This window comes from Actinomadura syzygii (genome assembly GCF_008085905.1).
GTDB classification, from domain to species: domain Bacteria; phylum Actinomycetota; class Actinomycetes; order Streptosporangiales; family Streptosporangiaceae; genus Spirillospora; species Spirillospora syzygii.
The window spans coordinates 56,492-147,284 of sequence record NZ_VSFF01000019.1 but is presented as its reverse complement, the minus strand read 5'-3'; the positions used below and the strand labels follow the sequence as shown (position 1 = coordinate 147,284).

92 protein-coding genes, 1 tRNA gene, 1 rRNA gene, 2 pseudogenes and 1 riboswitch (1 of these 97 only partly in view) are annotated in these 90,793 nt (G+C 71.3%); of the genes and pseudogenes, 41 read left to right on the top strand and 55 right to left on the bottom strand.

Features of this window, described 5'->3' with window-relative positions; genetic code table 11:
- From FXF65_RS41140 to FXF65_RS41125, 4 genes are all read right to left on the bottom strand, one after another.
- A 16S ribosomal RNA gene (locus FXF65_RS41140) occupies positions 1–81 on the bottom strand; the annotation flags it as partial.
- 722 nt (positions 82–803) lie between these two features.
- The gene (locus FXF65_RS41135; RefSeq protein WP_148355897.1) at positions 804–1,160 is read right to left on the bottom strand and encodes a hypothetical protein; all 357 of its coding nucleotides are present in this window, start codon (positions 1,158–1,160) and stop codon (positions 804–806) included.
- Positions 1,161–1,221: 61 nt separating this feature from the next.
- Positions 1,222–1,809 (bottom strand): phospholipid scramblase-related protein, encoded by a 588-nt coding sequence (locus FXF65_RS41130; protein ID WP_148355896.1) that lies wholly within the window; start codon positions 1,807–1,809, stop codon positions 1,222–1,224.
- A gap of 488 nt (positions 1,810–2,297) precedes the next feature.
- The gene (locus FXF65_RS41125; RefSeq protein ID WP_148355895.1) at positions 2,298–3,218 is read right to left on the bottom strand and encodes a LysR family transcriptional regulator; all 921 of its coding nucleotides are present in this window, start codon (positions 3,216–3,218) and stop codon (positions 2,298–2,300) included.
- 125 nt (positions 3,219–3,343) lie between these two features.
- Between FXF65_RS41125 and FXF65_RS41120 the strand changes: the two genes are divergently transcribed.
- Positions 3,344–4,651 (top strand): MFS transporter, encoded by a 1,308-nt coding sequence (locus FXF65_RS41120; RefSeq protein ID WP_246199445.1) that lies wholly within the window; start codon positions 3,344–3,346, stop codon positions 4,649–4,651.
- Positions 4,652–4,666: 15 nt separating this feature from the next.
- On the opposite strand, the gene groL is transcribed toward FXF65_RS41120, so the two are convergent.
- On the bottom strand, positions 4,667–6,295 hold the full coding sequence (groL, locus tag FXF65_RS41115) for a chaperonin GroEL (protein WP_148355894.1): 1,629 nt from the start codon (positions 6,293–6,295) through the stop codon (positions 4,667–4,669).
- A 512-nt stretch (positions 6,296–6,807) separates the two neighbouring features.
- On the opposite strand from groL, the gene FXF65_RS41110 reads away from it, so the two are divergent.
- Positions 6,808–7,089, top strand: a complete 282-nt coding sequence (locus FXF65_RS41110; RefSeq protein ID WP_222869015.1) for a CPCC family cysteine-rich protein — start codon at positions 6,808–6,810, stop codon at positions 7,087–7,089.
- 6 nt (positions 7,090–7,095) lie between these two features.
- Here FXF65_RS41110 and FXF65_RS41105 read toward each other — a convergent pair whose 3' ends face one another.
- From FXF65_RS41105 to thrC, 3 genes are all read right to left on the bottom strand, one after another.
- On the bottom strand, positions 7,096–7,437 hold the full coding sequence (locus FXF65_RS41105; protein ID WP_148355892.1) for a DUF5713 family protein: 342 nt from the start codon (positions 7,435–7,437) through the stop codon (positions 7,096–7,098).
- Between the two features lie 103 nt (positions 7,438–7,540).
- Positions 7,541–7,819, bottom strand: coding sequence for a MoaD/ThiS family protein (locus FXF65_RS41100; RefSeq protein ID WP_067905687.1), 279 nt, complete (start codon positions 7,817–7,819; stop codon positions 7,541–7,543).
- A gap of 13 nt (positions 7,820–7,832) precedes the next feature.
- Positions 7,833–9,077: a threonine synthase gene (thrC, locus tag FXF65_RS41095; protein ID WP_148355891.1), complete on the bottom strand. Its 1,245-nt coding sequence runs from the start codon at positions 9,075–9,077 to the stop codon at positions 7,833–7,835.
- 16 nt (positions 9,078–9,093) lie between these two features.
- Positions 9,094–9,235: riboswitch (SAM riboswitch) on the bottom strand.
- 202 nt (positions 9,236–9,437) lie between these two features.
- On the opposite strand from thrC, the gene FXF65_RS41090 reads away from it, so the two are divergent.
- On the top strand, positions 9,438–10,886 hold the full coding sequence (locus FXF65_RS41090) for an alpha,alpha-trehalose-phosphate synthase (UDP-forming) (protein WP_148355890.1): 1,449 nt from the start codon (positions 9,438–9,440) through the stop codon (positions 10,884–10,886).
- A 10-nt stretch (positions 10,887–10,896) separates the two neighbouring features.
- On the opposite strand, the gene FXF65_RS41085 is transcribed toward FXF65_RS41090, so the two are convergent.
- Together FXF65_RS41085 and FXF65_RS41080 are read right to left on the bottom strand one after the other, a co-directional pair.
- Positions 10,897–11,955 (bottom strand): sulfotransferase family protein, encoded by a 1,059-nt coding sequence (locus FXF65_RS41085; RefSeq protein ID WP_148355889.1) that lies wholly within the window; start codon positions 11,953–11,955, stop codon positions 10,897–10,899.
- Between the two features lie 111 nt (positions 11,956–12,066).
- Positions 12,067–12,618, bottom strand: coding sequence for an RNA polymerase sigma factor (locus FXF65_RS41080; RefSeq protein WP_067898913.1), 552 nt, complete (start codon positions 12,616–12,618; stop codon positions 12,067–12,069).
- A 52-nt stretch (positions 12,619–12,670) separates the two neighbouring features.
- Between FXF65_RS41080 and FXF65_RS41075 the strand changes: the two genes are divergently transcribed.
- Together FXF65_RS41075 and FXF65_RS41070 are read left to right on the top strand one after the other, a co-directional pair.
- Entirely contained in the window at positions 12,671–14,914 is a 2,244-nt protein-coding gene (locus FXF65_RS41075) for a serine/threonine-protein kinase (protein WP_246199444.1), read from the top strand.
- A 184-nt stretch (positions 14,915–15,098) separates the two neighbouring features.
- On the top strand, positions 15,099–15,692 hold the full coding sequence (locus FXF65_RS41070) for a PadR family transcriptional regulator (RefSeq protein WP_148355887.1): 594 nt from the start codon (positions 15,099–15,101) through the stop codon (positions 15,690–15,692).
- A 73-nt stretch (positions 15,693–15,765) separates the two neighbouring features.
- Here FXF65_RS41070 and FXF65_RS41065 read toward each other — a convergent pair whose 3' ends face one another.
- The 3 genes from FXF65_RS41065 to FXF65_RS41055 form a co-directional block, all read right to left on the bottom strand.
- The gene (locus tag FXF65_RS41065; RefSeq protein ID WP_148355886.1) at positions 15,766–16,647 is read right to left on the bottom strand and encodes a hypothetical protein; all 882 of its coding nucleotides are present in this window, start codon (positions 16,645–16,647) and stop codon (positions 15,766–15,768) included.
- 391 nt (positions 16,648–17,038) lie between these two features.
- Positions 17,039–17,857 carry a trehalose-phosphatase gene (otsB, locus tag FXF65_RS41060; protein ID WP_148355885.1) on the bottom strand — a complete coding sequence of 273 codons (819 nt, stop codon included), beginning with the start codon at positions 17,855–17,857 and terminating at the stop codon, positions 17,039–17,041.
- Positions 17,858–17,950: 93 nt separating this feature from the next.
- On the bottom strand, positions 17,951–18,274 hold the full coding sequence (locus tag FXF65_RS41055; RefSeq protein ID WP_148344792.1) for a DUF3263 domain-containing protein: 324 nt from the start codon (positions 18,272–18,274) through the stop codon (positions 17,951–17,953).
- 331 nt (positions 18,275–18,605) lie between these two features.
- On the opposite strand from FXF65_RS41055, the gene FXF65_RS41050 reads away from it, so the two are divergent.
- Positions 18,606–19,262 carry a MarR family winged helix-turn-helix transcriptional regulator gene (locus FXF65_RS41050; RefSeq protein WP_148355884.1) on the top strand — a complete coding sequence of 219 codons (657 nt, stop codon included), beginning with the start codon at positions 18,606–18,608 and terminating at the stop codon, positions 19,260–19,262.
- Between the two features lie 80 nt (positions 19,263–19,342).
- On the opposite strand, the gene FXF65_RS44960 is transcribed toward FXF65_RS41050, so the two are convergent.
- From FXF65_RS44960 to FXF65_RS41015, 7 genes are all read right to left on the bottom strand, one after another.
- Complete coding sequence (locus tag FXF65_RS44960) at positions 19,343–19,642, bottom strand: SHOCT domain-containing protein (protein ID WP_222869014.1); 300 nt, start codon at positions 19,640–19,642, stop codon at positions 19,343–19,345.
- Positions 19,643–19,755: 113 nt separating this feature from the next.
- Positions 19,756–22,014, bottom strand: coding sequence for a S8 family peptidase (locus tag FXF65_RS41040; RefSeq protein WP_148355883.1), 2,259 nt, complete (start codon positions 22,012–22,014; stop codon positions 19,756–19,758).
- Positions 22,015–22,162: 148 nt separating this feature from the next.
- A complete protein-coding gene (locus FXF65_RS41035; protein ID WP_148355882.1) occupies positions 22,163–23,839 on the bottom strand; it encodes a solute symporter family protein in 1,677 nt (558 codons plus the stop codon).
- Complete coding sequence (locus FXF65_RS41030; RefSeq protein ID WP_148355881.1) at positions 23,836–24,168, bottom strand: DUF485 domain-containing protein; 333 nt, start codon at positions 24,166–24,168, stop codon at positions 23,836–23,838. Before FXF65_RS41030 ends, FXF65_RS41035 begins: the two co-directional genes overlap by 4 nt.
- Before the next feature lie 107 nt (positions 24,169–24,275).
- Complete coding sequence (locus tag FXF65_RS41025) at positions 24,276–26,264, bottom strand: TerD family protein (protein ID WP_246199442.1); 1,989 nt, start codon at positions 26,262–26,264, stop codon at positions 24,276–24,278.
- Between the two features lie 190 nt (positions 26,265–26,454).
- Entirely contained in the window at positions 26,455–26,739 is a 285-nt protein-coding gene (locus tag FXF65_RS41020) for a GlsB/YeaQ/YmgE family stress response membrane protein (protein WP_148355879.1), read from the bottom strand.
- A 36-nt stretch (positions 26,740–26,775) separates the two neighbouring features.
- Positions 26,776–27,459, bottom strand: coding sequence for a TetR/AcrR family transcriptional regulator (locus FXF65_RS41015; protein ID WP_148355878.1), 684 nt, complete (start codon positions 27,457–27,459; stop codon positions 26,776–26,778).
- Positions 27,460–27,583: 124 nt separating this feature from the next.
- On the opposite strand from FXF65_RS41015, the gene FXF65_RS41010 reads away from it, so the two are divergent.
- From FXF65_RS41010 to FXF65_RS41000, 4 genes are read left to right on the top strand one after another with little or no spacing between them, the layout of a single operon-like run.
- Positions 27,584–28,753 (top strand): FAD-binding oxidoreductase, encoded by a 1,170-nt coding sequence (locus FXF65_RS41010; RefSeq protein ID WP_148355911.1) that lies wholly within the window; start codon positions 27,584–27,586, stop codon positions 28,751–28,753.
- Between the two features lie 31 nt (positions 28,754–28,784).
- Positions 28,785–30,245 carry a DHA2 family efflux MFS transporter permease subunit gene (locus FXF65_RS41005; protein WP_148355877.1) on the top strand — a complete coding sequence of 487 codons (1,461 nt, stop codon included), beginning with the start codon at positions 28,785–28,787 and terminating at the stop codon, positions 30,243–30,245.
- Entirely contained in the window at positions 30,242–30,382 is a 141-nt protein-coding gene (locus tag FXF65_RS44295; protein WP_187412797.1) for a hypothetical protein, read from the top strand. Before FXF65_RS41005 ends, FXF65_RS44295 begins: the two co-directional genes overlap by 4 nt.
- 33 nt (positions 30,383–30,415) lie before the next feature.
- On the top strand, positions 30,416–30,865 hold the full coding sequence (locus FXF65_RS41000) for a group II truncated hemoglobin (RefSeq protein WP_148355876.1): 450 nt from the start codon (positions 30,416–30,418) through the stop codon (positions 30,863–30,865).
- Here FXF65_RS41000 and FXF65_RS40995 read toward each other — a convergent pair.
- On the bottom strand, positions 30,862–32,076 hold the full coding sequence (locus FXF65_RS40995) for a hypothetical protein (protein WP_246199440.1): 1,215 nt from the start codon (positions 32,074–32,076) through the stop codon (positions 30,862–30,864). The two genes, FXF65_RS41000 and FXF65_RS40995, sit on opposite strands and share 4 nt — an antisense overlap.
- A gap of 152 nt (positions 32,077–32,228) precedes the next feature.
- On the opposite strand from FXF65_RS40995, the gene FXF65_RS40990 reads away from it, so the two are divergent.
- Positions 32,229–33,512: a hypothetical protein gene (locus FXF65_RS40990; protein WP_148355875.1), complete on the top strand. Its 1,284-nt coding sequence runs from the start codon at positions 32,229–32,231 to the stop codon at positions 33,510–33,512.
- Positions 33,513–33,559: 47 nt separating this feature from the next.
- Here the strand turns inward: FXF65_RS40990 and FXF65_RS40985 are convergent, their stop codons facing one another.
- The 4 genes from FXF65_RS40985 to FXF65_RS40970 all read right to left on the bottom strand — a co-directional run bounded on the left by FXF65_RS40985 (position 33,560) and on the right by FXF65_RS40970 (position 36,191).
- Positions 33,560–34,225, bottom strand: a complete 666-nt coding sequence (locus tag FXF65_RS40985) for a metallophosphatase domain-containing protein (RefSeq protein WP_148355874.1) — start codon at positions 34,223–34,225, stop codon at positions 33,560–33,562.
- 43 nt (positions 34,226–34,268) lie between these two features.
- Complete coding sequence (locus FXF65_RS40980) at positions 34,269–35,198, bottom strand: hypothetical protein (protein ID WP_187412796.1); 930 nt, start codon at positions 35,196–35,198, stop codon at positions 34,269–34,271.
- Between the two features lie 371 nt (positions 35,199–35,569).
- Positions 35,570–36,055 carry a hypothetical protein gene (locus FXF65_RS40975; protein WP_148355872.1) on the bottom strand — a complete coding sequence of 162 codons (486 nt, stop codon included), beginning with the start codon at positions 36,053–36,055 and terminating at the stop codon, positions 35,570–35,572.
- A 63-nt stretch (positions 36,056–36,118) separates the two neighbouring features.
- Positions 36,119–36,191: transfer RNA gene (locus FXF65_RS40970), tRNA-Thr, on the bottom strand.
- A 123-nt stretch (positions 36,192–36,314) separates the two neighbouring features.
- On the opposite strand from FXF65_RS40970, the gene FXF65_RS40965 reads away from it, so the two are divergent.
- Genes FXF65_RS40965 through FXF65_RS40955 form a run of 3 tightly spaced genes read left to right on the top strand, consistent with a single transcriptional unit; the run spans position 36,315 to position 38,397 of the window.
- Complete coding sequence (locus tag FXF65_RS40965) at positions 36,315–36,878, top strand: dihydrofolate reductase family protein (RefSeq protein WP_148355871.1); 564 nt, start codon at positions 36,315–36,317, stop codon at positions 36,876–36,878.
- On the top strand, positions 36,875–37,222 hold the full coding sequence (locus FXF65_RS40960; protein ID WP_148355870.1) for a YciI family protein: 348 nt from the start codon (positions 36,875–36,877) through the stop codon (positions 37,220–37,222). Before FXF65_RS40965 ends, FXF65_RS40960 begins: the two co-directional genes overlap by 4 nt.
- On the top strand, positions 37,165–38,397 hold the full coding sequence (locus tag FXF65_RS40955; RefSeq protein ID WP_148355909.1) for an RNA polymerase sigma factor: 1,233 nt from the start codon (positions 37,165–37,167) through the stop codon (positions 38,395–38,397). Before FXF65_RS40960 ends, FXF65_RS40955 begins: the two co-directional genes overlap by 58 nt.
- Here FXF65_RS40955 and FXF65_RS40950 read toward each other — a convergent pair.
- The 5 genes from FXF65_RS40950 to FXF65_RS40930 form a co-directional block, all read right to left on the bottom strand.
- On the bottom strand, positions 38,381–39,286 hold the full coding sequence (locus FXF65_RS40950; RefSeq protein WP_148355869.1) for an EamA family transporter: 906 nt from the start codon (positions 39,284–39,286) through the stop codon (positions 38,381–38,383). The two genes, FXF65_RS40955 and FXF65_RS40950, sit on opposite strands and share 17 nt — an antisense overlap.
- A 131-nt stretch (positions 39,287–39,417) precedes the next feature.
- Positions 39,418–40,344 carry a 23S rRNA (guanosine(2251)-2'-O)-methyltransferase RlmB gene (rlmB, locus tag FXF65_RS40945; RefSeq protein ID WP_148355868.1) on the bottom strand — a complete coding sequence of 309 codons (927 nt, stop codon included), beginning with the start codon at positions 40,342–40,344 and terminating at the stop codon, positions 39,418–39,420.
- A gap of 142 nt (positions 40,345–40,486) precedes the next feature.
- Positions 40,487–41,884, bottom strand: a complete 1,398-nt coding sequence (gene cysS / locus FXF65_RS40940) for a cysteine--tRNA ligase (RefSeq protein WP_148355867.1) — start codon at positions 41,882–41,884, stop codon at positions 40,487–40,489.
- Between the two features lie 128 nt (positions 41,885–42,012).
- Positions 42,013–42,894: an alpha/beta fold hydrolase gene (locus FXF65_RS40935; RefSeq protein ID WP_148355866.1), complete on the bottom strand. Its 882-nt coding sequence runs from the start codon at positions 42,892–42,894 to the stop codon at positions 42,013–42,015.
- Positions 42,895–42,991: 97 nt separating this feature from the next.
- Positions 42,992–43,774: a DUF6585 family protein gene (locus tag FXF65_RS40930; protein ID WP_148355865.1), complete on the bottom strand. Its 783-nt coding sequence runs from the start codon at positions 43,772–43,774 to the stop codon at positions 42,992–42,994.
- Positions 43,775–43,902: 128 nt separating this feature from the next.
- On the opposite strand from FXF65_RS40930, the gene FXF65_RS40925 reads away from it, so the two are divergent.
- The 3 genes from FXF65_RS40925 to fahA are packed head-to-tail and all read left to right on the top strand — an operon-like array spanning position 43,903 to position 47,292.
- Positions 43,903–45,159 carry a DUF2637 domain-containing protein gene (locus FXF65_RS40925; RefSeq protein WP_148355864.1) on the top strand — a complete coding sequence of 419 codons (1,257 nt, stop codon included), beginning with the start codon at positions 43,903–43,905 and terminating at the stop codon, positions 45,157–45,159.
- Positions 45,160–45,216: 57 nt separating this feature from the next.
- Positions 45,217–46,032, top strand: coding sequence for a hypothetical protein (locus FXF65_RS40920; RefSeq protein ID WP_148355863.1), 816 nt, complete (start codon positions 45,217–45,219; stop codon positions 46,030–46,032).
- A gap of 30 nt (positions 46,033–46,062) precedes the next feature.
- Positions 46,063–47,292 (top strand): fumarylacetoacetase, encoded by a 1,230-nt coding sequence (fahA, locus tag FXF65_RS40915; RefSeq protein ID WP_148355862.1) that lies wholly within the window; start codon positions 46,063–46,065, stop codon positions 47,290–47,292.
- 509 nt (positions 47,293–47,801) lie between these two features.
- Here fahA and ispF read toward each other — a convergent pair.
- Positions 47,802–48,275 carry a 2-C-methyl-D-erythritol 2,4-cyclodiphosphate synthase gene (ispF, locus tag FXF65_RS40910; protein WP_187412795.1) on the bottom strand — a complete coding sequence of 158 codons (474 nt, stop codon included), beginning with the start codon at positions 48,273–48,275 and terminating at the stop codon, positions 47,802–47,804.
- Between the two features lie 34 nt (positions 48,276–48,309).
- Positions 48,310–48,792: a CarD family transcriptional regulator gene (locus tag FXF65_RS40905; protein ID WP_067459337.1), complete on the bottom strand. Its 483-nt coding sequence runs from the start codon at positions 48,790–48,792 to the stop codon at positions 48,310–48,312.
- A 345-nt stretch (positions 48,793–49,137) separates the two neighbouring features.
- On the opposite strand from FXF65_RS40905, the gene FXF65_RS40900 reads away from it, so the two are divergent.
- Positions 49,138–49,911 carry a hypothetical protein gene (locus FXF65_RS40900; RefSeq protein ID WP_148355860.1) on the top strand — a complete coding sequence of 258 codons (774 nt, stop codon included), beginning with the start codon at positions 49,138–49,140 and terminating at the stop codon, positions 49,909–49,911.
- Between the two features lie 177 nt (positions 49,912–50,088).
- Positions 50,089–51,018, top strand: coding sequence for a hypothetical protein (locus FXF65_RS40895; RefSeq protein WP_148355859.1), 930 nt, complete (start codon positions 50,089–50,091; stop codon positions 51,016–51,018).
- A 79-nt stretch (positions 51,019–51,097) separates the two neighbouring features.
- Here the strand turns inward: FXF65_RS40895 and FXF65_RS40890 are convergent, their stop codons facing one another.
- The gene (locus FXF65_RS40890) at positions 51,098–51,769 is read right to left on the bottom strand and encodes a winged helix-turn-helix domain-containing protein (protein WP_483902920.1); all 672 of its coding nucleotides are present in this window, start codon (positions 51,767–51,769) and stop codon (positions 51,098–51,100) included.
- Between the two features lie 5 nt (positions 51,770–51,774).
- Positions 51,775–53,037 carry a sensor histidine kinase gene (locus tag FXF65_RS40885; RefSeq protein ID WP_148355858.1) on the bottom strand — a complete coding sequence of 421 codons (1,263 nt, stop codon included), beginning with the start codon at positions 53,035–53,037 and terminating at the stop codon, positions 51,775–51,777.
- Between the two features lie 236 nt (positions 53,038–53,273).
- Between FXF65_RS40885 and phoU the strand changes: the two genes are divergently transcribed.
- Positions 53,274–53,933, top strand: coding sequence for a phosphate signaling complex protein PhoU (gene phoU / locus FXF65_RS40880; protein ID WP_148355857.1), 660 nt, complete (start codon positions 53,274–53,276; stop codon positions 53,931–53,933).
- Positions 53,934–54,294: 361 nt separating this feature from the next.
- Here the strand turns inward: phoU and FXF65_RS40875 are convergent, their stop codons facing one another.
- From FXF65_RS40875 to FXF65_RS40865, 3 genes are all read right to left on the bottom strand, one after another.
- Entirely contained in the window at positions 54,295–54,684 is a 390-nt protein-coding gene (locus tag FXF65_RS40875; protein WP_148355856.1) for a hypothetical protein, read from the bottom strand.
- On the bottom strand, positions 54,681–54,920 hold the full coding sequence (locus tag FXF65_RS40870; protein ID WP_067898808.1) for a ribbon-helix-helix domain-containing protein: 240 nt from the start codon (positions 54,918–54,920) through the stop codon (positions 54,681–54,683). The genes FXF65_RS40875 and FXF65_RS40870 overlap by 4 nt, the downstream gene beginning before the upstream one ends.
- Before the next feature lie 325 nt (positions 54,921–55,245).
- Positions 55,246–56,475, bottom strand: a complete 1,230-nt coding sequence (locus tag FXF65_RS40865; RefSeq protein ID WP_148355855.1) for a glycosyltransferase 87 family protein — start codon at positions 56,473–56,475, stop codon at positions 55,246–55,248.
- Positions 56,476–56,614: 139 nt separating this feature from the next.
- Here FXF65_RS40865 and FXF65_RS40860 point away from each other — a divergent pair, with 139 nt between their 5' ends.
- The 5 genes and pseudogenes from FXF65_RS40860 to FXF65_RS40840 all read left to right on the top strand — a co-directional run bounded on the left by FXF65_RS40860 (position 56,615) and on the right by FXF65_RS40840 (position 60,289).
- Positions 56,615–57,754 carry a sensor histidine kinase gene (locus FXF65_RS40860; protein WP_148355854.1) on the top strand — a complete coding sequence of 380 codons (1,140 nt, stop codon included), beginning with the start codon at positions 56,615–56,617 and terminating at the stop codon, positions 57,752–57,754.
- A pseudogene (locus tag FXF65_RS40855) lies at positions 57,751–58,227 on the top strand (response regulator); the annotation flags it as partial. The gene FXF65_RS40860 and the pseudogene FXF65_RS40855, both read left to right, overlap by 4 nt.
- 522 nt (positions 58,228–58,749) lie before the next feature.
- Positions 58,750–58,962 (top strand): annotated as a pseudogene (locus FXF65_RS45670) (response regulator transcription factor); the annotation flags it as partial.
- A gap of 38 nt (positions 58,963–59,000) precedes the next feature.
- A complete protein-coding gene (locus FXF65_RS40845) occupies positions 59,001–59,384 on the top strand; it encodes a BlaI/MecI/CopY family transcriptional regulator (RefSeq protein ID WP_148355853.1) in 384 nt (127 codons plus the stop codon).
- Entirely contained in the window at positions 59,381–60,289 is a 909-nt protein-coding gene (locus FXF65_RS40840; protein WP_148355852.1) for a M56 family metallopeptidase, read from the top strand. The genes FXF65_RS40845 and FXF65_RS40840 overlap by 4 nt, the downstream gene beginning before the upstream one ends.
- Before the next feature lie 702 nt (positions 60,290–60,991).
- Here the strand turns inward: FXF65_RS40840 and FXF65_RS40835 are convergent.
- The 3 genes from FXF65_RS40835 to FXF65_RS40825 form a co-directional block, all read right to left on the bottom strand.
- Positions 60,992–61,462 (bottom strand): pyridoxamine 5'-phosphate oxidase family protein, encoded by a 471-nt coding sequence (locus FXF65_RS40835; protein ID WP_148355851.1) that lies wholly within the window; start codon positions 61,460–61,462, stop codon positions 60,992–60,994.
- Between the two features lie 11 nt (positions 61,463–61,473).
- Positions 61,474–62,919, bottom strand: coding sequence for a DHA2 family efflux MFS transporter permease subunit (locus FXF65_RS40830; protein ID WP_148355850.1), 1,446 nt, complete (start codon positions 62,917–62,919; stop codon positions 61,474–61,476).
- A gap of 74 nt (positions 62,920–62,993) precedes the next feature.
- A complete protein-coding gene (locus FXF65_RS40825; RefSeq protein ID WP_148355849.1) occupies positions 62,994–63,482 on the bottom strand; it encodes a MarR family winged helix-turn-helix transcriptional regulator in 489 nt (162 codons plus the stop codon).
- 250 nt (positions 63,483–63,732) lie between these two features.
- Here FXF65_RS40825 and trpS point away from each other — a divergent pair, with 250 nt between their 5' ends.
- A complete protein-coding gene (gene trpS / locus FXF65_RS40820) occupies positions 63,733–64,794 on the top strand; it encodes a tryptophan--tRNA ligase (protein ID WP_148355848.1) in 1,062 nt (353 codons plus the stop codon).
- A gap of 46 nt (positions 64,795–64,840) precedes the next feature.
- On the opposite strand, the gene FXF65_RS40815 is transcribed toward trpS, so the two are convergent.
- Positions 64,841–65,452, bottom strand: a complete 612-nt coding sequence (locus FXF65_RS40815; protein WP_148355847.1) for a TetR/AcrR family transcriptional regulator — start codon at positions 65,450–65,452, stop codon at positions 64,841–64,843.
- A gap of 55 nt (positions 65,453–65,507) precedes the next feature.
- Positions 65,508–66,317 (bottom strand): class I SAM-dependent methyltransferase, encoded by an 810-nt coding sequence (locus FXF65_RS40810; RefSeq protein ID WP_246199437.1) that lies wholly within the window; start codon positions 66,315–66,317, stop codon positions 65,508–65,510.
- A 131-nt stretch (positions 66,318–66,448) separates the two neighbouring features.
- On the opposite strand from FXF65_RS40810, the gene FXF65_RS40805 reads away from it, so the two are divergent.
- Together FXF65_RS40805 and FXF65_RS40800 are read left to right on the top strand one after the other, a co-directional pair.
- The gene (locus FXF65_RS40805; protein ID WP_246199436.1) at positions 66,449–67,087 is read left to right on the top strand and encodes a TetR/AcrR family transcriptional regulator; all 639 of its coding nucleotides are present in this window, start codon (positions 66,449–66,451) and stop codon (positions 67,085–67,087) included.
- Between the two features lie 138 nt (positions 67,088–67,225).
- Entirely contained in the window at positions 67,226–68,338 is a 1,113-nt protein-coding gene (locus FXF65_RS40800) for a winged helix DNA-binding domain-containing protein (protein WP_246199435.1), read from the top strand.
- 9 nt (positions 68,339–68,347) lie between these two features.
- On the opposite strand, the gene FXF65_RS40795 is transcribed toward FXF65_RS40800, so the two are convergent.
- Complete coding sequence (locus FXF65_RS40795) at positions 68,348–68,845, bottom strand: MarR family winged helix-turn-helix transcriptional regulator (protein WP_148355845.1); 498 nt, start codon at positions 68,843–68,845, stop codon at positions 68,348–68,350.
- A gap of 99 nt (positions 68,846–68,944) precedes the next feature.
- Here FXF65_RS40795 and FXF65_RS40790 point away from each other — a divergent pair, with 99 nt between their 5' ends.
- Positions 68,945–69,724: a dioxygenase family protein gene (locus FXF65_RS40790; protein ID WP_148355844.1), complete on the top strand. Its 780-nt coding sequence runs from the start codon at positions 68,945–68,947 to the stop codon at positions 69,722–69,724.
- A 56-nt stretch (positions 69,725–69,780) separates the two neighbouring features.
- Here FXF65_RS40790 and FXF65_RS40785 read toward each other — a convergent pair whose 3' ends face one another.
- On the bottom strand, positions 69,781–70,713 hold the full coding sequence (locus FXF65_RS40785) for an NAD-dependent epimerase/dehydratase family protein (RefSeq protein ID WP_246199434.1): 933 nt from the start codon (positions 70,711–70,713) through the stop codon (positions 69,781–69,783).
- 246 nt (positions 70,714–70,959) lie between these two features.
- Between FXF65_RS40785 and FXF65_RS40780 the strand changes: the two genes are divergently transcribed.
- Positions 70,960–71,472, top strand: coding sequence for an O-acetyl-ADP-ribose deacetylase (locus FXF65_RS40780; protein WP_148355843.1), 513 nt, complete (start codon positions 70,960–70,962; stop codon positions 71,470–71,472).
- A gap of 19 nt (positions 71,473–71,491) precedes the next feature.
- Here the strand turns inward: FXF65_RS40780 and FXF65_RS40775 are convergent, their stop codons facing one another.
- Both FXF65_RS40775 and FXF65_RS40770 read right to left on the bottom strand, forming a co-directional pair.
- Positions 71,492–71,968: a universal stress protein gene (locus FXF65_RS40775; RefSeq protein ID WP_148355842.1), complete on the bottom strand. Its 477-nt coding sequence runs from the start codon at positions 71,966–71,968 to the stop codon at positions 71,492–71,494.
- A 50-nt stretch (positions 71,969–72,018) separates the two neighbouring features.
- Positions 72,019–72,801, bottom strand: coding sequence for a TIGR03084 family metal-binding protein (locus FXF65_RS40770; RefSeq protein ID WP_148355841.1), 783 nt, complete (start codon positions 72,799–72,801; stop codon positions 72,019–72,021).
- A 90-nt stretch (positions 72,802–72,891) separates the two neighbouring features.
- On the opposite strand from FXF65_RS40770, the gene FXF65_RS40765 reads away from it, so the two are divergent.
- Complete coding sequence (locus FXF65_RS40765; RefSeq protein WP_246199433.1) at positions 72,892–73,710, top strand: class I SAM-dependent methyltransferase; 819 nt, start codon at positions 72,892–72,894, stop codon at positions 73,708–73,710.
- Here the strand turns inward: FXF65_RS40765 and FXF65_RS40760 are convergent.
- Complete coding sequence (locus FXF65_RS40760; protein ID WP_148355840.1) at positions 73,698–74,456, bottom strand: SDR family NAD(P)-dependent oxidoreductase; 759 nt, start codon at positions 74,454–74,456, stop codon at positions 73,698–73,700. The two genes, FXF65_RS40765 and FXF65_RS40760, sit on opposite strands and share 13 nt — an antisense overlap.
- A gap of 134 nt (positions 74,457–74,590) precedes the next feature.
- On the opposite strand from FXF65_RS40760, the gene mshA reads away from it, so the two are divergent.
- The 3 genes from mshA to FXF65_RS40745 are packed head-to-tail and all read left to right on the top strand — an operon-like array spanning position 74,591 to position 77,204.
- Entirely contained in the window at positions 74,591–75,889 is a 1,299-nt protein-coding gene (gene mshA / locus FXF65_RS40755; protein WP_148355839.1) for a D-inositol-3-phosphate glycosyltransferase, read from the top strand.
- On the top strand, positions 75,886–76,377 hold the full coding sequence (locus tag FXF65_RS40750) for a type III secretion system chaperone family protein (RefSeq protein ID WP_148355838.1): 492 nt from the start codon (positions 75,886–75,888) through the stop codon (positions 76,375–76,377). The genes mshA and FXF65_RS40750 overlap by 4 nt, the downstream gene beginning before the upstream one ends.
- A 26-nt stretch (positions 76,378–76,403) precedes the next feature.
- Entirely contained in the window at positions 76,404–77,204 is an 801-nt protein-coding gene (locus FXF65_RS40745; RefSeq protein WP_148355837.1) for a phosphoglyceromutase, read from the top strand.
- A 4-nt stretch (positions 77,205–77,208) separates the two neighbouring features.
- Here FXF65_RS40745 and FXF65_RS40740 read toward each other — a convergent pair whose 3' ends face one another.
- A complete protein-coding gene (locus tag FXF65_RS40740) occupies positions 77,209–79,500 on the bottom strand; it encodes an MMPL family transporter (protein WP_148355836.1) in 2,292 nt (763 codons plus the stop codon).
- A gap of 71 nt (positions 79,501–79,571) precedes the next feature.
- Here FXF65_RS40740 and FXF65_RS40735 point away from each other — a divergent pair, with 71 nt between their 5' ends.
- Positions 79,572–80,201, top strand: a complete 630-nt coding sequence (locus FXF65_RS40735) for a TetR family transcriptional regulator (protein WP_148355835.1) — start codon at positions 79,572–79,574, stop codon at positions 80,199–80,201.
- Between the two features lie 70 nt (positions 80,202–80,271).
- Here the strand turns inward: FXF65_RS40735 and FXF65_RS40730 are convergent, their stop codons facing one another.
- The 5 genes from FXF65_RS40730 to FXF65_RS40710 form a co-directional block, all read right to left on the bottom strand.
- On the bottom strand, positions 80,272–81,000 hold the full coding sequence (locus tag FXF65_RS40730) for an alanyl-tRNA editing protein (protein WP_148355834.1): 729 nt from the start codon (positions 80,998–81,000) through the stop codon (positions 80,272–80,274).
- A 32-nt stretch (positions 81,001–81,032) separates the two neighbouring features.
- Entirely contained in the window at positions 81,033–81,395 is a 363-nt protein-coding gene (locus tag FXF65_RS40725) for a DUF2516 family protein (protein ID WP_246179146.1), read from the bottom strand.
- Between the two features lie 170 nt (positions 81,396–81,565).
- Entirely contained in the window at positions 81,566–82,090 is a 525-nt protein-coding gene (locus FXF65_RS40720) for a hypothetical protein (RefSeq protein WP_148355833.1), read from the bottom strand.
- Entirely contained in the window at positions 82,087–82,566 is a 480-nt protein-coding gene (locus FXF65_RS40715) for a helix-turn-helix domain-containing protein (protein ID WP_246199432.1), read from the bottom strand. The genes FXF65_RS40720 and FXF65_RS40715 overlap by 4 nt, the downstream gene beginning before the upstream one ends.
- A gap of 95 nt (positions 82,567–82,661) precedes the next feature.
- Complete coding sequence (locus FXF65_RS40710; RefSeq protein WP_222869013.1) at positions 82,662–83,702, bottom strand: neutral zinc metallopeptidase; 1,041 nt, start codon at positions 83,700–83,702, stop codon at positions 82,662–82,664.
- Between the two features lie 42 nt (positions 83,703–83,744).
- On the opposite strand from FXF65_RS40710, the gene FXF65_RS40700 reads away from it, so the two are divergent.
- The 5 genes from FXF65_RS40700 to FXF65_RS40680 all read left to right on the top strand — a co-directional run bounded on the left by FXF65_RS40700 (position 83,745) and on the right by FXF65_RS40680 (position 88,572).
- Positions 83,745–85,535 (top strand): DUF2207 domain-containing protein, encoded by a 1,791-nt coding sequence (locus FXF65_RS40700; protein ID WP_246199431.1) that lies wholly within the window; start codon positions 83,745–83,747, stop codon positions 85,533–85,535.
- Positions 85,536–85,618: 83 nt separating this feature from the next.
- Positions 85,619–86,002 (top strand): hypothetical protein, encoded by a 384-nt coding sequence (locus tag FXF65_RS40695; RefSeq protein WP_148355831.1) that lies wholly within the window; start codon positions 85,619–85,621, stop codon positions 86,000–86,002.
- Positions 86,003–86,178: 176 nt separating this feature from the next.
- Positions 86,179–86,868 carry a FadR/GntR family transcriptional regulator gene (locus tag FXF65_RS40690; protein WP_222869012.1) on the top strand — a complete coding sequence of 230 codons (690 nt, stop codon included), beginning with the start codon at positions 86,179–86,181 and terminating at the stop codon, positions 86,866–86,868.
- Complete coding sequence (locus FXF65_RS40685; protein ID WP_148355829.1) at positions 86,865–88,121, top strand: CynX/NimT family MFS transporter; 1,257 nt, start codon at positions 86,865–86,867, stop codon at positions 88,119–88,121. Before FXF65_RS40690 ends, FXF65_RS40685 begins: the two co-directional genes overlap by 4 nt.
- Positions 88,122–88,161: 40 nt before the next feature.
- Positions 88,162–88,572: a hypothetical protein gene (locus FXF65_RS40680; protein ID WP_148355828.1), complete on the top strand. Its 411-nt coding sequence runs from the start codon at positions 88,162–88,164 to the stop codon at positions 88,570–88,572.
- A gap of 146 nt (positions 88,573–88,718) precedes the next feature.
- On the opposite strand, the gene FXF65_RS40675 is transcribed toward FXF65_RS40680, so the two are convergent.
- Both FXF65_RS40675 and FXF65_RS40670 read right to left on the bottom strand, forming a co-directional pair.
- Positions 88,719–89,156, bottom strand: coding sequence for a hypothetical protein (locus FXF65_RS40675; protein WP_148355827.1), 438 nt, complete (start codon positions 89,154–89,156; stop codon positions 88,719–88,721).
- Positions 89,157–89,683: 527 nt separating this feature from the next.
- A complete protein-coding gene (locus FXF65_RS40670) occupies positions 89,684–90,511 on the bottom strand; it encodes a beta-keto acid cleavage family enzyme (protein WP_148355826.1) in 828 nt (275 codons plus the stop codon).
- A 19-nt stretch (positions 90,512–90,530) separates the two neighbouring features.
- Between FXF65_RS40670 and dtd the strand changes: the two genes are divergently transcribed.
- Positions 90,531–90,793, top strand: the 5' portion of a protein-coding gene (dtd, locus tag FXF65_RS40665) for a D-aminoacyl-tRNA deacylase (protein ID WP_148355825.1). The gene runs 163 nt beyond the window's last position; the window shows 263 of its 426 coding nt (coding positions 1–263); it begins with the start codon at positions 90,531–90,533; its stop codon lies beyond the right edge, outside the window.

The following is a 90,793-nucleotide window of genomic DNA, read 5'->3' as shown; positions in this document are numbered from 1 at the left end:
GAAGGGGCCTTTCCGCTCGACTTGCATGTGTTAAGCACGCCGCCAGCGTTCGTCCTGAGCCAGGATCAAACTCTCCATTAAGGTCAACACGACCATGCGAAGGGCGAACTCCACACGGCCAAACCTTCGGAAAACAATCCCGGCAAGAACACGACCCCTCGTAGAGGGGCGTGCATTGCCTCAAAGAAATCCCCGCCACCCCAACTAGGAGTGGCTACGGGGTGGCCAAACCAGGAGAACAAGTCCCCTGCCTGGCCGTATAAAGGCACTGGCTTTTAACACGCTGTTGAGTTCTCAAGAAACGGACACCCACCGTGTCGGATCGGCTTTCGCTTTTCCGGCTTCCGGGGCGACTCGTGTTACTTTACCGGATCCGGGCGGACTGTCAATTCCGCCCTTTTCTGGCACGCCGATCCGAACCCGCTTGCGCGGTTTCGTTCCGGCGGTGGAACCATTTCATCAGATCCGGCCCGATTGTCAAAACCGAACCTTTCCGATCCACCACGACGCACAAGACACGACGAAGCCGTGTCGGCTGAGACGAGGGTGGTGGGTTTCCCCGCAGGCCGGCCACCTTTCGGCGTCCTGCATCCCTGTGGGGCGAAGAGAACTGTATGCCGCCGAGATGCGCGCGTCAAACCGGCTCGCCCGTCTTCGGCATGCGCGGACGCCCCGGCCGCCAGGCCCGGTGCCGCTTCTGCGATCGCCCTACCTCGGCTTTTGTCCGGGTTTGCCCCTGCCTGCCCGCCGCCGAACGGCTCGCGAGCCCCTCAATATCTCATTTTGACAACGGCGCGCGGCCGCTACGGTTTGGCCAGATATCCGCCGATGAACAGCACGCCTTCGGCCAGGACCCAACCGAAGGCCGCGGCGGTGAGAACGGCGTCCAACCGGTCTGGACGGCGCCGGACTCCCGGGATCCCCCAAGCGGCCACGGCGACGATCGCGGCGAGCGCCGCGATCGGTGCGGAGACGAGTACCGCGTCGGCGAAGCCTTCGCCGCATCCCGCGTCGCGCTTCTCGTTCTCGCCGCAGAAGGCGGCGTCGCCCCAGCCTCCGAGGGCGGAAAAGGTCCAGAGGACGGCCAGCGCGCAGTTCGCGATCGTCGGAACGGCCGGCGAGATCCACCAGCCGTTCGACCGCCCGGGCATGGCCTGCACGACCGGAACGTACCTCGCGGCACGCGGACCGTGAAGACCCATGCGCGGGCCACCTCCCCGATCAGGTGATCTCCTTGGACTCGTGGAGGTTCATGTCCATCACGATGGCGGTCATTACAGCCATCGTCCGCAATGGTTCCCGGACGGGATCGAAGATCTCCACCGCGTACTTGTCCGCCGTCGTCAGCAGGTGGGTGGCGAGGCCCGCCCACTTCTTGCGGACGTGCGCGACCTTGTTCCCGGCGGTGTCGGTCACCTCGAAGTTGGTCCTCGGAACGTCCACCCCGACGTTGCCGATCAGAGCTCCCTCGCCGTCGTAGACGACGTAGCGGCGGCCGACCCTTTCGGTGACGAAGGAGCCGTAGGAACCACCGTCCGGTGTGAGGATCTCCGTGTATTCGCGTCCGGCCTGTTTGTCCACGATGTAGAGCGGTTCGCCGTCCGGTGTGGTCAGCAGGACGGCGCGGGGGTCGAGGTTCGATTTGCCGGGGACCACGCTGCGCATCTCGACGTGCCCCTCGCTGTCCGCGGGCGCCGCGATGGCGAGGACGGTTCCGGCATCGTCGAGAACCTTGTACCGCGATTTGGCGAACGGCCCCCTGCGGGGCTGTTCCACTCTGAGCACCGGGGAGCCGAACACTTCCGTCACGTGTTCTCCTGCCTCATCGGCCGCGACTGCGGGCCGCCTCGTCGTCACCTTGCCAGCGTGATCCACGCGATTCGCTACGTTACGCCGCCAAACGGCGATCCTGCCAAGCCCCGCACCGGAGGGGAAGGACCCGACGGCCGAGAACGGCGGCCGTTCACGCTCGCGGTCGCGTTGACCTGCGCATGCACCATTCTGGAATGGCATGGGGGAAAGTGACGTGTGTCCATCAGGTGGGATCGCCCGGCCCGGATCCGGTCGCGGTCGATCTCTCGGTGGCCGGACGAATTCGTAAGCACGGGCCAGCGCGCGTCCATTCGCGCCGACTTGCGGCAACGCTGAGCGCCCGTCCGATACGGCGACAGCGGGCGCCCGTCCGATACTGCTGCGGCGAACGGTCGGCCGATACGGCGAGGGTGATCGGCCATGCGATACCGCGACGGCGGGCGGTCGTCCGATACGCGAGGCCGGGCGGCCGTGCGGGGGCGACGTCACCGGGCTGCCCAGGGCGGCGTCCAAGTATCGGCGAGACGGGATCGGCCAGGGCGCGTCAGGTGGGCGCGCAAGGTGGTCAAAGCCGGATGGGGGTTGTCGCCCCGCCAGATCAGGGAGTGCGGATAGGCCGGGGTCGGCGACTGGACGGGAATGCGCCGCAGCCCGTAGGCGTCCGGCCAGAGGAGGCGGGTCTGGTCGCCGACGAACGTCGCTAGGGACGGCGACCCGGCGACCACGTCCAGCAGCGGCTCGGTGCCGAACTCGGGGCCGACGCGGTCGATGGCCAGGCCGAACGCGGCGGCGAGGTCGTCGTAGTAGGCGGCCCATTCCGTGCCGGTGATGATGCCGGGCATCCAGATGCGGTGTCCGGCGAGGTCGGCGGGCGCGACCGTGCGGGCGGCGGCGAGCGGGTGGCGCGGGCCGGTGAGGAGCTGGATGGGCTCGTCCAGGACGCGGACGGCCTCGACACCGGCGGGGAGTTCCCTGGTGAGGGCGCGGAAGGATGCGTCGATCGTCCCGGAATGGACGGCGGTGATCGCCGTGTCGGCGTCGAAGAGCGTCACCACGTCGAGCGCGATGTCGGGGTGGGTTCGGTGGAAGTCGCGCAGGAGGGCGGCCGGGGCGAGGCCGCGTCCGATCACGTCGACGCGGAGTGCGCGGCGGCCGGGCCGGACGGACGCGGCCGCCCTCTCCGCCGCGCCGAGAAGTTCTCGCGCGTGGGGCAGGAAAGCCTGGCCGTCGATGGTGAGCCGGGCGCCGCGCGGGGTGCGGGTGAACAGGTGAACGCCGAGGTCGCGCTCGAGGGCGGCGATGCGCTTGGACACCGCCTGCTGGCTGATCGACAGTTCGGCGGCGGCCTGCTGGAACTGGCCCGCGTCCGCGGCGGCGACGAAGGTGCGCACGGCGTTGAGGTCCACGCCGACCGACTCTAGGACGGCGCCATGACAGACAACCGCCCGTTGTACCTGGACATTCGGACGGTTGTTTGATCCCGGTGTTCGCCGCTCGCTACGGTCTCGCCGGTCCACCCGAGGTTGTTCCGGTGGACGAGCGAGACGGCGGGCGGGACGGCGGGCGGGGGGCGCGCGGCATGGCGAGACGATCGCTGGGACGGCCGTTCGAGTGGCTGTGGGTCTCGTTCGCGGTGAGCGCGACCGGCACGCGGCTCGCGCACGACGCGTTCCCGCTGATCGCGGTCCTGGTGCTGCACGTCGGGCCCGCACAGGTGTCGGCGCTGGCGGCGGCGGGGCTCGCGGTGGGCGCGCTGGTCGCGGTGCCGCTCGGCCCGTGGGTGGAGTTCCGCCGCAAGCGTCCCGTGATGATCGCGATGGACCTGGTCCGGTTCGCGGCGATGCTGAGTGTGCCCGTCGCGTACGCGTTCGGACGGCTCGGGTTCGTCCAGCTCCTGGTCGTGTCGATCATCGTCGCGGCGGCGGGGATCGCGTTCCGGTCGGCGAGCGGAGCGGCGCTGAAGTCGCTCGTCGCGCCCGGCGACCTGCTCGTCGCGAACGGGCGGTTCGAGTCGACGACCTGGACGACGACCGTCCTCGGACCACCGCTCGGCGGGGCCGCGATCGGACTGTTCGGCCCGGTCACGACCGTCGTGGCCGACGCGGCCAGCTACCTGCTGTCGGCGGGCGCGATACGCGCGATCGGCGGGAACGAGCCGCGCCCCGTCCGGACGGAGCGGGCGCGGGCGGGCGGCCTGCTCGAAGGGTGGCGGCACATCCTGGCCCATCCGGTGCTGCGCCCGCTGTTCCTCAACACGGTCCTCGTCAACGGCCTGATCATGGCGACGGCGCCGGTGCTGGCGGTGCTGATGCTCGGCGACCTCGGGTTCGCGCCGTGGCAGTACGGGCTGGCGCTCGGCGTCCCGTGCCTCGGCGGCCTCGTCGGCGCCCGGCTGTCGCCGCGGCTCGTCGCGCGGTTCGGGGAGCACCGGGTCATGCTCGCCGCGGGGACGCTCCGCGTGTGCTGGCCGATCGGGCTGGTCTTCGTCCGGCCGGGGGTGGCGGGGCTCGTGCTGGTGGTCGCCGTCGAGTTCGCGCTGATCCTCTGCATCGGGGTGTTCAACCCCGTCTCGGTGACGTACCGGCTCACCCAGACCGCGGACGACCGGGTCGCCCGGACGCTCTCCGCGTGGACGATCACCGGCAACGCCGCCACCGCCGTACTGACCGGGCTTTGGGGCGTCCTGGCCGGGGTGACGAGCCCGCGCGCCGCGCTCGGAATCGCCGGGGCGCTCATGCTCGCGACCCCGCTGCTCCTCCCCCGCCACGACCGGACGCCGCCCGACGCGGGAACGCAAAAGGGGCGGCCCGAAGGCCGCCCCTCTCAGGTCAAGCAGTGATCGTTCGCCGTTCGATCAGAAGTCCATGCCGCCGGCGTCGGGCATGCCGCCCGCCGGAGCCGGGTTCTTCTCGGGCTTCTCGGCGATGACCGCCTCGGTGGTCAGGAACAGCGCGGCGATCGACGAAGCGTTCTGCAGCGCGGACCGGGTCACCTTGGCCGGGTCGAGAATCCCCGCCTCGAACATGTTGGTGTACTCGCCCGTGGCGGCGTTCAGGCCCTCACCCGGAGTCAGGTTGCGGACCTTCTCCACCACGACGCCGCCCTCAAGACCGGCGTTGACGGCGATCTGCTTCAGCGGCTCCTCAAGAGCGCGCTTCACGATGTTCGCGCCGGTGGCCTCGTCGCCCGACAGCTCCAGCTTGTCGAACGCCTTGGCGCCGGCCTGCAGCAGCGCCACGCCACCGCCGGGGACGATGCCCTCCTCGACCGCGGCCTTGGCGTTGCGGACGGCGTCCTCGATGCGGTGCTTGCGCTCCTTGAGCTCCACCTCGGTCGCGGCGCCGGCCTTGATCACCGCGACGCCGCCCGCGAGCTTGGCCAGGCGCTCCTGGAGCTTCTCGCGGTCGTAGTCGGAGTCGGTGTTGTCGATCTCGGTGCGGATCTGGTTGACCCGGCCCGCGATCTCGTTGGCGTCGCCGGCGCCGTCCACGATCGTGGTCTCGTCCTTGGCGATGACGATCTTGCGCGCCCGGCCGAGCATGTCGACCGAGGTGTTCTCCAGCTTGAGGCCGACGTCCTCGCTGATGACCTGGCCGCCGGTCAGGACGGCGATGTCGTTCAGCATGGCCTTGCGGCGGTCGCCGAAGCCCGGGGCCTTCACGGCCACGGACTTGAAGATCCCGCGGATCTTGTTGACGACCAGCGTGGCCAGGGCCTCGCCCTCGACGTCCTCCGCGATGATCAGCAGCGGCTTGCCGGACTGCATGACGCCCTCGAGCACGGGCAGCAGGTCCTTGTTGGCCGACACCTTGCCCTGGACGATCAGGATGTACGGGTCCTCCAGGACCGCTTCCATCCGCTCCGGGTCGGTCACGAAGTAGTGCGAGATGTAGCCCTTGTCGAAGCGCATCCCCTCGGTGAGCTCAAGCTCCAGACCGAAGGTCTGGCTCTCCTCGACCGTGATGACGCCTTCCTTGCCGACCTTGTCCATCGCCTCGGCGATCATCTCGCCGATCTGCGGGTCGCCGGCGGAGATGGAGGCCGTGGAGGCGATCTGCTCCTTGGTCTCCACGTCCTTCGCGAGCTTGGACAGCTCCTCGCTGACCCGCTCGACCGCGGACTCGATGCCGCGCTTCAGCGACATCGGGTTCGCCCCGGCCGCCACGTTCCGCAGCCCCTCGCGCACCAGCGCCTGGGCAAGCACGGTCGCCGTCGTCGTGCCGTCACCGGCGACGTCGTCGGTCTTCTTGGCGACCTCCTTGACGAGCTCCGCGCCGATCTTCTCCCACGCGTCCTCGAGCTCGATCTCCTTGGCGATCGACACACCGTCGTTCGTGATAGTGGGGGCGCCCCACTTCTTCTCCAGCACGACGTTGCGGCCCTTGGGACCAAGGGTCACCTTGACGGCGTCGGCGAGCTGGTTCATGCCGCGCTCAAGACCGCGACGGGCCTCTTCGTCGAACGCGATCATCTTTGCAGCCATAGGCTCCAGTCCTCCCGGAACAAGGTGGCTTAGACGGATCGAGCCGACGCCCGCGACGGACGGCCCCCGCCGACGACTGCCATTCCGCCGCCGAACTGGAGCCTCATCGCCCCGACCCAGACTGTGAAGTTGTCACTCTCCACAGCAGAGTGCCAACCGTTTGTTTAGCACTCTACCCTGCCGAGTGCAAGCGCCGCGCATCCTCACCCCCGGAAGGTTCACCTGCCGTCCAGGACCCGTCCCCACCTGCGCCGGAACCTGACTCTGGCGGCACGGGCGCGCCGGGTTGAGATCAACCGGGGGTGAGTTACGGCCTCGCCGTCTGGGAGGGCCAGCGGCCGGCCGGTGATCAGGCTCGTTGGGGCGGTCGAGCGGCTGTCCGGGTCGAAGATCACGGCACTGCTCGGGCACTCTCGAGCCCGGAAGCGGTAAATCACGCGTTCCGGGCTAAAGCCTGGTCCTGTCATCTGGCTGCTGGCAGTAGGAAGCCTTGGGGTGGAATGATTCCGAGGGTGTTCTTCAATGTGCAGCGGGAGCCGCAGGGGGAGCCTTACGCGTGTCCTTGCTGCGGTTATCTGACGCTTGAGCAGCGCGGCTATTGCGAGATCTGCCCGGTGTGCTTTTGGGAGGACGACGGACAGGACGAGCATGACGTCGACGAGGTGCGGGGTGGGCCGAACCGGCGCTTGAGTCTGGGGCAGGCGCGGCGGAACTTCGGCCGGTTCGGGGCGTGCGAGGAGAAGGTGCTTCCGCACGTCCGCGAAGCGTTTCCCTGGGAGCATCCGCTCAGTTGACAGGGGTTACCAGTCTCGGTTGGCGACTAGTTCTTCCAGGTCCGCGTCGGGGAAGTTGTAGGCGGTCGCTATGAACCAGAAGTCTTCGGCCAGGAAGTCGCGGGCCACTGTTTCTATTTCGCTGTCCGCCTCGTAGAACTCGTCGGTGAGGTCGTTGATCTCTTCTGTGGCGGCCTGGGTGAGGGTGTAGAGGGCTGGTAGGTCGGCGGGGTTTTCGGCCTCTATTCGTTCGCAGAGGCGTTGCAGGATCGACCTTGCCTTGGCTACCAGGTGGTCGGGGTAGTAGTCGTCCTCGAACATCTTGTGCAGGAAGGCGTGGTCGGCGATCTGCTGGTTTTTGAACGGCACCCTGGCTCCTCAGTGGACTGGCGCCGATACTGCACCACGCCTCTGACAAAGATGAACCCGATCCCGGCGCGCGGTGGGGGCGCGCCGGGATCGGGTTCGGCTCTCAGCCGCCCGCGACGGCGGGGATGATGGAGATCTGGACGCCCTCGGGCGTCGCGGTGTCGAGGCCGTCGGCGAAGCGGACGTCCTCGTCGCCGACGTAGACGTTCACGAAGCGGCGGATCTTGCCGGCGTCGTCCAGGATGCGGGCGGAGATGCCGGAGTAGCTGGCCTCCAGGTCGGCGACGACCGCGCGCAGGGTCGCGCCCTCGGCCTTCACCTCCGCCTCGCCGCCGGTGTAGGTCCGCAGGATCGTCGGGATACGGACGGACACGGTGCTCATGCTGCTCCTTTTCTCAGGCGAGGCCCGCGGCGCGGAACGCTTCCAGGGACGGGGCGATGTTGGCGGACGGGGCGACGACCGGCGCGACGGCGTCCAGGGTCTTCAGCCCGTCCCCCGAGTTGATGATCACGGTCTCGGCGGACGGGTCGAGCGCCCCGGTGCCGATGAGCTTGCGGAGCGTCGCGACGGTCACGCCGCCCGCCGTCTCGCCGAAGATGCCCTCGGTGCGGGCGAGCAGCCGGATGCCCTCGACGACCTCGTCGTCGGTGACGTCCTCGACGGCGCCGTTGGTGCGGCGGGCGACGTCCAGGACGTAGGGGCCGTCGGCCGGGTTGCCGATGGCGAGGGACTTCGCGATCGTGTCCGGCTTCACCGGGCGGATCACGTCCAGGCCGGCCTTGAACGCGGCGGCGACCGGGCCGCAGCCCGCGGCCTGCGCGCCGAAGACGCGGTACGGCCGGTCTTCGACGAGGCCCAGCTTGATCAGCTCCTGGAACGCCTTGTCGATCTTGGTGAGCTGGGAGCCGGACGCGACCGGCACGACGATCTGGTCCGGCAGCCGCCAGCCGAGCTGCTCGGCGATCTCGTAGCCGAGGGTCTTGGAGCCCTCCGCGTAGTACGGCCGGACGTTGACGTTGACGAACGCCCAGTCGTCCTGCTCCCCGGCGATCTCGGACGCGAGCCGGTTCACGTCGTCGTAGTTGCCGTCGACCGTCACGAACGTCCCGCCGTAGACGGCCGTCGTGATGATCTTCTGCGACTCCAGGTTCGACGGGACGAACACGGCGCTGCGGATGCCGGCGCGGGCGGCGGCCGCGGCGACGGCGTTGGCGAGGTTGCCCGTGGACGGGCAGGCCAGCACCTTGAAGCCGAGTTCGCGGGCGGCGGCGAGCGCCACGGCGACGACGCGGTCCTTGAACGAGTGGGTCGGGTTGCCGCTGTCGTCCTTGACCCAGAGGCTCTGCAGCCCGAGGCTCTCGGCGAGGTTGTCGGCGCGGACGAGCCGGGTCAGCCCGGGCTCGGTGTTAGGCGTGTCCGCAATGTTGGACGGGACGGGCAGCAAGCCCCGGTACCGCCAGATATTGCGCGGACCGGACTCGATGCTCTCGCGGGTGACGCCCCTGAAGTCGTACGCGATCTCCAGGGGGCCGAAACACTCCTCGCAGGCGTAATGCGGCCCGAGATCGCGAGACGAGCCGCATTCACGGCAAACGAGGGCGGTAGCCGGTCCAAGGTCGGTGGCAGGCGTAAGTGCCATGCTGGCGAGGCCTTTCTCCCCATCTTTCCTGCGCCACCTTGGTCGCAGGCCGGAGTTGGCACCATCTCCCGGCCGGCCTCGCAGGATCGCGAGTACGCCTTAGCCGGGTGGTTGCCGGGGCTTCGCAGGGCCGGTCCCTCCACCCCTCTGGATGAGCTGTATTCAGTTGTCGAGCGCCAAGCCGCTTTGGGCTTGTATGCGTGACTTTACATGAACTGACCGGATGCGAGACAGGTGGGTCCGGCCCTTGAGACGTTACCCGGACGAGTTCTTGATCACCCCTGGGACCCGTCCGGCGGGACGGCGCGCGGCACGCGGGGTGCTTTGAAGCGCCCCGGTCCCAACTGAGACCCTGCCGGTATGAGCCAAGTGCTGGTGGCGTCGAACCGGGGCCCGGTGTCGTTCTCCCTATCGGACGACGGCGCGCTCACCATGCGGCGCGGCGGCGGCGGACTGGTGTCCGGCCTCGCCGGGATAGCGGCCGCCCCCGGCGATGCGTCCCCTGACGTGCTGTGGGTGTGTTCGAGCCTGGGCGAGGCCGACCGGACGGCCGCCCGCGGCTCCCCCGACGGCCGTCTCGACCTCGCCGGGTACGAGACGGGCGGCGCGGCCGTGCGGATGCTCGACATCCCGGCCGGGACGTTCCACCGCGCCTACAACGCCGTGGCGAACTCGACGCTGTGGTTCGTCCATCACCTCCTGTACGACACCCCGCGCAGCCCGCATTTCGACGCGCGCACCCGGCGCGACTGGCAGTCCTACGAGGCGTACAACGCGGCGTTCGCGGACGCTCTGGCCCGGGACGCCGCACCCGGCGCGAAGACCGCGATCCAGGACTACCACCTGTCCCTCGCACCCCGGATGCTCCGCGAGAGACGTCCCGACCTGAGGATCGTGCATTTCTCGCACACGCCGTGGGCTCCACCCGACTATTTCCGCCTTCTCCCAGACGACATCGGTACGCAGATCCTGCTGGGCATCCTCGGGGCAGACCACGCTGGGTTCCTGACGGAGCGGTGGGCTTCTGCGTTCCTCGACTGCTGCGAATCGCTGCCGGGCACTCGGGTCGACCGTGCCTCCCGTACTGTCTCGTGCGGCGGGCACGTCACGCGCGTAGGCGTCCATGGTCTCGGCGTCGACGGGACGGCCCTGCGCCAACGCGCCGCCGAACAGGACGTCGTCGAACGGGCGCGCGCGCTGCGCGAACAGGTGGGCGACCGTCAGCTCATCGTCCGCGTCGACCGGACGGAACTGTCCAAGAACATCGTGCGCGGGCTCGCCGCCTACCGCGAGTTGCTCGTCAACCATCCCGAATGGCGCGGACGGGTCGTGCACCTCGCGTTCGCCTACCCGTCCCGCTACGACCTGCGCGAGTACCGGGAGTACACCGAGGCCGTCGAGCGGACGGCCAAGCAGATCACCGACGAGTTCGGCACCGCCGACTGGGACCCGCTGATCGTCCAGGTGAACGACGACTACCCGCGCTCCCTCGCCGCCTACGGACTCGCGGACGTCCTGCTGGTCAACCCGATCCGGGACGGGATGAACCTCGTCGCGAAGGAGGGGCCCGTCCTGTCGCAGCGGGGCTGCGCGCTGGTGCTGTCCAGGGAGGCGGGCGCGGCGGCCGAACTGTCCGAGGGCGCGCTGACGATCAATCCGTACGACGTGTCGCAGACCGCGGAGGCCCTGCACCGGGCTTTGCTGATGCCGCGTGCCGAGCGCGCGGAGCGCTGCGGCCGCCTCGCCGCCGCCGCGACCGCGCTCCCGCCGCACCGCTGGTTCGCCGACCAGCTCGCGGCGCTCGACTGACCCCTCGGGGTCAGCTCGCGAGGGGGCTTCCGGAGTCGGCCCGCGGTGTCACGGCGGGCTCCGCCGTCAGGAGGCATTCGACGGGGTTGGGCTCGTGGTGGCGGCGCCAGCGCTCGCGCAGGGCCTCCTTGCGCTGCGCCATCCGGCGGTGCGTGCTGATCTTGGCGAACCGGGCGAGCTGCGACGCGGGCGGCTTCGGCAGGCCGCTCGGCTCGTAGCCGAACTCGGCGAGCCGCTGGCCGAAGGCGGCCTCCGCCAGGCTGATCTCCCAGGAGTGCAGGCGCTGCGCCCACGACCCGACGCGGCTGGTGGTGACGGCGCTCCTCGTCCGGCCGTGCCAGGCGCCGCGTTCCGGGCCGGGCCGCCTCGCCGTGCGGTCCGGCTGCGCGATGGCGGTCATGGCGGGGTCGAAGTCCTCGCCGAGGAAGGCGCAGAGCCTCGCCAGCTCGTCGGCGGGGTCGGCGACGAGGCGCTCGTACTGCATCTCGTAGTAGCCGTCCGGGCCGAGGCGGGCGCCGAGGCGGCGGCCCCGGTCGACGGCCTCCCGCCACGCGGAGATGGCGTGGTGGACGTCCTGGTCGTACCACGGCCTCTCCAGCAGGGAGGCGACGCAGTCGCGGCCGTCCCGGACCAGGTGGACGAACTGGGCGTCCGGGAACATCCGCAGCAGCGAACCCGCGTACCGGACGTAGCTCGGCCGCCGGTCGCCCCAGCGCGGCTTGTCGAACCGGCGCGCGTAGGCGCCGAAGACCGTGCCGACCGCGGAGCCCAGCGTGGGCGGCCCGGCGACGATCTCGTCGGTGGTTTCGGCCGCGTCCAAACCGAGCGCGCGGAACTTCGTGGACCGGTCGCGGGTGATCCAGTCCGCCAGCTCGCGCCTGTTCTCCCTGACCGTGAGGTCACCGAACTCGCACCGCGCCGTATAGGCCGGGACGACGAACCTCGTCTCGGCGGGGACGGCGATGCGCGGATGCGAGTGCAGCATCAGTTGCAGCAGGGACGTCCCCGACCGGGCGCAGCCGAGGATGAAGATCGGACGGTGGTCGCGCTGGGCCGGGCCTGAGGACATGCACGGCATGGTTTCGGCGCGGCCGGGCGGGTCGCCGGGGCATGGGCGCACCGTTGCGCCCCGATGACCGAGCCTTGACGCCCGTCCGCGCTCCGAAACCTCGTGCGGGGATCAGGTGTAGGACTCGCCCAGGGTCTGCCTGACCTGCTTGCGCGCCTCGTGGATGCGTGACTTGACCGTGCCGAGGGGCAGGCCGAGCTGCTCCGCGATCTCCGCGTACTCCAGTTGGGACACGTCCCGCAGGACGAGGGCCTGGATGAGGTCCGGCTTGCGGGCCTCCAGGTCTTCCATCGCGTCCAGGATGTCGACCCGGGAACCGGCGATGACGCTGGTCCGGCGCGGGTCGGGACGCTGCTGCGGAAGCTCGCCCGCCTGCTCCACCGACCGCCGCTTCAACGACCGGTAGGTGGACCGGGCGGAGTTGGCGACGACGACGTGCAGCCAGGTGCTGAACCGCGACCGGCCCTCGAACCGGTGGATGTTCCGCGCGACCTGGAGCAGGGCGTCCTGGCAGGCCTCCTCGGCGTCCTGCCGGCAGGGCAGGAAGCGGGAGCTGTGCCGCAGGACGTCAGGCTCGATCCTGCGAAGGAGCTCGTTGAGGGCGCTCTGATCGCCCTGCGCGGCCTTGACCGCGAGCTCCTCGGTCCTCTCGTCGAATGCCATGCCGCCTCAATGCTTGTTCGCGCACTCACCCCGTTGTTGGGATGATACGGGAGTGTCTTTCCCACCATCAGTAGGCCGTTACCGGATCGATCGCGTCCTGGGTTCGGGGGCGTTCGCCTCTGTGTGGCTGGGTCACGATGACGCTCTGGAGTCCCAGGTCGCGATAAAGGTCCTGTCCGGAAGCCTGATCGACGATCTGGACGTACGCAACCGGTTCTTGGAGGAGGCCCGGATTCTGCGGCGTGCCGACTCCGAGCGGCTGGTGCGCGTCCACGACATCGGAGAGCTTCCAGATGGGCGTCCCTACTTCGTGATGTCCTACGCAGACCGGGGCACTCTGGGCGACCGGATGCGCGAACGGCCACTTCCGGTCAGCGAGGCGATCGTGCTCGCCGAGGAGATCGCGTACGGCGTCGAGGTGATCAACACGCTCGGCGTCATCCACCGCGATCTGAAGCCGTCCAACGTGCTGTTCCAGTCGACGGCGGACGGCGGCGAGAAGCTGCTGATCGCCGACCTCGGACTGGCCAAGGCGCTCGCGCACGCGTCCGGGGCGTTCACGCTGCCGGTCGGGACGCCCGGGTACATGTCGCCCGAGCAGGCGCGTTTCGGCGGCGGGCTGGACGTCCGCGCCGACGTGTACGGGCTCGGCGCGCTGACGTACCACATGGTCGCCGGACGCGCGCCCGGCCCGGCGCCGGTGAAGAAGGCGCCCAGCGAGTTGCGCGAAGGGGTGCCGCCCGCGGTCGACCAGGTGATCCTGCGGGCGCTCGAGGTCGAGCGGGAGAAGCGGTGGCCGACCGCGGAGGCGTTCGCCGAGGCCCTGTCGACGCTGCGCCCGACGACCGCGCCGGGTCCGGCCGGGGCGGGGGCGGGTTCACCGTCGTATGCGCGGCCGGGGCCGTCCGCGCCCCCGCCCGCTCCCGTCATCGACGCGGACGCGACCGTCCAGGACTTCTACCGCGACGGGACGCACCTCCGCCCCGCCGCGCCCACGCCCGTCCAGGGGCAGGCCCCCGCGCAGGGACAGGCGCCCGCCCAGGGGCAGGCGCAGGGGCAGGCGCCCGCGCAGAGCCCGCCGCAGAGCCCGCCGCAGGGGCCCCAAGGCCCGCCGCAGCAGGGCGGGCGGCAGGATCTCAGGACGCGGCTCGACCAGCCGGTGGAGGACGACGACCGCACGTCCGAGATGCGCCTTCCGCCGCGTCCGGCGGGCCCGGCGGCGGGCGAGCAGACGATCGTGGACGACCCCGGCGGGCGCGGCGGCGTGCGCTTCGGGCAGGGCGAACCGTCCACGGCGCCTGACCTCGACAACGACCGGACGATCCAGTACCAGGGTCCCCCGCAGCCGCCCCCCGGACAGGGCGGGCCGGGCGGCGGGGAGGGCAAGACCGCCGTGTTCCCGATGCCGAGCCCGCAGAACAGCGCGCCGCCGCAAGGCATACCGCAGATGGGCCCAGGCGGTCCCGGTCCGGGTCCGGGTCCGGGTCCGGGTGGTCCGCAGGGGTTCGGCGGGCAGCAGGCTCCGCCGCCACCCACCGGTTTCCAGGCGCCGCCGGGGCCGGTTCAGGGCCAGGGGCAGGGGCCCGGCGGCAAGCAGGGCGGTCTCCTCGGCAAACTCCGCGGCGGAGGCGGCGGACCCGCCGGGCCCGGTGGCAGGCCGGGTCAGCCGGGCGGCGGCAGCCCGAAGAAGTTCGTCACCCCGCTGGTCATCACCGTGGTCGTGCTCGCCGTCGCGCTGATCGGCGGCCTGACGCTCGGCGTGCTCTTCTCCGGCGGCGGCGACGACAAGAAGGACGACGGCAAGTCGGGCGGCGTCCCGAAGGACTTCACGGCGATCGCCGACGCGTCCGGCAAGATCAAGGCGGCGGTGCCGAAGGCGTGGCCGAAGCAGCAGGAGCCGACGTGGACGCCGTCCACGGTCGGCCTCAACGACGCGCAGGCGCGTCCGGTGCTGCGCGCGACCCCGGACAAGGCGGCGTTCCTGGGCGACGGGAAGGGGCCGGGCGTCTTCATCGGCGTGACGACCGACGTCCGCCCGAACCAGCTCCCGCCGCCGGCCGCGGCCGTCCACGGGCAGTGCACGAAGGCCGCGCCGGAGAACTACACGTCCCCCGACAAGTCGCTCAGCGGGACGATCACCCGCTTCACCGCCTGCAAGTCCGGCACGCCGTCGGTCACCGAGGTCGGGCTGCGCGACAAGTCCGGCAAGTTCGGCCTGTGGGTCCGCGTGAAGGAGACGGACGACCGGAAGGCCACCACGGACATCCTCGACAACCTCAAGGTCACCGGCCCCTGAGCCCCGATAGGCGACCGACGCCCCCGGCACGCGGCTGAGGCCGCGGGGGCGTCGTCCCGGCATCTCCTCCAGCGACCCGTCCGGGCCGCCGTCTCGGCGTGCCCGGAAACTTGCTGTTGCATCGCGACCGGTTTCCGATATATCGTTAATGCATCGCAACCGATCTAGACTGAAGGAGACTGCGATGCGAGACCACACGATGCGAAGGCGCGGCGGACGGCGCGGACCCGAGGAGCGCGAACGGCGCGGTGATCCGTTCGGCCCGTGGGGGCCCGGCGGCCCGGGGTTCGGCCCCGGTCCGGGCCACCGGGGGCGCGGCGGACGCGGTCGGCGCACCCGGCGCGGCAACGTCCGGGCGGCGCTGCTCGCCCTGCTCGCCGAGCGGGCGATGCACGGCTACGAGATGATCCAGGAACTGGACGCCCGCACCGGCGGCGTCTGGCGGCCGAGCCCCGGCTCGGTCTACCCGACCCTCCAGATGCTGGAGGACGAGGGCCTGGTCACCAGCCGGGAGGACGCCGGAAAGCGGCTGTTCTCCCTCACCGACGCGGGCCGCGAGGCGGCGTCGGCGCAGACCACGGCCCCCTGGGACGAGGTCACCGAGGCCGCGGGCGAGAACGTCCTGCGCGGCCGCGAGGCGGTCGGCCAGCTGATGGGCGCCCTCCAGCAGGTGCTGGCGGTCGGCAGCGAGGCGCAGAAGGCACGCGCGCTGGACGTCGTCAACGACGCCCGCCGCCGCCTCTACGGCATCCTCGCCGACGACCCCGAAGCCGAGTGAACGCCACCGGACGGAACCGCCGCGGCCCTACGGCCGCGGCGGTTTCGCATTTCCGGGGCGCGGCGGCACGGGGTCAGCGCGGGAACGGAGCCGGTTCGGCGAGCCGGTCGGCCATGTAGAGCTGCTTCCACACGTAGAGGCCCATGTCCTTGCGGGTGGTGCTCCGCTGGACGGGGACGTCGACCGTGGCGCGCACCAGGTACGTCCCGCCCGGCGGCATGAACTTGTCGCCGCCGTCGCCGGGGATCAGCGCGCCGCCCCGGACGCGGCGCACGACCTGGCTGTGCGTCGGCGGCGTGCACATCTCCGCTGGGACACCAGCCTGCGGCATGCAGCGTCCGCGCGCGTCCGGTGTGACGAGGTCGCGCCTGACGAACACGTCGCCCGGATAGTCGAGCAGGACCTTCTGCCGGGTCGGGTTGGTCAGCAGGTACTCGATGTAGGCGAACGCCGTCCCGGACGGCGGCGACGACTGGAACGTGGACACCACTCCGTCGCTCACCCCGCCGGTCACCGCGGCGAGCTTGTACTTGGAACCGTCGGCCGTGCCGACCTCGATGGGCGTCCCGGCGCGGGGCAGCGGCGCGCCCGTGCCGCCCGGCCGCGTTCCGGCGGCGGACGGCTCGGCGCCCGTCCCGCCGTCCCCGCCGCCGCGCGTCAGCACGATCCCGATCGTGACCAGCCCGGCGAGGACGAGCACGCCCGCCGCGACCAGGCCGCCGCGCCGACTCGCCGGGGCGCGCTCCTGGCGGCGGCGACGTCCGCCCTCCCGCCCGCGCTCCCCGAGCCGCACCTGCACGCCGCTCGTCGCCCTGACCCGCATCGAGCCGGGCCTGACCGACGCCTCGTCCTGCACGATGTACGGATCACCCGCCTCCGGCCCCTCGACGGGCGGACGCCCCCGGCCCCCCGACTCCTCCCGCCCGACCCGCGCCCCGGTCGGCCGCGCCCCCACACTCGCCTGCGGGCCGGTGGGCGGGGGTGGGGCGTGGATTATGGGGCGGGTTGGGGCGTCCGGTGGGATCGGGGCGCGGCCGGATCTGGGGCGGGGTGGGCGGATCGGGGTTCCGTCCACGGGTGTGGCCTTGGCCAGGATGCCGGGAGGGGGCGTGTTTCGGACGTCGCCTGGGCGGCGCGGGACTCCCCGTTCCGTGTTCACCGTCGAGCCTCCCGGTCCGTGGCGCGGCTCCCCCTGAGCCACACATAACGCAATCCACCATATTTTGGTGCAATTGGACCAGAGGTCGATCAGCATCACCAGAGTCGCGCGGGATCCGACAAGAGCGATGAGCACTCTTGTCACTCGTCCGACTATCGGTTCGGCGAGTCCGAGCCGCGGCGAAGCGTCAGAGGCGGGAGGCGAGGGCCTCCAGGAGGGCCACGACGCCGGGCGGGCCGTCCACGACCAGGTCGGCGCGGTCGGCGAGTGCCGTGACCTCGGTCGATCCGCTGCACACCAGGACGCCGGGCACGCCGTCCGCGCGCAGCTCGTCAATGGCGTCGAACGCCGCCAGGTCGCCGAGGTCGTCCCCTGCGAACAGCACCGCGGACGGGCGCTCCCCGCGTTCGTCGAGGAACGAGCGCAGCGCACGCCCCTTGTCCATGCCGGGCGGGCGCAGTTCGAGGACGAACCGTCCCGGCTCCACGACCAGCCCGGTCCGCTCGGCGAGCGCGGCGACGAGGCTCCGCAGCCGTTCGAGCGCGACCTCCGGCTCGGCGCACCGCCGGGTGTGGACGGCGAGCGCGTGCCGCTTGTCCTCGACGAAGACGCCGGGCGCCGCGCCCGCCGCCGCGAGCACGCCGGGCAGCTTGGCGCGGGCCTCGGCGACGCCGGGCGGCGGCTCCGGCTCGGTCAGCGCGCCGGACTCCCAGCGCTCCAGCCCGTACTGCCCGAGGACGACGAGCCCGTCGATCCCCTCGAAGCCGCCGTACTCGACGGCCACCGCGGCGGGACGTCCGGTGACGATCACCAGCGCGCCCACCAGCGGGGCCAGCCGGGCGAGCGCCGGGGCCGCGCCCGGATGCGCCCGGGCGGCGGCCGGATCGTCGACGATCGGGGCGAGGGTGCCGTCGAAGTCGAAGCCGAGCACGGCCGCCGCGGGGGCCTTGCGGATAGCGTCGAGGCCGTCCGTTCCGGCGGCCGTCGCAGAGCGGGGAGAGTTCACGAGGACCAGTGAACCGTCTTCGCCGGGCGGGCCGCCAGGCTCACGCCCCGCGCGCCGGGATACGGGTTCGCCGGGCTCTCGCCGGGAGGAGGGTCAGGGGCGGATGCCGAGCCGGCGGGCCGCGCGGCTGCGCTGCCGCTGCGTCCGCACCCGGCGGAGGCGCTTGACGAGCATGGGGTCGCACTCGAGCGCTTCGGGACGGTCGATCAGAATGTTCAGGAGCTGGTAGTACCGCGTCGCCGACATGTCGAACGTCTCGCGGATGGCCTGTTCCTTGGCTCCGGCGTACTTCCACCACTGCCGCTCGAAGGCGAGGATCTGGCGGTCGCGCTCGGAGAGCCGGTCTGCGGGGAACGCGGCGTCGTGCGCCCCGCCTTCGTCGTCGGTCACGGGTCGTGCGGCAGGGCCGTCGTCCATGCTTCCGTCCTGTGGGGGGACGTCACCGCGAGGGTCACCGGGGGCGTTCGCCGCTCGCATCAGGTCCCCTCTGTGGTTACTGATCCCGGGTCGTCCGGGTTCGGGCGGGAGTCATGTTACGCGCCCGCGCCGACAAGTTCCGGCGGTTCCCGGGGAACGAGACCCGGTGGTTCAGTGCATCACATCCCGCTTCACCTGCGGATCTACAACGCCGTGTGTCCCACTGCGACCATCCGCCCCAACCGTATCCAAAATGTGCATTCTACATGCGTTAGAGTGGAGGCCCAGCGTCCGGCGTCCGGCATGAGAGGCACGAAACGGAGACCATCGCATGGCGACGGAGACCCCCGCCAAGGGACGCCCGGCGCGGCCGGACGCGCCCCCGGCGCACGACGAACCGCGCCCGGACCCGGTCCAACATCCGGACCCCGTCCTGGCGGACATCTCGGCGGCCCTGTTCCACCTGCGCCGCGTCTGGGCCAAACCCGACCTGATGAAGCGCATCCGGGCGATGACGTCCGCGGGGACGGGCGGCCGCCCGCTCCAGATCTCGAACCTGATGGTGGTGAACGCGGTCGCCGCCCTCGGCGAGGCCGCCGCCGACCCGAACCGCGCGGACGGTCCGGCCGTCTGCGACGAGGTCACGGTCGGCGCCGTCGCCGAGCGGCTGGAGATCGACCCGTCCACCGCCAGCCGGCTGGTCGGGCACGCCATCGACGCGGGGCTGCTGTCCCGGCGGCCGTCCCCGGTCGACGCGCGCCGCGCGAACCTCGACCTGACCGACGCGGGCCGCCGCGTCAAGCAGGTGGCCGACCGGTTCCGCCGCGCCTACCTGGACGAGCTGATGTCCGGCTGGACGGCGGACGAGCGGACCGAGTTCGCCGTCCTGCTCACCCGGTTCGCGGACGCGGCCGCCCGCGCGCCGAAGTACGCGGACGGCATCGAGCGCATCTTCGAGGAGGCCGGCGCCGACCCGGGAGGCGGCTGACGGCGCCCGCGACACCGGCCCCCTTCCCCGCTTCGGCAGGATTCGCTTCGGCAGAATCCGCTTCGCCAGGATCCGCTGCGTCAGGTTCCGTTGCGGAGGGTGGAGGAGCGCATCAGGTACTCGTCCTCGTCGATCTCGCCGCGGGCGAACCGCTCCGCGAGGAGCGACTGCGCCTTGGCCAGCGGGTCGGCCGTGGCGGCGTCCGTCCTGGCGTGGTCGTTGGTCCGGCGGCGGATGAGGTAGAAAACCGTCCCCAGCACGGCCAGCCAGAACAGGCCGAACCCGATGGGGAAGACGGGCCAGAAGGCGGGAGCGTCCCCGCCGTCGTCCCAGGGCCCGGGGTGCATTGCCGCGGCCTGTGTCGCGATCGTCGTCAACATCGTTCATCGACCCTTCCCGTGTTTCTTCCGATGGGTCGATGCTCGGCGACGGGTCCGGGGTGCGGCATCGTCCGGCCGGAGACTCCCGCGCTACGCCCGGTGGAGTACCGCGCTCACCACCAGGGCGGACGGTAGTCCTCGTCGTCGGACGGCTGTGAACGGCGCGAATGCCGTCCCCGGGGCTCGTCGCCGGGCTGCTCGGGCGGCTCGGCGGCCTGCGGGCCGTCGTCCGCGGGAGGCGGCGGCGGGTCGGTCGGCGGCTCCGGGGACACCGTCGGAAGCGGAGCCGTGCCGCCGCCCTTCGGCCGGTCGGGCTCGTCGAGCGAACTCCGGCGGAACGACTCCCAGTCGTCGTCATCGAGGATGGGCTCGTCCGCCGCCGGGGCCTTGCCGTGCCCGTTCCCGTTGCCGTTCCCGTTGCCTTGCCCGTTTCCGTTCGTGGACGAGCCGCCGCCGTTCAGGTGCTCGCCGTTGTGGCCGTTCCCGTTCCCGTTCGCCGCGTGCCCGTTCAGACCGTTCAAGCTGTTGAGGCCGTTCTGCCCGGCGTCGAGGAACTCGCCGGGGTCGAACGGCCGCAGCTCGCTCGTCATCATCGGCGGCCGCTTCGGCGGCTGCGGCGGCGGCTCGGGCTCGTCGCGGCCGGGGAACGGCTCGTGGTCCCAGGACAGGCCGTCCCAGGAACCGTCCAGGGGCGACGGGTCGAAGGGCGAACCCCCGGCGCGCCCGGGAGGCGGACCGAGCGGCGGGCCGAGCGGCGGCGCCTCCGGCGGGTCGTCGGGCGGCAGAGGCTCCGGGAACGCCTCGGCGCTCTGCCAGAGCACGTTGACCGGCGCGACGTCCGAAGGCGCGTCCGGAACCGCGGCGTCGGGCGGCGCGGTGGCCGGACCGGCGGCGTGCACGGGAGCGTCCCAGCCCGGGACGGGCGGCGCCCCGGCGGGCTCGCGCGGCACGGGCGGCGCGGACGGCAGCCCGTAGTCGGGGACGGCGTCGGACTCGGCGGGCGCGTCGTCCGGACGGCGCCGCTGCCGCCAGCCGAGCAGCAGCCCGACGACGATCAGCAGCCCGCCGCCGCCGAGCACGAGCGGGAGGAGCAGGTCACGGCCGTCGTCGGCGGTCGTCGCCGCCGGTCGCGCGGTCGCGGACGGCGGCGGTTCCGCCACCGCCCCCCGGGACGTCTTGTTGATCTGGTGCGCGGCGAACAGGACGCGCGGCGCGTCGACCGTCCCGGGGCAGGTGGTCGAGCCGGTCGGATGCCCGGCCCGCGCGGGCGAGCCCTCGATCAGCGCCTGCCGCACCTCGGCGGGCGTCAGCTTCGGATACCGCGACCGGACGAGCGCCGCCACCCCCGCGACCATCGCCGACGAGGCGCTGGTGCCGGTCCCGACGACGTAGCCGTTGCTGGCGTCGGCGCTGACGATGTCCACGCCGGGGGCGCAGACGGCGGCGTGCGAGCGGCGGTTGCTGTCCTTCCAGAGGCGCAGCCGCCGGTCGAGCGCGCCGACCGCGATCACCCCGGGGTAGGCGGCGGGGAAGTTCTTCCGGTTCGCCCCGGACCCGTCGTTGCCCGCCGACGCGATCAGCACGACACCCTTGCCCAGCGCGTACTTGATCGCGCTCTCCTGGGACGCGGTGCCGTTGTAGAACTGGCGTCCGCCGCCGAGCGACATGTTGATGATGTCGGCACCGTGGTCGACCGCGTAGCGGATGCCCTGCGCGACGGCGTCGTGCTCGCTGCCGCCCGCCTGCTGCCCGTCGTCGCGGCGCAGCGGGTCGTCGTTCTCCAGCGTCACCCGCACGGACAGGACGCGGCTCATCGGCGCGACGCCCATCATCCCCTGCGCCAAGCCGGGGCCGTGGCCGTGGCCTGCGATGATGCTGGCCATGGACGTCCCGTGAAGGCCCCAGTAGCGGGAGCCGGGACGCCGCACCCCGCCGGTCAGGTCGGGCCCGTTGACGACGCGCCCGGTGAGGTCGGGGTGGCGCGCGTCGACGCCGGTGTCCAGGACGGCCACAGTCACACCGCGCCCGCGCGAGTATTTCCACGCCTTCGTAGCGCGCAGGACGTTCAGGTGCCATTCGCGGGTGCGGATCTGGTCGGCCGGGGCGCCCGGGAACGTTCCCGACGAAGCCCCGCGTACCGTCCGCTCCCGCGCCCCGGCGAGCCCGCCCGGGACGATCGCCACGGGCACGGCCACCGCGCCCGCGAGCGCGACCAGCGCGAGGACCGCGGTCGTCCGGGCCCCGGCGGCGCGGTGGGCGGTGGAACGCGCTCCACGCGAGGACGGCCCGTACGAGGACGACTCGCGCGAGGACGGCCCGTGCGACGCCGCCTGCCGGCCGCGCGCTGAACGGCGTCGACCGGCTTCGGACACGCCGCCGCACCTCCCCTCCCGGCAGACCGCCGCGCTCCGCGGCGGTCTGACATTCTGCCACGCGAACCGGCCGTCGCCCGGGCGCTCAGGCACATTCCGTGACAGCGCGGGTGTTCCGCCGTGACGACGCCCCTCGGCCGACGCCGGGTCAGTGCGCGCCCGCACCCGTGAGCGCGCGGACGGACAGGTCGTCGTACCGCTCCGGGTCGGCCTTCTCGCGGCCGAGGAGCGTTCCGGCGACAGCGCACAGGAACCCGATCGGAATGGAGACCAGCCCCGGATTTTCCAGCGGGAACAAGTGGAAATCGACGCTCGCCGGAAACAACGACAAACTCTCCCCCGTCACCGGGTCGGTCTTGCCCGACACGACCGGCGAGAAGACGACCAGCACGAGCGAGCTGACCAGACCCCCGTAGATCCCGGCCACCACGCCCGCCGAGTTGAACCGCCGCCAGAACAGCGTCAGCACGATCGCCGGGAGGTTGGCCGCCGCCGCCATCGCGAACGCCAGCGCCACCAGGAACGCCACGTTCAGGTTCCGGGCCGCGACGGCGAGGACGATCGCCAGCGCGCCGACGAGGAACGCCGCGAACCGCGCGACCGCCACCTCCTGCGACTCGCGCGGGCGCCCGAACATCAGCACCTGCCCGAAGTAGTCGTGCGCCAGCGACGTCGACGACGCGAGGACCAGCCCGGACACGACGGCGAGGATCGTCGCGAACGCCACCGCGCCGATGCAGGCCAGCAGGACGTCCCCGCCGACGCGGCCGCCGTAGTGCTCCCCGACCGCCTGCGCGAGCTGCGGCGCCGCGGTGTTGCCGGACGGGTCCTGCGCGACGATCTTCGACCGTCCGACGAGGGCGGCGGCGCCGAAGCCGAGCGCGGGCGTCATCAGGTAGAACGCCCCGACGAGCCCGATCGCCCAGGCCACCGACCGGCGCGCGGCGCGGCCGTCCGGGACGGTGAAGAACCGGTTGACGATGTGCGGCAGCCCCGCGGTGCCGAGCACCAGCGCGAGGGCGAGGCTGATGAAGTCGAGCTTGTTGACGATCGTCTGGTAGGCGTCGCCGGGGACGTCCTGCCCGTAGCGGAGCCCGGGGCGCAGGAACGCGTCGCCCTTGCCGCTCGCGTCCGCCGCCGAGCCGAGCATCGCGCCGACGTCGAACCCGAACCGGCCGAGCACCAGCGCCGTCAGCGCCGCCGCGCCCGCCATGAGCAGCGCGGACTTGACGATCTGCACCCAGGTCGTGCCCTTCATCCCGCCGAACGCCACGTAGAGGATCATGAGCGCGCCGACCGCGACGATCGTGACCGTCCGCGCGGCGGAGGCGGACATCCCCAGGAACTTCTCACCCCGGTGGATGCCGAGCAGCAGCGAGACCAGCGCCCCGGCCCCCACCATCTGCGCCAGCAGGTAGAACACCGACACCGTCACGGTGGAGACGACGGCGGCGCGGCGCACGGGCGGCTGCCGCCGGACGCGCTGCGACAGGACGTCCCCGAGCGTGAACCGCCCGGTGTTGCGCATCAGCTCGACCAGCAGCAGCGCCACGAGCCACGCCACCAGGAAGCCGATCGAGTACAGGAACCCGTCGTATCCGGACAGCGCGATCAGCCCGGCGATGCCGAGGAAAGACGCGGCGGACATGTAGTCGCCCGCGAGCGCGATCCCGTTCTGCGGGCCGGAGAAGGTGCGCCCGCCCGCGTAGAAGTCGTCGGCGCCGCGGGTGGTCGCCCGCGCCCAGACCGTGATCCCGAGCGTGCCCAGGACCAGGACGCTGAACAGCCCGAACGTGAGCGCGTGGCCCGTGACCTGGCCGATCACCGTAGCTCACCGGCCAGCGGGTCCAGCCGCCGCCGCGCGTACGCCAGGTACGCCCCGGCCATCACGAACGTCGAGACGATCTGCACCAGCCCGAGCAGCAGCGCGACGTTGACGTCGCCCGCGACCGGCCGCGCCATGAACCCGCGGGCGAACGCCGACAGACCGACATACGCGAAATACCACCCGAGAAAGAGCGTCGCGGCGACCAGCGCGGACCGCCGGTACCGCCTCCTGAGCAGCCGGAACCCCTCGTACCCGGCCACGGGCGCGTAGCGGGCCGCAACGTCGCCCCGCTCGCGTCGTCCCCCGACCTTCGAGTCCCCCACCATCTGGCCCCCCTGACCGGACGTGACTCTCCGCACCAGCGCGGTCGCACTATGAGATCAAACATTCACGTCCGGCGAGCCCGGTTTGCCAAGATGGGCATCGCCGCAGGTCACCTCTGCTCAGTCCGGACGGCCCGCAGCACCAGCCGGTGGAAACGGTCGACCGCGACGTCCACGCTGCGGACGAAGCCCGTCTCGTCCGTGCCGCGCTTCGCGCCCATGCCGGTCGGCAGCGTGAGGCGGAACGACGCGATCTCCCCGCCGTCGCCGGGGACGAGCAGGCCCGGCTCGCTCCGCAGGTTCTTGAGCAGGTCGCACGGGCCCTCGGCACGCCCGCCGGCGAGCGCCTCGATCCGCAGTTCGGGGGGCGCGTCGTCCAACTGGCGGAGCAGCCACTGGACGCGGGTGAGCGGCCGGGCCCGGACGGCCGACGGGACCTCCACCGCGGTCTCGATCTGGCCCGTCCGCAGGTCGGCCTCGACGCGCACGGGACCGGCCGCGTCGGGCATCCGCAGCTCGGCGTCCATCCGGCCGGACTCGACCAGGGAGCGCACGAGGTCCGCGCGCCGTCCGGCGGCCCCGCCGCGCCTGCGCCGCGCGACCGGCGCGACGTTCAGCCCCGTCTCCCCGCTCAGCCGCAGGCAGAGCTGCCGGACGAGTTTTTCCCAGCTTTCCGCGACGCGCTCCGCATGCTTGTCACCGGGGCGCAGCGTGCCCGCGCCGATGGCGTTGCGCAGCGGCACCCACGACGGGCCCATGTCCTGGAACCCGTGGCATCCCGCGCCGTCGTGCCGCAGGTAGTGCAGCAACTCCCCGAGCATCCACGTATGGACGGGGTTCGCGAGGCCGTGGTGGTGGCACAGCATGTGCGCCTCGTGCGCGACCTCCGCCCAGGACAGGTGCCGCAGCGCGACTTTCCGCAGCCGCCGCTTGTCGACGGTGAGGGGATGCTCGTCGCCGAGGGCCAGGTCGTTGGACAGCGTGATGACGGTTTCGTAGCCGTTGCGCGCGGCGACGTCCAGGTACGCCTGGACCTGGTCGGCCTTGAGCGGGCTGCCGCCGGTCTTCGTCTCGACCAGCGCCGTCCAGATCCGGCCCGCCCGCGCGACGCGGATCACCCCGTCCGGGCGGACCTTGCCGTCGCCGACCTTGAACGACGTCTCGACGAACGTCCCGACGGTCCCGGCGGGCGCGTTGAACCGGGCGGTCAGGCGGCGTCCGAACTCCGGGACCTGCGTCATCACGGCCAGCAGCGTCGAGGTCGCCCGCGCCTCCCGCTCGTGGTCGTTGCGCAGCCCGGCGACCGAGAACAGCCGCGCCGCCTGCCAGGACGGGTGGTCGGCCAGGTCGGCCCCGGCCGCCTTCGGGAGGGTGGTCCGCTTCTTCGCCGTCCGGACGCGGCGGGACGGACCTCCGCCGTCGGTGTCCCGGCGCGGGGCCGGGTCGTCGGCGGGGGCGGCGTCCTGGACGGTCGTCTCGGGCCGTTCGGGGACGGCGGGCGGCTCCGGGTCTTCGTGCGGCTCGACGTCAACCTGGGTTTCCAGGGTGTCCGGCGCCTCAGGGGTGTCGTCGACGGAGATGCCGAAGTCGCCCGCCAGCCCGCCGAGGCCCGACGCGTACCCCTGGCCGACCGCCCGGAACTTCCAGCCGCCGCCCCGGCGGTACAGCTCGCCGAAGACGAACGCGGTCTCGGACGCGGCGTCGGCGATGTCGAACTCGATCAACGCGGCGCCGGAGCTGTCGAAGAGGGCCAGGCCGAGGTCGTCCAGGTCGCCGAACGTCGCCCCCGCGTAGCGGCTGGCCGTCACGACGACGCGCTCGACGTCGGGCGGGAGGGCGTCGAGGTCGAGCAGGATGCGGTCCTCGCTGCCGCCTCCGGTCGGCGACTTGCCCAATAACTGGACGGACCCGTCGGGGGTGGACGGCTGGTTGTAGAAGACGAAGTCGGCGTCGTCCCGGACCTTGCCGGACGGGCCGAGCAGCAGCGCCGCTACGTCCGCCTCCCCGCTCCCGGACGGATCGGACCACCGCAGCGCGACAGTGACCGGACCCGCGGCGTCCGTCAGCGTCGCCAGCTCGACATTGGCTCCCTTGAGCATCCGCTGCACCCTGTGACTCCCCTCTCGACCTGCATGGGAACGCCATGCGTCGGCGGCCACTGTGACAGACGCCACAGTCGGGAGCGGGCCTGATCCGAGGATGCCACCGGGGTGCGCGGAACGTGACCGGTCGCCACGGAAATGGCGGACTCCGGCCACGGAAAGTGAGCCCGGCGCTGCCTGGGGCCGGTCAGCGGGGCATTCGGCGCTGCCTGCGGCGGGCCTGGAGGCTCGCGACGACCGCGACGCCGAGGACCGCCAGGCCGATCTGGAACACCAGCTCGATCCAGTCGATCCCCTTGGTCGTGGCGACGCCGACCGACTGGGCTATCGCCGTCCCGATGATCGCGGCGACGATGCCGACGACGATGGTCATGAGGACGCCGATGGGCTGCCGTCCCGGCAGGGCCAGCCGGCCGAGCGCGCCGATGATCCCGCCGATGATGATCGCGCTGATGATGCCAGAAATGTTCATGGCGTCCCTTGTGCCCATTTGGGGGACACCGTCACATCAGCGGTCGGCGGCCCCGCGCTCCGGCGGCTCGTCTCCCATGGAGCGCAGGTCGCCGAAGGTCAGGGCCGGGCCGCCGAGCATTCCGGGGCGCTGCGACGAGGCGCGCAGCCCGTCCACGAGCAGGTCGAGATGCCGGTGCGCGACCTGGAGGGCGATGTGGCGGGGCATCGGGCCGGGCATCGGACGCGACAGCCGCACCAGCATCATGCCGACGTCGCCGTGCGTGACGTCCGGACGCAGGTCGCCGTCCTTCTGCGCGGTGGCGACGAGCGCGTCCATGATGGCGACGCCGTCGTCCCGGGCGGTGGCGATCTCCGCGTCCTCGAACGGGATCTCCGCGAGGAGGACGGGGAAGACGGCGCCGATCCCGATGTCCAGGACGCGATGCATGTAGCGGACGAGCGCGGTGAACGCGGTCGGCTCCTCGTCCCGCGCGCGCTTGGCCTCGGCGGTGGTGCGCTGTAGGGCGTCGAGCGCGACGGCCGTGGTCAGGCTCCGCCGGTCGGGGAACCGCCGGTACAGCGTCGCGATGCCGGTCCCGGCGCGGCGGGAGATCTCCTCCAGCGGCGCGCCCGGCCCCTGTTCGACGAACACCTCGGCGGCGGCGGCGAGGATCCGGTTGCGGTTGTCGCGCGCGTCCGCCCTCAGCGGTCGGCCCGCGCCGTTCGGCTGCTGACCCATGAGGCCAGCGTAGCAAGCATGTGGAGGCTTCCCCTCCAAATAGTCGCGCACAAGTGGAGACAATCCCTCCGGTCGGTGTTACGGTGCGAGGTAAGTGGAGAAAAAACCTCCGGAAGGATTGGATATGAACGCCACGATCGCCACCCGGGACGACGTCCAGACCGTCCAGGCCACCGGCCCCGCGGACGTCCGTGCCGCGATCCTCACCGCCCGCGACCAGGGGTTGCCGCTGACCGTCGAGGCCACGGGGCACGGCACGGTCGTTCCGCCGCACGAGGGGCTGCTGCTCAGGACGTCCCGCATGTCCCGCGTGCTGATCGACCCGGAGCGCCGCACCGCCCGCGTCGGGCCGGGGGCGAGATGGGGCGACGTCATCGCGGCGGCCGCGCCGCTCGGGCTGGCGCCGCTGTCCGGGTCGCACGCGTCGGTCGGCGTGACCGGCTACACGCTCGGCGGCGGGGTCGGCTGGCTCGCGCGGCGCTTCGGCTTCGCCGCCGACCACCTGCTGCGCGCCGACGTGATCACCGCGGACGGCCGCGCGCTGACCGCCGACGCCGACCGCGACGCCGATCTCTTCTGGGCGCTGCGCGGAGGCGGCGGGAACTTCGGCGTCGTCACCTCGCTGGAGTTCCGGCTCCACCCGGTTTCCACGGTTTACGCGGGCACAGCGCTTTTTCCGGCGGACCGGGCGGGTGAGGTGCTCAGCCGGTTCCGGGACGAGTCCGCCGACCGTCCCGACGAGCTGAGCGTGACGGTCGCCGTGACGGACCACTTCGTGCACGGGCGTGTGGTCGCCGTCCGCGGCGTCCACTCCGGCGAACCGGCGGACGCCGTCCGGGCGCTCCGGTCACTGCGGAACGCCGCCGGGCGTCCGCTGTACGACGACTTCCGCCCGATGCCGTTCGCGGACACCGAGTCCCTCGGCGGGACCCCGCCGATCCACTTCCATCTGTGCGCCGACCTGCCGGATTCGCTGATCGCCGCCATCGCGGGCAGCTCCGCGTCCGCGATCGAGGTGCGGCACTGGGGCGGCGCGATGGCCCGTCCCGGTGCGGACGCGGGGCCGGTCGGGCACCGGCACGTCCCCTTCTCGCTCGCCGTCGACGGCGCCGCCGCCGACGCCGCACCCCTCGCCGCGTACGCGACCGGCGGTTCTTTCCTGAATTTCCTGAGCGACCCGTCCAGGACGGCCACGGCCTACACCCCGGAGAACCACCGGCGGCTGCGCGAGATCAAGCGGGCCTACGACCCGCGGAACGTGTTCCACCGCAACCACAACATCGAGCCCGCCTGAACGCCCGCCCGACCATTGCGAGGTAACCGAAATGACCGCAACCGTCACGTCCAAGCAACCCCCGCAGGGCCTCGACCGCGGGCTCGTCGCCATCGGCGCCGTCGTGGTGCTCGGCGCCATCATGTCGATCATCGACGCGACCGCCGTGAACGTCGCCACCCGCTCCCTCGCCGAGGAGTTCGGGTCGTCCATCACCACCGTCCAATGGGTCCTGACCGGGTACATGCTCGGGCTCGCGGGCGTCATCCCGGTCACCGGCTGGGCCACCGAGCGGTTCGGCGCCCGGCGCGTGTGGATCAGCGCGCTCGTGCTGTTCCTCGCGGGCTCCGCGCTCGCGGGCGCCGCCTGGTCGATGCCCACCCTGATCGCGTTCCGCGTCGTGCAGGGCCTCGGCGGCGGCATGATCATTCCGGTGGCGCAGACGATCCTCGCGCAGGCCGCCGGGCCCGCGCGGATGGGGCGCGTGATGGGCTTCATCGGCCTGCCGATGCTGCTCGGCTCCGTCGTCGGGCCCGTCGTCGGCGGGCTGATCATCACCACCGCCGGGTGGCGCTGGATCTTCTTCGCGAACCTGCCGCTCGGGATCGCCGCCGTGGTCGCCGCCGTCCGGCTGCTGCCGCGCTCCGCTCCGCGTCCGGCGCGGCTGGACGTCCGCGGGCTGGTCCTGCTGTGCGCCGGAGTGGTCGCGTTCGTCTACGGCACCAGCGAGGCGGGACGTCCCGGCGCGCTCGACGCGGCCCGCACCTGGGCGATCCTCGCCGCGTCCGCCCTGCTCATCGGCGTCTACGTGCTGCACGCGCGCGGCCGGGACGCGCTGATCGACATCTCGCTGTTCCGGCGCCGGGGGTTCGCGGCCGCCGCCGTCACCAACCTGGTCGTCGCGGTCGCGCTGTTCGGGGTGCTGGTGCTGCTGCCGCTGTACTGGCAGGTCGTGCGGGGTCACGGGCCGCTCGCGACGGGGCTGCTGCTCGTCCCGCAGGCGCTCGGCGCAGCGGTCGCGATGCCGCTGGCCGGGCGCGTCACCGACCGGGTCGGCGCCGGCGTCGTCGTCCCGGCCGGGGTCGTGCTCGGGCTCGCCGGCACCGCCGCCTACACGCAGATCCACGCGGACACCTCGCCGATCCTGCTGGCCGCCGCGCTGTTCGTGATCGGGCTCGGGCTCGGCGCGACGATCATGCCGTCGATGGCGGCGGCCTACCAGGCGCTGCCGCCCGCGCTGATCCCGCGCGCGACGAGCGCGCTGAACACGCTCCAGCGGATGGGCGCGTCGGTCGGCACCGCGGCGCTCGCGGTGATCCTCCAGCACGAGATCACCGCCCGATCGCCCGGCCTCGCCGGATCGGCGCTCGCCCCGCTGCCCGACCCGGCGCGCGTCGCGGTCGCGCCGCTGCTGGCGCAGGCGTTCGGCCACGCCTTCTGGGTCGCGCTGATCATCGGCGCCGTGGCGCTCGTCCCCGCGCTGCTGCTCCCCCGGCGGACCGGTGCCGGATGACCTTCGTCGGCACGGGCCCGGCCGGACGGAACGCGATCTCCGCCCGGCCGGGCAATTCCGCTTTGACGCCGTCCGGCCGCCATTGGACCGGGTTCGGCGAAACCCTCGACAAGCGGGACCTCGACTGCGATAACTGAGCCAGGCGCCTACAAGAAGGTAATGATGTAATCATGGAATCGCTGTACGAGCACGCCGGCGGTCATGAGGGGCTCCACCGGTTCATCGACATCTTCTATTCGAGCATGCTCGCCGACCCGCTGCTCCAGCCGTTGTTCGGCGAAGGCAGCCCCACTCACGTCGACCACCTCACGGCCTTCACCGCCGAGACGTTCGGCGGCCCCGACACCTTCTCCCGCGAGATGGGCGGCTTCTCCCACCTCATCGACGTCCACCGCCATCTCAAGATCACCGAGGCGCAGCGGCTCCGTTTCGTCGAGCTCTACCTGGCCGCCGCCGACACCGCCGGACTCCCCGACGACGCTCCTTTCCGCCAGGCGCTCCGCGAACACGTCGAGTTCGGTACCGAGGTCGCCAAGCAGAACTCCCTCGCCGAAACCGACGATGAACTGCACCCGCTCCGCGAGGTCCCGCAATGGACCTGGCCGTCCGGGAACGGCTAAAGGACGGGAGCCTTCGGCAGCCGGACGGGCCCGCCCGGACCGCCGACGGGCGGACCGGACGGCCAGAGTTCCGCCAGATCGGACGGCGTGAGCGGAGCCTGATAGGTCGCGCGGAGCACCCTCCGGGAAAGCTCGGCGTCGTCGGCCTCGGCGAGCGCCATGAACCAGTCGAAGCCCGCCGGATAGGCCCACATGTAAGTGCGGTGCTGCTGGTTGAGGCCCCGGTCTGCGAGGTAACGGGCGATGGTCTCCTCGGTCCACCACGGGACGGCGGCCTTCAGATAGTCGGCGCATTCCACCGCGGACGCACCGTGATTGATCGATACATGCACCTGGGCGAGGACGAGCTGGCAGTAATGGGCGACCCGGAGTCGCGCGATGAGCACCTTGTCCTCGGGGAGCAGGAACAGCGGCCACGCTTGCGCGAGCCCTTCCTGCATGACCTGGTGCGGCGCGTGAATGCTGAGCAGCCGCACCCAAGGAACCTCCTCGGCGGCGGCCACGGCCGTGTATCCGGCGCATTGCAGACCGTGCCCGAGCACCTCGTGCAGGGCGAACTGCCGGGCGCCCGCCTGCGTGAACTCGACATTGCGGAGGTTGAGCTGGAGACGCACGTCCTGCCCGGCGCCGTCGAGCCAGAACGCCCAATAGGCGTCCACTTCCGCGGTCTCGATCGTCAACCGGTACGGCGCCGTGCTGCCGGTCGCCTCCCGGACGACGGGCTCCAATTCGCTGACGGCCTCCCGAATCGCGTCGGGAGCGTCGCTGACGTCGAGTAGTCCTTCCGCTTCGCGCAGTTCCGCATTGGCAGCCGCGCCCCACCGGATACCGAGTTCGCCCAGCGCACTCCGCATCTGTTCGGCCCGCTCAGCCACATACTCCTCTGGCCAGCCGCCCGCGCCGCACCCCTGGGTTTCACGAATGTACTCATCGAGCGGACGCCGTTCCCCGAGCAGCGCCCCGAGATAGGCGAGATCGGCGTCGATACGCGCTGCGAGCACGCCACTCGCCTTGGGACGAAGCCCGGTGAGCCGCCGAAGAACGGTCAGCCGATCGGCGGGCGCGGCGGTCCCGCCCGGATCGCAGTCGAAATCGATGACCGGCGCCTCGCCGTGTTCGACCTCGTAGGCGTCCCAGGCCCGGATAACGGCCTCGACCTCGTCCCGCAGACTCATCAGCGCACGTCCCTTCACAAGATCTTCGCGGGACATTCTCAGCACGCTTGCCGCCGTTCGGACAGGCCCAACGGGAGTCGTTGTCACCGCTGCCCTGGATCTTGATCAAGATGTGACATGGACACCGGTCCACCCGGCTACGATCCTGCCGAGCAGCCGTCTGTTCGCTGTTCGGAAAGGCGTGGGCCATGATTCGCTCAGCCAGTTGGAAGACGACCCTGGGCGGCCTCGCCGGGGCCGTCCTCCTGGTCTCTGGTCTCACCGCTCCGGCCGCCGCCGAAACGTCTCCGGCGTCCTGCGGCTCGCGGCTCGACGCTCTCGTCCTGCCCACCGAAAAGGTCCCCTCGGGCGGCAGGGCCCAAGGCTTAGTGAAGCTCAACTGCAAGTCATCGGTCGCGCTCACCGTCGCGCTGACGTCGGCGGATTCGACGTGGGTGAGCGTTCCGGCAAAGGTGGTGGTCCCTTCCGGAGCGACGGAGGCGACCTTTCCCATCCGCACGTTTCAGCCGGACTACGTCTACGGCGACTTCGGCGTCCCGCTCACGGCCAAGCTGCGCAGCCGAACGCTCAGCCAGCGGCTGGCGCTCCGCCCCGGACTGCGCTTCGTCGACTTCGGCGGCCATTCGACGATCGTCAGCGGTGACCGCCCGTCGATCACCGTCGGCCTGAACGGTCCCGCCCCCGAGGGCGGGGCGACCATCGCGTTGGAGAGCGACAACCCGGCCGTGAAGGTCCCGCCGACCGTGACCATTCCGCGCGGCGCCCTGGGAATAGGCGTCCCGCCGCCGCTCCTGAAGAGCACACGCATTCCCGTGGACGCGAAGGCCACCATTACGGCCAAGCTCCCAGGGCAGCGCATCGGCAACGTCCTCAAACTCCTGGCCTGGAACTACGACCCCGGCGACTGGACGTTCACCGGACCAGCCGAGGCCTACGGCGGCTTCTACTACAACATGGCGCTGAACCTGCCGAAACCCGTCCCGCACGGCGGCATCAAGGTCACCTTCAGCTCCAACAACCCGAAACTGAAGTACCCGCCCGGCCCAATGGAATTCCTCGAAGGAACCAGCGGAACGTATCAAGTCGAGGTGGCGCTGCCCCCCGACATCGACGGCCCCCTGACCCTGACGGCGAACATAGAGGGCGTGGGAACCCGCAGCCACACCATGACCGCCTACCCCGGCCTCACCGGATTCGAGATCGAACCCTGGCTGATCACCGGCGGCCAACCCTTCGACGCCACCATCCAACTCGGCGCGGCCACGAGCAGCCCGATGACGATCCAGCTCGAAAGCAGCGACCCGAACGTCGCCCGCCTCCCAACCCACGTGACAATCCCAGCGGGCCAGTCCTCAGTCTCGCTCCAGGGCACCACGTCCCCGGTAGACGACTTCTCCTCCGTCACCCTGACGGCCCAACTCCCGAACAACTCCCGCTGGCAAACCGACCTCCTAATAGAGCGAACCCCCTAACCCCACCGGCAAGCAGCATCCGCTTCCGAGGCTGAACAGCCCGCACGCTACTGACCGCGTGCGGGCGGGACGATCTCGCCTACGGCACCCGAGGCGTCCAGCCGGACGACGGTCGGGCCGCGCTCGCATTCCCATGTGGTGACATTGGCGAAGGTCGTCTGCCCATGGCGCCAGAGCCCGCCGTCCTGGTGAATGTGACCGAACAAGTGCAGCCTCGGACGGACCTGCCGCACCCGTTCCAGCAGATCCTCACAACCATGACGCCCGGGATAGGCGTTCGCGTCACCGATACCCTGCGGAGGCCCGTGCGTAATCAACACATCAACATGCTCCGGAATGAGCGCCCATTTCTCCGCGAGGGCAGGCCCTCGCGGAAGGTTGAACGCCCATCCGTTGAACTCCGGCTGCCACGGACTGCCCCAGAACGCGAGACCGTCGATCTCCGTCCCGCTGTCCTCCAGGTAGCGGATGCCACGATCGGCAAGAACGGCCCGAGCACGCACGGGCTCGTCCAGGAACACCCAGTCGTGGTTGCCCGCGACGACCACCTTCGTCGGATGCGGAAGCCCGTGAATCCAGTCAGCGGCCTCCTCAAGCTCCCTCAGCTCTTTACCGCGCCGACAAAGATCACCCGCGTGGACGAAGACGTCTCCGTCAGGCACGACGAGCTCGCGATGATAGGTGTGAGTATCCGCAACCGCGACAATCCGCACACACCCACGGTACTGACCTAACGACTCGACTCAGGCCGCCGAATCACTTCTTCCAGCGAACCGCGACACTCTGACCGGCCGCGGTGGACGCCTCACCGACCACGTCGCCGCCATCACTGACCGCCGTCGCCTCGCTGGAGTTGCCACCGCCCAACTGCGGCAGCGGCACAACACGCCACCCGTTCTTCCCCTGCCGCCACAGAACCGCGTCGCCCTCATCGGGAGTGCTGGTCGCCGAAGCGCCGACGACAACACCAGCAGCGTTGACGCCATTCGCAACACTGCTGTCGCCGCCGGGCAGCGTCCCGAGATCGGTGGGCGCCGAGGCACCGGGCCTCCACAGAGTCGCGTGGAAGGGATAGTTGGTGGGAGCACCGGACCCAGACTGCGAATAGCCGACGATCTCACCCCGGTCATTGATGCCGTTGGCGCTACTGCGCAGATCAGCACCGCCCAGCGCCGGAAGCACAACCGCCGTGGTTCCTGCCGCAGCCCAGGTAACGGCCTCAACGTAATGTCCTGGCGACACCTCGTAGGTATAGCCAGCCACGACACCGTGATTGTTGATCGCGACGGCGGAGGTCGCCGGCAGCGGGGAGTCCGTCCCAATGTCGGAAACAGTGCCGCCAGTCTGCCATTTCGCCGCATGGTAAATCTTGGACCGAATCGGCACGCTGCCGACCACGTCCCTCTTGTCGTTGATTCCGTAAGCGTAGCTACTGGCGTGGCCCGGGAGGCCACCGAGATCGGTGATACTTCCATCCGCCGCCCAACGCACAGCCCGATTGTCGCCACCGGCAGTGTTCGCGTAGCCGACGATGTCACCACGGTCATTGATTCCGTAGGCGTAACTGTAAGTGCCGCCGGGAAGCGTACCGAGGTCAACGATGCGCCCGTCCCTGTTCCACCGGATGGCATGGGACAGTCCATTGGCCACGTCACCGTAACCAGCGACAACACCTTGATCGTTCACAGCGGTGGCCCGACTGGTCGTTCCCCCCGGCAACACCCCGAGGCTGACGACACTCCACCCGGACAAGCTGGCCGCGCCCGCACTCACTGGCATCCCAACCAGCGCTAACGCCACAGACGAAAGCCCCGCGAGTAACCCAATTCCCGACTTCCAAGGTCTTTTCACGCGATCATTACATCAATGACCACCCCACTTGACAACCAGTTGATCTAGACCGAACCCGACACCTCTCGCCGCACCCCTCGCAGACCCGATGAGGACCGCCGCACGTCTGACGGACACCGCTCCGATCACGTTGAGAACCCTCGTAGGGCGATGAGGACCCAATGGTAAAGCCGCTGGCCGGATGCGTCCCAGGCCAACCGAGGTAGTTACTCGCCGAGTTCTCGCGCTGCGGGATCTCTCCTCAACGGCTCGTTTGTCGTCCCGAGTTCTCGGCGGGCGGCCTCCAGGAAGGCGAAGCGGAGGTCACGCTTGGGCGGTGTGCCCTCTCCTGGGGTCTGTCCCCGGAGCAGTGCATGGAGCGCCGACGTGTAGTCGTGCGCTGCCTGCGCGACGGGAGGGGAACACACGAGTTCGGGGACCTTCTTGGCAAGCCAGAGCGCGTGCAGGTGTTGCCACATCTCGGAGTCGTCAAGTCGCTCTCCCATGGAGAGCCGGTCCAGGCACAGTTCTACCTGTTGGGCGGCGGACAGGAACTCGATCAGGGCTGCTTTGCGCTCGGAACGTTCCGCGCTGGCCTGCTCGAACCGCGCTCGTCGCGAGTCCACCCGCGTCGCCAGGTACTGACCGATCAGAGTCCCGGCGGAACCCAGGACCACCCCTGCCAGCGGCAAAACCGTCGTGGACACGCTCACGCCCCTGAGACGATCAATACCGATCAACGGTTCCGAAGCCCGGCTGGAGCACGCTGAGGTGGGAGCCGGCGAGGGGACTTGAACCCCTAACCTTCTGTTTACAAGACAGATGCTCTGCCGATTGAGCTACGCCGGCCTGGTCGTCCACGCATCGTAGTCGAACTGGTGGAGGGTCGGGGGACGGTTTTTCCGGGGTGGTGTCGATCTGGGTGGACGGCGTTCGTGTAGGGGGTGAAGGCCGTCGTCTGGAGGAGGAGCCGTGGGGAAGATCGTCGTGGTGGAGCATCTGTCGCTGGACGGGGTCATGCAGGCGCCCGCCCTGCCCGATGAGGACGTCCGGGGCGGGTTCGCGCACGGTGGGTGGGCCGTTCCGGGGAACGACGAGGTCATGGGCTCGGAGATGGGGAAGGGCATGGGGCGGGACGGGGGCATCCTGCTCGGGCGGCGGACGTACCTGAGCCTCCACGCCTACTGGCCCCACCAGAAGGACAACCCGTACACGGACGTGCTGAACCGGGCGCGGAAGTACGTGGTGACGACGACGATGCGGGAACTGCCCTGGGAGAACTCGGTGCTCGTCGAGGATGTCGGCGACGTGCCGGGCATCGCGGAGGACCTGACGGTGATCGGGAGCGGTGCCCTGGTGCGGGAGCTGATGCGGCGGGGGCTCGTCGACGAGTGGCTGCTGATGACGCATCCGCGGGTGCTCGGGACGGGGCAGCGCCTGTTCGACGGGGTCTCCGTGGACATGCGGCTCGTCGGGTCGGTGGTCACGACGACGGGGGTCGTGATCGCGACGTACCGGAAGAGGGAGGAAGCATGAAGCTGTACGCGCTCAACATGATCCAGCCCGTGGGCGAGCGTCCGCCGCCCGAGGTGCTGGACAAGGTGATGGCGGACCTCGCGGTGATCCGGCGCGACCTGGAGGCGCAGGAGGCGTGGGTGTTCGGGCGGGGCCTGCACGATCCCGACGCGAGCACGGTGGTGCGGTTGCGGGGCGACGAGGTGGTCGCGACCGACGGGCCCTGGACGGAGGGCAAGGAGCACATCGGCGGGATCACCATCATCCGGGCCCCCGACCTGGACGCGGCGCTGAAGATCGCGGCCAGATACGTCGAGAAGACGGGGCTGCCGATGGAGGTGCGGCCGTTCCAGGGCGAAGCCTGATCGACCGGGTCTTCCGGGAGGAGCACGGGCGCGCGGTGGCCGTGCTGGTCCGGGTGTTCGGCGACGTCGACGTGGCCGAGGAGGCGGTGCAGGACGCCTTCGCGGAGGCGGTCAGGCGGTGGCCGGTGGACGGCCCGCCCCCGGCGCCCGCGGGATGGATCATCACGACGGCGCGGAACAAGGCGATCGACCGGCTGCGCCGGGAGGCCGCACGGGACGGCAAGCACGCCCAGGCCGCGCTGGTCAACGTGGCCGAACCGGTGGAGGAGGGCCCCGTGCGGGACGACCGGCTGCGGCTGATCTTCACCTGCTGCCATCCGGCGCTGGCGCTCCAGGCGCGGGTGGCGCTGACGCTGCGGCTGCTCGGCGGGCTGACGACGGCGGAGATCGCGCGGGCGTTCCTGGTGCCGGAGCCGACGATGGCGCAGCGGCTGGTGCGCGCGAAGGGCAAGATCCGGGACGCGCGCATCCCCTACCGGGTGCCGGACGATGCCGACCTGCCGGAGCGCCTGTCCGGGGTCTTGGCCGTCATCTACCTGGTGTTCAACCAGGGATACGGCGGGCGCGACGACCTCGCCGCGGAGGCGATCAGGCTGGGCCGCGTCCTGGTGGAGCTCATGCCGGACGAGCCCGAGGCCCTCGGCCTGCTGGCCCTGATGCTGCTGATCGAGTCCCGCAAGCCCGCGAGGATGCGGGACGGGCGGCTCGTCCTCCTCCCCGACCAGGACCGCCGCCGCTGGGACGACGACCTGGTGCGCGAGGGGCAGGCACTCGTCCGGCAGTGCCTGAGACGGAACCGGCCGGGGCCGTACCAGATCCAGGCGGCCATCAATGCCGTGCACAGCGACGCCACGCGGCCGGAGGATACGCGGTGGGATCAGATCGTCCAGCTCTATGACCAGCTCATGGCCATCGCACCGACGCCGGTCGCGGCGCTGAACAGGGCCGTCGCGGTGGCCGAGGTCGAGGGGCCCGAGCCCGCGCTCGCCCTCGTGGACGGGCTCGACCTCAACGCCTACTACCTGTTCCACGCCGTCCGCGCGGATCTGCTGCGCAGGCTGGGCCGGGACGCGGAGGCCGCCGCGTCCTACGACGCGGCCATCGAGCGCACGGACAACGAGGCCGAGCTGGCGTTCCTGCGGGAGCGGCGGCGGGGCGTCACGTCCGGCGGTTGAGGGTCTGCCCGGCGACGAGGGCGCCGAGCGCGATGGTGAACCCGACGATCTGGAGCGGCGTGAGCGTCTGCCCGAGGATGACGAGCCCGGCGACGGTGGCGACCATCGGGTTGGTGAGGCCGAGCAGGGAGACGGACGTGGGCGGCAGCCGGTCGATCCCGCGGAACCACAGCGCGTACGCGACGGCGGTGCCGACGATCCCGAGGTAGCCGAAGCCGAGGACGTTCTCCCCGGTCACCGACGACGGCACGCCCTCGAAGGCGAGCGTCAGCGGCGCGAGGACGAGGCCGCCGACGGTGAGCTGCCAGCCGGTCATGACGAGCGGCGACTCGGGACGTCCGTCCGCCGACTCGGGGCGGCCCCACTTCTTGGCCAGCACGATCGCGGTGGCCATCAGGGACGTCGCGGTCAGCATGGCGCCGATGCCGAGCGGGTCGAGCCGGGCGTCCGCGCTGAGCGTCAGCAGGGCGACGCCGCCGGTCCCGGCGATCGCGGAGTACAGCACGGCGCGGGCGGGGCTCACCCGCAGCACGCCGATCGACAGCAGCGCGACGACCAGGGGCTGGACGGAGCCGATCGTCGAGGCGACCCCGCCGGGCAGCCGGTACGCGGCGAAGAAGATCAGCGGGAAGAAGGCCCCGAAGTTCAGCATGCCGAGGACGACCGACTTCCACCACCAGTCGCCGCGCGGCAGGCGGCGGGTCGCGGCGAGCAGGACGAGCCCGGCGGGCAGGGCGCGGAGCGTCGCGGCGAGCAGCGGACGGCCGTCCGGGAGCAGCGTCGTCGTGACGACGTAGGTGGTGCCCCAGCTCGCGGGCGCGAAGGCGGCCAGGGCGATGTCGGTCGCGTAGCGGGACCGGACCCCCGGCGGCGCCGCGATGGCGGTCATCTGGCTCACCCCTCATGTTGTTATCTCAACGTTGAGATAACAACATGAGGGGTAAAGCCGCGTCAACTATCTGAACGTTAAGATTGTCGGTAGTGAGCAACGTCACCGCGCTCACCTACCGCGCTCAGCGCTTACCGCGAGCGCAGGCGGCTGACCTCGTAGAGCGCGATCCCGGCGGCGACGCCCGCGTTCAGCGACTCGGCGCGGCCCGGCATCGGGATCGTGACGAGCAGGTCGCAGGTCTCGCCGACGAGCCGTCCGAGGCCCTTGCCCTCCGAGCCGACGACCAGCACGAACGGCCCGGACGCGACCTCCAGGTCGGCGACGGCGACGCCGCCGCCCGCGTCCAGTCCGGCGACGAAGCAGCCCGCCTTCTGGTACGCCTTGAGCTGCCGCGTGAGGTTCGTGGCCTGCGCGACGGGCACGGACGCGAGCGTCCCCGCCGACGACTTCCACGTCCCGGCCGTGACCCCGGCGGCGCGCCGCTCGGGCACGACCACGCCCGCCGCGCCGAACGCGGCCGCGGACCGGACGATCGCGCCGAGGTTGCGCGTGTCGGTGATCCCGTCGACGGCGACGATCAGCGGCGCCGACCCGGTGAGCAGGTCGTCGGGGTGCGCGTACCGGTACGGCTTGACCTGCAGCGCGATGCCCTGGTGGACGGCGCCGTCCGTCATCCGGTCGAGTTCGTTCTTGCCGGTCTCCAGGAGCGCGACGCCCCGGTCGGCGGCGAGCTGGATCGACTCGCGGACCCGCTCGTCCGAGCTGGCCGAGGCGTAGAACAGCGTGCTCCCCGGCACTCCGGCGCGCAGCGCCTCGACGACCGGGTTGCGCCCGGTGACCAGCTCGGGGACCTCGCCGTTCGCGCGCCGCGCCCCGGCCGGGCGGCGGGCGCGCTCGGGGGCCTCGGCGGGCTGGTCGCGCCCGCCGGGGCCGAGCGTCGGGGTGCCGGTGCGGCGGGAGCTCTTCACGGCGCGGGCCTTCTGGCGCTTGGCGTGCCAGTGCCGGTCCTCGGCCTTCGGAGTGGGTCCCTTGCCCTTGCTCTTGCCCTTGGCCATGGTCGATTCGCCCCTAGCGACGGTGGTGGTTCGCCCGTCGACGTGGCTGCCCGGGCGGCTGGGATCTCGGCGGGACGGCTGCGCACCCCCGCGAACACCCGATTTTATCCGCCGCGCGGGCCGCGCCGTCCCGCGGAGAGCCTCAGTCGCGCTTGAGCTCCCAGCGGGGGCCCTGCGGGGTGTCCTCGACGACGATCCCCGCCTCGGACAGGCCGTCGCGGATCGCGTCGGCGGCGGCGTAGTCCTTCCGGACGCGGGCCGCCTGCCGCTGCTCCAGCGCGACGGCGACGAGCGCGTCCACGACGGGACGCAGGTCGTCCTCGCCGGACCGGGCCCACTGCGGCGACAGCGGGTCGAGCCCGAGGACGCCGGCCATCGCCCGGACGGCGCCGAGCCGCTCCCGCACCGCGTCGCGGTCGCCGGACGCGAGGGCGCTGTTCCCCTCCCGGACGGCCTCGTGCAGCACCGCCAGCGCGTGCGGCACGCCGAGGTCGTCGTCGAGCGCGGCGGCGAATTCGGCCGGAACCGGCGACACCGGCTCGACCGCGCCGACGACCTCCGTCGCGCGCGTGACGAACCCCTCGATCCGCTGGTAGGCGGAGACGGCCTCGGCGAGCGCGGAGTCGGTGTAGTCCATCAGCGAGCGGTAGTGCGCCGACACCAGGTAGTACCGGACCTCGACCGGACGCGCCTTGTCGAGCAGGTCGGGCAGCAGCACGACGTTGCCGACGGACTTGCTCATCTTCTCGCCGTCGACGGTGAGGAGCCCGTTGTGCAGCCAGTAGCGGGCGAACCCGTCGCCCGCCGCCCGGGACTGGGCGATCTCGTTCTCGTGGTGCGGGAAGATCAGGTCGACGCCGCCGCCGTGGATGTCGAACACGGGACCGAGGTACTTGGTCGCCATCGCCGAGCACTCCAGGTGCCAGCCGGGGCGGCCGTCCCCCCACGGCGTCTCCCAGGACGGCTCGCCGGGCTTCGCGCCCTTCCACAGCGCGAAGTCGCGGACGTCGCGCTTGCAGTCCTCGTTGACGGTGTCGCCCGTCGACCGCATGTTCTCCAGCCGCTGGTTCGACAGCTCGCCGTAGTGGTCGGCCCACGACTTCACGTCGAAGTACACGTCGCCGCCCGCCGGGTAGGCGTGCCCCTTGTCGATCAGCCGCCGGATCAGCGCGATCATCTCCGGGACGTGCCCGGTGGCGCGCGGCTCGATCGTCGGCGGCAGGCAGCCGAGCAGGTCGTAGCCCTGCGTGAAGACCCGCTGGTTGCCCTCGGCGACCGCGAACCAGGGCACGCCCCGCTCCGCCGCCACCGCGAGGATCTTGTCGTCGATGTCGGTGACGTTGCGCGCGAACGTCACCTCGTAGCCGGACGCGCGCAGCCAGCGCAGCAGCACGTCGTAGATCACGCCGGAGCGCAGGTGGCCGATGTGCGGGGACGCCTGCGGAGTAGCGCCACACACGTACATCCCCACGCGGCCCTCTTCCAGGGGCTCGAACGCACGGACGCTACGGGTGCCGGTGTCGTAAAGGCGCAGACTCACGAAACCAGGTTATTGGATCGGTGGACGGCCGCGCGTCGTATCGCGTGCCATCCCATATGCCAAATGGTCATAAGGTTCTACGCGCCCTCCAGGTCAGGAGGCCCTTCCCGCGCGGGCCTTTATGTCAGTCAGGACCCGGAGAACGCGGCGTCCAACCTGGTGGCGAACTCGTCCGCGGAGAGGCCGAAGCCGCCGTGGCCGCCGGGGTAGGTCTCGACGGGCGTCCCCAGCCGTTCGGCCAGCGCGTACGCGGACCGGTGCGGCGGCTCGCCCTCCGACTCCTCCCCCGCGACCAGCACGATCGGGACGGACGACCCGCGCAGCGCGTCGACGTCCGGCGTCCAGTGCCCGAACGGCGGGACCTCGTAGCCGATGAAGAAGTCGGTGTTCTTCTCCAGGCGCGCGAACATCTCCTGCATCTCGGGCGACGGCGGCTCGGCCCCGCCTCCGGAATCGCCTCCGGAACCGCCTCCAGAGTCGCCTCCGGAATCGTCGGAGTCCTCGCCGCCGCCCATGCCCATCGCCGCGCCGAAGACGCCCATCGCGGCGCCTGCGCCGCCGTCCGCGTACGCGCGTTCCACGTCCGCGATGACCGACTCCCAGTGCGCGGCGTCCGGCAGCATGGAGAGCAGCGGCGGCTCGTGCGCGACGAGCACGCGGACCTGCTCCGGGTGCCGCTCGGCCAGCGCGAGCCCGATCTGCGCGCCGGAGCTGTTGCCGAACACGAACGCGGGCGCGTCCGGCGAGACCTCGGCGAGGAGCCGGGACGCGTCGTCCGCGTGTTCCTCGATGCGCTGCGGCACCGGCGGCCCGGTGAGCGGGCTGCGCGAGTTGCCGCGGCGGTCGTAGGTCACCACCGTGTACCGCTCGGCGAGTTGCGCGGCGAGCCCGGCGTAGGCGGCCGCGTCGTAGATTCCGCCGCAGATCAGCAGCGCGACGGGCCGGGAGCCGGACCCTCGGACCTCGTAATGCAGGCTCGCGCCCGGAACATCGAGAGTGCGCACTTCCATCGGAGTTCCTTTCGGGTTCCCGTCGGTTGGGGTTTCCGTCGGTCACGAAGGGATCGGAGCCGCGGCCGGGTTCTTGACATACCCCTCGGAAAAATCTTCAAGAAGGTCTGGCGAGGTCTCTGACCTGGTGACACAGGGCGGTGAACGCGAGCGCGTCCGGCATCTGCGCGGCCATCGTCATCAGGTCGGGGCCCTTGCGGGCGTGCACGGTGACCAGGCCGTTGTCGACCGCGACGTCGTCGACGGCGTCCCAGGGGAGGCGGTCGCCCTCCTTCTCGACGCCGTCCAGGTCGAGGTCGAACGGGCCCAGCCGGACGGTCTCCCCCTCCTTCACCGCCGCCAGCAGTCGCGGGACGATCCGCGCCGTCACCTCGGCGGCGACCGCCGCGCCGAGCGTCCGCACCTCGGGGAGGTCGTCGCCGAGCCGCAGGACGCGGCCGTCGTCCGCGACGAGCGTGAACGTCCAGCTGGTCGGCGAGCCCGGCTCGGGTTTCACCCCGGACACGGTGACGGACACCAGTTCGTCCCATGTGTAGCGGGCCTCGTCGCGTCGCCGGACGATGGAGAGGCCGCCGGTGTGGAGGACCACGGCCCGTCCGCCGACGCGGGGACGGTCGCGTCCCACGACCCAGCCGACCGCGGCCGCGTAGCCCATGGACAGGAGCAGCGCCGGGACGCCGACCCACCACACCTTGTCGCGCAGGTAGACGATCGCCGCCGGGACCAGGGCCAGGGACGCCGCGCAGAGCAGCCCGAGCCATGCCCATCTGCGGCGCGCCGCGGCCCGGCCGTCGAACGTCCGGACCGGCTCGCCCAGCCGATCCCCCGGAATCGCTGCCTCCTCGCATGGTCGCCGTCGTGCGTACGGGCGGTCGTCCATACGTTACGTCTCAGTGCATATCGCGCGCACGGCAAAGTGATCGTCCGGAATGGGCGGGTCTCGCGGTGCGGGCTGGCTAATCTCGGCTGAGGACCCCTCATCAGGCGACCCATCCCGGAACGAGAGACATGCCAACAGATCCCACCCGGCCGTCCTTCACCCCCGCGCAGCGCCGGGTGCTCACCGCCGTCGCGGGCCTGGTCGTCGCCGCGCTGGCGGGCGCCGCGTTCGCGCTGACCTACGACGTGCTCCGCGACCTCGCCCGGCTCGGCGGCGTCGGCCGCCGCTGGGCGCCGCTCTACCCGGCGATCGCGGACACCCTCACCGCGCTGACGATCCTGTCCCTCGTGATCACCCGGAACGCCCGCTGGTGGACGCGGCTGCCCCGGTGGGCGCTGCTCCTCGTCCTGCTCGGCGGGGGCGCGGCGATCTCCGTCCAGGACTCGCTGCGCGGCCTCGACGAACTGTCCCGCGACCCCGTCCGCGCGGGCGTCGCGGTCGCGCCGCACGTCATGCTGGTGATCGCGGTGTGGTTGTGGCTGACGATGTTCAAGCAGATCCGGGTGGGACGACCGGCCGTGGACGAGACACCGCCGGTCGAGCCGCAGCGCGGACACGTCAAGGTCCTGGAACCGGCTTCGCCTGAGCCCCTGGCCCTGGAAGCCGGATCCGGCTCTGCCGACTCTGCCGGGTCTGCGGGCCAGGAGGGGCAGGCGGAGCGTGCGCCGGAGCTTTTCCTGGACGAGCGCGACCCGCTCATCCCGTTCGCCCCTGAGGAACCTGTTTCGCGGGCGGAGGTCGAGAGGGACAACGCCTTCGAGCGCGAGATCTTCGAGAACGTGGAGGACGACGCCGAGGAGGAGGGGTCGGAACCCGTCTTCAAGCCGCACTTCGCACCCGGTCGGGAGGCGTCGTCCGGGCAGAGTCTGTCGTCCGGGAGCTTGTCGTCCGAGCCGGGCCTTACGTTCGAGCGGGGACTGCCGTTCGAGCGGGGTCTTTCACTTGAGCCCGGGCCGTCGCTCGAGTCCGGCGTTCCGTCCGAGGAGGGGCCGCCGCCGCTGGACTCGCTGCCGGAGCCGCGGTCGCCGATCGACGCGCCCGACGCAGCCGAGGCGCCCGCCGCGCCCGCGCTGCTGCCGACGGACGTCGAACTGGTCCGCGGCCGGGACCGCGTCGAGCGGGAGGAGCGTCCGGCCGCGGCGACGACACGTCCCGACATCCCGATGCCCGGACGGCGCCCGGCCGAGGAGGACGAGCACGACGATCCCCCGGCCGATCGCGCTGAGGACCCGGACGCCGACACCGCGGAACCCGCCGACGACGATGACTGGAACCCGCCTCCGTCGAGCAACTTCCGCAGCGGCCCCGTCCCGCCCGCAGGCTGAACGGCACGACCTTGGCCGCGCGCGGTGAGGTCTCCCGCGGCCGGGTAGTCATGGGTCATGAGCGCCCTACTCGCTCGGCTGATCGACGACGCCGCGCTCTTCCCACCGAAGCCCGTTCCGCCCGGGTCCGTGCCGCGGGGGCGTGTTCGGCAGGAGCGCGTCCCACTCGACGAGGCGCTCCCGACCTACCGCCGCGCGGCCCGGCATCCGGCCGCCGGGCGGTTCCTGTGCCCGGCGTCGCGGTTCGCGGAGTTGCGGGCGCGGCTCGTCCCGGAAGACCTGCTCGACCTCGGCCTGGTCGCCGACAGCGGGATCGAGGACCTGTCCGCGACGCTGGACGCCGCCCGGGGCGAGCCGCGCGTCCGCGTCTCGGCGCTGCGGGTCCCGCTCCCCGGCGACGCGGACCAGGCGCGGGCCGCCGCCGTGACGATCGCCCGGCTTCCGCCCGACGCGCCCGCGCACATCGAGGTGCGGCCGTCGCCCGGCTGGCGGGACGCGCTCGACCGTGTCGCCGCCGCCCGTGACCGGGGAGCGCCGCTGGGCGCCGCTTTCCACACGTCCGGCGCGGTGGAGGGGCTGGCCGCGTTCATCTCGGCCTGCGCGGAGCGCGACCTGCCGTTCGTCCTGGCGGGCGGCCAGGACGGCCCAGGCCCAGGACCCCTGAACGCCCTGCTGGCCGCCGCCGTGGCCGGAACGGGGGCAGGGGACGTCCGCGACGCGCTCTCCCGCACCGACCCCGGAGACGTGATCACCGACCTTCTGACGCTGGGCGAGGACGAGGCGGATGGGGCGCGGCGCTTGCTGTCCGCCTACGGGACGCCCGAGATCGAGGCCGCGCTGTCGGCTCTTCGCCCGATGTCCATCACCGGATGAAAGGGGAACGGTGGGGGAAGAAATAGCGGCATGACGACCGATTCGTGGGTTCCGGGTAGCGCGGACGGCGGGTTCGGCATCGAGAATCTGCCGTACGGGGTGTTCTCCCGACCGGGTGAGCTGCCCCGCGTGGGGGTGGCCATCGGCGGGTTCGTCCTGGACCTGGCCTCGCTGTCCGCCGCCGGGCTAGTGGACGACCGCCGGTGCTTCGCGTCCGGCTCGCTGAACGCCTTCATGGTGGCGGGACGTCCCGTCTGGGAGGCCAACCGGGCGCGGCTGGTCGAACTGCTCACCGACGAGGGTTTCCGCGAGCGGGTGGAGCCGCACCTGATTCCCGTCACGGACGTGGCGCTGCTCCGGCCCTTCGAGGTCGCGGACTATGTCGACTTCTTCTCGTCCGAGCACCACGCCAGGAACACGGGACGGATCCTGCGCCCGAGGAGCGAGCCGCTGCCGTCCAACTGGAAGCGGCTGCCAGTCGCCTACCACGGACGGGCCGGGACCGTGTATCCGTCCGGGACGCCGATCATCCGGCCGTCCGGGCAGCGCCGGACGCCGGGCGAGCCGGAGCCGACGTACGGCCCGTCGACGCGGCTCGACTTCGAGGCGGAGGTCGGGTTCGTGGCGGGCGTGCCGTCCATTCCGGGGCGGGGTGTCCCGGCTGGCGCGTTCCGCGACCACGTGTTCGGGTTCGTCCTGGTGAACGACTGGAGCGCGCGCGACGTGCAGATGTGGGAGTCGCAGCCGCTGGGCCCGTTCCTCGGCAAGTCGTTCGCGACGTCGATCTCCTCGTGGGTGGTGCCGGTCGCGGCACTGGAGCCCGCGCGGGTGACGCCGCCCGTCCAGGACCCGGAGCCCCTGCCGTACCTGCGCTGCGCCGAGCCGTGGGGCCTTGACCTGCACCTGGAGGTCCTGATCAACGGCCAGGTGGTGGCGCGTCCCCGGTTCGCGGACATGTACTGGACGTCGCCGCAGCAACTCGCCCACGCGACGGTCAACGGCGCCCCCCTGCGCACCGGGGACCTGTTCGCGTCCGGGACGGTCTCCGGCCCGGACCGCGACCAGCGCGGCTGCCTGCTGGAACTGACCTCGAACGGCGACGAGCCCCTGGAACTCCCGGACGGCACGAAACGCACGTACCTGGAGGACGGCGACACAGTGACCCTCCGCGCCCAGGCACCGGGCGCGTCAGGCTCCCGAATAACCCTGGGTGAAGTGACAGGCACGGTGTACCCAGCACAGCCCCCCGAGGCCCCCTGACAACTACGGCCGCAAGCCCCAGCAAGCACCGCCGCACAACCGAACCACCCGGCCTCGCCACACCGCACCCGCGTCACACCACGCCAACGTCACTCCACGCCACGCCTGCGCCCACCACCCGCCCCACCGCAGAGCACTGCGCTGAAAGACATGCCCCTCCCAACGCTGAAAAGCATGCCCCTCCCGCCCGGGGGCGGACCGGCTACCACCATCGTCAAACGCCCAGGCACCGGACGGCAATGAGTTGCGAGATTGTGGATAACCAGCTACCGACCGCAGACCAATAGGCCGCGAAATGCCTGTCAGGAGTAGTAGTGCGTCGGCTCAGGCAGAGGCGGACCCGGCCACATGGGGCCCGGCCACGCGGCACCAGGCACGCAGGCACCAGGCACGCAGGTACGGGGAGCTCAGGCGGGTAGACCGCAGCCGTGCAGACCCCAGGTAGGCGGGTCAGGTAGACGGCCCCCAGGCGCGCAGGACTCAGGCGCGCAGGGCCGAGGCAGGCGGGCTCAGGAGGGTGGGGGGAGGACGAGGGCGGTGGCTATTGCGGCTACGCCCTCGCCTCGGCCTGTCAGGCCCAGGCCGTCCGTAGTAGTGGCGGTGACGGTTACCAGTGCCCCGCCGAGCGCCTCGGACAGCGTCTTCTCCGCCTCGCCGCGCCGCTTGGAGATCTTGGGACGGTTCCCGACCACCTGAACGGCGACGTTCCCAATGGTGAACCCGGCCTCATGCACGAGCCGCGCCACCTCCCGCAGCAACGCGACGCCCGCCGCGCCCGACCAGCGCGGGTCGGTCGTCCCGAAGACGGCGCCGAGGTCGCCTAGCCCGCAGGCCGACAGCAGCGCGTCGCAGGCGGCGTGCGCGGCGACGTCGCCGTCGGAGTGCCCGGCGAGGCCGTAGCCCTCACCGGGCCATTCGAGCCCGCCCACCCATAGCGGACGCGGCTCGGACGAGAACGGGTGGACGTCGGTACCGACGCCCACCCGTGGAAGCCGTACGCTCAACCCATCCGGCCGATCAGCTGGCCAGGACCTCGTCGAGCAGGGCCTCTGCCTTGTCCTCGTTGGTCTTCTCCGCGAGCGCGAGCTCGCTGACCAGGATCTGCCGCGCCTTGGCGAGCATGCGCTTCTCACCGGCGGACAGTCCGCGTTCCTTGTCGCGCCGCCACAGGTCGCGGACGACCTCGGCGACCTTGTTCACATCACCGGAGGCGAGCTTCTCCAGATTCGCCTTGTACCGGCGGGACCAGTTGGTGGGTTCCTCGGTGTAGGGTGCGCGAAGCACCTCGAACACCTTCTCCAGACCCTCCTGGCCGACGACGTCACGGACACCCACGTCCTCGACGTTCTCGACCGGGACCTGCACTGTCAGGTCGCCCTTGTCGACCTTCAAGACCAGATAGGTCTTTTCCTCACCTTTGATGGTGCGAGTCTCGATGGCCTCGATCCGAGCAGCCCCATGGTGGGGGTAGACGACGGTGTCGCCGACCTGGAAAGTCATGTGACAAGTACCCCTTCCGCTAGAACCAGGGTACCACGGAAACCTGCGTGGCTGAACCGGCCTTCCAGACAAATGCCCAGGTCAAGCCGCATATTGGGGTATTGACAAAGCCCTTTAATGGTGCATCCTCGTCCAGTTCACCGTACTCAGGGTAGCCGAAAAACCACGTGGATCGCGCCGGATCGTCATTACCGGTAACCGGCCCTGGTTACAAGCATCCCCCACCGGCCGATGCGGATGCATCCCATACTGGAGGTGAACAGGCCGGGTACTGCGGGTACGAAGCGCCCGGAAGGGGCCGAATGGGACGGCTCAGCCGACGAGTGGCCAGGACGGAGGTGCGGAGTGAGGCCGGACGGCGACGACCCGGAGCCCGATGACTACGGGCTGCCCCGCGTTGACGTCGTGGTGCCCGATGACGCCCGCGAGCTCGACCGCGACGTGGTCGCCTACCACCGCGAGGAGCGCCGGCGCCGCCGCCGGGCCCGGATCCGCCGGTTCGGCGGCCCGCTGACGAGGTTCGGCGTCGCCGTCCCGATCATCGCGGGCGCGCTGCTGGTGGCACTGCTCAGCGGCGTCCTGATGACCGCGTTCGGGCCCCGTCCCGCACCCCGTCCGACCGGCGCGCAGCTCGCGCCGCGCCCGTCCGCGAGCCCCGGCCGGATCGGCGGCCTGCTGCCCGCCGGCTCCGCCGACCTCGTGGCCGGCGAGCACTCCCCCATCTCCCTGCGCAACCTCCGTCCCGGTGTGATCGGCATCGTCCCGCCGGGATACGAGTGCGAGAACGTCGTGGCCGAACTCGCCGCCCGGACGCAGGAGAGCGTGCTGAACTTCTGGCTCGTCGCCGATCCGCGTCCCGTCGCCGGGAAGAAGGGGACGCCGCTGAAGGAGTTGAAGGCGTGCGCGGGCACCGCCCACAACGGGACGCCGCTGGTCCTCGAAGACCGCTCGGGCGTGCTCGCGGGCGCCTACGCCCCGCCGCGCGGCATGCCGGGGCTGCCCGGGACCGGGATGACCGCCGTCTTCGTCCAGCCGGACGGGGTGGTCAACGAGGTCCTCCAAGCCCCGCGGCCCGGCCCTGAGCTCAGCCAGAAGGTCCAGTCGCTGAAAACGGGCTGACGACCCCCGCGCGGGCGGCGACCGGGGGAGGGAAAAATGGCGTGTCGGGTACCCCAAAGCGGTGCTTCCCGTCGGGTCTCGCTACGCTTCCTCTGGCGTCCCTGACGCCGCTCTCACAACTTTCGTGCCATTCTCGATGCCACGCCTTGGCAGAACATTCGCGAGGAGACCGACGCCGTGATCCGTAACAGCCGTCGAATGGTCACGCTGGCCGTCGCTGGCGCCGTCGCCATCGCGCCGGTGATCACCGGTTGCGGCGCCGGCGAGGAGCCCCAGTCGGCGTCCCCGACGCAGCTCACGGACGGCGTGAACGTCTCCGTCCCGAAGGACAAGCCGGCGGCGGCGCAGATCGCCCTGCGCAACATGTTCGTGCTGGGCCCGCGTCCCGACCAGCCGGTCGCCCCGGGGCTGTCGCTGCCGCTCTACGGCGTGATGATCAACCAGGTCAAGGGCCGGCCGGACCGCCTCATCTCGGTCAGCTCCCCGCAGTTCGCCGGGCCGGCGCAGATCGGCGGCGGCATCGAGCTGCCGGGCGCCGCCGCGGACGGGACGGGCGCGCTCGTCAAGCTGCTCGGCAAGCCGACGGCGACCCCCAGCCCGACGCCGACGTCCCGGAAGAAGCAGAACGGGCAGCCGGGCGGCGCCGCGACGGGCCAGCCGACCGGCACGCCCACCGCGTCCGCCACGCCGGGCACGCCCGGCGCGACGCCTGAACCCACGGGTCCGGGCGCCACGCCCGAGCCGACGACCAGCCCGGCGTCGGGCAACACGGCCGCGCCGCAGCAGACCGCGCCGGGCGCGCCGAGCGGCGACCAGCCGCTCGTGGTGTTGCCGAGCCTGCGGCAGGAACTGCTCGCCGGGTCGACCGTCCTCGTGCGGATGCAGTTCGAGAAGGCGGGCGGCATCGACTTCCAGGTGCCGATCATCCCGCAGCAGGACGACTTCGCGACCTTCCCGCTGCCCAGCCAGCCCGCCCAGGGCCCGGGATCGGCCACGCCCGGCGCCCCGCAGACGCCTGGCGGCGGCAGCCCGTCGCCGACCGCGAGCACCGAGCCTGGCACGTCCGCGTCCCCGACGACGTCGGAGTCGCCCGGCGCCGGTCACTGACCCGCCGCCCCGCCAGGGGCTCATGAACCTATGACAGAACGGCCCGTCCAGCCGCTGGACGGGCCGTTCCGCCTATCCGTCAGGGCTCGAACTTGTAACCCAGGCCGCGGACGGTGACGATGTACCGCGGCGTCGACGGCACTTCCTCGATCTTGGCGCGGAGCCGCTTGATGTGCACGTCCAGCGTCTTCGTGTCGCCCACGTAGTCGGCGCCCCAGACGCGGTCGATCAGCTGCATGCGGGTCAGGACGCGCCCCGCGTTGCGGAGCAGCACCTCCAGCAGCTCGAACTCCTTGAGCGGAAGCTGGACGGGGTCGCCGCCGACGCTGACGACGTGCCGCTCGACGTCCATCCGGACCGGTCCAGCCTCGAGCGTCGCGGGGGCCAGCTCCTCGACCTCGCCCTGGCGCCGCAGGACGGCCCGCATCCGCGCGATCAGCTCGCGGGTGGAGAACGGCTTGGTGACGTAGTCGTCCGCGCCGAGCTCAAGGCCGACGACCTTGTCGACCTCGCTGTCCTTGGCGGTCAGCATGATGACGGGGACGCTGGACTTGGCGCGCAGCTCCCGGCACACCTCGGTGCCGGGCAGGCCGGGGAGCATCAGATCGAGCAGCACGAGGTCGGCACCGTTGCGCTCGAAGATGTCCAGCGCGTCGGGACCGGTGGCCGCGACGGCCACCTCGAAGCCCTCTTTGCGCAGGTTGTACGAAAGTGCGTCGCTGAACGACTCTTCGTCTTCCACGACGAGCACGCGGGTCACGGTGTTCCCTCCCGGGCGGTGTTCTCGATGTTCTTACCCGCGTCCGCGTCAACTTGTGCGTCCGCGTTGTTCTTGGCCGTGTCCTTGTTCGCCGAGGTGATGCCGGCGGGGGGACGATGCGGGGCGTCGAGCAGCGGCAGCCGGATCGTGAACGTCGACCCGTGCCCCTCCTTGCTCCACACGGTCACGTCGCCGCCGTGCTTGCTGGTGACGTGCTTGACGATGGCGAGGCCGAGGCCGGTGCCGCCGGTCTGGCGGGAGCGGGCCGGGTCGACGCGGTAGAAGCGTTCGAAGATCCGCTCCACCTCGCCGTCCGGGATGCCGATCCCCTGGTCGGTCACGTTGACCTCCACGTGGCCGTCATCGCGCCGCTTGGTCGCGACGACGACGCGGGTGTGCTCGGGGCTGTAGGCGACGGCGTTGTCGACCAGGTTGCGCAGCGCGGTGACCAGCAGCTCCTGGTCGCCGCGGACGCGCAGGCCGTCCTCGCCGCCGACGGTGAGCTCGATGTCCTTCGCGGACGCCTTGGTCTGGCAGCGTTCCATCGCCTCGGCCATCACCTCGTCCAAGGTGACGGGACGCAGCGCCGGCAGGGGCTCGTCGCCCTGCACGCGCGACAGCGTCATCAGGTCCTGGACGAGGTTGGTCAGCCGCACCGACTCGTACTGCATCCGTCCCGCGAACCGGCGGACGGCCTCGGGATCGTCGGCCGCGCCCTCGACCGTCTCGGCCAGCAGTGACAGCGCGCCGACCGGGGTCTTCAGCTCGTGGCTGACGTTCGCGACGAAGTCACGGCGGATCGCCTCGGTGCGGTGCATGTCCGTCAGGTCCTCGGCGAGGACGAGGACGAGCCCGTGCGAACCGAGCGGCGCGACCCGGACGGCGAACCAGCGGCCGTCCGCGCGGCTGCGCGACCCGCTCGGCGCGACCTGGATCTCGGTCTCCCGGATCTCGCCGTCCCGGCGGACGAGCCGGGCCATCGCGAGCACCTCGTCCACGACCAGGCGATCACCGCTGACCAGACCGAACGCACGCGCGGCCGAGCTGGCGCGGAGCACGCGGTCCTCGCCGTCCACGACCACGGCCGACGACCGGAGCACGCTGAGGACGGACGCCACGCCCGGCGGCAGTCCGCCGGACGGCGTCGAGGGCACCGGCGCCTGCTGGGCTCGTTCGCTCACTCTCACCGCCAATCCGCTGGCGAGCCCGATCGCGAGCCCGGCAAGCCCGGTGAGGCTTGCGACAATCTCGACCTCCACACCACGGATCGTAAGCGGCGTCCGGACCCATCCCACCCGGAGGCCCTGGTCACAGCGATCCCGTTCGCCGAAAGTTCACCTCCATATCCGGTCTGGTTCACGGCGGCACGGCAGGGTGTGGCGTGGGCGAGTACGCCCGGACCACCGAAAACTCGTCCGGTTCGCCCCGATTTGCCACGTACCATGCCCCGCCCGCCCCCGCGGCCCCCCCGGCCGCACACCGAAGGACTGCTGACTTGCGCGACGCCTACCACGAGGAACTCGACTCCCTCAGCGACCGCCTGGTCGAGATGACCCGGCTCGTCCGCTCCGCGATGTCCCGCGCCGTGACCGCCCTCCTGGACGCCGACCTCCGGCTGTCCGAGGAGGTCATCAGCGGCGACGAGCACGTCAACAAGATCGACGCGGACATCGAGGCGACGGTCTTCGACCTCATGGCCCGCCAGCAGCCCGTCGCGGGCGACCTGCGCACGCTGATCACCGCGCTGCGGATGAGCGGCGACCTGGAGCGCATGGGCGACCTCGCCGTGCACATCGCGAAGACCGCCCGCCGCCGGCACCCGGAGTCGGCCGTCCCGCCCGAGCTGCAGGCGACCGTCCTGGAGATGGGCCAGATCGCCGAGCGCATGATCGCCAAGACGGGCAGCGTGATCGCGTCCCAGGACGTCGAGATGGGCCTGGAACTCGACGCCGACGACGACCAGATGGACCGGCTGCACCGCCGCCTCTTCGACATCCTGCTGTCCCCCAAGTGGAAGCACGGCGTCGAGCCCGCCGTCGACATCACCCTGGCCGGCCGCTACTTCGAACGCTTCGCCGACCACGCCGTCCACGTCGCGGAAAACGTCGTCTACCTGGTAACCGGCCAACGCCCCGAAGAAATCACCGACGCCTGACCCCCAGCCCTCCGGCCCATCCCTCGTCGGCGGGGCCTACGTGAACGCGCCCATACGCCCTCACGTCCCCGCCTCGCGCGCGCCGGAACGAGCCAGGGCAGCGATCGCTGCGGCCAGAACGGGCGGCAACCACGCCTTCCGCACACGCCCACCGGGCGAGCCAGGCTCGCCCAATCCCAGCCCGCACGCCCTCGCCCGGGCGCTCAGGGGCTTATCCAGGACCCTTGCGGCCTCTAGCCGGTGCAGCTGGAGCCCGCACGCCCTCACCAGGGCGCTCAGGAGCCTATCCAGGACCCTTGCGGCCTCTAGCCGGTGCGGCTGCGGGCTCTGCCCCGTGCGCTATGGAAGTTGCTCGGGTGCGTTAGGGGATCTGCTCGACGCGGACACCGGGGACGGCCGCGTACTGTCCGGGTACCGCGGTGACCAGCGGCCAGCGTCGCCACCGCGCGGACCAGGCGGCCTGCGCCGCGTCCATGCCGAGGTTCGGGATCGTGGTGACGAGGAGTCCGGTCTGCTGGGCGATGACGTCGTCCAGGTCGTCCACGTGCACGACCTGCATGCCGGGGAGGCGCTCCAGCACCGCACGCCCATGATCGGGGACGAGCTGCCAGGCACGCGCCAGCGACGTGGCGGGGATGACGATCGTGGCATGCTGCGCGATCGAGGCACGCAGCCTGGCCCGGACGTAGACGGTCTTGCCGGTGGCGAGGTCGAGGAGTGCGGTCGCGTCGAAGACGTGACCGGTGATCACGCGACGTCCCGGCGGTTCGGCGTGCCGCCTTCAACCAGCCGGTCGACCATCGCCTGCTCGTCGGGACTCGGCGGGCCGAACAGGTCGTCGATCGTCGACTCGTCCCGCAGGTACGCCAGCTTGAGGCGTGCCCCGTCCGCGAGGAAGCCGGACACGGAGGCGATCTTCTTGTCCTCCGCGAGCCCCTGCAACGTGGCGGCAAGCTCGTCCGGCAGCGTGATGTTGAGTCTCGCCATGGGCGCCACAATACACACTGAAGGCCGTCCCAGTGTGTATAGCCTTCCCTTCCGCATCTCCGTCTCGGACACCCTCGTCATCCGCGCGAGGACGCTCCCAACGCCGCCATCGCCGTCTACTGACACGGCTCTCGTCTGGAGGACTTCGCGCCCGGCACGCTCGGCCGATCCCCAGATCAGAGGCGGACACGGCCCTCGCAAAGCTCATCAGAAACCCCCTAGCAGTCGTCATCCAGCCACCCCCGCCTCGGAGCCTCAGCGCCCAGACCGACCTCCATGCCAAGCCCACGGCCAGGCTCCGGGCGGGGTGAGACCTTGGCCGGGCTCACGGCCGGGTCCCAGGGCTAGCCGGGCTTCGGGCGGGGGCCCGGGCGAGTGCATGGTCAGGCTGCGGGCCGGGCTCGCGGTCGGGCTTCGAGTCGAGGTCGCGGGTGGGCTCGCGGGCCGGGGCTTGGGTGGGGTCGTTGGGTGGTGTCCGGCGTAGGCGGACGGCCGTGTAGGTGAGGAAGAACAGGCCAGCGATCAGATAGCAGTTGGCGACCGGTGTCAGCAGGTTGATTCCGTACTCGCGCGGGTCGCCGTTGTGGGGCGTCCACCACATGGGAGCGAGCGCGAACAGGACGTACCCGAACGCCGCTATGACGCGATCACCGTTCCGGATCAGCACCGCCAGGGCTGGGAGAATCCACACCCAGTGATGCGCCCAGGAAATGGGGGAGACCAGCAAGCCGGTCACACCCGTGACGGCCGTAGCGGTCAGCCAGTCGCCCCGCCTTACCCAGATGGCAGCGAGCGCGAGCCCGATAATGCCGATCGTCAGTGGAATCACGGCATACCAATCCCCCACTTCGGCGGTACCTCGCAGAATGCGGTTGAGCGTTCCGTTCGGCGACTGGTTACTGATGTATGTGACGCCCACCCGGGACGTGTCATAAAAGGTGTGCAACCAGTAGAGCCGGGACGCGCCCGGGGCTATGGCGTAGGCGAGCAAGGTGCAGACGGCGAATGTTCCGGCAGCGGTGATCGCGTCCCTGGTGCGTCGCGTGACCAGGAGGAGGACGACGAAGATGGCCGGCGTCAGCTTGATCGCGGTCGCGATGCCGATGCCGATTCCGGCCGGACGTCCCTGCGCGACACGGTGCATGTCGGCGAGAACGAGCGCGAGTAGCAGCAGGTTGACCTGACCCTGGAAGAACGAATGCCAGACCGGCGCGAGGAGTAGGCCCGCAGCCACGACGGCTTTCAGAGGCGCGCTCCTGCCAGACAGTCTCAACGTCAACGCGCACGCCCAGACGAACGCCGCCAGTGAGCCGAGCTGCCACAGCAGTCTGGCGACTGTGAGCGGGATGGCGGCCATCGGCGTGAACAGCGCGGCCATGAAAGGCGTGTTGGTGTACCAATGTGCGGCGATCTGCTCCTCGTACAAGCGCGCGTCGTCCATTACCACGTGCCCGCCGAGCCAATAGATGCGGAAGTCCAAGGAATCGTAGGCGAGGGAGAATACGACGACTCCCAAAACCTCGATCGCCAGGAACAACGTCAGCCAGCGCTTCATGCCGAACAACGCTGGCCGCGGTCGATGCCTCGCCGCATTGGGCTACGGGCTACATCTCCGAACGGCGGACGGTTGTAGCCTCCAGGATTAAGCCTGCAGGCTAATGTGCGGGCCGCAGCCCGGCGGTTACGATCGCCGCATGTCCGCCCTGCCGCTGAGCCGCACAGCCCGAGCGCGCCATGCCGCGTGGACGGCGCTGGCGTGGTCCGGGGCCGTCCTCTACCCGTTCTTCGTCTTCCTGGCGCTGCTCAGCCGCCGTAATGGTTACGTGACGGCGGAGATGGTCTTCGCGGCCACGCTCACGGTCCTGCTCGCGGTACTGATGATCCGCCACCCGCTCAAGGTGCAGGCAATTGTGCTCTTCGCCTGGACCTGGGGCCTCCTCCAGATGCATAACGGGACCGTCGCCGCCCTGCTGATCATGCTTACCGATCTCGGCGTCGGCTACATCGCGGCCGCCCGCCCACACAGAGTCTCGGTCACCGTCTTCGGGGTCACGCTCGGAGTCCAGTTCCTGGCGGTCATGTCGTTCCTGCACATCAACGACTTCTTGATCACAACGATGCTCCTGGCGGCCAGCGTGACCTGGCTGCTGGGGAACTCGATCCAGGTCCGGCGCACACACGCGGTGGCGATGCGCGAGCAGGCGCTGGCGCAGGCCGTCGCCGCCGAACGGCTCCGGATCGCGCGCGAGCTGCACGACATGGTCGCGCACAGCATCGGCATCATCGCCATCCAGGCGGGGGTCGGTGGACGGGTCATCGACACGCAGCCGGCGGCGGCGCGCAACGCGCTGGACGCCATCGAGGTCACCAGCCGCGACACCCTCGCGGGGCTGCGCCGCATGGTCACCGCCCTCCGCAAGGACGCCCCCGAGGCGGCGCCGCTCGGCCCGACACCCGGCCTCGGCGACCTGGACTCCCTCGTCCGCGCTACGGAGGACGCGGGCGTCCGCGTCGAACTCCGCTGGTTCGGCGAACGAAGACCCTTGCCGCCGGACGTCGACCTGTCCGCGTACCGGATCGTCCAGGAGGCGGTCACGAACGTCGTCCGGCACGCGGACACCGACCAGTGCCGCGTGACCATCACTTACCGAGACAAGGATCTGGCCATCGAGATAGACGACGAGGGGCGGGGCGGCGTGGTCGGCGCCGGTTACGGCATCGCGGGCATGCGAGAACGCGTCAGCCTGCTCCACGGCGGGTTCACGGCCGGACCACGTCGTGGCGGCGGTTTCCGGGTGGCGGCGGCCATCCCCGTCCCCGCCACGGTCCAGTGACGGCGTCGGCGGGGGCCTCGGCGGCCGTCCCGATCCGAATCGTGCTGGCGGACGACCAGCCGCTGATCCGCGCCGGGCTGCGGGTGCTGGTGGCGGATACGCCCGACCTGGAGATAGCCGGGGAGGCGGGGACGGGGGCCGAGGCCGTCCGGCTGGTGGAGGAGGCCCGTCCCGACGTGGTCGTGATGGACATCCGCATGCCCGACATGGACGGCATCGAGGCCACTCGGCGGATCACCGAACGGGCCAGGGAGGTGCACGTCCTCATGCTGACCACGTTCGACGACGACGAGTACGTGTACGGCTCGCTGCGGGCGGGGGCCAGCGGGTTCCTGGTCAAAGACATGGCGCTGGAGGAGATCCTTTCCGCGATCCGCGTGGTCGCGAAGGGGGACGCCTTGATCGCGCCGAGCGTCACCCGCCGACTGATCGCAGAGTTCGCCGCACGTCCCACCCAACCCGGTCCGCAACCGCCTACATCTTCAGAGCCGCCAGCAAGAAACCCCGCGCAATCCCCAACGGTCGGCCGCCAGACGGCACCCGCAAGGCCGACGCCCCCGCAAACCTCTGGGCAGACCCCGTCTGCCCGCACTTCTGGGCAGACGGGGTCCACGCGAACATCGGGGCAAGCACCGCCCACACAGCCGTCCGGACAGACGCCGTCCGCGCGAACGTCAGAGCGGACACCGCCCGCACAGTCGGCTGGGCAAGTGCCGCCCGCGCGGGCATCCGGGCAGGCGCCGTCCGCGCGGTCGTCTGGGCAGGTGTCGGAGGTTGGGCGGGTGCCTGGGGACGGGGGTGGACGGGCGTCCGCGGAGGTGTCGCCGTCTTCGCAGGGGGGTGGGGGCGCGGAGATGTCGGCACAGGGTTCCGCGCCTGCGGAGAGGTCTGGACAGGGGCGTCTGGAGGGGAGTGACGTCGAGCGGGGAGGTGCTTCTGCGCAGAGGGGCGTGCGGGTGTCGGTGGCGGGGGCTTCGGTGGGGCGGGTCGAAGGGATCACGGAGCGGGAGAGGGAGGTGTTGATTCTGGTCGGGCGTGGGAGGTCCAACCAGGAGATTGCCAAGGAGCTGTTCATCAGCCCGGCTACCTCGAAGGCGCATGTGGCGCGGTTGCTCACCAAGCTGGACGCACGCGACCGCGTCCAGCTCGTGATCATCGCCTACGAGCTGGGGCTTGTGGGGCCCTCTACCGGCGGTAGTACTACCTGACGTGGTCACTGTCCGGACCCTCGGATAATCTGGGTGCCGTGAAAGGTCTGGGAGAGCTCGAACGCACGGTCATGGAGGTCCTCTGGGCGCGGGAGGACGCCGGTCACCCCGCGGCGACCGCGCGTGATGTCAGCCGTGCGCTCGCGGGCGACCGCGACCTGGCGCACACTACTGTCATGACGGTGCTGGACAGGCTCGCCAAGAAGGGCTTCTTGGAGCGTGAACGGGACGGTCGCGCCTGGCGCTACCATCCGGTCGCGAGCCGGGAAGGCTATGTCACGGAGCTGATGCTGGGCGCTCTGGCCGAGACCGGCGACCGAGACGCCGCGCTGGCCCATTTCGTGCGCTCCGTCTCGGAGGACGAGATCGACGTGATCCGTCAGGCGCTGGCCGGCATCACAAGTAAGGAACCTCCGGCATGACGGGCACCGCCCTGCTCGCATTGATCTCCCTGGGGACCGTCGGCGGGGCGCACCTGCTGTCCCAAGCCAGCTGGACGTGGCGGACCCCGCGGCTCGGGATCGCGCTCTGGCAGGCCCTCGGGCTGTGCTGGGGCGTCGCCACGATCGGCGCGCTGCTCGGCCTCGCGCTACTCCCGTACGGGAAGGGCGTCCTCGGCGGACTGCCCGGCCTGTACGACGACCAGGCCGCCCGGCTCAACGCGGTGCAGGTGGCCGCGCTGCTCGCCGCGATCAGCCTGACCGCCGTGCTGCTGGTGATGCTGATGTACGCGGTGGTCCGCGTCGTGCGGGCGAGGCGACGACACCGGGCGCTGCTCGCACTGGTGTCGCGCCGCGACTCGGCCGTGCCGGGGACGCTCGTCCTCGACCACCCTGGCGCGGCGGCGTACTGCGTGCCGGGCGTCCGCTCGTCCAAGGTGGTCGTCAGCGCCGGGACGCTGGAGCTGCTCGACCGCGGTGAGCTGGCCGCCGTGCTCGCGCACGAGCGCGCCCACGCCCGCGAGCGGCATGACCTGGTGCTGCTGCCGTTCACGTCCCTGCGCCAGGTGTTCCCCCAGTTCCGCCTGGTCGGACGCTGCCTGGACGCGGTGGAGCTGCTGATCGAGATGGCGGCCGACGATCGGGCCCGGCACGGACGTCCGGCGCGCGAGCTGGCGACGGCGCTGCTCCGGTTCGCCGCCGCCCGCCCGGCCGCCGCACCGTCCGGCACGCTCGGCGTCGCGTCCCACGGCAACATTCCGGTGATGGCGCGGGTGAACCGGCTGCTGGAGCCCGAACCGCTCCCCCGCACTACTCGCCTCGCCGCCACGGTCGCCGTCCCCGTCATCGCCGCCGTCCCCTTGATCCTTCTCGTCCTCCCCCACTGACCACCACCTCGCGCCGGGACCACCACCCCTAGCCAGCGCCCCCCCCAATCCCAATAAACCCCCGTCCCACACGCGGCCCCCACTCCGTAACGCACGTCCCCCGGCCACGTGCGCCCCGCACGCCCTAGACGCACCGCCCTCAGGTCCACGCTCCGACCGCGCCACTACTCAGGCCCCAAACCCGCGCGTGGGCCCTGGGGTCACGCCCTGCCCCGTGCTCAGGCCCCAGGCTGCCCCTTGCGCTCAGGCCCTGCACCCCAACCCCGCGTCCCGCGCTTAGGTCTCGTGCTCTGGCCCCTGCCTCCTGCTCAGGTCCCGTGCTCAAGCCCTGCGCTCAGGCCCCAGGCTGCCTTCTGCCCTCAGGCCCGCACCCCGACCCGTCTCGCGGTTAGGCCTCGTGTTCTGAGCCTGCCTCGTGTTCTGAGCCTGCCTCCTGCCCAAGCCTGCGCTCGGCCTCAGGCTCAGGACTCCTGCGCAGCCTTGGGTGCCTTCTGCACGTCGGTGTACGTACTCGCTTGGGGTCGCTTGTCTCGCCGCATGTCTTGTGGTGCCCCGGCGGGCGACACTTTCCCTCCGCGCGGCTCGGTTGGGCGGCGCGATCGGGATGAGCGGTGTCGAGGGCCTCGACTGGCCCCTACCGGCGCGCGTCTGCCGTCGAGCCCTTGCGCCTCTCTGTTCTGTTGTTTGAGCGGCCCTTATTGATTAGGTGGATAGAGATATTCCGTAGAGGCGGGTTGTGTGTAGACGGATTACTAGGCGATTGTCTTTTGTCATTTGTTCCAGGAAGGCTTGTTCGTCGGCTGGGGACTTGAAGCCTGGGGTCATTGAGAGGAGTTCTTGGCCGGTTGCGTCGCCTGGGGTTTGGCTTACCGGGGACAACTCTGCGGTGGCCTCGGCTACTGCGAAGGAGAGGTGGTCGGGGGTGGTCGCGTGGAGGGCCGCGCGTGGGTTGTTGCGGATGTGGTTCACCTTGGCGCGTCCCGCCGTTGTGGAGATGCGGGCGATGCGCTCGATCGGGTCCCAGGTGTAAACGACGGTTGAAAGGTGCGGGTGGCCGTTTGGTTTGTTCAGCGCCAGGACGGCGAATTGCTGTTCGCCCAGGAGGCGGCTGAGGTCGTCGTCGTTGATCGGTTTGGGGCCGGGGCCCTGTCCGGGGCCGTATTCGGTCGACATTGCGGTTCCCTTCAGACGTTGGTGGGGACGGTCTCCGTCGGCGCGGTGGCGGGCGACGTGGGCTTCGGACGGCGCAGGACGAGCAGTGACACCAGCAGCGCCGCCACCAGCAGGGATGCGGATACCGCGAACGCCAGGTGGTAGCCACCGGTTAGCGCGGTGGGCTCGTCTTGGCCGGTGGCGCGGAGGTCGGCGGTGCGGGAGGCGGCAAGCGTCGTCAGGACGGCCACGCCCAGCGCCATTCCGACCTGCTGGACGGTGTTGAACAGCCCGGACGCGAGCCCGGCGTCGTCCGGACGGGCGCTGGACATGCCGAGCCCGGTCAGCGACGGCAGGACGAGCCCCGCCCCGGCGATCAGGACGAACACGGGGAGAAGGTCGGTGGCATAGTCGGCGTTGACGGGTACGGTCGTAAGCCAGGCCATCGCGCCGACCAGAAGGACGAGCCCGGCCATCAGAACGAGGCGTTCACCGAATCGGTTCGACAGCCGCGCCGAGACGAACAACGACACGACGCCGATGGCAACGGCGGCCGGGAGCATCGCAAGGCCCGTCTTCAGCGCGTCGTAGCCGAGGACTATCTGCATGTAGAGCGCGACTATGACCTGGAACGAGAACATCGCCGAGAACGCGAGCAACTGGACGACGTACGCCCCGGACACGTTGCGGGAACGCAGAATTCGCAAGGGCATCAAAGGTGTCGCCGCGTGCGCCTGGCGGACGACGAATCCGGCCAGCAGGACGACAGAAACCGCGCCCAACCCGAGGGTGTGCGTGGAGAGCCAGCCGTACCGTTCGACCTTGACGATCGTGTAGATACCGAGCATCAGCCCGGACGTGACGAGCAGCGCCCCCGCGATGTCCGCGCCCCCACGCCGGCCGATGCCGCGGTCGCGCGGCAGTGCGGGCAGCGCCAGCAGGATCGTGACGATCCCGATCGGCAGGTTGATCAGGAAGATCCAATGCCAGCTCAGCACGTCGGTGAGGACGCCGCCGAGCACCTGTCCGATGGACGCACCGGTGGCCCCGGTGAAGCTGAATATGCCGATCGCCTTGATCCGTTCGCGGGGTTCGGTGAACAGCGTGACGAGGATGCCGAGCACGACCGCGGAGGCCAGGGCGCTGCCGACGCCCTGTAAGAGGCGGGCGGCGATCAGCAGGCCAGACGTCGTGGCGGCCCCGGCGAGCACGGACGCGACCGTGAAGACGGCGTTCCCGGCGAGGAAGAGCGTCCGGCGGCCGACGAGGTCGCCGAGGCGTCCGGCGAGGAGGAGCAGGCCGCCGAGCGGGATCAGGTAAGCGTTCATGATCCAGCTCAGCCCGGCGGGCGAGAAGCCCAGGTCGTCCTGGATGGCGGGGGTCGCGACGGTGACGATGCTGCCGTCCAGGATGGTCATCAGCATCGTGGCGGACAGCACGCCGAGCGCCGCCCAGCGGGATCGAAGCACGGAGGACATGGTCATCTCCTGAGGTCAGAGCCAACAGGAGAGACCGTAGCAGATAGTTTTGTTACAGACGATCCTTGACGGATCTATTTCGCGCGCTCGCGGGCCCGGCGGGCCGGGGTCGCGGTCTCGGACGGCGTGGCCAGATGCCCGCTGACGAGCGCGTTCAATGCCTTGACCAGAGCAGTGCGGTCGGCGGGAGGAAGAGAGCCGAGGGCCGCCTCGTGGACGCCGTCCACGAGGCGCTGGCTGCGCGCGGCCACGCGGGCGCCCTCCTCGGTGACCGCGATGATCCTGGCCCTCCGGTCCCGGGACGAAGGCCGCCGCTCCGCCAGACCGGCCTTCTCCAGGGCGTCCACCGTCACGACCATCGTCGTCTTGTCCATGTCGCCGATCTCGGCGAGCTGGATCTGGGTGCGCTCCTCCTCCAGCGCGTGCACCAGGACGCAGTGCATGCGCGGCGTGAGCCCGATCTCGGCGAGCGCGGCCGTCATGCGGCTGCGCAGAACGTGTCCGGTGTGGTCGAGCAGGAAGGACAGGTCGGTCTCGGTGCGGGCGGGGGCCATCGAGGTCATACCCCCAGGTTACCAATTTGGTTCCGTTCCAGATTATCTAGGAGCAGCCGCTTCTCGTGGTCTATCCTGGACGGCATGCAGCGAACCGCGTGCCTTGGTTGGCGGCCGTTCTAGGACGGCCGAAACCGCGCACGCGCAGGGCCGTCCACCGGACGGCCCTTTCCCTTTCCTCGACGACCCGGGGCCGGTCCGGCCGGACGGACGGACGCGGCTCGCATCGGACACCACCGAAGATCGAGGAGAGACACCCATGGGCACGACCAACCCCGAAACCCCCGAAACAATCGAGGCGGCCGCACGGCGCAGCGCGATCCTCGAAGACCGCATCGCCGCCGACCCCGGAGCCTTCCGGATCCTGACCGGGGACCGTCCGACCGGGCCGCTGCACCTCGGCCACTACTTCGGCACCCTCGCCAACCGCGTCCGCCTCCAGCGGGCGGGCGTCGACCTGTTCGTGCTGGTCGCGGACTACCAGGTGCTGACCGACCGGGACGTCGCGGACAACCTGTCCGAGTACGTCGAAGGGCTGGTCGCCGACTATCTCGCGGTGGGGGTCGAGCCGTCCACGGCGACGATCTTCCGGCACAGCGCCGTCCCGGCGTTGAACCAGCTCATGCTGCCGTTCCTGTCGCTCGTGTCGGTCGCGGAACTGCGCCGGAACCCGACCGTGAAGGACGAGATCGCGGTGTCCAGGCAGGCGTCGGTCAGCGGGCTGATGTTCACCTACCCCGTCCACCAGGCCGCGGACATCCTGTTCTGCAAGGCGAACCTCGTGCCCGTCGGTAAGGACCAGCTCCCGCATCAGGAGATCACCCGGACGATCGCGCGCCGTTTCAACGAGCGGTACGGGCCGGTGTTCCCCGTCCCGGACGCGCTGCTGTCCCCCGCGCCGAGCCTGCTCGGGACGGACGGCCAGAAGATGAGCAAGAGCCGCGGCAACGCCATCGCCCTGTCCGCGGACCCGGACGAGACCGCCCGGCTGATCAAGCGCGCCGTGACCGACACCGAGCGGCGGATCACGTACGCGCCGGAGACCCGTCCGCAGGTGTCCAACCTGGTGCTGCTCGCCGCGCTCTGCCAGGACCGCGACCCGCACGCCGTCGCCGCCGAGATCGGGGACGGCGGCTCCGCCGCGCTGAAGAAGACCGTCACCGACTCGGTGAACGAGTTCCTGCGCCCGATCCGCGCCCGCCGCGCCGAACTCGTCGCGGACAGGGCCTACCTGCGCGAAGTCCTGGCCGAGGGCAACGAATGCGCCAACGCGATCGCCGACCGGACGCTCAAGGAGGTACGCACCGCGATGGCCTCCTAGCGCGCAGCGATGTCGGCGACGGCCTCTGTCCTGCCGGGACGGTCTCCTAGCGAGCCGTGAGGCCGTCGAGGACGACAGTGACCAGGTCGTCCACGGCGTCCGGCGGGAGCGGCTGCGCGACGCCGCCGCCCTGGAACAGCGCCGACAGCACCGGCTCGTGACACGCGCCGACGATCATCGAGGTGGCGGCCTCGACCCGGGCCCCCGGGGCGAGGCGGCCGAGGTTGCGCTCGGCGCGCAGGTAGGCGGCGAGCCGCTGCCGCCAGCCGCCGCCCCCGCCGCTGAGCGCCGCGAACTGGACGAGGACGTCCGGCTGCGCGATCAGCCCCGCCAGCGCGGGCAGCAGCCCGTTGTGCAGGGTCAGCCCGTGCCGGACGTAGACGCGCAGGTTGTCCCCGACCGTGCCCGTGCCCGCGGCCGGGAGCGGGCCGAGGCCGCGCATGATCGTGTCCGCGCGGGCGCGCAGCGCGTGGCCGAGGAGTTCCTCCTTGTTCGCGAAGTGGTTGTAGAGGACGCCGTCGGCGACGCCCGCCTCCCGCGCGATCGCCCGGACGGTGAGGCCCGCCGTCCCGCGCTCGGCGATCATCCGCTCGGCGGTGGCGACGAGGTGCTCGCGCAGGGTCCGGTCCCCCGCGCCGACGGCTCTTCTCGGTGACATCATCCGGCATCGTAATGACCTGGACCGCCGTCCGCCCGGGCCTGGCAGCGCGCCCTCACGCCCGCGCCTTGACCAGCCAGGACGTCCCGCGCAGCCGGACGGCGCCGCCCCGCTCGAACGGCTTCACGGCGACGCGGAGCGTCTGGAAGACCTCGTCGCCGTCGCCGTGGTTGTAGCGGATCGGTCCCCAGTCGGCGAGGAAGCGGGCGGCGTCGTCGGCGTCACGTCCGAAGATCTGGCCGGCCTCCACCCGGCGGGCGGCGACGTCGCGGAACCCGGCGCCCTCCAGGATCTCGCGGACGCGGTCGGGATCGGACAGCGACAGCGGCCCGTGCTCCCCGATGGCGGGCTCGGGCAGCGGCGGGAGGGCGGCGAGGACCGTCCCGAGGTCGGTGCCGCCGAGCGGCGCCATCGCCAGGAACGCGAGCCGTCCGTCCGCGCGCAGCGCCCGCCGGACGTTCCCGAACGCCGCCACCGGGTCGGCGAAGAACATGACCCCGACCCGGCTGATCGCAACATCGAAGGCGTCGTCGCCGAACGGATAGACTTGGACGTCGCCCTGTTCGAACGTTACGTTCGCGACGCCCTCCTCGGCGGCGAGGGAGCGGGCGCGGGCGAGCATCGGCCCGGACAGGTCCACGCCCGTCGCCGCGCCGAGCCCGGCCCGGCGCGCCGCGAGCCGGGTGACCTGCCCGTTCCCGCAGCCGATGTCGAGGACGCGGTCGCGCGGTCCGATGGCGGCGCCGTCCAGCAGGAACTCGTTGAACCCGCCGTTCATGGCGTCGTAGCGCGCGTGGTGGTCGGCCCAGTGCCGTCCCTCGTAGCCGTTCCACGCCTCGGCCTGGTGCGTGTTGACGATCTCCATGATGATGCCCCCGCTCTCGTCGTTATGAACACTCGTTCATGAACATGTGTTCACCCTGCCTCGTCGCCGCGCATGAAGTCAACCCCGCGCCCTTGTAGAACGGAATTGTTCGTTCCCTTTAGTATGGACGCATGGACACGACGGCAGCGGCGCCCATGAGCGGGCGCAAGGCCCAGGCGGCGCGCAACGACGAGCTGATCAGGGAGGCGGCGCGGGCGGTGTTCACCGCCGACCCCGGCGCGCCGATCTCGGCGGTCGCCGAGCACGCCGGGGTCGGGATCAGCGCGCTGTACCGCCGCTACAAGAGCAAGGAGGACCTCCTCCAGAAGCTCGCCGACGACGGCATGGACCGCTATCTCGCCGAGGTCCGCACCGCGCTGGACGACGACGGCGACCCCTGGCGGGCGTTCGCCGGTTTCATGCGCCGCTGCCTCGACATCGGCGCCGGTTCCCTCACCATGCGGCTGGCGGGCAGCTTCGAGGTCAGCGAGGAGATGAGCCGCAAGGGCCAGGAGATCCACCTCGCGACGAAGCGGCTGCTGGAGCGCACCCGGGAGGCGGGCGCGCTGCGTCCAGAGATCGAGGTCGGCGACATCTCGGTGATCCTGGAGTACCTGCACGGCATCCGGATCGGCGACGACGCCCGCATGAACCGCCTGCAACACCGCTACCTGGCCCTCATGCTGGACGCGCTGCACCTCACCGGCGAAGCGGAACTGCCGGGCCCTCCGCCCACCTGGCCCGAACTCAGGGACCGCTATGACGCCTGACCCCGCGAAGCCCGCCCCCGCGAGGCCCGCGCTCGCCGAGGCCGACACCGCGAACGCCGAGACCACGCGACCCGGCCCCGCGAAAGCCGAGACCGCGATACCCGACGACCGAAAGCCGAGATCTTGAAGGCAACCCCCGTGAACGCCGAACCCGAGACGCTCGACCGGCGGGCGCTGAACCGGGCGCTGCTGGCGCGGCAGATGCTGCTGGAGCGCCGCGCGATCCCGGTGATGGACGCGATCGAGCACCTCGTCGGCATGCAGTCGCAGGCGCCGAACCCGCCCTACATCGGCCTGTGGAGCCGTCTCAAGGACTTCGACTTCGCCGAGGTCGGCGAGCTGATGACCAGCCGCCGCGCGCTCCGGATCGTGCTCATGCGCGGGACGCTCCACCTGGTCAGCGCCCGGGACGCGGTGTCCCTGCGCCCGCTGACCCAGGCCGTCCTGGACGGCCACCTGAAGTCCCGCGCCGCCGACCTGGACGGCGTCGACCTCGACACGATCACCGCCGAGGCGCGCAAGCTCCTGGAGGACGACCCGCGCTCCGACAAGGAACTGCGCACCCTGCTGGCCGAGCGGTTCCCCGACCACGACGCGGCGCTGCTCGGATGGGCCGTCCGGCTGCAGATCCCGCTGGTGCAGGTCCCGCCGCGCGGGGTCTGGGGCGCGTCGGGCGTCGCCCGGCACACCACGCTCGACGCCTGGCTGGACGATGACCCGTCAGCGCGCCGCGCGATGTCCCTGGACGACCTGGTCCTGCGCTACCTCGCCGCGTTCGGGCCGGCGAGCGTCCGGGACGTCCAGCACTGGTCGGGCCTCGCGCGGCTCGGCGAGGTGGTCGAGCGCCTCGCGCCCCGCCTGCTCGCCTTCCGGGACGAGAACGGCCGCACGCTCTACGACCTGCCGGACGCGCCGCGTCCCGATCCGGGGACGCCCGCGCCGGTCAGGTTCGTCCCCGACTTCGACAACCTGGTGCTCTCCCACGCCGACCGGGCGCGGATCATCACCGAGGAGCACCGCGCGCGGATCTTCACGATCAACGGCATCATCCGCGCGACGTACCTGGTGGACGGGTTCGTCCACGGCATGTGGAAGGTCGAGAAGAAGCGCGGCGAGGCGGTGCTGCGCATCACCCCGTTCGCCCCGGTCCCGACGCCCGAGCGGACCGCCCTGGAGGAGGAGGGCCTGCGCCTGCTCTCCGCCGCCCACCCCGGCGCGAAGACCCACGCGATCGAGTTCGCCGACGCCTGACCGACCCTCCTAGCCGAGTTCGCGGGCGCAGGGGGCCTCGCGGTCCGGGTCGAGGACCGCGAGGAGCGCGTGCAGCGTCTCGCGGAACTCCAGCATGCGGTCCCGCGTCAGCGGGTCGAACAGGTGCCGCCTTACCTCGGCGACATGTCCTGGTGCGGCCTCGGCCAGAGCGGCATACCCCGCGTCCGTCAGCTCGGCGATCGTGGTTCGGCGGTCGGCGCCGTGCTTGGTGCGCCGCACCCAGCCCGCCTCCTCCAGCCGGTTGACGGCGTGCGACAGGCGGCTCGGCGACGAGTACACGATCTCCGCCAGCTCGGTCATGGTGCGGGCGCGACCAGGCGATTCCGACAGCATCGCCAGGATCATGTAGTAGGCGTGCGGCATGCCGGAGTCGCGCTGGAGCTGCCGGTCGAGGGCCTCGTTCAGCAGGCGCGACGTCCACAGGAAGGCGCGCCAGGTCTCCTGCTCATCGGCGTCGAGCCATCGCGTGTCCGTCGTTTCGGTCATATCACTTACTCTACCCAAAGTTTGAACTTTCAAGACTTGAACGTTCAACCAGCGCGGCCAGATATAGTTGAAATCTGAAGTAAAAGAGGGGGGACCCACATGACGACCCGGATGCCCGTGCTCTACCTCAGCCACGGCGCCCCGCCCCTGGCCGACGACCCCGTCTGGACGGACGAACTGGCCCGCTGGGCGGCGGAACTGCCCAAGCCGAAGGCGATCCTGATGGTGTCCGCGCACTGGGAGGAGGCGCCGCTGACCGTCGGCGCCACCCGCCGGACGCCGCTCGTGTACGACTTCTGGGGGTTCCCGGAGCACTACTACCGCGTCCGGTACGACGCGCCCGGCGCGCCCGAACTGGCCGATGACGTGAGCAAACTCATCCCCGACGTGCACCGGGACGAGGCGCGCGGCCTCGACCACGGCGCCTACGTGCCGCTCGTGGAGATGTATCCGGACGCCGACGTCCCCGTGCTCCAGATGTCCATGCCGTCACTCGAACCGGCGCGCCTCTACGACGTCGGCCGCACGCTCGCATCGCTGCGCGACCAGGGCGTCCTCATCGTCGGGAGCGGTTTCACGACGCACAACCTGCGCGAGATGCCGCCCGGCGCGAACGAGCCGCCGCCCGCCTGGTCGGCCGAGTTCGACGCCTGGACGGACGAGGCCGTGCGGAACGGCGACATCGACGCCCTTCTCGACTTCCGCGCCAAGGCCCCGGCGGCGCGGATCGCGCATCCACGCACCGAACACTTCGCGCCACTCTTCGTGGCCCTGGGCGCCGCGACGACCGCCGCGACCGGCGCCGAAGATCAAAAGCGGCGGGCCGTCATCGACGGGTACTGGTTCGGCCTGGCGAAGCGCTCGTTCCAGTTCGGCTGAGCCCCCGACTCGGTTGTGTTTTGTCACGTTCCGCCGGGAGCGTCCGTTTTGTTCGATCAGTAGGTGCGGGCGGTGCCGTCCACGCGGCCGTTCACCCGGGCGTCCGCGCGGGCCGCGCCCTCCGCGCCGGAGGCGCCGTCCATCTGGGCGAAACCGATGCGCCAGGACGCGACCGACGGCTTCCAGCCGAGGCTGAGCGCCTTCTCGTTCGACACCGGGCGTCCCGTCGTGGCGGCGTGCTTCCCGGCGTTGCCCGGCGTCGGCGCGCCGAGCGCCGCGCTGTAGACGGGCAGCCAGTCGGCCGTGGTGGCGGGCTCGTCGTCGACGATGTTGACCGGGCCCGCGGGCCAGTCGAGCGCCGCCAGCGCGGCGGAGGCCGCGTCGTCGGCGTGCACGAACGACGTCCAGGACGGGGCGAGGCGCAGGGTGTTCGCGCGGACCCGCTCGGCGATCGCGCCGTCCGGCGCGTACCAGGTCCCGGGCCCGTAGAGGGCGCCGTAGCGGAGCACGACGCCGCGCGGCATCTCCGCGACCGCCGCCTCCAGCGCCGCGACGCCCGCGTACGGCGGGAGCGCGGCGTCCAGCGGGTCGGTCTCGACGGCGGCCGGGGCGCCGCCGCCCACGTACAGCCAGGCGATGCTCTGCGCGATCATGGTCTCGACGCCCGCGTCCCGCGCGGCGTCGACCAGGTTGCGCGTGCCCTCGATGCGCAGCTGGGAGTTGGCGGCGAAGTCCTCGGTGCTGAGATCGGTGAGCTGGTGGATCACCGCGTCCGGACGTACGTCCGCCAGCACCGCGCGGACCGCGGCGGCGTCGAGGACGTCCACGACCACCGGCGTGGCGCCGAGGCCGCGGAGCAGGTCGGCGCGCTCGGTCCGGCGTGTCGTCCCTGCGACCTCGTGGCCCGCCTGGACGAGCAGCGGGATCAGCCGGCGACCGACGACTCCGGTCGCTCCGGCGAGGAGAATCTTCAAGGGGGTAACCTCCACGACTTGCACGCCTTTGTGGTCGTCTCGACGGCAGGATAGGCAGTCAATGTTCCACTGTTCACGTCCGGCCCTCCGCATGGAGCCCCCCACGGCGTCGGCCGGACGAAGTCGGACGAGCCGAACCGCCCCCGGTGCCTCGTCCGCCATGAGCGTACCGCCGGGAGCCGCCGAACGCGTTTCACGCCCGGCCCGCGGGAGAATTCTTCTCTTCTGACGGGTTCCGCGGCAACGTGAGAAGGGGCGCACGTGAAGATCTCTCTGATCCGGGGCGACATCACCGAGCAGGACGTGGACGCCGTGGTCAACGCGGCGAACTCCTCCCTCCTCGGTGGCGGCGGCGTGGACGGGGCGATCCACCGCAGGGGCGGCCCGGAGATCCTCGACGACTGCCGCAAGCTGCGCGCGTCCCACTACGGCGGGGGCCTGCCGGCCGGCCAGGCGGTCGCGACGACGGCGGGACGGCTCCCCGCCACCTGGGTGATCCACACGGTGGGGCCGGTGTACTCGCCGTCCGACGACCGGTCCGGCCAGCTCGTCTCCTGCTACCGGGAGTCGCTGCGCGTCGCGGACGAGCTCGGCGTCGAGTCGATCGCGTTCCCGGCCGTGTCGGCGGGCATCTACGGCTGGCCGATGGACGACGCGGCCCGGATCGCGGTCGGCACGGTCCGGTCCACGCCGTCGAAGGTGCGTGACGCGCGTTTCGTCCTGTTCACGGCGGACGCCTACGAGGCGTTCGAGCGCGCCGTCGGCGCCTTCTGACCGTCAGTCCTTCTGACCGTCAGTCCTTCTCCTTGTCCTGCCGTTTCGGCGGGACGACCAGCACCGGCCGCCGCGCGTGGTGCAGGACGCGCGTCGAGACGCTCCCGATGATCAGCGACCGGGCGCCCGCGAGGCCGCGGGAGCCGGTGACGACGAGGGAGGCGTCCAGTTCGTCCGCGACGTCGACGATGGCGCTCCAGACCGGGCCGCCGCCGCGCTCGGCGAGCGTGCGCACGTCGGTGAGCCCGGCCTTCCGGAGGATGTCGGCGCCCTCCTGCGCGAGGTGTTCCGCCTGTTTCTCCTCCTCGAACTGGTCGTTCGGCTCGGAATCGGGGCCGGCCGGCGTCTCCGCGACGAGCGGCGCCCAGGCGAACTGCAGCAGCAGCGGCTCCCACACACTGATCACTACGGTGGGCTCGGGACGGAGGTGCCGCGCCGCGAAGTCGAGCGCGGCGCGCGCGTCGTCCGACCCGTCGTAGGCGATGAGGATCGTCATACGCAGGAGATTTCCACTAGAGCGCGGTTCGAACTTGTGAGCCCGCCCACTCACCCCGGCGCGCGGCCGGGACCGGGCGGACCGGCGAACGCCTGGGCGACGTCCAGCCAGCGGTCGGCGTCCGGGCCGGTGGCGACGAGGGCCAGGTCGGCGCGGTTCCGCCGTTGCGTGACGGCGAGGCAGAAGTCGAGCGCCGGGCCGGTGACCGACTGGCGCGCGTCGGCGGGGCCCCACGTCCAAGCGTCGCCGTCCGGGCCTTCGAGAACGACGCGGAACTCGCCGTCCGGCGGTTCCAGGCCGCGGTTGCGGAACGCGAAGTCGCGGGTCCGGACGCTGATGTGCGCGACGTGCCGGAGCCGTCCGGTCGGCGCGCGGCGGACGCCGAGCGCGCCCGCGACGTCCTCGCCGTGCGCCCACGTCTCCATCAGCCGCGCGGTCGCCATGGACGCGGCGCTCATCGGCGGCCCGAACCACGGGAGCCGCTCCCCCGCCGGGACGGCGGCGAGCGCGTCGACGACGCGGCGGCGGCCGTCGCGCCAGCGGGCGAGGAGCCGGGCCGGGTCGTCCGCGGCGCCCTCCCGCGCGCCCGCCTCGACGTAGTCGCCGGGGTCGGCGAGGGCCGCCTCCAGGAGTTTCGCGAACCCGGGGGCGTCGGTGGCGGCGACGGCGGCCTGGTCGTCCGTCCAGGCCAGATGGGCGATCTGGTGCGCGATCGTCCAGCCCTCGGCGGGGGTCGGGGCCGCCCATCTCGCGGCGGGCAGCGGCGCGACCAGCGCGTCGAGGGAGTCGCCTTCGGCGGCCAGGTCGGCGAGCAGGCCGGACAGGTCGGGCATCCGCCTATGATCGCCCGCCCGGCGGCCCGCCGTACAGCCGTTCATATCGCGGCGTACGGAGCATTGAGGACGACACGGAACAATGACCCGGTGCCCCCCATCCCGAAGCCGCGGGGGGAGGTGACCCGCGGCACCACCGCCCCCAACCGGCTGCGCCGCGCGGACCGCTGGATCGCCGCCACCCAGGCCGGACCGCTGCGCGCGGGCGCGCGTCCGCTGGCCGTCGACCTCGGGTACGGGGCGTCGCCGGTGACGACCGTCGAGCTGCTCACCCGGCTCCGCGCCGTGTCGCCGCGGCTGGAGGTCGTCGGCGTCGAGATCGACGCGGAGCGCGTGGCGGCCGGGGTCGCCCTGCTCGCCGCCCGTCGCCTGGACGGCCTGTCGTTTCGGCGCGGCGGGTTCGAGCTGCCCGTCCCGCGCCCTCCCGTGCTGGTCAGGGCGTTCAACGTGCTGCGCCAGTACGGCGAGGACGCGGCCTGGCGGGCCTGGGAGGAGCTGACCGCGCGGCTCGACCCGGCAGGCGTCCTCGTCGAGGGGACGTGCGACGAGATCGGCCGCCGCGCGGTCTGGGCGGCGCTCACCCCGGACGGCCCGCAGACGATCACGTTCGCCGCGCATCTGCCCACGCTGGAGCGCCCGTCGGCGCTGGCGGAGCGGCTGCCGAAGACGCTGATCCACCGGAACGTGCCGGGCGAGCCCGTCCACGACCTGCTGGCGGCGTTCGACCGCTGCTGGGCGACGGCCGCGCCGCACTCGGCGTTCGGCCCGCGCGCCCGCTGGGTGGAGGCGGTCGCGCTGCTCGCCCGGACGCATCCCGTCGTCACCCGTCCGCCCTATGGAGGCAGAAACCGGTGGCGGCTCGGTGAGGTGACCCTTACCTGGACGGCGGTCGCGCCCTACTCCCGGTGAAGCCGGTGCGGGGCCGCCTGCACGCGCGGCTGGACGTCGATCCGGTCGATGTTCACGTGCGGCGGACGGGTCACGGCCCAGGCCACGCAGTCGGCGACGTCGTCCGCGACCAGCGGCTCGGGGACGCCCTCGTAGGGCTTTGCGGCCCGCTCCGCGTCCCCGTGGAACCTGACCAGCGAGAACTCGTCCGTCTTCACGAGGCCCGGCGCGATCTCCGTGACCCGCACCGGCTCGGCGACCAGTTCGAGGCGCAGTACCTCGTTCGCCGCGTAGGCCGCGTACTTGGCCGCGTTGTACCCGCCGCCGCCCTCGTAGGCGACGTGCGCGGCCAGCGAGGTGATGTTGACGATGTGGCCCGCGCCGCTCGCGATCAACTCCGGCAGCAGCGCCTGCGTGACGCGCACCAGCCCGAGGACGTTCGTGTCGTACATGGCGCGCCATTCGTCCAGGTCGGCGGTGGCGACCGAGTCCAGGCCGAGCGCGCCGCCCGCGTTGTTGACGAGGACGTGGCAGCCGCCGACCGCCGCCGCGAAGGCGTCCACGGACTCCTGGGACGTCACGTCCAGGGTCACGGCCGCGACCCGTCCCGCCCCCGGCGTGTCCTCGGCGATCTCCTTGGCGAGGGCGTCCAGCCGGTCGCGGCGCCGCGCCGCGAGGACGACGTGGAACCCCTCCGCCGCGAGGCGCCGCGCCGTGGCCGCCCCGATCCCGCTGCTTGCTCCGGTCACTACCGCCGTCTTACGCATGCGCCCAGCCTCCCAGGCAGGCGCGCACGGGTCGCACGCGCGTCCCGGAGAACCTGGCGGCCGGATCCGGCGGACCCCTCGGCGGGGGAACAGGCGACACGGTCGATAGGTTGCACCATCGGAGGTGATGTCCGGTGTCGCGTCGTATCAACCGGGTTGCGACCGTCAGTGTTCATACTTCCCCTCTCGACCAGCCGGGCACCGGTGACGCGGGCGGCCTGAACGTCTACGTCGTCGAGGTGGCGAAGCGGCTGGCCGAGCGCGGTGTCGAGGTCGACGTCTTCACCCGCGCCACCTGCCGCGCGATGCCGCCCGTCGTCGAGCTCGCGCCGGGCGTGCTCGTCCGCAACGTCGTCGCCGGGCCGTTCGAGGAGCTGGACAAGACCGAGCTGCCCCGGCAGCTCTGCGGCTTCACGTCCGGGATCCTGCGCGTCGAGGCGATGCACGAACCCGGGCACTACGACCTCCTCCACACGCACTACTGGCTGTCCGGGCAGGCCGGATGGGCGGCGAAGCGGCGCTGGGGCGTCCCGCTCGTCCACTCCATGCACACGATGGCGAAGGTCAAGAACGCGGCGCTCGCGGACGGCGACCGGCCGGAACCGGACGAGCGCGTCCTCGGCGAGGAGCAGGTCGTCGCGTCGTCGGACCAGCTCGTCGCCAACACCGCGAAGGAGGCCGGGGAGCTCGTCGACCTCTACGGCGCCGACCCGGCGCGGGTCGCGACCGTCAGCCCCGGCGTCGACCTGTCGGTGTTCCGTCCCGAGCCGTCGCTCGTCCCCCGCGGACCGGGCCCCGCCCGCCGCCGCCTCGGCCTGCCCCCGGACGCCTACGTGCTGCTGTTCGTCGGCCGCATCCAGCCGCTGAAGGCGCCGGACGTCCTGCTCCGCGCGGTCGCCCGGATGCTCGCCGACGACCCTGCGCTGCGCCGCCGCCTCGTCGTCGCGGTCGTCGGCGGCCCGAGCGGCTCCGGGCGGCAGCGCCCGGAGGGCCTCCAGAACCTGGCCGCCGACCTCGGCATCTCCGACGTGATGCGGTTCGAGCCGCCGTCCCCGCAGGCCGAGCTGGCCGACTGGTACCGGGCCGCAGACGTCACCGTCGTCCCGTCCCACACCGAGTCGTTCGGGCTGGTCGCGGTCGAGTCGCAGGCGTGCGGGACGCCGGTCGTCGCGTCCCGCGTCGGCGGGCTCTGCACGGCGGTCGCGGACGGCGAGTCCGGCGTCCTGATCTCCGGCCACGACCCGGCGGACTACGCGGCCGTCCTGCGCCGCCTCGACGCCGAGCCCGGCCTGCGCGCCCGCCTCGCCCACGGCGCCGTCCGGCACGCGCACGGCTTCGGGTGGGACGCGACCGTCGACGAACTGCTCGACGTGTATACCGGTGCTGTGGAAATGGGACCGATGCCGATGGGGCAGGTGGAGGTGACCGCTTGAGCGTCGTCGAGACGATCAGGGAGAGCCTGCGGGCGGCCGGGCTGGAGTTCGACGAACCGCGCGAGGACGCCTTCTTCGTCAAGCTTCCGGGGCAGCACAAGCTCGCCACCATGACGTGGCTGATCGTCGGCGATCACAGCCTGCACGTGGAGGCGTTCTTCTGCCGCCGTCCCGACGAGAACCACGCCGAGTTCTACCGTTTCCTGCTGGAGAAGAACGGCCGGATGTACGGGGTGGCGTTCGCGCTGGACGACGTCGGCGACGTCCATCTCGTCGGACGGGTGGCGCTCGAGTCCGTGTCGCCGGACGAGATCGACCGGCTGCTCGGCTGCGTCCTCACCTACTCCGACGAGAACTTCGACAAGGCGCTGGAACGCGGGTTCAAGACGTCCATCCAGCGCGAATGGGACTGGCGCGTCAAACGCGGCGAGAGCCTCGCCAACCTGCGCGCCTTCGCCTCGTTCGCGGACCCGGCCAACCGCGGCTGAGGGACGGTGCCGATAGGCTTTCGCCCATGGCGACCCTGGTATTGCTGAGGCACGGCGAAAGCGTCTGGAACGCGGAAGGACTGTTCACCGGCTGGGTGGACGTCGACCTGTCCGCGAAGGGCGAGAGCGAGGCGACCAGGGGCGGCGACCTGCTGCTCGACGCCGACATCACCCCGGACGTGGTCCACACCTCCCTGCTGAAGCGGGCCATCCGCACCGCCAACATCGCGCTGGACGTCGCCGACCTCCTCTGGATCCCGGTGAAGCGGTCCTGGCGGCTCAACGAACGCCATTACGGCGCCCTCCAGGGAAAGAACAAGGCGCAGACGCGCGAGGAGTTCGGCGAGCAGCAGTTCATGACCTGGCGCCGTTCCTACGACGTCCCGCCGCCGCCCATCAAGGACGACGACCCCCTTTCCCAGGTGAACGACCTCCGCTACGCGGAACTGCCGTCCGAGCTGATCCCCCGCTCGGAATGCCTCGCCGACGTCGTCGACCGGATGCTGCCCTACTGGTACGACGCGATCGTCCCCGACCTCGCCGCCGGGAAGACCGTCCTCGTCGCCGCGCACGGCAACTCCCTGCGCGGTCTCGTCAAGCACCTGGACGACGTCTCCGACGAGCAGATCGTCAGCCTCAACATCCCCACCGGCATCCCGCTCGTCTACGAACTGGACGACGACTTCGCGCCTTTGAAGCGCGGCGGCGAATACCTCGACCCGTCCGCCGCCAAGGCCGCCATAGAAGCCGTCAAAAACCAGGGCGCCTCCGCCACCCCGCCCCTCCCCAAGGCCCCCGAACCCAAGAAGTCCCGCAAGAAGAAGTAGCCCGCTAGCTCGTCAACTTCAGTTCGAGTTGTTCGGGCTTTGGGGTTGGAGGGGTTGGTTTCGGGCGGGGGCGGCGTGGCCACCACCAGTTGGCGTGGCCCAGGAGGCTCATCAGGGCTGGGACGAGTACCAGGCGGACGATCGTGGCGTCCATGGCGACCGCTACCGCCAGGCCGAGGGCCATCATTTTGACGGTCGGATCCGGTTGTGGGACGAAACCCGCGAACACGAAGATCATGATCAGGGCGGCCGAGGTTATGAGGCGGGCCGTGGCGCCGATTCCGGTCACGACCGACTCGTGCGGGTCGCCCGTTCGCTCGTATTCCTCCTTGATGCGCGACAGGAGGAACACCTCGTAGTCCATGGACAGGCCGAATATCAGCGCGAACATGAACAGCGGCACGAACGACATGATGGGAATGGCCTGGTCGAGTCCCAGCAGGCCGACGCCCCAGCCCCATTGGAAGACCGCCGTGACGACGCCGAACGACGCGCCGATCGACAGCAGGTTCATCAGCGCCGCCTTCACCGGGACGACGATCGACCGGAACGCGATGACCAGGAGCAGCAGCGCGACGCCCACGACCGCGATGACGACGTTCCGCATGCGGTTTCCCACGGTCGTCGCGATATCGATGATGGCCGGGTTCTCGCCGCCCAGGGAGATCCGCGTCCCGGGGTGCGCGTCCCGGACGGCGGGGATCTCCACCTCGCGTAGGTGCCGGACCAGCGCGGTGGTCGAGTCGGCGTGCGGCGCGTCCCGTGGGATGACCTGAACCATCGCGGTCGTGCCGATCACGACGGGGTCGCCGACGAAGACGACGCCCGACGCTTCGGACAGGCGTTGTTGCAGTTCCTGGCCTATGAGGATTGCGAGTTTGTCGGGCTTCTTGGTCAGGTCCGGGGCGCCTTTTGGTTGTGTCGGGGCCGGTGGGGTGGTGGCGGGCGGGCCCGTCAAGCCGCTGAGGCCCTCCGGGCCTTTGATGGTGGGCACCGGTCTTTTGGGCTTTGTTTCCTTGCCTGGGACCGTCGCGACCACGACGAACGGGCTGTAATGGCCGGGGCCGAATTCCTCCGCGACGATGTCGTACGCCTGCCGCGCCTCCATCCGCGGGGACGACATGCTGTCCGCCATCACGCCGAACTTCAGGCTCAGCGTCGGGATGGACAGGGTCAGGAGTATCAGCGTCGCGCCGATCGCGTACGGCCAGGCGTGCCGGTCTACGTGCCGTCCCCACGCCTCCCACCTGCGCGAACTCCGGTCCGGGCGGACGCGCGGCAACTGGTACCGGTCGATGCGGTCGCCGAGCGCGCCGAGGATCGCGGGCAGCAGGGTCAGCGCGGCGACGACCATGACGGCGACGGCGAGCGCGGCGGACAAGCCGATCCGTCCGATGAACGCGATGCCCGACAGGAAAAGGCCGCAGATCGCGAAGACCACGGTTCCCCCGGCGAACAGCACGGCGTGCCCGGAATGGGCCATGGCGCGTCCGACCGCGGTCTCGACGTCGTCGCCTTCGGCGAGCTGTTGCCGATAGCGGGTGACGATGAACAGCGCGTAGTCGATTCCCGCGCCGATGCCGAGCATCGCCGCGACCATCGGCGCGGTCGGCGCGATCTGGAACAGCGACGCCGAGAAGTGCACCAGCGAATACGCGACGACCAAGCCGCACAGCGACACCAGGATCGGAATGCCCGCCGCGAGGAACGAGCCGAACGCCAGCAGCAGCACCACGAGGGCCAGCAGAATGCCCGCCCCCTCCTGCGGCCCGCCCTTCGGCTGGTTGAGGATCATCGCGACGATGCCGCCGAACTTCACGTCCAGCCCGGCCATTCGCGCGGGCTCGACGGCACGGTTCAGCGCGTCGAGGTCGGCGGCGCTGACATCGCTCATCGTCCCCGCGAAATTGAGCCGGACGACGACCGCGTCGCCGTTCTTCAACCCGCCCATCCCCTGGGCGTAGGGGTTCTCGCAGAAGGCGACCCGGTCGAGTTTCGTGAGGTTCTCGATCGACCGGCCGACGGTCAGCGCGACCCGCCAGTCCGCCGGGCTCGCGGCGCGCGTCTCGTGGAAGACGACGGTCGCGGTCGGTCCCGTCATCGCCGGGAGATCGCGGGAGAGGGCGTCGATGGCGCGCTGCGTCTCGGTCCCGGGCAGCGTGCTCTGCTGGACGAACATGCCGCCGTGCAGCAGCCCGAGGACGGCCGCGCCGAGCATCGCGGCGATCCACGACTCGAAGACCGCGCGCCGGCGCCGCACACAGAGACGTCCGAGGGCGTCCAGAAAACGCGCCATGTCCGCAGAAAACCGGACAGCGTGCAGTTTTGCAACAGCTGCAACTTTGCAGCCGTGGTAATGTCCGTCACATGGACGGCGGACAGGGGCGGGCCGGCCTGCGGGAGCGCAAGAAACAGCGCACCCGGCGGGCCATCGCGACCGCCGCGCTGCGCCTGTTCGCCGAGCGCGGCTACGAGGAGACGACGATCGCCGACATCGCCGCGGCGGCCGACGTGTCCCCGCGGACGTTCTTCGGCTACTTCCCGTCCAAGGAGGACGTGGTCTTCGCCGAGGTCGACGACCGGCTCGCCGAGGTGTCCGAGCGGCTGCGCCGCACCCCCGGCGAGTCGCCGATGGACACGATCCGGCGCAGCGTCGTGGACGTCCTGGAGGCGATCGTGACCGAGCACGGCGAGTACGGGGCCGTGCAGATCGCGCTGATCCTGGAGCGTCCCGGCCTGCAGGCCCGCGCGCTGCAGCGGATGACGCACACCCAGGAGGCGATCGAGGCGCTGTTGCGCGAGTTGTGTCCGGGCATCGCGGAGATCGACGCGGTCGCCGCGTCCGGCATCGCGGTCGGCGGCATGCAGGCGGTCATCGCGCACTGCCGCCGCGCGGCCTACGACCCGGACGCGATGCGCGCCGCCCTCGACCGCGCCGTGGACATCGTCGAACACGGCCTGACCTCGGTGGACGCCCTGTCGCGCCCGTCCCCCTGAACCCCGGGCACCGGCCGGCGGAGGCGCCCGCCCCCGGTGCCCGGCCCCGCACCGCGATGGTCGCGGGTGGTCAGTCTTCGATCTTGATGCGGAGGCGGCGGAAGCCTCGGCCCTTGTTCTCCACCTTCGCGACCCTGATTCGGCCTATTTGCTTCGTGGACGCTACGTGGGTGCCGCCGTCGGCCTGGGTGTCCAGACCCACGATGTCGACGATGCGGACGTCCTGCACCTCGGGTGGGACGAGGTTGGTCGCCGTTCGGATGATGTCCGGGATCTCGAACGCCTCGACCCTCGGCAGCGTCCGGACGTCGATGCGCCGGTCGGCCTCGACCTCGGCGTTGCAGGCGTCCTCCACGGTCTCCTTGAACCCGGGCGGGACCTCGCGGAGGTCGAAGTCCATGCGTGCGCTCAGCGGTTCCATGTTCCCGCCGGTCACGAGGCAGCCGTAGTCGCGGAAGACCACCCCGCACAGCAGGTGCAGGCCCGAGTGGGTGCGCATCAGCGCGCTGCGGCGGTCGTCCTCCACCGCGCAGCGCACGGCGGCGCCGGTCGGCGGGACGGGGTCGCCCTCCACCGGGATCAGGACCAGGTCGTCGCCCTTGCGGACCCCCGCGATCCGCGTCTGGACGCCCTGCCACAGCAGCACCCCGTGGTCCGGCGGCTGCCCGCCGCCGCCCGGGTAGAACGCCGAGCGGTCGAGGACGATCCCGTCCGGCCCGGCGTCGAGGACGACCGCTTCCCATTCCCGCAGCCCCTGGTCGTCCAGTTCCAGGCGGGCCGTGCGTCCCGAGCTCTCCATGCCCTCACACTAGTGACGGGCCACGACACCCGTTACCAGGGGCCGTAGGGGCCGGAGCGGGACGAGCCGCCGCGCCCCTTCTTCTTGTAGGGCGCGACGGCCGGGCGGACGTCCGCCAGGTAGACGGCCCCGGCGATGAACGCGGCGACCGGGAGGATGCCGAGCAGCAGCGCGATCGGGCTGGCGCCGAGCGCGACCGGCGCGACGGCGTAGGCGGCGCCGACCACCGTCGCGACGATCAGGATGATCGTCCACAGCTTCTTGCTCTGCTTGCTCGCGGCGGAGAACGCCCCCTCCGGCACCGTCAGCGAGTCGATCAGCGCCCACGCCTCCATCGCGAACGCGATGATCAGCAGTAGCCAGAAGAAGTAGTCCAGCACGTTGAAGTCCGACATCGGCGATCAGCGCTCCTGCTCGTCTCGGACGGCGACTCATGCGTCGCGCACACGGGGCCTCGGTTACCCCAACCCTATGCGCGTCGTCCAGCGGAAAACCGCGACCGTCCCGCCTGTGGACGACGAAGGAGCCCGGCCGGATGTTCCCGGCCGGGCCCCGACTGGCGTGCTCAGGCGCCGTTCTTCTTCGCGGTGGACCGCGTCTGCGTGCTCTTCCTCGGCTGCGCGGCACGGGCCTTCGGCGCCGACTTGGCGGCGGTGGGCCTCGCGGTGGGCCTCGTGGTGGGCTTCGCGGCCGGACGCGCCGGCGCGTCGGTGATCTCGGCGACGTCGGCCGCCTCGCGGTGCACGACGCGCTTGCCGCGCTCGGCGAGCTCGTCGAAGAACCCGACGGCCCGGGTGCCGAACTCCGTCGCGTACGCGACGGCGGCGCCGGGCAGGTCCTTCGCGTCGACGCGCCCCTGGTACCGGGTGACCTCGCCGCGGTAGCGGCGGGCGGCCTGGCGGACCTGGCCGCGGTAGCGGTCCACGGTCTCCCGGACCTCGCCCTGGTACCGCTCCGAGATCTCGCGGGCGCGGCCCTGGTACCGGGTCATCTGCTCCGGCATCTCGCGGAGCTTCTCCACCGCGAAGTCGCCGGCGCCGGCCACGGCGTAGACGGCCTTGTTCTCTCGCAGGTTGTTGGCCAGCGTCATCCGACCTCTTCCCTTCCGTCTTGTGCTGGTTCGGTTCGCTCTCCCATGGCTGGTTCGTCCGCGGCCGGCTCCCCTTCGGCGGCCTCCGCCGCCGGGCCCTCCGCCGCCGCGTGCTCTGCCGGGAACACTCCGGCGGCCTCGTTCTCCTTGAGGAACGAGCCGTAGATGTCGATCAGGACCTGCTTCTGCCGTTCGGTGAGCAGAAGGTCCGCGCGGACGGCGGCCTGCACGTCCGTCTCCGCCTCGCGCGCCTCCAGGATCCCGGCCTGCACGTAGAGCGCCTCGGCGGAGATCCGCAGCCCCTTCGCGATCTGCTGGAGTATCTCGGCGCTCGGCTTGCGCAGGCCGCGCTCGATCTGGCTCAGATACGGGTTGGAGATCCCGGAGACGTCCGCGAGCTGACGCAGCGAGATCTTCGCGCGCGTCCGCTGCTCCCGGATGTACTCGCCGATCGAGCCGACCTTCGAACCTGCCATGTCTCCACCCTGCGTCATGGTGCTTGCTATTGCAAGCGGCCTTGCTAGCACTTTGCCCGTGAGACCGCTCACGTTTGCCTGCGGACGGGCAGGGGTCAGCTGACCTTGGACGCCGGGGCCGTCCAGGTGTTGCAGATGGTGAGTCTGCCCTCGTTGAAGCCGGCGACGACCCAGCCCTCGTAGTGGCGGCCGGTGCCGTGGTCGCGTTCGTCCGGGGGGAGCCGGTCCTCGCCGCGGCCGCGCAGGTCGAGGAGGAGCGCGGTGTACTGCTCGCGCGTCATCGGCAGCGTCGTCCGCTCCGAGCCGAGGAACGCGCCCGCGAAGCACTGCGCCTGCAACTCGATGCGGCGGCTCGCCTCGTTCCCGGACGCCTTGTTCCCGCTCTCCATCTGCTGGTCGCCGTAGAGGAGGATGCCCGCCCGATCCTGGACGTGGTGCCCGTACTCGTGCGCGATGACCCGCGCGAACACCGCGTAGTGCGTCAGCGGCTCGCCGCCGGACGTCTCCACCACGTGCCGCAGGCCCACGTACATCGTGTTGTTGGCCGGGCAGTAGAACGCGGACGCGCCGGGCGCCGGATACGTCCCGCACGGGCTGCGTCCCGGCTCCAGCCAGAACACGCGGTCGGGCTTGTCGAACGCCATGCCCGCCTTCGCGAACTGCCGCGCCCAGGCGGCGTCCAGGCAGTCGCTCAGCACGTCCATGAACTGGCGCATGGACTCGGCGCTCGGCAGGATCCGCGGGAGCCGGCAGTTCACGGGTGTCAGCGTGCCCGTCTTGTAGAGCTTGCTGTTGGTCGCCTTCTCGCGGACGGACGTCCCGTTGCCGGACGACGTCGGCGTCCGGGTCCCGGCGACGCCGTCCTGCCCGCCGACGATCGCGAACGCGACGATCGCGATGACGACCAGCGAGGTCAGCCCGCCGAAGATGCCCGCGATCGTCCCGCCCGCGCTGCGGCGAGGCGGCGGACGCAACGGCACATACCGGTAGGGCTGGCCGGGCGGCGGCCCGTACCCGCCGGGCGGACGCGGCGGTCCGGGCGGCGGCCCGTAAGCAGGAGGACCATAGCCCGGATGCCCGTACGGCGAAGCCGGAGGCCGCGGCGGAGGCGGCGGCGGGGGGTACTGACCTGCCATAGCACGGCATCATCGCACGCTTTGGCGATACCATTTGCGGCCATGTCTGCTCTTGCGGCGATGTTCCGGTCGCGGCCGGTCTTTGCGACATCCGCGGCCGCCGTGTCGGCCACCGTTTCGGGCGTTTTCCTGCTGTCCGGGCTGGTCGGCGCGCCCGCGTCGGCGGCCGAGCCGGGGCGGGACGCGGCGTCCGCGACCGCGGCGGCGGCGGAGCGGGTGGTGAAGGACGAGGCCGTCCTCACCGCGGGCCAGGGCGGTGTGACCCGGGTGAAGGAGACGATCGTCTACCGGTTCGCCGGGCATTCGGGGTTCACCCGGACGTATCCGACACGGACTCACGAGAGCCTCTCCGAGGACCGCGTCTACAGGATCGGGAACCTGCGGGCGAGCAGCCCGGACGGCGGGCCGACGAAGGTCGCCGCGTCTGAGAAGGGCACCAAGACGACGATCAAGGTGTCCGGCGGCGGGAACCTGACCGGCGACAGGACGGTCGTCCTTGAGTACGACCTGCGCGGCGCGATCACGCCGATGGGCGCGGCGGAGGAGCTGCGCTGGCCGGTGATCGGCGGCTGGAAGGTTCCGCTGGACGAGGCGCACGCGACCGTCGACGCGGGCGCCGCGATCCGCAGCGTCAACTGCTTCACCGGTCCGATCGGCAGCACGATCGGCTGCACGCAGTACTACACGAACCACACGCACACCCAGGGCGTGTACGCGCAGCAGGGGATGCTGCCCGGCGAGTACCTGACGGTCGTCGCGGGCCTTCCGGCCGGGACGACCGGCGGCCGCGCCCTCTACGAGCGCCGCCACACGCTGGCGACGGCGTTCTCGGTCAACGCGGTCACGAGCGCCTCGCTCGGCGGGCTGCTCGTCCTGCTCGGCGGCGGCGTCGCGGTCCTCTACCTGCTGCGCGGGCGCGACGCCCGGGTCGTCGTGAAGAAGGCGGCCGAGGGCGATCAGCCGCCGGTCGCGGGCGACGAGTTCGAGCCGCCGGACGGCGTGCGCCCCGGCCAGATCGGCACGCTGATCGACGAGCAGGCCGACGTGATCGACGTGACGGCGACGATCGTGGACCTCGCCGTCCGCGGCTACCTGCTGATCGAAGAAGAGGACAGGGCCCGCACCGGGCGCACCGACTGGACGCTGCGGCGCCTCGACCGTCCGCAGGCCGACCTGCTCCCCTACGAGCGGATCCTGCTGGACGCGCTGCTCACCGCCCCGGACGGGACCGCGCGGGAGGCGGTGAAGCTGTCCCAGCTCGGCGGGACGTTCGCGACGAAGCTCGCGCAGGTCAGGTCCGCGATGTACGAGGACGTGGTGAAGCAGGGCTGGTTCGCGCGGCGGCCCGACACCGTCCGGTCCCGGTGGACGATCATCGGCATCCTGATCACCGTGCTCGGCGTCGGCGCGACCGTCGCGCTGGCGCTCACCACCGAGTGGGCGCTCGCCGGGCTCGCGCTGATCATCGCGGGCGCGGCGCTCGCGTACGGCGGCCAGTACATGCCCGCGAAGACGGCCCGGGGCGCGACCGTCCTCGCGCACACGATCGGGTTCCGCGCGTTCCTGGAGCGCGGCGCGATCCCGGAGGGGGACGCCGTCGCGTCCCGGCAGCGAATCGCATTGTTCTCGCGTCTCTTGCCGTACGCGGTGGTGTTCGACGCCGTTCCGAAGTGGGCGGAGACGGTCAAGGACGCGGGCGAGCGGGCCGAGGGCGCCGACAACCTCTACTGGTACGAGGGCCCCGCCGAATGGGACCTGTCGAAGTTCGCCGAGTCGATGCGCGTGTTCACGCTCGCCACCTCGGGTTCCATCTCCCAGTCGCGCGGCATGTGACCGCGCCGCGGTGCATTTGTCTGTCGTCGGACGGTTAAGGATCTGACGGCGGGTAGGGATCCCGGGCGAGGAGGTGTCGCCTCATGCCCGCCAGCGCCGTCCTCGCCAACTCGACCCGGGTCGGGGACGCCTACTTCATGGCCATCGGACCGGCCGTCATCTTCCTCGCGGTGCTGACCTGGGTGCTGGTGACCCTGCTCGCGTCGCGCAAGCCGCCGCGTCCCCGCAAGGGCTCGGGAGGGCTGCCGAACCGCGGGCCCGTGCAGGGCGGGATCATCATGGGCAGTCCGTCGCAGCGCTCGCGCCGCGACCCGGCGCCGTCCGTCACGTATCGCGAGGTCATCGCGCACGTCGAACGGGCCCGCGCCGAAGAGGGGGCCCACGCCGAGGAGGCGTCGGCCAGGCGCGGGCCGAGAGGCCGCAGGAAACCCGGGAAACGCCGATTCGGCCTCCCGAAGCCGCATTGAAACGGAGCACGGAGCGCGGTGCCCGTCGGGGCCGAATCGCACGCCCCACACCCTGTTCCGGCGGGCGCCGTTCGAGCCCGCGGTGACCGCTGAGGCCCCTCCTGGCGGTCACCGCGGGTGCGTCTCGCCCGAACCGCCACATTAAGATGTCTGACGTCTTACTTGTGGGGGTTCAGTTGACTTTGAGCCGAGTGCCCGGCGGGTCGACCGTCGATGCCGTCCTGGAGCAGCTCCAAGCGCAGGTCAGCGGCGGTTCCTGGACGGTCGGCACGCGCATACCGGCGGAGACGGAGCTGGCCGCGCTGCTCGGCGTGAGCCGTCCGTGCGTCCGGGAGGCGATCCGGGCGCTGACGCACGTCGGGGTGCTGGAGGTGCGGCGCGGGGACGGGACGTACGTGCGCAGCGCCGCCGACCCGCGTCCGCTGCTGAACCGGATGGCCCGCGCGTCCGCCCGGGACTTCTTCGAGGTGCAGCTCGGCTACGACGTCCAGGCGGCCCGGCTCGCCGCGCGCCGCCGCACGGACGCCGACCTCGCGCGGCTGGCGGAGCTGCTGCGCGCCCGCGACGCGGCCGTCGAGCCGGACGAGTTCGGCGCCGCCGACGCGGCCTTCCACCTCGGCGTCGCGGAGGCGTCCGGCAACCCCGTGCTGATCGAGGCGATGCGCTTCTCCATCGGGCGCCTCCGCGAGTCGATGCGCGACATCAGGCTCGACCGGGACGTGCCGGAGGCGGGCCCGGCCGCGCACCGCGCCGTGCTGGACGCGATCGCCGCCCGCGACCCGGAGGCCGCCGCTGCCGCTGCCGCCGCCGTGGTCGAGCCGACGCTGGCCGTCCTGGAGTCGTTGACCACGGGAGCGCCCAGGTGACGGGGCGGCGGGCCGGCGCGGCCGGGTCGCTGCTGATGATCGTCCTGGTGGCGGTGAACCTGCGTCCGGCGGTCGCGGCGGTCGGGCCGGTGCTGACCGAGATCAGGGACGCGTTCGGCCTCTCCGGGACGGCCGCGGGCGCGCTCACCACGCTGCCCGTGGTGTTCTTCGGGTCGTACGGGCTCGTCGCGCCGTTCCTGCGCCGGGCGCCGCGCGGCGAGACGCTGCTGGTCAGCGCCATGGCCCTGCTCGTCGCCGGGCTGCTGCTCCGGCTGCTGGACGCCCCGTTCCCGCTGTTCGCCGGGTCGCTGGCCGCCGGTATCGCGATCAGCATCGGCAACATCGCGATCCCCGCGATCATCAAGCGCGACCATCCGGACCGCATCACCACCGTGACCGCCCTCTACACGGTCGCGATCACGGTCGGCGCGTCCGCCGCGTCCGGGGCCGCCGTCCCGGTCGAGGACGCGTTCGACGCGACGTGGCGGCTGCCGCTCGGGCTGCTCGCGGTCCCGGCCGCGCTCGCCGGGCTGCTCTGGCTGCCGAGGGCGCGCCGGGCCGCGCACGCCGCGCGGTCGGCGGCGCCCGCGCCGGTCTCGCGCGGGACGGCGGCGCGGGTGTGGCGATCGCCGCTGGCCTGGCACGTCACGGTGTTCATGGGCCTGCAGTCGCTGCTCGCGTACGTGTCGCTCGGCTGGATCCCGACGATCTGCCAGGACCGCGGGATGGACGAGACCTCCGCCGGGTACGTCCTCGCCCTGGTCTCGGCGGTGCAGGCGGCGGGGTCGCTGGCCGTCCCGGTGCTCGTCCGGCGGACCCGCGACCAGCGTCCGCTCGTCCCGGCCATCGCGGCGGTGTCCCTGATCGGGTTCGCCGGGATCACCTGGGCGCCGATCGGGTCGGTGTGGGTGTGGACGGTCGTCCTCGGCTTCGGCCAGGGCCTCGGGTTCGCGACCGCGCTGTCGTTCATCGGGCTCCGCGCGCACGACGCGCCGGCCGCCGCGCAGCTCTCCGGGATGGCGCAGGGCGTCGGCTACGTGATCGCGGCGCTCGGCCCGCTCGGCATCGGCGCGCTGCACGACGCCACCGGCGGTTGGACCGTTCCGATGTCCGGCGTGCTGCTGGTCTGCGTCGCCATGACGCTGCCCGGACTCGCCGCCGGACACCTCCGCACGGTCGGCGGAACCTCCGCCCCGGCGGACGGGGCCTCCGAAGGGGTTAACACCTCCATGAGCGGACACATCCCTACATAACCCCCAGCGAGCCCGAAAACCCACCGGGAGGTGGACCCAAATGATCGCCACGTTCCTGGCAGACCCGGCGCTGGCCAACACCGCGCCCATCGGCGCGCCCGACTGGGTGTGGGTCATCCCGGTGGTGGCCGTCCTGGCGCTGGTGGCACGGCTGACGATGACGGTCCTCGCGTCTTCGCGGCGGATCCACCCCGAGCGCCGCAACGACCAGTACAACCAGCGCGGGATGGAGCAGGGCGGGCTCTACACCTACCGCCCCGGCATGTTCTCGCACAGCTACCCGCCGAGCCGGGAGTCGCAGTACGCGGAGTTCCGGCGGGACAACCCGCAGCCCGGCCGGGAGCCGAAGCACCCGTGGCCGGAGGGCGTCCACTACGAGCAGACGATCTTCAAGGAAGAGTTCGAGCAGCTCAAGGCGAAGAAGACGGGCACCGGCGACGCGAAGACCTAGGCGCGCTCCAGCGGGGGTGCCGCACCCGCGGCGCGGCTCGCTCGTCCGACGGGGTGCGGCGGGCGCCCACCGTCCGGTCGAACCGGTGGCGCGCCCGCCGCGGGTCGTGTTCAGGGGGCTGAACCCGACCGGTGATTGCGGTTAGATCAGCACTCCGCGAGGGTGGTCAGCTCGGCCCAGTCGCCCGAGTTGACCTGGACGCGCTCCGGTGCGTCCGTGCCGCACGGCCAGATGCGCGACGGGCTGAAGTACTGGGTCGAGGAACCGGCCCCGATCAGCTTCCCGCCGCTGGAGTCGGTCTCCCAGGCATTCGTCGAGTAGTTCCAGAGCTGGTGGGTGACGGTCACATTGGCCGACACGATGCCGTGGTTGGTGATGGCCGCGAACGGCTCGGTGCCGTACTCGGTGGACCCGATGTAGATGGTGTTGCTACAGAGCTTGTAGGAGATGGCGCCGTTGTAGATCTCGGCGCTGCAGACGCTCTCCGGAGTCCGAGCGGAGGCGGTGACCGCTCCGCCCATGGCGGTGGCGAGCACCGCCGCACCCGTGATGACCGCTGCCCGACGCGCTGCTCCCAATTTCATGCTTTTCTCCACTTCCGGCTGGACGCCTTGTGTTCGAATTGATCTTGCGAAGACTTTCGATGCCGGATCAAGAGGCCGCCCGTGGCCGCGACCGGCCATCCATCATTCGGAATACATAACCGCAGGTAAACGGCAGTGCTGACCGCATGCGGCCACAACGCATACCAAGTATGCAATACCCCCTAATAGATGACCTTATGAGGACGGAGTTCGCATGCAACTTCCCCTCGGACACGCGCTGCGGCCAGCGCGAATGCCCGGCCGAAGCCATCACCGCAGAAATAGGGGGTGAGATTTATCTATCCCGTTGGACCGGTATAGCCGAGTACCTCAGATGGTAAAAGCGGTCCCGATCCGCCGTCGGATTAAGCGACACACGATCGGCGGTACCGGCTCGTACCAGATCATGCATTGGATATTCAACTCGCATACGGCTGATCTTCATCGACCACCCACACCGGCGACACACGCGTCCAAGGCGGCGCCGAGAGGGCGCCGCCTTGACGGTGAACTGTTATCCGGGTGGGTCAGCGGGGCTTCGTACCGAGGAGTGCGCGGGCGTCGGCGGAGGACATGGCGGGACGTTGCGCCAGGGCGGCCGCCTGGGCGGCGCGCTCCACCAGCTGGACATTCGCCGTCACCGGCTTGCCCTTCGCCAAGGTGACCGTGTCCTCCATGCCCACCCGGAGATGTCCGCCCGCTGAGAGGGCCGCGAACATGACGGGCAAGGACGTCCGCCCAATGCCCGTCGCCGACCACGTGGAGCCGGACGGGAGCGCCTCCACCGCGGCCACCAATGTTCTGGCGTCGCCTGGCATGCCCCCAGGGACACCCATCACCAGGTCGCAGTGGACGTGGCCGCCGTAAGGAAGACCGTGCTTGTCCAAGAGGCGGTGCAGCGCGGCGACGTGTCCCAGGTCGAACAACTCGAACTCTGGGACGACCTCCAGTTCCTGTGTCCGCTCGTACAGCTCCACCATGAACGGCCAGGGGTTCATGAAGACGTCGCTGCCGAAGTTGACCGTCCCGCAGGTGAGGGAGCACATGTCGGGGGCCGCGTCCAGGACGCGGAGGCGGTCCTCGTACGGGTCGGTGACCGCGCCCCCGGTGGAGAGCTGGACGATCAGGCCCGTGCTCTCCCGCAGCGCCGTCACCGTGTCCCGCAGCCGGGACGGGTCGAGCGTCGGCCGCGCGTCGTCGTCGCGGATGTGCACGTGGATCACGGCCGCGCCGGCCGCCTCGCACTCCTTGGCCGTCTGGACGAGTTCCTCAAGGGTGACGGGCAGGGCCGGGACGTCCGCCTTCGCGGACTCCGCGCCCGTGGGCGCCACCGTGATGAGCGTCGTTGCTCCCATGGCGGCAGAATGCATGGTCATGCGTGCTGTAGTCCAGAGGGTGAGCCAGGCCAGCGTGTCCGTGGACGGGCGCGTCGTCGGCGCGGTCGAGGGCCCGGGGCTGATGGTCCTCGTCGGCGTGACGCACGACGACGACCCCGCCAAGGCCCGGAAACTCGCCGCGAAGCTGTGGGGCCTGCGCATTCTGGAGGACGAGAAATCGTGCTCCGACCTGAACGCGCCCCTCCTCGTCGTGAGCCAGTTCACCCTTTACGGGGACACGCGGAAAGGCCGCCGCCCGAC

Bases quoted from the DNA above. Each gene is read 5' to 3' on its own strand.
- FXF65_RS40735 (WP_148355835.1), top strand. From the start codon at position 79,572: ATGGACGGCGGACAGGGGCGGGCCGGCCTGCGGGAGCGCAAGAAACAG.
- FXF65_RS40740 (WP_148355836.1), bottom strand. From the start codon at position 79,500: ATGGCGCGTTTTCTGGACGCCCTCGGACGTCTCTGTGTGCGGCGCCGG.
- FXF65_RS40835 (WP_148355851.1), bottom strand. From the start codon at position 61,462: ATGTCGACCGAATACGGCCCCGGACAGGGCCCCGGCCCCAAACCGATC.
- FXF65_RS41030 (WP_148355881.1), bottom strand. From the start codon at position 24,168: ATGGTGGGGGACTCGAAGGTCGGGGGACGACGCGAGCGGGGCGACGTT.
- FXF65_RS40935 (WP_148355866.1), bottom strand. From the start codon at position 42,894: ATGGAAGTGCGCACTCTCGATGTTCCGGGCGCGAGCCTGCATTACGAG.
- FXF65_RS40960 (WP_148355870.1), top strand. From the start codon at position 36,875: ATGAAGCTGTACGCGCTCAACATGATCCAGCCCGTGGGCGAGCGTCCG.
- FXF65_RS40950 (WP_148355869.1), bottom strand. From the start codon at position 39,286: ATGACCGCCATCGCGGCGCCGCCGGGGGTCCGGTCCCGCTACGCGACC.
- FXF65_RS41055 (WP_148344792.1), bottom strand. From the start codon at position 18,274: ATGGACGACGGCCCTGCCGCACGACCCGTGACCGACGACGAAGGCGGG.
- rlmB (WP_148355868.1), bottom strand. From the start codon at position 40,344: ATGGCCAAGGGCAAGAGCAAGGGCAAGGGACCCACTCCGAAGGCCGAG.
- FXF65_RS41020 (WP_148355879.1), bottom strand. From the start codon at position 26,739: ATGAACATTTCTGGCATCATCAGCGCGATCATCATCGGCGGGATCATC.
- FXF65_RS40725 (WP_246179146.1), bottom strand. From the start codon at position 81,395: ATGTCGGACTTCAACGTGCTGGACTACTTCTTCTGGCTACTGCTGATC.
- FXF65_RS40775 (WP_148355842.1), bottom strand. From the start codon at position 71,968: ATGACGATCCTCATCGCCTACGACGGGTCGGACGACGCGCGCGCCGCG.
- FXF65_RS41000 (WP_148355876.1), top strand. From the start codon at position 30,416: ATGGAATCGCTGTACGAGCACGCCGGCGGTCATGAGGGGCTCCACCGG.
- FXF65_RS40710 (WP_222869013.1), bottom strand. From the start codon at position 83,702: ATGGCAGGTCAGTACCCCCCGCCGCCGCCTCCGCCGCGGCCTCCGGCT.
- FXF65_RS40815 (WP_148355847.1), bottom strand. From the start codon at position 65,452: ATGTCACCGAGAAGAGCCGTCGGCGCGGGGGACCGGACCCTGCGCGAG.
- FXF65_RS40925 (WP_148355864.1), top strand. From the start codon at position 43,903: ATGCCAACAGATCCCACCCGGCCGTCCTTCACCCCCGCGCAGCGCCGG.
- FXF65_RS44960 (WP_222869014.1), bottom strand. From the start codon at position 19,642: ATGTTGACGACGATCGCGACACAGGCCGCGGCAATGCACCCCGGGCCC.
- FXF65_RS40680 (WP_148355828.1), top strand. From the start codon at position 88,162: ATGATCGCCACGTTCCTGGCAGACCCGGCGCTGGCCAACACCGCGCCC.
- FXF65_RS40795 (WP_148355845.1), bottom strand. From the start codon at position 68,845: ATGACCGAAACGACGGACACGCGATGGCTCGACGCCGATGAGCAGGAG.
- FXF65_RS40695 (WP_148355831.1), top strand. From the start codon at position 85,619: ATGCCCGCCAGCGCCGTCCTCGCCAACTCGACCCGGGTCGGGGACGCC.
- FXF65_RS41070 (WP_148355887.1), top strand. From the start codon at position 15,099: ATGCGAGACCACACGATGCGAAGGCGCGGCGGACGGCGCGGACCCGAG.
- FXF65_RS44295 (WP_187412797.1), top strand. From the start codon at position 30,242: ATGACCTTCGTCGGCACGGGCCCGGCCGGACGGAACGCGATCTCCGCC.
- FXF65_RS40995 (WP_246199440.1), bottom strand. From the start codon at position 32,076: ATGTCCCGCGAAGATCTTGTGAAGGGACGTGCGCTGATGAGTCTGCGG.
- FXF65_RS40700 (WP_246199431.1), top strand. From the start codon at position 83,745: ATGTCTGCTCTTGCGGCGATGTTCCGGTCGCGGCCGGTCTTTGCGACA.
- FXF65_RS40860 (WP_148355854.1), top strand. From the start codon at position 56,615: ATGTCCGCCCTGCCGCTGAGCCGCACAGCCCGAGCGCGCCATGCCGCG.
- FXF65_RS41015 (WP_148355878.1), bottom strand. From the start codon at position 27,459: ATGGGTCAGCAGCCGAACGGCGCGGGCCGACCGCTGAGGGCGGACGCG.
- fahA (WP_148355862.1), top strand. From the start codon at position 46,063: ATGACGACCGATTCGTGGGTTCCGGGTAGCGCGGACGGCGGGTTCGGC.
- FXF65_RS40720 (WP_148355833.1), bottom strand. From the start codon at position 82,090: ATGACGCTGGCCAACAACCTGCGAGAGAACAAGGCCGTCTACGCCGTG.
- FXF65_RS41100 (WP_067905687.1), bottom strand. From the start codon at position 7,819: ATGAGCACCGTGTCCGTCCGTATCCCGACGATCCTGCGGACCTACACC.
- FXF65_RS40840 (WP_148355852.1), top strand. From the start codon at position 59,381: ATGACGGGCACCGCCCTGCTCGCATTGATCTCCCTGGGGACCGTCGGC.
- FXF65_RS40770 (WP_148355841.1), bottom strand. From the start codon at position 72,801: ATGCCCGACCTGTCCGGCCTGCTCGCCGACCTGGCCGCCGAAGGCGAC.
- FXF65_RS40715 (WP_246199432.1), bottom strand. From the start codon at position 82,566: ATGGCAGGTTCGAAGGTCGGCTCGATCGGCGAGTACATCCGGGAGCAG.
- FXF65_RS40675 (WP_148355827.1), bottom strand. From the start codon at position 89,156: ATGAAATTGGGAGCAGCGCGTCGGGCAGCGGTCATCACGGGTGCGGCG.
- FXF65_RS40825 (WP_148355849.1), bottom strand. From the start codon at position 63,482: ATGACCTCGATGGCCCCCGCCCGCACCGAGACCGACCTGTCCTTCCTG.
- FXF65_RS40930 (WP_148355865.1), bottom strand. From the start codon at position 43,774: ATGGACGACCGCCCGTACGCACGACGGCGACCATGCGAGGAGGCAGCG.
- FXF65_RS40730 (WP_148355834.1), bottom strand. From the start codon at position 81,000: ATGGAGAGCTCGGGACGCACGGCCCGCCTGGAACTGGACGACCAGGGG.
- FXF65_RS40760 (WP_148355840.1), bottom strand. From the start codon at position 74,456: ATGCGTAAGACGGCGGTAGTGACCGGAGCAAGCAGCGGGATCGGGGCG.
- FXF65_RS41005 (WP_148355877.1), top strand. From the start codon at position 28,785: ATGACCGCAACCGTCACGTCCAAGCAACCCCCGCAGGGCCTCGACCGC.
- FXF65_RS40990 (WP_148355875.1), top strand. From the start codon at position 32,229: ATGATTCGCTCAGCCAGTTGGAAGACGACCCTGGGCGGCCTCGCCGGG.
- FXF65_RS40670 (WP_148355826.1), bottom strand. From the start codon at position 90,511: ATGGGAGCAACGACGCTCATCACGGTGGCGCCCACGGGCGCGGAGTCC.
- FXF65_RS41025 (WP_246199442.1), bottom strand. From the start codon at position 26,264: ATGCTCAAGGGAGCCAATGTCGAGCTGGCGACGCTGACGGACGCCGCG.
- FXF65_RS41085 (WP_148355889.1), bottom strand. From the start codon at position 11,955: ATGTCCTCAGGCCCGGCCCAGCGCGACCACCGTCCGATCTTCATCCTC.
- FXF65_RS41090 (WP_148355890.1), top strand. From the start codon at position 9,438: ATGAGCCAAGTGCTGGTGGCGTCGAACCGGGGCCCGGTGTCGTTCTCC.
- groL (WP_148355894.1), bottom strand. From the start codon at position 6,295: ATGGCTGCAAAGATGATCGCGTTCGACGAAGAGGCCCGTCGCGGTCTT.
- FXF65_RS40810 (WP_246199437.1), bottom strand. From the start codon at position 66,317: ATGGAGATCGTCAACACGCACCAGGCCGAGGCGTGGAACGGCTACGAG.
- FXF65_RS41010 (WP_148355911.1), top strand. From the start codon at position 27,584: ATGAACGCCACGATCGCCACCCGGGACGACGTCCAGACCGTCCAGGCC.
- FXF65_RS40790 (WP_148355844.1), top strand. From the start codon at position 68,945: ATGACGACCCGGATGCCCGTGCTCTACCTCAGCCACGGCGCCCCGCCC.
- trpS (WP_148355848.1), top strand. From the start codon at position 63,733: ATGGGCACGACCAACCCCGAAACCCCCGAAACAATCGAGGCGGCCGCA.
- FXF65_RS40805 (WP_246199436.1), top strand. From the start codon at position 66,449: ATGGACACGACGGCAGCGGCGCCCATGAGCGGGCGCAAGGCCCAGGCG.
- thrC (WP_148355891.1), bottom strand. From the start codon at position 9,077: ATGGCACTTACGCCTGCCACCGACCTTGGACCGGCTACCGCCCTCGTT.
- FXF65_RS41050 (WP_148355884.1), top strand. From the start codon at position 18,606: ATGGCGACGGAGACCCCCGCCAAGGGACGCCCGGCGCGGCCGGACGCG.
- FXF65_RS40870 (WP_067898808.1), bottom strand. From the start codon at position 54,920: ATGGCGAGACTCAACATCACGCTGCCGGACGAGCTTGCCGCCACGTTG.
- FXF65_RS40920 (WP_148355863.1), top strand. From the start codon at position 45,217: ATGAGCGCCCTACTCGCTCGGCTGATCGACGACGCCGCGCTCTTCCCA.
- FXF65_RS40905 (WP_067459337.1), bottom strand. From the start codon at position 48,792: ATGACTTTCCAGGTCGGCGACACCGTCGTCTACCCCCACCATGGGGCT.
- FXF65_RS40865 (WP_148355855.1), bottom strand. From the start codon at position 56,475: ATGAAGCGCTGGCTGACGTTGTTCCTGGCGATCGAGGTTTTGGGAGTC.
- FXF65_RS40745 (WP_148355837.1), top strand. From the start codon at position 76,404: ATGGCGACCCTGGTATTGCTGAGGCACGGCGAAAGCGTCTGGAACGCG.
- FXF65_RS41080 (WP_067898913.1), bottom strand. From the start codon at position 12,618: ATGGCATTCGACGAGAGGACCGAGGAGCTCGCGGTCAAGGCCGCGCAG.
- FXF65_RS40830 (WP_148355850.1), bottom strand. From the start codon at position 62,919: ATGTCCTCCGTGCTTCGATCCCGCTGGGCGGCGCTCGGCGTGCTGTCC.